Source organism: Pseudoxanthomonas sacheonensis (assembly GCF_010093305.1).
GTDB classification, from domain to species: domain Bacteria; phylum Pseudomonadota; class Gammaproteobacteria; order Xanthomonadales; family Xanthomonadaceae; genus Pseudoxanthomonas_A; species Pseudoxanthomonas_A sacheonensis.
The window spans coordinates 1-115,343 of the sequence record NZ_PDWS01000004.1 but is presented as its reverse complement, the minus strand read 5'-3'; the positions used below and the strand labels follow the sequence as shown (position 1 = coordinate 115,343).

The window sequence follows — 115,343 nt, the reverse complement described above, 5'->3', positions numbered from 1 at the left end:
GGTTAGCCTAGCACTGGTAAGCGAGGATGGCGCGCTTAGCTTCTATGCTGAGCGCGCTGAATTGCCAGCAGCACCTACCGATTTTGTTCGAGACGTGGTCTACCCTCTACTTGATCGTGGAAATGCTGCGCTGTCAGATGAAGTGATCACAGCGAATTTGCGCGCCTTCCTGAATTCAATGCAGGCACCGACGATCATGGCTGATTACCCAAATGATCTGTTGTTGCTTCGTCATGCCCTCTCAGGTTTCGATATGTCAGATGTCCAAGCACAGGCATGCGGACCAATCCCGCGCCCAGTCATGACCCACATGCTGAAAGAGGGTTTAACGGGAATGCTGGTGGAAGAATGGTTCGACGCCAATCCGGAGCAACGCACTCGTCGTCATCATGCACTTATTGATGCTCATGCTTTGCGGATGGCTTGGTTGGTGGCTACTGGCCGCATACCCCCACCGGCATGGGCTAAATCGGCTCACAGATTGCTAGAGCCCTGACAGGTTCGCGCTAGTTGTGGGCTCCTAGCATTCCACCTCTGGTCCAGACGCCAAACTACCTAACTGGACCCCTATCAAAATCGGTCAGCCCGACGTTACAAGTTGAACTTTATCAACCGTCTCTGCGCTTCCCAGCCCCTTAGGCGCGACACATAGAGCGGAAATGACATCTGATTCCTGACCGGGTAGCGACACCAGCACCACGAGCTCGTAGTCACTGAACCGTCCCGCCTGAATGCGGTTTCGACTAGCGACGTCTCGGGATAATTCTGCCTCTTCCTTTTCGAGATCCCTTTTCAGGGATGATAATATGATCATGGTCTCGACCAGACCAGTGTAATCGTTCTCCTCAGAAGGCGGCTTGGGATTTTCGCTCGGCTTAATGGCACCACGTTCGGTTTCGGCAATCCGAGCCTTGATAGTCTCTGCCCTGCTTTGTCCTATCTCAATCAGAGATGAGTAGTGAGCCAACGTGGCTGCCGAATCATCGTTCACTTGGAAACTGCGCGTTTCCAACACTTCGCTTTTGGGTGGTTGCGTCCGCATTAGCTTCGCCAAACACGCCCTCTCGATCTTTGCGTCGAGCGACCAATTTTCTTGGAAGTACTCCCAGGCTTGCAACGTAGCTACCAGTGCCACGCATGCTCCCGCTACCCAGATCACCCCTTTAGCCGCACCGCGCATGAGTGCAACTCCCTATTGAGTCGGACTAGCTCATAGTAGTGCCAATCTGACCGAATACACCGTCCGCGTGTGTCCACTGGTGGGCGAGGAGCAGCCACTGCACCATCTATGTCCGCTTATACACGGCTATTTCCACGAACCTATCCCGGAGAAAGTATGGGAGCACCCCACAAAGCGGGTGCAACGTAAATAATTCACACCCTAAGGCGCGCCCGCTTGCGGCCAATGCGAACAAACGTGGAAGCTCTCCCTAGAAAGGGGGTACGCCGATAAGATAGTTTCTCGAGCCAGTTCGCTCGACCGGCTGGCGGCTGCCCTATTTGCGCGGACAGCGTGAGGCCCGTTGGGCTAGGATGAGCTTTATCACTAGGAGTGTGAGATGGGTCGGCCGTACCGCCAAGAACTGGGCGAGCTTCGCCTGGCACAGAGCAGCCCCCCCGATACAGTCGTTACCGCCTTACGGGCGCAAGCCAGTTTGGCCGGAGCTTACGGCTTGATCGTTGTGGCTTCTGGTGGGGCCAAAGTCATTGCCGAGTGGGTCTGTCAATTGCAGCGCACCTTTTTTGGTTGTGCCGCCGTAGCCATGACCCCACTGCAGTACGCCTCTCTGGCCGCGCCGGTACACGCGGTGACGTGGCTGGTATCGGCCAGCGGTCGACATCCTGACATCCGTCATGCCGCGAGCGTGGCAAAGTCTCGTGGTGATTCTCGGGTCGTAGCCTTCATCGGTCGCATAGGTACGCCCCTGGCTGTTTGGCTCCAGAAGGAGCTGCGTAGCGAAGTGGTGGAGTTTGATCTCAAGACCGAGGGGGATGGCTTTCTGGCAACAGGAAGCGTGTGGGCGATGGCGTGTGCGCTGGCTAAAGCCTACGCGCCCTGGCTGGATCTGCCTCAACCATTGGACGATGAGCTCTGCCGGCACCAGCTGGCGTGGGGTGCGGCGACCGCGCCGAGCTTGGCTGCCTCATTGCCCAGCGACCACGAGCTGATCGTCCTACATGACACATGGGCTAGCTTGGGTGTTCATGACTTGGAGACGCGCTTCGTCGAGACAGCTTTGGGTAATCTCTGGTCGGCTGACTTTCGCAACTTCAGCCATGGCCGTCATTTCTGGATCGCTGATCGCGGACACCGCACCTCGATTCTTGCTCTGTGGACACCGGCATCCGAAGAACTTGCCCGGCCGACGCTAGCATTAATCCCAGCTTCGGTTCCGAAGCAAGCTATCGCTCTTCCCGCAGACGGACTGCTCGGTAGCCTGGCAGCCTTATCCCTGTCGATTCATCTAACTGCCGAGGTAGCCGAACGCGTTGGGCGCGATCCTGGCCGGCCAGGCGTGCCCAGATTTGGCGAGCAACTCTACGAGGGTGGCTTCCCATACCCTGGCACGTTACAGCTGCAGCAAGCCGAGTGCGCCATCCGCCGCAAGTCCCCCGCTATCCTGCCTGGCTCGGATGTACACCGGCTCTGGTTAGACGCATACCTTCAAGCCCGAGGTCGGCTTGAAACTGCCACGGTGACGGCCATTGTTGTCGATTATGACGGCACGCTGGTCGACAGCGAGAAGCGCTATGACCCTCCTCAAGAGGAGATCGTGCAGGAACTGATTAGGTTGCTAGAAGCCGGGGTGTGGCTAGGGGTGGCCACCGGGCGTGGCGGCTCAGTCCAGAAGGATCTGCGTGCCGTGTTGCCGGAGCCGATGTGGTCGCGCGTACGAATCGGCTACCACAACGGCGCCTTGATTCAGACGCTACAGGAGGATTTGCCTGACCTGGATGGTGAGCCGACGCTTTTACCCTTGTCCGAAGCCTGCATCATTCTGCGCGCCCAGTTGGAAGCCAAAGGCTTGGCAACCCTGCGCTGTCGAAAACACCAGATCACGGTTACGCCCGCCCCCGGTCTATCTTTGGAAGAGACGTGGCGCGCTACACGCGAAACACTCGATCAGCACAGCCTGAGCGCAATCCAAGTCTGGTTGAGTTCGCATTCGGTGGATGTGCTTGGGTCGCAGTGCTCCAAAATCAAAGTAGTAGAGCATGTCGCGGCACTGGCCGGCTGCCCGCTAGATGCTGTCTTACGCATTGGTGACCGTGGCGCTCACCCAGGAAACGACTGGCAACTGTTGTCTTCGCCGCTGGGCATGTCGGTGGGTGACTGCTCGTCTGACATGGATACTTGCTGGAACATTTTGCCGCCGCATCTTAGAGGTAGCGCTGGTACTGCCTCCTTGTTGAGGCAGGTAAAGACGCGCAGCTAAGACACAAAATTTTGGGGATTGGGGAGGGGTTGTGAAGAATAAAACCGCGCAAAGACTTCTCAGCGCCGTGATGGATTGGTCAGATGAGCAGGCCACAAAGGAGTTCGCGTGGTTGAACCTTATGGCGAAGCTGAAGTACGACGACTATCGAGACTTTTTGGCGGGCATGCGCTTCTTAGAGAGCTTGGTCGCCTGGCTTCAACAGTTCAAACCCGAGGACAGGCCCGCAGCCTACGAGTTTGTCCGCAAGCGTTTGGTTTTCATCAGTGCGGCTGAGCGCCAGCGCCTTGTGGAGATGCTGTATCCAGAGGTGATTTGGCCGGAATTGGTGAACTCTGCGACAACACAGCTGAACATCCCTTCTTGGCGCGTCTTAGTTGATGCCAAGGACCATTTGGAAACGGATCGGAGAAAGACGCTATTTCTCGCCCTAAGCGATGGCGCCCGTCTCGATACGTTCCGCCACGCCAACGTTGGCCGGATATCCAATGAACAAGTCGTGGTAACCGTCGACCCCTCTGCCGAGAAATGGATCGATCTTCTCAAGGAACTGCGCAAGGATGTCAAAGACGACGCAGCCCACTTCACCCGCATCGTACTGGTGGATGACTTCACGGCCTCAGGAACATCCCTGCTCCGAAAGGAGGACGATGGTGCCTGGAAAGGCAAGCTTCAGAGGTTTCTGGCTTCCATCAAAGAGATCCAACTCGTTCTCCCTTTTGATCTTCTCGTGCATCACCTGATTGGAACTCCCAAGGCCGCCGATCACCTAACCGCGGCCATCAAGGTCTTTAAGGAGGAGCAGCCAACGTTGTGGGAGAAGGTCAGAAACACGGTTCTACCCACCTATGGCTGGCTCTATCCAACCACACTGAAACTGAGTTCGCCCCAAGACGATCAATTTCTTGCGATCGCCAAGCACTACTACGATCCCAGCATTAGAAACAGTCATACGGACAAAGGAGGCAGCGAGAATATCCACCTAGGTTACGCCGACTGTGCCCTCCCGCTGGTACTGGACCACAACACGCCCAACAACAGCGTCGCGCTACTTTGGGCAGAAAGTGAAACGGACAATGGAAGCGCACATAGGATGCGTCCGTTATTCCGCCGCCGCCAACGACATTCCTGAGTGCAGCAAGCCATCATGTCCAGTCCTTTTGATAAACGCGCCATTGAAAGAATTCGGGATGACGTTGCGTTTCTTCCCTACATCGCCTCAGCTCCTTTCGAGGTGCACTTAAAACCTCACGCCACGGATGGAACGCTGTACGACCGCCTAGTGGTAATGAGTGGTACGCCTGGCAGCGGAAAAACCACCATGGCCCAGCTGTTTCGGCTACGCACGCTGCGAACGCTTCAGCAGATGGCCGAGCGGTCGAACGAAATGGCCGAGCTTCAACAGGTACTGTCCGCATGCAAGGCGTACAAAGGGGAGCACCCGCGCGTAGCCGGCTGCAGGCTCTCTATGGAGGAGAAGTACCGCGATTGTTGGGAGCTAGGATACGACGAAGCACTGCGTCAGAAGATCCTTCGCACCTTGATCAACGCACGTGCAATGCTGGGCTGGCTACAGGGTTTCCGGGACGCAGGAATTGATCTTTCACAGGTGCGCATCCTTAGCAGGAGTGATGTTGGCAGTTCTGCCGAGTTTGTAGGTCTGCAGTCCACAGAGGCCGCCTACGAGCGCGCCAAGGCGGTTGAGCGCGCGGCCTATGGGGTTTGTGCCGCTCTTGTACCTCCAGCCGAAGATGCCCTGCCAGAAGCTCTGCGCACTCCGTATGACGCTTTGGACGTAATCGAACGATTTATTGTCACCTTTGACGGGCGCGAAGCTGAGCTAGTTCCACTACTTATTCTCGATGATGTCTTCTGGCTGCATGAATCACAGCAGCGCTACTTGATCCGCTGGCTTGCCGGACGTGAGATATCCATCGCTCGCTGGATTCTGACGCGATTTGATTCATTTGGTCCACGGCACATTCTGAACAATGAGTCGATTGCGCAAGCGCTGGCCTACTCTTCTGAGCCTGGCGTGCAGCAATCTCGTGACATCGTAGAGATTCGCTTGCAGGGCGAGCGCTCAAGGTCGCGAGGCGATTTCCGCAAAGTGGCGCGCCAGATCAGTAGCCGCTACCTGCAACAAATCCCCGTCATGAAGGAGCACGCGGCTACGGATTTTGAATTGTTGCTGGACGACCGACTCGTTGCGGCGACCAAGGAACAGCTACGTCTTGGCAAGGCAATTCTTGACCGTGCCAAGACCCAAGCCGTCCTGCCCGATCTCTGGGTGACTGATATACAGCGGCAGGTGGCCGAGTATCTTTCTGACCACGACCTACGGGGCGATGAAGGCACGTTGGTTGGCGACGCGATGATGGCAATTCTGCTGGCTCGCCAAGCGCGTCGAACGCCACAGACTTCTATCTTCGACAGTAGCGAGGCGCCTGAGGACCTGGAGCTCATTGAAGAGCGCCTCGTTCGACCATCTACTTCTATCGAACATGGCGCTAGGATTCACCTCTGGCACGAAGCAAAGGTCCCCTATCTATATGGTTATGAGTCGTTGGCTGACTTGGCCAACGAGAACACGGAGCGTTTCCTCGATTTTGCAGGGCAGTTGGTGCGCCTGCTACAGACTCGTGTAATTCGGGCAAAAAAACCTCGCTTATCTGCTCAGCAACAGTTCGACACGCTGCAAGAGCATGCCCGTCAGATGATTGGTAGCTGGAACTTTCCTGAAAGTAGCGCTGTGAAGAGAATCGCAATGGGCATGGCCGCAGCCTGCGTAGCCAAATCCAGAGAGCCAAACGCTTCTTTGGGGGGAGGCGCGAGCGCGTTTGGAATACCGCGAGATGAATTTCTCATGATTACAGAAAGCCACCGCGACCTTGCTCGAGTGCTGCAATTCGGCGTCGCTTACAACGTGTTCAATCTGGTTCCCGACCAAAGAGCAAAGAATCGCGATTGGTGTTTAATCGAGCTCTGTGGGCCCATCTTGCTTGCCAATGGCCTGACGTTACAACGCGGCGGATTTCTTGAGCGTCGCGTGTCGCATCTTGAAGAGTTCCGAATGTTGCGCGATACGGAGGTGGCGCCATGACCCATGATATGCGCTGGGACCAATGCATTAACCATCGGGATGCTGAGGCGCTGAAGTTCATTTCAAGTTATTTTTCAGACAAGGCTTCTCCTCGTAGATGCCTTCTTATCTGTGGAGCGGGGTTCGACCCTCGCGCCACCCACGTGGCCGATCAGCTGGTTGCAGCAGCGCCTCAGTATTTACGTGCTGTACTTATTCGCGAAGAACGGCCACAAGCAGATCAAGAGCTCCACAAGCGTGCGGATGCGAATGAAAAAAAACTCACTGCAACGATTCCCGACAACGTAGTTCATGTGGTCAACGTCTTCTCTGAAGACGAGAAGACAGTCGTCGGTGGTCGCCGGATCACCCAAAAGCTAGTTGCGGAAGCGCTGGACGAGCTAACGGATATCGTCATCGATATCAGCGCCCTATCTATTGGCATTAGCTTCCCGATCGTCCAGCAGTTCTACAACCAAGCGTGTGATAAGGCCAACTTCCCCAATGTGCACGTTATGGTAACAACGAGCCCGTCCATCGACGGCGCCGTGAGCTCAGAGGTAATGGACAAGCTACAGATGGTGCACGGTTTCGATCCCGACTTCGGTACGGAGGCAGAGTCCAAGAAACCAAAGCTCTGGATCCCACAACTGAGCAGTCGCGCGCAGTCTGCGCTGAAACTGATATTCCAACGACTGGACCCAGAAGAAGTATGTCCGGTCTTACCATTTCCAGCAGCGGACCCACGCGCGGTAGAGGAGCTCATCGAGGTCTTTCAGGAGCAGATTGCCAATACGTGGAATGTCGATGCCCGCGACTTTTTGTACGCGGCCGAAGGGCATCCCCTGGATCTTTACCGCACCATCTTGCGGGTCGACGCGATGCGCCGCCTCACCTATGAAGTGGAAGATGGCTCGATCACGGTTTTGTCCCCCCTGGGGACCAAGGCGATGGCCTTAGGTGCACTTCTTGCCGCACTTGACCGCAAGCTTCCTATCGCGTATGTGGAGTCTTTAAAGTATCAGGTACAATTTTCCGATAACCCTCCGCCACCGGGACTGATTCACCTGTGGCTTACGGGCGAGGCGTATCCTAACGATTGAGCTCACTGTTACCGAGTTGGCGGACACCTAACATGCCCCATATTGTCGGAACAGGACTTCTTGCACTGGACGTAATCGTTCAGCGTAATGGCGCTAGCGTGAGTTATTCAGCCAGCGGTGGCGGCACATGCGGCAACGTGCTGACTATATTGGCCAGAATGGGATGGCAGTCGAGCTGGCTCGGGGCCATGGACGATTCGTCAATCGCGCGGCTGATCCGGCACGAGATGGAAAGCGCCGGGGTCTGTTTACATTCAACGCCCAGCGATGATGCGCCACCTACACCAGTGTTTGCCCATCACATCGATGTCGACGCGCACGGCCATGCTCGCCACTGGTTCTCTGACAGCTGTCCACATTGCGGCCGAAAGTTTCCGCACTATCAGCGACCTGCGGACACGTGGCTGACCAACCAGGTTGCTCACGTCCGCCGGGCCGACGTTTTCTTTGCCGATCGACTTTCTGACAGCATTATCGAACTGGCAGCACAGGCGAAGGCTCACGGTGCCCTGATCGTATACGAGCCATCAGCAAGCTCGGATTTGCCCTGGATGGGCCAGATGTTTGCGCTGGCCGATATCGTTAAGCACTCCAGCGATCGGCGCAACGCTCTGGAGGGAGTAGCTGCTGCTAACGCCAGCACACTGTGGATCGAAACTCTCGGCTCGCGAGGTTTGCGATGGAGCTTTGATCGGAATGCCCATCACGAGATCGCTGCTGTACCCAATCCGCGCGCCATCGACGCGTGCGGTGCTGGCGATTGGTTCACCAGCGCACTGATCTTTCTGCTATCAGGCACGAGTCAAAAGCTCTCGCAGCTCACGCCAACTCAGCTGACACGCGTGATGAAAACTGCATCGGGCGTGGCCGCGTGGAGCTGCAGCTTTCTAGGAGCCCGCGGCGCCTTGTATGACGCTCCCATCCACACCGTATTCGAACAGATGCAGTTGGCACCTCTCACTCATGGAGCCCAACTACTGCGCCGACCGCCAGCCTATTCAGACGCACTAGATCTGTGCGCGTTCGCCTGAAGCCCATCTGGCCTAAACCCTAAGACTTTTCTAGCAGGTTAGCCACGGCGCGCAGTAGCGTGGCGGCGGCGTGTGCAACTTCCTTCTGACCGCGCAGGGAGCTGGCCAACTTCATTAGGTCGCCGTCGCCCGCTTTTTGTGAATTTACAAATTTCACGATTTCAATAAATCCGTCTGACCAGGTGGCCGGGCTCTTGGCCAAGACCCGGGTGGCCGTAGCGGGTGTCACGCCCGCAAGCTTGCCCAGCCCAGATGGCTTTAAATCATGGGTTTTCATGAAATTTTCGACTTCCGCCCGTGCCGCAATTGCGGCGTCATCGGTGGGAGCTGGAGGCCGGCCACGAGGCATTTTTTGGCGAATTACTTGACTTTTTTGATATTTAAAATAAATTAACATATACGGAACTTGGAGCGCAATTCATGCCCAGCGAGATTCGCTTCTATCGCGCCAATGAACGGCCTTATGGGGCTTTCAGCAATCTCTATCGGCGCGAGATCGAATTTGAAGGCGAGCGCTATGCCACCGCAGAGCACGCTTATCAAGCGGGTAAGGCCCGGAAGCCCGAGGTCAAGGCATGGCTAATGGCTGCCCCCTCGCCTGCTCTGCTGGCGATGGCTGCACACGGGCTCTATTACTGGGACATTAGCCCAGGCTGGTCGACCAGCAAATTCGATCGGATGAAGCGAATCCTCCGCGCCAAGTACACCCAGCACGAGGATCTGAAGGCCCTGTTACTCAGCACTGGGGATGCGCGGCTGGTCGAGTCGGCCACGGTGGATTCCGTCGTTAACCGACTCTGGGGTGAGGTCAACGGAGTGGGCCAGAACAAGCTTGGCCAGTTATTGGTGGAAATCCGGGATGAGCTTCGGGCTGCTCAATCTGGCAAAAAAGTCGTTGCGAGCCGTCGGCGAGCGAAGGTCGTGGCCGAACGCGCATAACGCCAGCCGCTGTCGAGCCTACGGTCCACCGCTCAGCGTCGGTAAGCCAGCCGTCCAGGCCGAAATGCGGTCTCTGCAAAAAATCTCGCCTTTTGACAGCAATTGTCGAGGAAATTCTTACTTTATGGGCCTACCTCGGCCTCGTCGATGGCCCAATGGCTGGACATAAGCCATTGATTTAGCTGTGTCGGCGTTCCCGGCTTTTAGCGCTGTCTACAGCCACGCTGCCTGCTCTGCGGCGAAAACGGTGCGGAGGGCCGGGATCTGTGCCGCGCCTGCGCCGAAGCGCTGCCCTGGAACGGCAGCGCCTGCCTGCGTTGCGCCCTGCCGCTGCCCGCGCCGGGCACCTGCGGCGCCTGCCTGCAACGTCCGCCGCCGCTGGCCGAAACCCATGCGGTGTTCGTTTACGGGTTTCCGCTGGACCGGCTGGTGCCCCGCTTCAAGTTCCACAACGATCTGGCCGCGGGACGGTTGCTGTCCGAGCTCATGCTGCAAGGCGTATCCGGGCTATCTAGGCCTTCGGCCCTGGTACCGGTGCCGCTGCACGAATCCCGTTTGCGCCAGCGCGGCTACGATCAGGCGCGGGAACTCGCCAAACCCCTGGCCCGCGCACTGCAGGTTCCCCTGTTATCGGAGGTGCTGGTCCGCACGCGCGCCACCGCGCCGCAGTCCGAGCTGGATGCCGGCGCCCGTCAACGCAACCTGCGGCGCGCGTTCGAAGTCCGTGCCGACGCGGCGTTACCGGATCACGTGGCGATGGTCGACGATGTGATGACCACCGGCGCGACCCTGGAAGCGGCGGCCAAGCGTTTGCGGCGCGCAGGCGTGGCGCGCGTGGATGCGTGGGTTTGCGCGCGGGTGCCTTAGGAAACTTCTGAACAACTTGCTCTTGATCGTCACCCCAGCGAAAGCTGGGGCCCATTTTGATCTTGCTCAGCGAATAGCGAAGGTCAAAATGGATTCCAGCTTTCGCTGGAATGACGAAGATGACGAACTGAGTCGTGTTCTGAATTTCCTTAGCGAATCAGCCGCACGCCTCCACCAGTGAAAGCGAAGGTTGCAGCGCAGGAATCGCCGCTTCGGCCAGGGCCGCTCCAATCAGGATCACGCCGGGACTGCCCAAGCCGGCATGGCGCGCATCGGCTGCCAACCGGCCCAGGGTCGTGAGCAGCCGCGCCTCATCCGGCTGGCTTGCTGCTTGCACGACGGCGGCCGGCGTATGCGCCGGCAGATGCAGCAACAATGCTGCGCTGAGCGATTCCAGCCGGTCCATGCCCATGTAGATCGCCAGCGTGGTGCCGGTAGCGGCCAAGGCCGCCCAGTCCGGTTCGCTGTGGTCCTGCGCGTGGGCGGTGACGAAGGTGACGCCACGGCAGTGATCGCGGTGGGTCAGGGAAACGCCCAAAGCTGCGGCCGCCGCGAAACCGGAACTGATGCCGTTGACGATGGCCACTTCGATGCCGGACTTGCGCAGGAAGCCGATTTCCTCGCCAGCGCGGCCGAACAGCAGCGCATCGCCGCCCTTGACCCGGACTACGTGCGCTCCGCGTTGCGCATAGCGGCGCATCAGCCGGCAGATGAACGCCTGCGGCGTGGAGCGGCAACCGCCGCGCTTGCCCACGCGGATCACCCGCGCCTGCGGCGCCAGCGACACGATCTGCGGATCGACCAGATCGTCCAGCATCAGCACATCCGCGGTCGCCAGCGTTCTGGCGGCTTTTATCGTCAGCAGCTCCAGATCGCCGGGCCCGGCCGATACCAGGCTGACCTTGCCCCCGTGCGTGTTCGCGGTGCAGGAATCGTGGTTGCCATTCATTCGTTCGGTTCTCCGGAAAGATCATCGTCATGCGCGGGTAGGTCGGGGCTACGCCCTCGACGCACGGGAACCCCTCCCATTGCGCGCGTCGGGGACGTAGCCCCGACCTACCCGCTGTCCACGATTTCGCGGCACATGCGCGCCAGCTGCGGTACGCAGGAACCGCAGACGCTGCCGCAGCCCAATCGCTTTTTCAGTTCGGCCACATCGGCGCCCTGCGCTATCGCGGCGCGGATGGGGGACTCCCTGACCTGCATGCATTGGCAAACCAGCGCATCGCGCGTACCGCCCGACAGGCGCTGGGTGAACACCGCCAGGCGCGAACCGGTCCATGCCGTGCCGGCCAAGGCGATATCCAGCAAGGCCTCGTTGCCCGGGTCGCGCTGGCCGCCGGCCAGCAGCAATCCTTCGATCCGGTCGTTGTGCGCATCGCACCCCCAGCCGACCCGCTTGAGCAGGCCGCGGCGCGCGTCGTGGTACTCCAGCACGTGTTCGCCCGGCTGCAGCCGCAACACTTCGGCCAGACGCTGCAACCATTGCGGCGGCACGGTCTCGGCGGCGGCGCGCAACACCAGCCAGGCCTGGCCCGAAGCCGGATCGGCATCGGCGCGCAGGGAGAGAGAAGCGAACGCGCACTCGCGCAGCAATGGCTGCACGGCGATCTGCAAAGCAAGCGCATCGCCGCGGCGCGCGGCCAGCAGGTTCCAACCGAAAGCCGCTTTCTCCACCCGCACCGCCGCGTGCTTGAGTTCGGGCTGGAAGGATTTGGGATCGACCGCGCCGTTGCTGACTTCGTTGATGCCGCCGCTGGCCAGGAACTGCCCGCTCCAATGCATCGCGGCGAACACCGTGCCCGAACCCACTTCGTCGGACACCGCCAGCGGCAGCAGCAGTTCGCCGCGTTTGCTGGTCACGCGCACCAGATCGCCAGCGCTCAGGCCGCGCCGCACGGCATCGTCCGGATGCATGGTCAGCTCCGGCTCCGGCGCGTGCGCGAACAATCCCGGCACCCGCCCGCTGCGGCTCATGCCATGCCATTGGTCGCGCAGGCGGCCGGTCAGCAGACGCAGCGGATAGCGCGCCGAAATCGGTTCGGCCACCGGCTTGTAGGGAGTGGCATGGAAACGCGCGCGGCCATCGGCGGTGGCGAACACGCCGTCGCCGTAGCGCCGCGCCTGGCCTTCGCTCGCGCCCGCCGGAAACGGCCATTGCTGCGGTCCTTGGGTTTCCAGCAGCGCATAGTCGAGGCCGCCGATATCGAGGTCGCGTCCCACGGTCAGGCGGCGATGTTCGTCGAACACCGCCTCGGTGTCGGCGAACTCGAACAACGGCGTGGCGCCGGGCGGCGCCAGGCGCGCCTCGATTCGCCGCGCTATTTCTTTTGCGATCCACCAGTCCGCTTTGGCTTGGCCCGGCGCGGGCAGTGCGGCGCGCACGCGCGAGATGCGGCGTTCGGAATTGGTCACCGTGCCTTCTTTCTCGCTCCAGCTGGTCGCCGGCAGCAGCACGTCGGCATAAGGCACCGTGTCGGTGTTGAGGAAGGCTTCCTGCACCACCACGAACTCGGCCTTGCCCAGCGCCTCGCGCACCAGATTGATGTCGGGCATCGAGTGCACCGGATTGGTACATGCAATCCACACTGCTTTGACCTTGCCGCTGCGCAAGGCCTCGAACAGCGCCACCGCCGGCAACCCGGGGCGATCGGACAGGGTTTGCGCGGGCAGGTTCCACAAATGTTCGAGCTCGGCGCGATGAGTGGGATCGGCGATCTCGCGATGCGCCGCCAGCATGGTCGCCATGCCGCCGACTTCGCGCCCGCCCATCGCATTGGGCTGTCCGGTCAGCGAGAACGGCCCCGCACCGGGCTTGCCGATCTGCGCGGTGGCCAGATGCAGCTGGATCAGCGCCAGGTTCTTGTCGGTGCCGTGGCTGGACTGGTTCAGGCCCATGCAGTACAGCGACAGCGCGGCCGGACTGCGGCCGAACCACTCGGCGGCCTGGACGATGTCTTCGGCCGGCACGCCGCACAGGTCGGCGACGAAACGCGGCGTGTATTCGCGCAGCATCCGCTTGAGCGGCTGGAAGCCTTCGGTATGCGCGTCGATGTAGTCGGCGTCGATCAAGCCTTCCCAGATCAGGTGATGCAGCATGCCGTTGAACAGGGCCACGTCGGTGCCCGGCTGCAAGGCCAGGTGCAGGTCGGCCATGGCGGCGGTGTCGGTGCGGCGCGGATCGATCACGATCCACCTGGTTTCCGGATGCGCCTCGCGCGCGGCTTCCAGGCGGCGGAACAGCACCGGATGCGCATAGGCCATGTTGCTGCCGGCGAACAGCACGGTGCGCGCCTGCTCCAGATCGTCGTAGCAGGTCGGCGGGCCATCGGCGCCCAGCGCCAGCTTGTAGCCGGAGACCGCGCTGGACATGCACAGGCGCGAATTGGTGTCGATGTTGTTGGTGCCGATCAGGCCCTTGGCCAGCTTGTTGAAGACGTAGTAGTCCTCGATCAACAGTTGTCCCGACAGATAGAACGCCACCGAATCCGGACCGTGTTCGGCGACGATGCCGGCGAAGCGCTCGGCCACCGTGTCCAGCGCCACACCCCAGTCCACCTCGCGGCGCGCATCGCCGCGCAGGCGGCGCAGCTGCGGGACCAGCGCGCGGCCGGTCGTCTCGCGCGTGGTCTGCGGCAGGTTGAGGCCCTTGGTGCACAGACGGCCGAAGTTGGCCGGATGCTCGGGGTCGCCGGCGATGCCGGTGATGCGGCTGCCGTGCGCATCGTGTTCGGCGTCGATCAGCACGCCGCAACCCACACCGCAGTAGCAACAAGTGGAACGCGTGCGCGTACGCCGCAGCGGTGCGGTGGAAGACGGCGTGAGTGTGCGCGTGTCGCCGTCCATCGTCCGGTTCAGGTCAAGCCGCGAAGCGGCTTCGGATCGAATGAATCGTCGGACGCCGACCCGGCGATATCCAGGGTCATGAACACGCTGTTGGGATCTGGCCTGTAGTTGCCGAAAGGCGGGCACGGAGCAAACCCGAAGGTTGCGTACAAACGCCGCGCGGCCTCGAAGAACTCCATTGACCCCGTCTCCAGGCTCAGTCTCGAGTAGCCGCGGGCCGTGGCTTCTTGAATGAGGTGCCGCAGCATTTTCGATGCCACCCCTCGTCGCAGATGCGAGGTGGCGGTGCGCATGGACTTGATCTCGGCGTGCGACTCCGTCATGTGCTTGAGCGCGCCGAATCCGGCCAGCGCCGGACCGTCCCAGACGCTCCAGAAAGTGATGGCGGGGTCGCGCAGGCCAGCCAGATCCAGGGCATGGCGACTTTCCGCCGGGGCGGTGTGCTCCATGGAGCCCAGGTGTTCCCGGAGCAACGCAAGAACCTCCGGACCCTCCAGGTTGTCGATCCGAATGACCAGGTCGCTCTCCGCCGACGCCAAACTGTCCGATGACGAGCGGCCGCGATCCACGCCGGAACTGGTGTGGGCTTCGGCGGATGTAAGCCCCAGCGAAAGCCACACCACGCCGTCCTCCACCCGCACCGGATAGGTCGCCACGCAGCCCACGTCCGGCGCACGCGCCTCGCCGTTCTCCAGGCTCAGATTCCAGCTGTGCAGCGGACAGGTCACCGTTTCCCCGGCGACGATGCCCTGCGACAGCGGTCCGCCTTTGTGCGGACAACGATCGCGCAGGGCGAACACCTTGTCGCTGGCGGTGCGGAACAGCGCGATGTTGTCGCCGCCTTCCCTTTCCAGCACGCGCGCACCGAGCACGGGAATGTCATCGACTCTGCACACTTCGACCCAATCGGGTGCGGCCGTGCTTGAGGCGAGTGTGCTTGAGGCGGACATGCTTGATGGGGACGCGCTCGATGCGGACATGGCTCAGGCCTCCACCGGGTCGGCCAGCATTTTCAACTTGAGCGGTTGGAACTCGTGCCGCTGCGCGCCGGCGATGCGCGCCGCCCACGGATCGGACAAGCCTTCCAGCGCGAACAACAGGCGTTCATGCAACGCCCTGCGGTTGTCGGCGTCGTCGACCACGCGCTGGCGGATGTAATCCAGCCCGACCCGGGCGATGTAATGCACGGTACGGTCCAGGTAATAGGCTTCTTCGCGGTACAGCTGCAGGAACGCGCCGGTGTATTCGCGCACCTCGTCGCTGGTCTTCACCTTGACCAGGAACTGCGCCACTTCGGTCTTGATGCCGCCGTTGCCGCCGACATGGATTTCCCAACCCGAATCCACCGCGATGATGCCTACGTCCTTGATGCCCGACTCGGCGCAGTTGCGTGGGCAGCCGGACACCGCCAGCTTGACCTTGTGCGGACTCCACATGTTGGCCAGCATGGTTTCCAGGTCGATGCCCATCTGCGTGCTGTTCTGGGTGCCGAAACGGCAGAACTCGCTGCCCACGCAGGTCTTCACCGTGCGGATGGATTTGCCGTAGGCGTGCCCGGACTGCATGCCCAGGTCCTTCCATACTTCCACCAGATCTTCCTTCTTGATACCCAGCAGATCGATGCGCTGGCCGCCGGTGACCTTGAGCATGGGCACCGCGTACTTGTCGGCGACATCGGCGATCCGGCGCAGCTCGGAAGCGTTGGTCACGCCGCCTTTCATCTGCGGAATCACCGAGAAGGTGCCGTCCTTCTGGATGTTGGCGTGCGCGCGCTCGTTGATGAAACGCGATTGCGGATCGTCCACCGCTTCGCGCGGCCAGGTCGATAGCAAGTAGTAGTTGACCGCCGGACGGCAGGTGGCGCAGCCGTTGGGCGTGCGCCATTCCAGGAAGTCGTACACCTCGCGGTGGGTCAGCAGGTGATGTTCGCGGATCACCTTGCGCACTTCGCCGTGCGCATAGCTGGTGCATTCGCACACCGCCTTGGTCTTGGGGGTCTGCTGGAAACTGGAGCCCAGCGTGTTCATCAGGATCTGCTCGACCAGACCGGTGCACGAGCCGCACGAACTGGAAGCCTTGGTGTGCTTCTTCACTTCGTCCAGGGTGAACAGGCCATTGCCGGTGATCGCCTTGACGATGGTGCCCTTGCACACGCCGTTGCAGCCGCAGACCTCGTCGCTGTCCTGCATGCCCATCGCCCGGCTCTGCCCGGAATGGCCGGCGTCGCCTATCGCGCTTTCGCCGAACATCAGCTGGTCGCGCAGATCGTCGATCTTGCGGCCGTCCTTGAGCAGCTTGAAATACCAGCCGCCGTCGGAGGTGTCGCCGTACAGGCAGGCGCCGACCAGTTTTTCGTCCTGGATCACCAGTTTCTTGTAGACGCCACCGGCCGGGTCGGACAACACGATTTCCTCGGTGCCTTCGCCGCCCATGAAATTGCCGGCGGAAAACAGATCTATGCCGGTGACCTTGAGCTTGGTCGAAGACACCGAACCCTGGTAGATGCCGATGCCGTAATGGGCCAAGTGATTGGCGCAGATCTTGGCCTGCTCGAACAACGGCGCCACCAGCCCGTAGGCGATGCCGCGATGGCTGGCGCATTCGCCCACCGCGTACACGCGCGGATCGTAGGTCTGCAGGCCGTCGCTGACCACGATGCCGCGGTTGCAGTACAGCCCCGCCTCCTGTGCCAGCTGCGTGTTGGGGCGGATGCCGGCGGCCATCACCACCAGGTCGGCCGGTTGCTCGCTGCCATCGGAAAAGCGCACGCCGGTCACTTCGCCGGCTTCGTTGCCGAGGATTTCGGTGGTGGAGGTGTTGAGGCGGAATGCGAGGCCGCGTTCGCTCAGCGACTTCTCCAGCAAGCCGGCGGCCACCGGATCCAGCTGGCGCTCCAGCAGCCAGCCGGCCAGATGCACCACGGTCACTTCCATGCCGCGCAACTTCAAACCGTTGGCGGCCTCCAGGCCCAGCAGGCCGCCGCCGATCACCACCGCATGGCGCTTGACCTTGGCGGTGTCGATCATGGTCCGGGTGTCGAAGATGTCGCGGTAGCTGATGACGCCTTTCAGATCCTTGCCCGGCACCGGCAGGATGAAAGGCAGCGAACCGGTGGCCAGCAGCAGGCGGTCGTATTCGGCTTCGGTGCCGTCGGCGGCGATCACCCTGCGCCGCACGCGGTCGATGCGGGTGACTTCCTTGCCCAGGTGCAGACGGATGCCGTTGTCGGCGTACCAGTCCAGCGAATTGAGCACGATGTGCTCGAATTCCTGCTCCCCGGCCAGCACCGGCGAAAGCAGGATGCGGTTGTAGTTGGGATGCGGTTCGGCGCCGAACACGGTGACGTCGTACATGTCCGGCACCAGCTTGAACAACTCCTCCAGCGTGCGGATGCCTGCCATGCCGTTGCCGACGACGACGAGTCTGGGTTTCTTCATCGGTGCTCCCATGGGTTGCTCCTCAGACTCTCGCGGCGCCGGCGGCCCATTGGCTGCGCCAGTGATGCTTGATCCCGCGCAAGCTGACCCAGGCCAGCAGGGCGATGCCGGCGAACAGCCACAGGCCCAGCGCATAACTGCCGGTGTGCTGCTTGACCACGCCCAATCCCGCCGCCAGCAGGAAACCGCCGATGCCGCCGGCCATGCCGATCAAACCGGTCATCACGCCGATCTCGGAACCGAAACGCTGCGGCACCAGCTGGAATACCGCGCCGTTGCCCGCGCCCAGGCACAACATGGTCAGCACGAACAGCATCACCGTGCCGACGGGCCCGCCCAAACCAAAACCGGCGAGCGCCACCAGTGCCGACGCTGCCAGGTAGATCATCAGCAGACTGCGCGTGCCGCCGATGCGGTCGGCGATGACTCCACCCACCGGCCGCATCACCGAGCCGGCCAGCACGCAGGCGGCGGTGGCCCAACCGGCGATCCTGGAATCGAAACCGAACTGGTCGTGGAAGTAACCCGGCAAGGCGCTGGCGAAACCGGCGAAACCGCCGAAGGTGATCGCATAGAACAGCATGAACCACCACGAATCCCGGTTCCCCACCAGCACCTTGCCGTAGTCGCGCAGGGTCTTGCGTTGCACCGGCAAGGGCGCGTCGCGGGCGTACACGGCGAATACCAACAGCACTGCAAGCAACGGCAGACAGGCCAGGCCGAACACGTTGTGCCAGCCGAAGGCGATCGCCAGCACCGGTGCGAACAGCGCCGCCAATACCGTGCCCGAATTGCCGGCACCGGCGATGCCCATCGCGGTGCCCTGATGCTCCGGCGGATACCAGCGCGAAGCCAATGGCAGAGCGATGGCGAACGAACCGCCGGCCACGCCCAGGAACACGCCCAGCAGCAGCACCTGACCGAAGCTGTGCACGCCCAGCCGCCAGGCCGCCAGCAGCGCCGCGATCACGATCGCCTGCGCGATCAGGCCGGCGCGGCGCGCGCCGATGCGGTCGGCGGCCATGCCCATGAACAAACGCAACACCGCACCGCACAGGATCGGCACGGCCACCATCAGCGCGCGCTGCTGGGTGTCCAGATGCAACGCCGTGGCGATGGGCACCTGCAGCGGCCCCAGCAGATACCAGACCATGAAACTCAAATCGAAATACAGGAACGCCGACAACAAGGTGGGGGTATGACCGGCCTGCCAGAACGAGCGATTCATCTGCGATGGCTCCTTGCGGGCCGTGGGGCGGCCCTGCAATCGATGGGGTCCGGTAGGGCGTCTACCGGCCGGGCAAAAAAAACGGCGTGCTTCCAGCTTTCGCTGGAAAGACGCCGTTGTCCGTGCGGAAAGCAGGCCGCCGTTGGCCTCTTCCCGATATGTGGGTGCCGACACCTCGTTGTGCCGTCATGGGAAACAAGAGCAATCGCCGTGCCAATCTTTCGCGTTATCGCGAAATTCTCAGTAATCGCTATTCAATCAATGAGTTGAGCGACTGCTGGTGCGAATCGGGAGGTTCGCTCTGCTGTCTTCGGCAGACGTTACGCACGCATGCGGTGCTAACCGCTGTGCAACTGCACAGTTATTGTGCGGCGCAGCAGTCACGACGGTTCCAGGTATGCGATCGATGCCAATGCAGGCGATGCGTTTTTGCCTCCCCCTTTGAAAAAGGGGGATTGAGGGGGATTTGCTCTGGCTCTAAAGCAGGATCAAGAGCAAATCCCCGTAGCCCCCTTTGAAAAGGGAGCAAAACAACCGCAATGCGCAAGACATGCCATGGTCGTGAACAACGGGGAAGTAGGGTTTCCGTGTGTCGGGGGCGTAGCCCCGACCTACTGCGGATGGCGAATGCGTCCGCATAGGCCTGCGCGGCAGTCACGGCGGTTCCAGGCGTGCGATTGATGCCAATGCAGGCGATGCGCTTTTTTGCTTCCCCCTTTGAAAAAGGGGGATTGAGGGGGGATTTGCTCTGGCTCTAAAGCAGGATCAAGAGCAAATCCCCGTAGCCCCCTTTGAAAAGGGAGCAAAACAACCGCAATGCGCAAGACATGCCATGGTCGTGAACAACGGGGAAGTAGGGTTTCCGTGTGTCGGGGGCGTAGCCCCGACCTACTGCGGATGGCGAATGCGTCCGCATAGGCCTGCGCGGCAGTCACGGCGGTTCCAGGCGTGCGATTGATGCCAATGCAGGCGATGCGCTTTTTTGCTTCCCCCTTTGAAAAAGGGGGATTGAGGGGGGATTTGCTCTGGCTCTAAAGCAGGATCAAGAGCAAATCCCCGTAGCCCCCTTTGAAAAGGGGGGCAAAACAACCGCAATGCGCAGACATGCCATGGTCGTGAACAGCGGGGAGGCAGGATTTCCGTGTGTCGGGGGCGTAGCCCCGACCTACTCGCGGATGGCGAATGCGTCCGCATAGGCCTGCGCGGCATGCCCGTCCCAGACGATGCCATCGCACAGCACGCTGCGGCGGCTCTCCGCCGCCGGCACCTGCACCGCCACGCTGGCGGCCGCTTCCCGATAGCGCGCGGTGCCGTGCACTTCGGCCACCTGCCGCGCCCAGTCCGATTCAGTGCGGTCCTGCGCCAGCCAACCCCAGCGCCGGAACTGGCTGAGGAACCACAGGCCATCGGACAAGTAGGGAAAATTCACCGCACCGCCGTCGTGAAACGACAAACGGGGGCTGCCGGATGCATCGCTCGCGCCCAGGCAAGTGGAGATCTGCTCCACCGGCAGCCCAATCACCTCCGGCTCGGCCAACCAGCCCGCCGCCTGATTGCGATTGCCGGGTTCGTCCAGCCAGCGGCACGCCTCCAGCAAGGTCGCGGTCAACGCCACCGCGGTTTCCGGTTCCTGAGTGGCGAAGTCGCGACGGCAGGCCAGTACTTTTTCCGGGTGGTCGGGCCAGATCTCGCCACTGGCCACCACCCGGCGGCCCACCTGCAAGGTTTCCGCCTGTTGCGCCCAAGGCTCACCGGCGCAATAGCCGTCCAGTTCGCCGCGGGCCAGCGCCTCGGCCATCTGCGGCGGCGGCATGGCCACGCTGCGGATCGCGTGCAGAGGCGACACGCCCTGCGCGGCCAGCCAGTAGTACAACCACATCGCATGGGTGCCGGTGGGAAAGGTCTGCGCCAACACCGGTGGCCGCCGCAAATCGGCAAACGCCTCAGTCAGCGGCTGGCCCGCATCCAGCGCCTGGGCCAGCGGATGCGACAGCACGATGCCCTGCCCATTGCGGTTGAGGGTCAGCAATATCGACAGATCGGCTTGCACGCCGCCGATGCCCCATTGCACGCCATGCACCAGGCCGGTCAAAGCATGGGCCGCATCCAGTTCGCCGGTCAGCAATTTGTCGCGGATCGCCGCCCAGGAAGCCTGACGGTGCAATTGCAGATGCAGGCCGTGCTTGCGATCCAACTGCAGCCGCACCGCGGCCACCAGCGGCGCGCAATCGATCAGCGGCATGAAGCCCAATCGCAGCAGACGCTGACCGGTGTTGCCGTCGGAGTGATGGTTGAGGGTCATGCGGGCGTCATCCCAGTAAGTCGGCCATGGCGATGATCTGGCGGGCGATGTCCACCAGTTTCTGGCCTTGCCGCATGGCCAGCTGGCGCATGCTGGCGTAGGCCTCGGCCTCGCTCATGCCGCGTTTCTCCACCAGCAGGCCTTTGGCGCGATCGATCAATTTGCGGTCGGCCAGCTGTTGCTGCACTTCGCTCAACTGGCGTCGGACATGCGCTTGCTGTTCGAACCGGGCCAGCGCCACCTGCAGGATCGGCGCCATCCTCGCAGGGGTCAGGCCGTCCACCACATAGGCGGTCACTCCGGCGGCGACCACGTCCCGGATCAGGCGGTCGTCGCCGTCGGCGGAGAACATCACCACCGGCCGCGGCGCGTGGCGGTGCATCACCGCCAGTTGCTCCAGCGTGTCGCGGGAAGGCGAATCCACATCGATGATCACCGCGTCGGGCTGTTGCGACTCCACCGCCTTGAGCAGCGCATCGGCGGCGGCGACCTCTTCCAGCACTTCGTAGCCGGCCGCCTGCAACGCCGCCCGCAGCTCGCCGATCGGCTTTTCGGTATCGTTGACCAGCAGGACACGCAACATGACGGGCGGAAGGCTAGCCAGAGGAGTCCACTTCATGTTGCCATGCAACATGACCGCTGGCGAGCCGTCCCTTCAGCTGCCCTTTTCAGGAATCCGCATGTCCCCCTCTCCGCTGTTCCCCCTGTTCGCCGATCTGGCCGGCCGCGAAGTGCTGGTGGTCGGCGGCGGCGAGGTCGCCGCGCGCAAGATCGAAGCCCTGCTGCAGGCCGGCGCGCAGGTGCGGGTGCATGCGCACGCACTGAACGACACGCTGGCGCAGTGGCTGGAGCAAGGTCGCGTGCATCGGCTCGAAGGCGCGTTCGACCCCGGCTGGCTGGACCACGTCTGGCTGCTGGTGGCGGCGACCGACGACCGCGCCTTCAACGCCGAACTGGCGCGCGAAGCCGGCGCGCGCCGGCTACTGGCCAACGTCGTCGACGACGCCGAACTGTCCACCTTCCAGATTCCCGCCCTCGTCGATCGCGCGCCGCTGCTGCTGGCGATTTCTTCCGGCGGTGCGGCGCCCATGCTGGCCCGGCGGCTGCGCGAGCAATTGGAAACCCTGCTGGATCATTCGCTGGGCGAGTTCGCCGGTCTGTTCGCCCGCCATCGCACCGCCATCCGCGGCCGCTTGCCGCAACTGGCGCTGCGCCGGCGCTGGTTCGAGCAGGTGATGGACGGTCCGGTGCCCGTGCTGCTGCAGACGGGACAGCGGGAATCGGCCGAACAGGCGTTCCTGGCGGCGCTGGACAGCGCCGGAGACGTCGCCGCCGCCGGCAGCGTATTGCTAGTGGATGCCGGCACTGGCGATCCCGGCCTGGTGACGCTGAAAGGATTGCGTGCGCTGAACCGCGCCGACCTGCTGGTTTGCGATAGCCAGTCGCACCCCGCCCTCGTGGCGCTGGCCCGCCGCGATGCGTCGCGTCTGCCCTTGCCGGGCGATGACGAGGCCTTGCTGGCGCTGTTGCTGGAACACGCGCAGTCCGGCCAGTGCGTGGTGTGCCTGAAATCCGGCAATACCTTCCAGACCGCGACTGGCGACCGCTTCGCGCAGCGGCTCAGCCAACAGGGCATCGCATGCGAGGTGATTCCAGGAGTAGGTGCTTAGAGGTGCTCCGAACAACTCCTTGCCTGTCATCCCGAGCGTAGCGAGGGATCCGCTGTTGGCGCGGCAAGAAGCAGAAGCAGATCCCTCGCTACGCTCGGGATGACATTCGGATTGTTCCGGAGTGTCCGCAAAGAACTCCGCTCGGCTGATTGCTTCAGCGCGGCGGGTAGCCCGCGCCATGATCGAAGTAGGGGTACGGATAGGGACCGCCGAAAGCCGGACCGTCGCCTTGCTCGACGCGGATCTGCAGGTTGAACGCATTGGGGCGTTCGCCATCGCCGAAGGATTTGCTGACGTTGACCTCGGCCGCGTTGTAATGCGAAGTGCCGTAGCCCTTGGTATGGCCGATGCCCGTGGTGAAACTGCCCCAGACCTTGGCTGTGCCGTCGTCCTCGACGGCGGGTTCGTCCCACGCGCGCCGTGAGGGTCTGCCGCTGGTGTCGCCGTAATATGTCCCCGGCGGATCGCTCTTGGCCGCCGCATCGGTTGCCGCAGGCGCCGCAGCTGGCTCGGGAACGCGCAGATCGAGCGGAGCATCGGCGCTTTGAGCAGCCGCGCCACCGGCTGCGATCATGGCCACGCACAACAGGATCAATCGTTTCATGTGGCGCCTGCGCAGGGAGAAGGACCGCCTGGAAAACGGAAACCCGTAGCTTCCGCTTCATGCCGTCTCACAGTAACCGGACTTGCTTGAACGCAAGCTACACCGACGGAACGGAAGAATGACCGTCGTCCCAGTGAAGGCGGGGACGAGTTTGTTTCAGGGCGTGGCCGGCGCGGGCGGCGATGCGGGCTTCGGAATGTCCGCCCTGGCGGTGCGGCCCGAACCGATGATCGCTTCGGCGCGCATCTCCACCGGCGCACCGGCCGAGAACAACCCCGTGGTGCCCACCGCCGTCCATGCCGGATAGTGGTCCTTGAAGAATTCACGATGCACTTTCAGCACGGGCTCGACGCGGCGGCGGAAATCTTCGTGATCGGTCGAAACGTGGAAGCTGGTCAGTTCCACCACGTCCTCCATACTGGCCCCGGCCGACTCCAGGTGCAGCTTGAGCTGTTCGAACATCCAGCGGATCTTGGCTTCGTCGGTGTCGCCTTCAGCGGCCGGGATTCCCGACACGATCACCCGATCGCCTATCTTGACCACCGGCGTGTAGTGCAACTGATGGTAGGAGCCTTCCCAGCCCGCCGGCGCCAGATGTTCGCGTGACGGGTTTTCTGCAGCCATCGAGGGATGGGCGAGCGCAGCCAGCAGGCAGCCGATCAGGATTTTCGTCACGGGAATCTCCGACAGGAAAAGAGCGGCTAGGGTATTACGGCCTCCATGGCGTGGCTTTGCATCACGTGGTGGATGGCGATCCCCGCGAACACAGCGGCGCCCACCCAGTTGTTGTGCAGGAACGCGCGGAAGCAGGCTTCGCGTTCGCGATGGCGGGCGATGAGGAATTCGTAGGCCGCCAGCACGGCCGCCACGCCCAGCGCGGCCCAGTAGTACAGGCCAAGCTGCGCCTGCCGGCCCACCATCCACAATGCCGCGAACATCAACGCATACAGCACCGCCTGCGCGATCAGGTCCATTTCACCGAAAAGGATGGCGGTGGACTTGGAGCCGGCGCGGATGTCGTCGTCGCGGTCCACCATGGCATACCAGGTGTCGTAGGCGGTGGCCCAGAGGATGTTGGCGAAGTACAGCACCCACGCCACCGGCGGCACGCTTCCCTGCACCGCGGCGAACGCCATCGGAATGCCCCAGCCGAAAGCCAGTCCCAGATAGACCTGCGGCAGATAGGTGTAGCGCTTGAGATAAGGATAGCTGGCCGCCAGGAACAGGCCGACGACGCTGAGATAAATGGTCAGCCGGTTCAGGGTGAGCACCAGTGCGAAAGCGGCGATCATCAGCACCGCGAACACCAGCAGGGCCTCGCGTCCCGATACCGCACCGGTGGCCAGCGGGCGCCCGCGCGTGCGTTCGACCTGCGGGTCCAGCCAGCGGTCGGCGTAGTCGTTGATCACGCAGCCGGCCGAGCGCGTCAGCCAGACCCCGGCGGTGAACACGAACAGCGTCCACAGCGACGGCACGCCCGCCGAAGCGATCCACAAGGCCCACCAAGTCGGCCACAGCAACAACAGCACGCCGATCGGGCGGTCGCCGCGCACCAGTTTCCAGTATTGGCCCAGCCGCTCGCGCCAGCGGGGCTGGCCTGCGGATTGAAAACGTTCGTAACCCATGCCGCCAGCCTAGCAGGCCGGTCCCCACGCGAAAAAGACGCTGCGCCGGTTTGCCGGTAGAATGCGCGTCCCATGCGCCCGTAGCTCAGCCGGATAGAGTAGTGGCTTCCGAAGCCATTGGTCGGGGGTTCGAATCCCTCCGGGCGCGCCATTCTTCGGGTTTTTTTACAGCAGGCAGTCGGCGTTGCGGCACTCCGGCAAAGGAACTACAGCAACTGGCGCAGCAGCTTGCGGTGCGTGTCTTTGATGCGCTCCACCTCTTCGGCAGCGGCGTCCCCGAAAGTCAATTTCGCAACGGCTGCATATACCACTGGGGTCATGGCGAACTCGAAATGCTCGGTGAGCGGATTCGCCTTCATGCGGCCCGCCGCCACCTGTTCATCGATGGCCGCCTGCCGTTCCGCCCGCCCTTGAAGATTGGCTTCATGCCATTTGGCCAGCACATCCGGAATGCGGTGTCCTTCCGAAATCAATAGCCGCATGATCGCAAGGGCTTCGGGCGTAAGTGCTTCATAGGTCACATCGATCAGGTTGTCGATGAATTCCGAAACGTCCCGCGCTTCTTGGATCCTGGACCAGCTGCCCTGCGACTTTCCCACCGAGGACAGGGATTGAAGCAAGGTTTCGAAGATCTGGTCCTTGCTGGAGAAATGGACGTAGACGTTGGCCTTCGAAATGCCCACGCGCCCGGCGATTCTGGAGATGCTGGTGGCGGCGAAGCCCATGGCGCTGAATTCGGCCAGCGCGGCCTCCAGGATCTGCTTGCGCCGGACCTCGGGAGACAGCCGCGTTCTCTTCCTCTTCGCCTTTACGGCGGCCTTTTCCTTCGGTTTCTTTTTCGCCTGCGTCATCGTGACGATGTCCCTCTAACTGATAAGGCCGCTGCATTCTCCGCAGCATGGGATCCGGGCGTGCCGTAGCGCGGCAAGCCGGTAATCCCCAAACCAGTGTAGCCGGAGGGTGGCATCCGCCCGCCGTGACGCCTTTTCTCCTGGTCCTTCCCGCCAGCACAGCCATGCAGCCGGCGTCGGGCCGCAAATCTGAATGTGCACTTACCCGGCTCCAAACGCCATAATGACCGATTGGTCATTATGGCATAGGATCCTTACTGTCCAATCGGTCAGTAAGGCGCGATTTCCAGCGTGCGGTTTGTTGCGGTCCGCATGGCGGCGTCGCGCCGGATATCTGGACGGGACACCACCGACATCAACTTGCCGGCCCTCGTTGGCCGGCCCAATCGAGGATTCGAAAAATGCGTCATGAGGGACTACGTCGTCTGCCATCAGCGGCAGGCTTGAAGCTGCTTGGAATCCTGTCCCTCGGGGCAATCGCCACGATGGCCCACGCGCAGGACGTCGAGGCCACCAAAGCGGACGACTCGCGCTGGGGCATCGGTTTGGGAGCCGCGGTGATCGAGCGGCCGTACCGCGACTACGACAACGAAACGAAGGCGATCCCGATCGTTTATTTCGAGAATCGCTGGGTGGACGTCAACGGCGGCCGGATCGATTTCAAGGCGAACGACAGCGACGTACTGGATTTCCGGTTGAGAGCGCGCTACGCCTTGGACGGCTACGATCCCGGCGAGTCGGACTATCTGCAAGGCATGCAGGAACGCGACGACAGCGCCTGGGTAGGCGCCGCGGTCGTCTGGAAGAACCCGATCGCGGAAGTGTCGGCGGAATACCTGGTCGATGCGATGGACAACAGCGAAGGTTCGCGCGGACGCGTCCAGGTGGAACGCCGCTTCGGCATGGGCCGCTTCGGCCTGACCCCGCGCGTGGCCGCGGAGTGGGTCGACCAGAAGTACGTGGCGTACTACTACGGCGTGCGTCCGGAAGAAGCCACGTCGGACCGTCCTTTCTATGAAGGCGACGCTACCGTCAACGTCGAAGCGGGCCTCCGGCTCGACTACAGCCCTGCGCAACGGCACACGTTCTTCCTGGACGTCGGCACGGTCAGCCTTGGCGACGAGATAAAGCGGAGTCCCCTGGTCGAACGTTCGTCGCAGACCAGGATCTCGGCGGGCTATCTGTTCCATTTCTGAGGGTCTCGCCCAATCCGGCGTGCGGCTTTCCCAAGGCGAACACGAGGGGCATGCAGCCCCTCGATCACCGGCCTTCGAATAGAGGAATGTCATGTTTGCTGGCTCACCCAAGAAGAAACAGTCGTCCCCGCTCCAAGGCAGCCGCAGCTACTGGTTCGACTTGCCGGATATTGCACCGCGCAAGAAGCGCCGGAACCGGCTGCCGATACTCCTAAGTGTCGGCCTTATCGGCATGGTCGTTCTGCTGCTGATGCTCGCCATGCTTCATGCGTCTCCTTGATCTTGCGATTCTGTCGGTCTCCGCAGAACGACAAGTCTTGACTCGCAATGGGCCGCACGTCTTTCCAGGCGCAACGATCATCGAGCAGGCGGAGCAGGGCGAGAGGTAACTGGACCGCGGAGCGGAGCGCCATGCGCGCTCCGACTCCACTTTCCCATCGAAGCCGCTCGTCCCGAATGTCGGACATCCTTCCTGAACACTGGCCCGACTCACTTCTGCGCAAGTCGCTCACGCAGGAACTCGATGAATCGCTGCGTCTTTGCCGGCAGCAGCCGGGTTTCCGTAATGGCATAGACGGGCATCGGCTTGCCGTGCCATCCGGGCATGATCCGGCGCAGCTTCCCGTTGGCCAGCTCGTCGGCGACGATCTCCTCCGGCATCAGGACGATGCCCATGTCGAGCGTCGCCAGACGGCGGATCATGCCGACGCTGTTGAGCGTGAACCGCCCGCCTACCGGCACGGCTGCGGTCCGCTTGCCATCGTGCAACGTCCATGAACCGGCTTTCAGGATGCTCAGGCACTCATGCTGCTCCAAGTCGGCAGGTTTGCCTGGTTCGCCCGAGCGTTCAAGGTAGCCGGGAGAGGCGTAAAGGTAGGGCGTGAGCGAAGCCAATGCGCGCGCGATCAGCTGCGAGCTCTCGGATTCCCCCATGCGGATCGCAACGTCGAAAGGTTCGCTGACCAGATCCACCCGTCGCGGGGTCAGGTCGAAATCAAAAGCGATGCCGGGATAAAGACCAGCGAACTCGGCGATCAGGGGCGCCAGATAGGTGACGGCGAAATCCACCGGCAGCGAGGCGCGTAATACGCCGCTGGGCTGCGCAAGCATTTCGCCGAGTTGCTCGTGCGCCAGCCGGGCTTCATCGACGATGCGCTTGCATCGTTCGAAGTAGATCTGGCCGGCCTCGGTCAGTTCGATCTTGCGCGTCGTACGGTGCAGCAGACGCAGGCCAATCGCCTTCTCCAACGCGCCGATTCGCCGCGACAACGTCGAGTTCGGCATTCCTATCGCTTCGGCCGCCGTGCGAAAGCCCTTGGCTTTGACGACCTCCACGAACAAGGCCATGTCGTTCAGCAGCTCCACGTTCATTGCTCCATTGGTGGATCAATGTTCTCCAAATTACCATATTTATCCCGTACGAGAAGCACACGATGATCTTCCTATCCGAAATCGGAGGAAGTCATCATGAAGCGGGACAAGCGTGTGGCATGGCGTCGCGCCAACGCCTTGAAAGTCGAAGGGAAGCAGGTTGCCGTTATCGGAGGCACCGGCGGTATCGGTCGCGCCTTGAGCCGCCATCTGGCGTCCCTCGGCGCCGACGTCGTGGTCGTTGGCCAGACTTTTCGCGACACCAGCGTGCCGAGAATCGCCTTCATGCAGGCCGATTTGAGTCTGATGCGTGAAGCGCAGCGGGTCGCGGACGCGCTGCCGGCGGAATCGCTGGATATGGTGATCCTCACCACCGGCATTTTCGCGGCGCCGCAACGCCAGGAAACGGCGGAAGGCATCGAGCGCGATCTGGCCGTCAGCTATCTCAACCGACTAGTCATTCTGCGTGCCATCGCGCCCAGGCTGGGCACGCGGCGTCCCCTATCGTCCGTGAAGCCGCGTGTGTTCCTGGTGGGCTATCCCGGTGGCGGTCAGATCGGCGCGCCGGACGACCTCAATTCCGAAAAGTCGTACAAGGCGATGCCGGCGCACATGAACACCGTCGCCGGCAACGAAATGCTCGTGCTCGATGCGGCCAAGCGTTGGCCGCACGCCACGTTCTTCGGCCTGAACCCCGGGCTGATCAAGACCAACATCCGCGACAACTTCTTCGGAAAGGATTCGCTGAAGTCCCGTGCGGTGGAAACACTGATCGGACTGTTGACGCCGACCGCCAACACCTACGCCCAACGCATCGCGCCGCTGCTGCTCACCTCGGACATCGAAGGCCATAGCGGGGCGATGTTCGACAGCAAGGGCGGCGCCATCCTGCCGTCGCCGGGGCTGACCGAGCAACACATCCGCAAATTCATGGCCGCATCCGAGGCATTGATGGTTCGGGCGGGCATCCAGGGCGCGGCTTCGTAGAACCGGCCGGCTTTTTTTCCTACCGCATTACAGGAATTCCCTCATGAGCAAACTGTTCGACCCTATCCGTCTTGGTCCCTATACCCTGCGGAACCGCTTGGTCATGGCGCCGATGACCCGCAGCCGCGCCGAATCGGACGGCACGCCGGGAACGCTGGCCGCCGACTATTACGCCCAACGCGCCAGCGTCGGCCTGATCGTCACCGAAGGCACTCAGCCTTCCGACGATGGGCAGGGTTACCTGACCACGCCCGGTATCTATACCGATGCGCATGTCGCCGGCTGGAGGAGGACCACTGACGCCGTCCATGACGAAGGCGGCCGCATCTTCATCCAGCTCATGCACGCCGGGCGCATGTCGCACCCGGACAATACGCCGCACCATCGGCAGAGCGTCGCGCCTTCGGCGATCGCGCCGGGCACGCAGATGTTTACGGCCAAGGGCATGCAGGACATTCCGGTGCCACGCGCGCTGACGGCCGGGGAAGTGCGCCGGACCGTTGGGGATTTCCGCTATGCGGCCCGCCGCGCGGTCGAGGCCGGCGCCGATGGCGTCGAAATCCACGGCGCGAACGCTTACCTGATCCAGCAGTTCTTCGCGCCGAGCGCGAACGTACGCACCGATGAATACGGCAGTTCAATCGAAAACCGCGCCCGCTTCGCCATCGAAGTCGCCGCAGCGATCGCCGAGGAAATCGGCGCGGACAGGACGGCGATCCGCCTGTCGCCCGGCACCACGATGTGGGGCATCGACGAAGGCGCCGAAGGACCGGATCTGTACCGCTATCTGGTCGCCGAACTCGACAAGCTGGGGCTGGCCTACCTGCACATCATGCATCAGGGCAATGAAGGCCTGTTGGCCGACATGCGCGAGCGCTGGAAGGGCACGCTGATCCTAAACCGGCCGGGTCGGCCGCGCGACCGGACCGGGGCCGACGTGGCGACGGGGCTGGCCGACTTGGAGGCCTACGGCCAGATGGTGCTGGCAAATCCGGATTTCGTCGTCCGCTTGAAGACGCATGCACCGATGAACGAGGCGAACCGCAACAGCTTCTTCGGCGGCACAGCGCAGGGTTACACCGACTACCCGAGCCTGAGCGAAGTCGAGACCGCCTGAGGCCGCCATCATGCCCATCATCGCTCCGCTCCAGCGCGCCAATCACGGCAGCCACTTCCGGGCTTACGGCCTGCGTGGCGTGAGTGCGCTGATCGATCCCTTTCTGGGGGTCGATCATGCCTGGATGAGCGGGCCGACCTTTCCACCGCATTCCCATGTCGGCTTTTCCGCGGTGTCTTATCTATTTCTGGATTCGGAAACAGGCATCGACAACCGCGATTCGCTCGGCACCCGCAATCTGATCCGGCCCGGCGGCCTGCACTGGACGACGGCTGGAAACGGCATCGTTCACGAGGAAGTACCGGCCGAGGCCGGCAAGACCGTCCATTCGCTGCAGATCTTCGTCAACCTCGCCACCGATAGGAAATACATCGCACCGTCCGTCCTGACTTTGGAACCGCAGGACGTACCGGTGGTGCAGTCGTCTGGCGCTAAGGTGCGCGTGCCCTTGGGAGGCTTCGGAGACGGCCGCTCTCCGCTGAACCCGCCGACCGAAGTGACGATGCTCGATATTTCGCTGGAAGAGGGCGCCGAACTGGCCGTGCCCGTGGCGGCGGGCCACTGCGCTTTCGTCATGCCTATTTTTGGAACGACGAGGGTGGACGGCCAGAACTTCGGGCACAACGATCTCAAGCTTCCCGTTTTTCCGGCGCAGAACACGCCCCGCACGATCGCGCTTCAAGCTCCTCACGGCAGCGCCAAGGCCATGCTTTTCGCCGGCCCGCCGCTGCATTCCACTGCAATCTGACCACAAAGGAGTCTCCTCTATGACTTACCAACGATTCACCGGCGATAACGCCGCGCTGCTGTTGATCGACCATCAAGTCGGAACCATGGGCTGGGTACGCTCCATTCCCCTCGAAGAGATGAAGCGCAATGCGCTGATGTTGGCGCGGACTGCCAGCATCCTGAAAATGCCGGTCGTACTGACTTCCAGTCAGGAAACCAATGCGCAGGGCCCGCTGATGGACGAACTGAAGGCAGTCCTTCCGGAAGAATTCGCCGCTCGGATCAAGCGGGCCGGCATCGTCAACGCCATGGAAGACGAGAACTTCGCCGCCGCCGTCGAGGCGACCGGCCGCAAGCGGATCGTCATTGCCGGCGTGACCAACGATGTGTGCACGGTCTATCCCGCGCTGACCCTGGTTGGCCTGGGCTACGAAGTGCAGGTCGTCGCCGATGCCGGTGGCTCGCCGAGCAAGATGGGCGACGACATGGCTCTGCGCCGCATGGATAAGGGAGGGGTCACACTGACCAGTACCAATCAGGCCATCGCCGAACTCGCAGGCGATTGGAGCACGCCCGAGGGCAGCCGGATTGTCCAGGAAGTGGTGATGAGCGCATTGCAGGGTTGAAGGCCTCCCGCAACACCATGCGGAAGGTACCGCCCTTGCAAGTCAATCGGCTTCGGTAGCCCTTTGCCTGTGGCAACGGATGGTTATTCCTACTCTCCAGTCGCTATGCGTCGATACCTGACGTTGGCTATCGGGCGGCTCGACGAGTCTTCTGCAACTGCCTTCAATCGCCTGTAGCGCCCTACCGCCGAAGAACGGCGCCGGAGTCGCGAGCATGATCGGAGTGGATTGTCGATGTGCAGCCGCGCCTGGTCGCACGGAAGACAAGATGATCCCGCCTCCGGCGCAGCAGATGATGACCAAGCGCGCAAGCGCAACGGTCGTCGAGGTTTCCGGCAGCCATGCGATCTACGTCTCGAAGCCGGAGGCCGTAGCCAAGATCATCGAGCAGGCGGCGCACGGCAAGAAGTAACTGGATCGTGGAGCGGAGCGCCATGCGCGCTCTGCTCCTCTTTCCCGTCTAGACCGCTCATCTCGAATGTCGGTTTTTTGGCCGATAGCAGTCACTTTCTACTGCGCGGATATCATAACGCCGGTATCGGCTGCCGACCCGAAGCGGACGTCGTTGCATGCCACGTTCGCGCTTCGGGCATGCGGCAACGCGGCCGGGAATCGATCCGTTCAGAAGGGTTGCGATGCGACCGCGTTTAATCGCACCTGGCGGGAAGGCAGGCCTTCGGCCTCGATGTCGACCGCGATGGGGCCGGCTTGGACGCCGGCGCGGATCACGGCGACCACTCGTCCGTGGAAGGTTTTGCGTTCGCCGGACTGGAAGCTGGAAACGTCTATTGGATTGCCGTTGCCGATGCCGGCCAGGGTTCCCGCGCCGCTCACGCGCACGCGTACCTGCCTGTCGTCGTTACCGGCATAGATGGGCGTGCCGTCGGCGTCGTGCAGTTCCACGGCGACGTAAGCCAGATCCTCGCCATTGGCTGTCTCGGAGCAGGCAGCAAGCAGCAAGCAGCAAGCAATCGAATGCTGCACTACAGCATAGTCATTGCGTCGCTCTTCGCTTCTTCTCCGCTAACGTGCGCCGCACGGTCCGGGCGCATATGCGGCCCGCTGCATCTATTCGTTTACGGAATGGCACATGCCCAATACTTCATTTGTCGTGCAAGTGGGATTCGACGAAGCTTCGTATAGGCATGTGGACATCGCCGCTTCTATCTGTTCGTGATCGGTAGCGCCGCCGATTCGATACGCCCGAAACTCCGCTCTCTGGTGGCTGCCCGAATGAAACGATTTGTGTTGGCGTTTGGCGCCTGTATCGCTGATCGTCAATGCAGCAAACAGCCGCAGCGAGAAACACCGGCGTTGATGCATTTGCATCGCGCCCGAAAGCGCAGGGATTCTTCCAACCGAAACAGGGGCAGACATGTGATGACCTGGACAATGCGCGGCCTGCGCAAGATGAGCCTGATGCTGTGTGCCGCCGCGATGGCTGCCAATGCCTTCGCCGAGCAGCCTGTCGACGTTCGCCTGACGGTTACCGCCGAGGCCGCCGGGCCGCGCATTGAGCCGGCCGTGTACGGACAGTTCGCCGAGCATCTGGGCGCCGGCATCTATGGAGGCCTGTGGGTCGGCCCGGATTCCGACATCCCCAACACGCGCGGCTGGCGCAACGATGTGGTCGGGGCGCTGCGCCGTATCAAAGTGCCGGTGGTGCGCTGGCCCGGCGGCTGCTTCGCCGATGATTACTACTGGCGAGACGGCATTGGCGATCCGGACAAGCGCCCGGTGCGGTTGAACCGGTGGTGGGGCGGCGTGTCGGAGAACAACCGCGTCGGCACGCACGAGTTCATGGACTTGGTGGAACAGCTTGGAAGCGACGTGTTCGTCTCCGGCAACATGGGGTCGATGACGCCGCGCGACATGAGCCATTGGCTTGAGTACATGACGGCCGAAGGCAAATCGACGCTCACCGACGAGCGCCGGCGCAACGGCCGGGACAAGCCCTGGAAGGTGAAGTACTTCGGCCTTGGCAATGAAATGTGGGGCTGCGGCGGCAACATGCGGCCGGAGTACCAGGCCGACCTGCACAACCAGTACGCCACCTTCCTGTCGGGGTCGGTGCTGCGAGTGGCCTCCGGCGACGGTACCCAAAACGACCACCTGATCGAGATTCTGATGGAGCGTTCGCGCAAGCACATGGACGCGCTGACGCTGCACCAGTACACCATCCCCGGCGGCTGGGAGAACAAGGGTCAGGCCACCGGCTTCGACGCGGAGCGCTGGGCCAAGACGCTCGATGCCGCGATGAGCATCGAGCAGCGCATCAAAGCCATCTCGGCCATCATGGACAAGCACGATCCCGACAAGCGCATCGCGCTTTACGTCGATGAGTGGGGCGCCTGGCACGACCCGGAGCCCGGCACCAACCCCGGCTTTCTGTATCAGCAGAACACCCTGCGCGACGCGCTGCTGGCCGCACTGTCGTTCAACGCGTTCCACCGCCACACCGACCGCGTGAAGATGACCAGCATCGCGCAGATGGTGAACGTGCTGCAGGCGATGGTGCTGACCGACGGCTCACGGATGCTGCTGACGCCGACCTACCACGTATTCGATCTGTACCAGCCGTTCATGGGCGCGACACCGCTGAAGACGGCAATCCAGACGCCGAAGTGGCGGCAAGGCGGCGTAGAACTGCCGGCCGTCGACATCACCGCAGCGCGCGCCGCCGACGGCACGGTCCACCTGGCACTGGTCAACCTCGATCCGGCGAGGCCGGCGCGCGTAGCCACGAATCTGAAAACCAGCAAGCCGGTGCAGGGGCAGATCCTGACCGCTGCCGCGATGGATGCGCACAACACCTTCGAGCAGCCACGCAAGCTCGTGCCCGCAGCGTACACCGCACAACCCGGCGCGTCAGGGCTTACGTTGGAGCTGCCGCCGAAATCGATCGTCGTGGTTGAGGTGCCTGCACCGTAGATTTTTTCGGCCAGCAGGCAGAGATCGCCCAGCGGCAATGCCTGGAAGAGAAACGTTCATGCGAGACGATAACGGATTCTGGAGTGCAGGCTGGACAAGGCGCTCGTTCCTCCAAGCCTCGGCCTGGGCTGCGGCCGGCGCGCTGAGCCTGCCGCACGCGCGTGCCGCGTCCACAGCGTTCACCCCCGCATGGTCGTCGCTGGTCGACAACTATCGGGTACCGGATTGGTTCCGCGACGCCAAGTTCGGCATCTGGGCGCACTGGAGTGCGCAGTGCGTACCCGAGATGGGCGACTGGTACGCGCGCCGCATGTATATCCAGGGAAACTGGCAGTACGACCACCACGTCAAGACCTACGGCCACCCGACCAAAGTCGGGTTCATGGAGATACAGAACCGCTGGAAAGCCGAGAACTGGGACCCCGACGCGCTGCTGGATCTCTACGTGAAGGCCGGCGCCAAGTACTTCGTTGCTCTGGCCAACCATCACGACAACCAGGACGCGTTCAACTCCAAGTATCACGGCTGGAACACCATGCGCGTGGGGCCCAGGAAGGACATCGTCGGTATCTGGGCCAAGGCGGCCCGCGCGCGCGGGCTGCGCTTCGGCGTCAGCAACCATGGCGCACACGCCTGGCACTGGTACCAGCCCGCCTACGGCTACGACCCCGAAGGGCCCTATGCCGGTCAACGCTACGACGCCTTTCACCTTACCAAGGCCGACGGCCGCGGTACGTGGTGGGAAGGCCTGGACCCGCAGGAGCTCTACACCGGCCGCAACATCGTCATGCCCGATGGTTTCAAGACCATCCGTAGCGTCGAAGCCTGGCAGGAGAGCCAAACGGCCCACTGGGACGAGAAGCCGCCACTGCACAACCCGGCCTTCACGCGCCAGTGGTTCCTGCGTTGCCGTGACCTGATCGACAGCTACCGCCCCGACCTGGTCTATTTCGACAACCACGGCCTGCCGCTCGGCCAAGCCGGGCTGGACATGACCGCGCACTACTACAACGCCAACATGGCCTGGAATGGCGGCAAGCTGGAGGCAGTCGTCAATGCAAAGGTGCTGCCGGCGGAATGGCGTGCCGGTGTCGTGGAGGACGTGGAGCGGGGTTTCCGCGAAGGCATCGAGCCGCTGCCCTGGCAGACCGACACCTGCCTGGGCGACTGGCACTACGCCCGCTCCATCTTCGACAACCACCAGTACAAACCTGCGAGCACGGTGATTCATCGTCTGTGCGACATCGTTTCCAAGAACGGCAATCTGCTGCTGTCGGTTCCGATGCGCGGCGACGGCAGCATCGATGCCGACGAACGCAAGATCCTGGAGGACATCGCCGCCTGGATAGCGCGCAACGGCGAGGCCATCTATGGCACCCGCCCATGGCGCACCTTCGGCGAAGGGCCGACGCGCGTGGCGGGTGGCATGTTCAGCGAGCAAACATCGCAGCCTTTCACCGCCCGGGACATCCGCTTCACCAGCAAGCACGGCGCGCTGTACGTCATCGCGCTCGGTTGGCCTGCCGACGGCGTGCTGCGCATCGCCGCGCTGGCGGAGGACTCGGCGTTGGCGCCAGGGACGATCGAACGTGTCGAGGCGCTGGGCGCCACCGACAGCCTGCCTTTCACGCGCAGCCGCAAGGGTCTCGAGGTGCGTTTGCCTGAGGGTTTGACCGGCGCGATCGCGGTTGCGTTGAAAGTACGCGGCCCTGGGCTTGTCTGAAGACCGCTTCCATGGCCGCGCCTTGCATTTCCGGCGAGCGCTGGACAGACAAGCTTCGTCTTGAATCGTTTGGCGTGGACTTACTGGAGAAGTGAGATGTTTGCATTCTTGTTGAATCTGCGGCGCGTCGGCTTGCCGCTGATGGCCTGGGCAGCGGCTGTTGTCGGCGTAGCGCCCGGTGCGGCCAGCGCCGCCGAGGCTGCCCCACGCGAGATCACGATCGACCTCGCGCGAGCCGGACGGCCGCTGGACCGGTTCTTCGATCTGTCTATCGGCTCGGATTTTCCAGGCACGTTGATACGCTCCGACAGCCAGGCCCAGCTGAAGCTCGCCGTCGATGAGCTGGGCTTTCGCTACATTCGATTCCACGACATCTTCCACGATGTGCTGGGCACCGTGCGGGTCGTCGACGGACGTACCGTGTACGACTGGACCAAGATCGATGAACTCTACGACGATCTGCTGTCGAAAGGGATCAGGCCCTTCATCGAGCTCGGATTCACGCCCGATGCGATGGCCACGTCCAGGCAGACCATCTTCTACTGGAAAGGCAATACGTCCCACCCGAAGCTGGAGCCGTGGCGCGATCTCGTCGATGCGTTCGTTCGCCACCTGCGCGATCGCTACGGCGTGGCGGAGGTGCGGCACTGGTACTTCGAGGTCTGGAACGAACCGAATCTCGACGGATTCTGGGAACGGGCCGATCAACAAGCCTACTTCCAGCTCTACGACGTCACAGCCAGAGCAATCAAGGCGATCGATTCCACGCTGCAAGTCGGCGGCCCCTCGACCGCGGGCGCGGCATGGGTTCCGGAATTCCTCGAGCATGCGCACAAGAACGGCGTGCCGGTGGATTTCGTGACTACCCACGCTTATGGCGTCGACGGTGGTTTCCTGGACGAGAAAGGCGAGGCCGACACCAAGCTTTCCCCCTCTCAGGACGCCATCATTGGCGACGTGCGCAGGGTCAGGGAACAGATCAGCGCATCGCCGTTTCCGTCGCTGCCGCTTTACTTCACGGAGTGGAGCACGAGCTACACGCCGCGCGATGCCGTGCACGACTCGTATATCAGCGCGCCGTACATCCTCAGCAAACTCAAGGCGACGCAGGGGCTGGTGCAGGGCATGAGCTACTGGGCCTACACCGATCTGTTCGAGGAGCCGGGCCCGCCGCCCACTCCGTTTCACGGCGGCTTCGGGCTGCTCAATCGCGAAGGCATCCGCAAGCCGGCGTTCTTCGCCTACAAATATCTGCACGCACTCCGCGGCAAGGAGATTCCATCTTCCGATGCCGAGTCCCTGCTGGCGACGGAGGGTTCCAACGCTTCGGCATTGCTCTGGAGTTGGGAGCAGCCTCGGCAGAACGTCAGCAATCGGCCGTTCTACACCAAGCTCGTTCCCGCTTCGCCGGTATCGGCGGCACGGCTTACGTTCAAACATCTGACGGAGGGCGCGTACCGACTTCAGGTCAAACGCACCGGCTTTCGTGCCAACGACGCGTACTCGGCCTATATCGAGATGGGGGCTCCCGCTTCTCTGAGCGCCAGCCAGCTCGGCAAACTTCGCGAATTGACGCGCGACCTGCCGGAAACCGACCGCAGGATCGAGATCGGACCTGCCGGAGAGCACACGCTCGAAGTTCCGATGCGCAGCAACGATGTCGTGCTTGTGACGTTGACCTTAGAGCCGGAGGGGCGCTGATGTTTGCGCTCGCGGCAGCGTTTGAGAGGCTTGCACTTGCTCGTTTAATGACATGATGCCCCTTATGACGCGATGCATCGCACGTATGAGCCGAATCACATCCGCCGCGCTGGTCTTCGGCGTTGCGCTTGCTGCTGCCACGGCCGTCGCTGCGACGACGGCGCCGATCCCGTACGCCACCGAGCACGTCATCGCCGAGGGCGATTCCGAGGCTGTCATCGCCGAGAAGGCGGCGAAGGTGCTGCCGCGGCCGAACCAGTCGGCCTGGATGCGGTTGGAGCGCACCTTCTTCGTGCACTTCGGCGTGAATACCTTCAACGAAGTGGAATGGGGCAGCGGGCGCGAGGAAGCCTCGATCTTCAACCCCACCGATCTGGACGCAAGGCAATGGCTGCGCGCCGTGCAGAAGCTCGACGGCAAGATGATCGTGCTGGTGGCCAAGCACCATGACGGTTTCTCGATGTGGCCAAGCCGGTACACCGCGCACTCGTCCGCCTCCAGCCCGTGGCGCGGCGGCAAGGGCGATTTGGTGCGCGAGGTCGCCGATGCGGCCAGGGGCGCAGGGGTCAAGCTGGCCATCTACCTGTCGCCCGCCGACTTGTACCAGCTCAGGACCAATCCCAAGAACCCGGCCGGCTACTACGGCAACGGCAGCCCGAAGCTGAAATCGACCATTCCCACCGACCCGGCCAGCTTCAGCAGCGATCCGTCCAAGGGCCGCAGGCTGTCTTCCGGCCTCAAGTCCTACACCTACGAGGTGAACGACTACAACCGCTACTTTCTCAACCAGCTCTACGAACTGCTGACCGAATACGGCCCGGTCCACGAGGTCTGGTTCGACGGCGCCAACCCCGACCCCAGCGTTCCCGAGACCTACGACTACGCGGCCTGGTACGACCTGATCCGCCAGCTGCAACCACACGCCGTCATCATGGGAAAGGGGCCGGACGTGCGCTGGGTCGGTTCTGAAAGCGGTTATGGCCGTACCACCGAGTGGAGCGTTATCCCGCTGCCGACTTCGCCCGAACGCTTCCACTGGTCGGACATGCAGGGCAACGACCTGGGCGGCCGCGACCTGCTTAAACCCGGCACGCACCTTTGGTGGTACCCCGCCGAAACCAACGTCACCCTCCTTGCCAATGGCCAGTGGTTCTGGGCCCGCAGCAAGCAGCCGCGTCCGGTCACACAACTGGTGGACATCTTCTATTCTTCCATCGGCCGTAACGGCAACCTGCTCCTCAACCTCTCGCCCGACAAACGCGGACTGGTTCCCGACGACCAGATCGCCGCGCTCGAGCAGATGGCGGAGATCGTCAACAAGACTTTTACCGAGAACCTGGCGGCTGGCGCCCGCGTGACCGCGGACTCCGCGGCACCCGGGCGGCGCGCCACTGCCGTGAACGACGGCAAGCTCGATACCTGGTGGGAGGCATCGCAGGGCCAGAGCGGCGGCACGGTCACACTCGAGTTGCCACGGCCGGCAAGCTTCGACGTGGTGTCGCTGCAGGAAGCGGTGGATCATCGCGGCCAGCGCATCGAATCCTTCGTGATCGAGGCGTGGAACGGCTCGGCCTGGGTGGCAACCGAACAGATCGCGTCCGACGAGCTCACCACGGTGGGCCATCGCCGGCTTATCAGGCTGCTCTCGCCGGCGACCACCGACCGCTTGCGCGTGCGCATCACTGGCGCGCGCCTGGAACCCACGCTGGCTGAGTTCGGTCTGTACAAGCAATCGGTCGATCTGTTGCCGCCGACGATCGCCGACCGTGGTACCGACGGTACGGTGCGCATCAGTCATCCGGCGGGTGGCAAGATCGTCTACACCACCGACGGAACCATGCCCGATCCCGCCTCGCCCGTCTACAGCACCCCTGTGGCTCTGCCGATGAGCGGCATCGTCAAGGCCGCGCGGGTACAGTCCGACGGACGGCTCGGCGTGGCGGGCGCTCGCAACTTCGTCGGGCTGTCGCCCGTCGGCTGGAAGGTCGTGAGCGTGGGCAGCGAGGAAAACATGCAAGGCCCTAACGGCGCTGCGCTGGCCATCGACGGCGATCCGAGCACTTACTGGCATACCTACCGGGATGCGGCGCTGAAACTGCCGCACGCCATCACGATCGACATGGGTCGGATGCATAGCATCGCCGGCTTCGCATACCTGCCGCGCCAGGACGGGGTGCTGAACGGTACGGTCGAGAACTTCCGCTTCGAAACCAGCGCGGACGGCGTGAACTGGGCCACTGCGGTTGAGCGTGGCGCCTTCGCCAATGTGCGCAACAATCCCGACCTGCAGGAAGTGCGCTTTGCACCGGTGAAGGCGCGCTACTTCCGTTTCACTGCACTGGACGTGGTCTGGCGCAACGGCTGGACCAGTGCAGCGGAACTGTCCGTCATTCCAGACGAGCGCGACTGAGCGGTCTTCGGGAATTCATTGATGAACAGAAAACACCAGCCGCAAGCCGGTGAATACTTCGAATACGGCACCGGCGTTGCCGCCGCCGAGTACGCGCGTGACCGTGGCGACGTCGTCGCCTTCCCAGGTACAGCCATGACGATCACGGCAGGCCGTTCCAAGAACTTGGACAACCAGGCGATTCTTCCGCAACCCTAGTGGCCGCCATCCACCGTCAACCGGCCGCCGCGCGGAAATCACGGATCCGTTCGGCGCATGGACGGTTCGGCACAATCCGGGCACGGACCGGCATACGATGCCTGCAATGCGCGTCCGTCTCGATTACAGTGCCGAGCCACCCGACGACGCCACAGGCCAGCCAGCAGTGAACAGCACCACGACGAACGATGACGGCGCTCCTTTTCTTCCCACACCGGCATCCGCTGCGCATCTGCCCGGGCTGGATCTGCTGCGCGCGCTCGCCGTCGTTTGGACGATGCTGTTCCATTCCTACCTGGTCGGCGGACTGGGCGAGGACTGGGCCTGGGCGCAGCGCTACGGCTGGATGGGCGTGGATCTGTTCTTCGTGCTCAGCGGATTCCTGATCGGTTCGCAGGTGCTGAAGCCGCTGGCGGCCGGCGGCCGGTTCTCGTTCCGCCAGTTCTATCTGCGCCGCGCGTTCCGGATCCTGCCTGCGTTCTGGGCGGTGCTGGCGGTGTATCTGCTGTGGCCCGGGTTCCGCGAAGCGCCGGGCATGGAGCCGTGGTGGAAGTTCGCCGGCTTCTTCGTCAACCTGTCGATCGACTATGCCGACAACGCCACGTTCTCCCACGCATGGTCGCTGTGCGTGGAGGAGCATTTCTATCTTGCGTTCCCGCTGTTGGCATGGCTGCTGGCGAAGCGCGCCTCGGTTGCCGGCTTCGTCGCGCTGTGCGCGGCGATCGTGCTCGGTGGGATCGCCCTGCGCGCCGCGGTCTGGCTGCATTTCGACGCACTGCAGCCCGCGCGCCCCTGGTTTGTCGAGAACATCTACTACCCGACCTGGAACAGGCTCGACGGGCTGCTCGCCGGTGTGGTTCTTGCGGTGTGGAAGAACTATCGCCCCGGCGGTTGGGCGCGCGCTGCCGCGTACGCCAACCTGATCTCGTTGGCCGGGTTGGCGACGATGGCGCTGGCGTTCTGGCTGTTCCGCGAGCGCACCGGCTTGCTAGGCAACAGCATCGGCTGGCCGGTGCTGTCGCTGGGGTTGGCACTGCTGGTGTTCGCCGGAGCGCAGGCGGACAGTTGGATCGGTCGCCGCGCGCTGCCCGGCGCGGGCTGGCTGGCGGCGGTGTCCTTCAGTCTGTATCTGGTGCACAAGCCGATCTTCGGCCTGGTGCACGCGCATGCCGGCGATGCGTTGGAAGGCAGGGGCTATGCGGCTTTCGCGGTGTACGGCATCGCTTCGCTGCTGGCGGCAGCGCTGCTGTATTACCTGGTCGAACGCCCCGGGTTACGGCTGCGCGACCGGATCCTGGCGCGGCCACGGCCGGCGGTCGCGGCGCCGCCGGCCATCGAGTCCGCTACGGGTTAGCGGCCTGCGTCGGTCACGGACGGAACGCGTACGGACCGAATGTCGCGCCGATGAAACCGCCGGCGATATCGTTGCTCAGGATGCTGGCATCCAGGCCGGTCGCCACCGGCTTCCACTGCCCGGGTTCCACTGCATAGAAGACATCCAGTCGCGGGCCGTCGAGTCGGAAGCGCAGCGAGACCGGCTGCTGCGACGACGGCAACGGGATGCGGGCGATGCGCTGCCCGCTCACGGCCTCGTCCTTGCCGGCGCGGCGGTATAGCGCGATTGCGGTCCCCTCTTTGCCGCCTTCCACGCCTACCACGTAGTGGTAACGCTCGCTCTGCAACACCGCCAACCCGGCCAGTTCGCCCGGTTCCGGCTGGTAAGGCGCGAGCGTCGCGGTCAGGGTGGCTCGATGATGTTGAAGCCGGTGCGCAAGATACGCCGGCTGCCCGCCGCTGCCATGCCCGCCGAGGGGGGTCGATGAAGGCGTGAGCTTCAGACCATCGCGGCCGGTGCCGAACCAGGTCTGCTTCGGCGGATGGATCGTCATCCATTGCGGCGGCAATTTTTCGGCGGCGAAGCGTTCGCTCCATTCGATCGGTCCGCTGGTCGGGATCGGCTGCGGGGTGCGCGGCAATGCAGGACGCTCCAGCACCACCGGCACGCGTTCGCCGCGCGGCAGGATCACCGGCCAGCCGTCGCGCCAGGTCACCGGCAGCAGGAAGGTCTCGCGCCCCAGGTTGTATTGGTTGCCGCGATAGGGTCGCGTGGCGAGGAACACCGCCCACCACGAACCGTCCTTCAATTCGACGAATTGCGCGTGTCCGGTGGAGGTGACCGGGTCGGGGCGCGCCGGGTCCAGATCGCGCTGGGTCAGCGACGGATTGCCGGACCATGGCTCGTAAGGACCATCGACCTTGCGGCTGCGCCAGACCATCTGCGCATGCTGCTCGCCGGTGCCGCCTTCGGCCGCGGTCAGGTAGTAGTAGCCGTCGTGTTTGAAGAGATGCGGGCCTTCGACATGCTCGGGCTTGCTGGCCGGGTCCGCGCCGCCATCGACCAGCACTTTGCGTGGGCCGACCATGGTCTTCGTCGCCGCATCGAACCGCTGCAGCCAGATCGCGCGATGCCCGTCGTAGCGCATCTTGCCCTCGGGAATGCCGTTGTTGACCATCCAGGCGGTGCCGTCGTCGTCGAAGAACAGCGACGGATCGATGCCTTCGAACTTCAGCCAGACCGGATCGGACCACGGACCCGCCGGATCCTTCCCGGTGACGATGAAGTTGCCGCCGCCGCAGTAGAAGCAGGTGTTGGCGATGTAGAAGGTGCCGTTGTGGTAGCTGATCGAGGCGGCGAACAGGCCGCGGGTGAGTTCGTCGTTGCCGTAGTCGATCTGGCCGGGGCGGTCGATGGCATTGCCGATCTGGCGCCACGACACCAGATCGCGGCTGTGAAAGATCGGCAGGCCCGGGAAGTAACCGAAGGTGGAGGTGACCAGGTAGAAGTCGTCGCCCACCCGGATCGCGGAAGGATCCGGGTAGAAGCCGGCAACGACCGGGTTGCGGTATTGCGTCGGTCCAACGGCAGGCCCGCCGTCATCGCCCGCATAGCGGACTTCGGTGAACGTCACCTCGCCGGCCCATGCCGGCAGCATGGCGACGCAGGCGAGCAGCGTCAGTACGAATCGTTTCATTCGGATGCTCCATTTATCTTCAAATTGCGCCAATACCCGGAACCTGGACCGCCCGATAGTCCTAGACCGCCCGATAGTCGAAGTCGCGGATGAGCACGCTGCCCTTGCCGGCGCTATACAGTCCGATCTTCAGGCTCAGAAAACCGCCGAACACGTTGTGGTGGATTCCGGAAACCTCCATGCGGTGGCCATGCTGGATCCAGGTCCTGCCTTCATCGTGCGAGTAGTGGAAAGTCACGATGTGTTGATCGTTGGTCAGCCTGATGCGCACGCTTCGCGTGGGCATCGGCTGCCGCATCCACGACTGTTCCTCCGCGAATTGGTAGGTCCTCATCTCGGTGGGCGTAAAGCCGACTCCGACGAATGCCTTGTGGCTGTAGAAGAGCAGCAACCCGCCCTCGGCGCCCTGGTCGAGCTCGATCGTCGCCTCAACGACATACGCGCGATCGCCGACGATGCAGGTAAGCGGCGGGCTGTCCGCCGGCGAGCGGCCCTTGGCGGCGATACGCAAGCCTCTGGATTCGTAACGAGCCCGCTGCCTCTCGCCAGGCGCCGGATCATGGAAACCCCACTGCACACCGAATCTGTCGGCGCTGAAGTCGTCCGACAAGGCCGAGCCCGACGAACCGCGCTTGCCCCCCTTCGGTTTCGGCAAGGGCCGGGAAAGATCGCCGCCCAAGGCCCGGAACCAGCCGTCATCGGTCCATTCGATGGGCTCGAGTAGCGTTTGTCGTCCCAGCGTGCGGAAGCCGTTCTCGTAGCCGTGATAGATCATCCACCAGTCGCCCGCGGGTCCTTCCACCAGCGACGCATGTCCGCGGGACCACCACGGCTCATCGGCAGACGTCGTGCGGACCAGTGGATTGTGCGGGCAGTGTTCCCAGGGGCCGTGGATCGATCTGGAGCGCGCCGCGATCACCATGTGTCCGGTCGGAGGACCCGCGGTACCGCCTACTGCAGTCACCAGGTAAAACCATTCCCCATGCCGCAGGAGCTTCGGGCCTTCCGGGGCGAAGTTCTCCACTATCCAATCGTCGGGATACCGCCAAGGGCTATAGGCCGGTTCCAGCGTGCCGTCGGTTGCCAGACCGTCATCGGTCAGGCGGATCTTGCGGATGCCGTTGACGAACAGATAGCGCTTGCCGTCCTCTCCCACGACATGGCCGGGATCGATGCAGCCGTGGATCTTCAGATCGATGGGATCGCTCCACGGTCCGCGGATGTCGTCGGCCCAGATCGCGTAGATCGACCAGCCTTTTTCCTCCGGGTCGGCCGGAATGTAGATGAAGTAGCGATCGCCGTGCTTGCACAGATCGACCGCCCAAACCACGCCGAGCGATTTGGAAAGGGCCGCCGTGAGCGGCGTCCAGTTCACCAGATCCGTGGAATGCCAGATCACCAGACCCGGATAAGAGTAAAAGGACGAGAACGTCATGTAATAGTCGTCACCGTCCTTCATGACGGTGGGATCCGGATGATCGCCAGCGACGATCGGGTTCAGGTAAGTGCCGTCCCCCCGATCGGCCTTGCGCTGGTTCTCGACGCCGACTCCCCAATGCGGCAGAAGCTTGCTTTCCGCTCCATTGCCGGCGCGGTCCGCTGCGCGGGCGAAGGGCGCGGATACGGCGCTGGCCAATAACGCCTTGAAAGCATCGCGGCGGGTGGTGTTCATAATTTCATTTCAGTGCGAATCGCGCGGCACGTCGGCACCGCTACCGCCGGCCAGGATGTCCAGGTCCGCACCCAGGTGCGCCTGTTGCACGTGGTCGACATAGAGCTTGGCCCAGCCGCGGGTGGGCGCTGGAGGCGGCGTCCACTGCGCACGGCGCACGGCGAGCTCCTCGTCCGACACCTCGAGATGAAGGCGCCGCCCCGGCACGTCGAGTTCGATGATGTCGCCATCGCGGACCAAGGCCAGGGTGCCGCCGGCGGCCGCCTCGGGCGAGGTGTGCAGCACCACGGTGCCGTAGGCGGTGCCGCTCATGCGCGCATCGGAAATACGCACCATGTCGGTGACCCCTTTGCGCAGCAACTTGGGCGGCAGCGGCATGTTGCCGACCTCGGCCATGCCCGGATAGCCGCGCGGGCCGCAATTCTTCAGCACCATGATGCTGTTTTCATCGATTTCCAGTGCTTCGTCGTCGATACGCGCTTTGAAATCCTCGATGTTCTCGAATACCACCGCTGGGCCACGGTGGCGCAGCAGCGCCGGTGACGCGGCCGATGGTTTGATCACTGCCCCGTCGGGAGACAGATTTCCGCGCAGCACGGCGATGCCGGCCTCCAGCCGGATCGGATCGGCCAAGGGCCGGATCACGTCGTTGTTCCAGCATGGCGCATCGGCGATGTTCGCTCCCAGGGTCTGGCCATTGACGGTCAGGCAATCCAGGTGCAGGTGGTCGGCGATCTCGCGCAACAGCGCGGGCAGGCCACCGGCGTAGAAGAAATCCTCCATCAGGAACTGGCCCGACGGCTTGAGGTTGAGCAGGCATGGAAGTTTGGAACCGAGCTCGTCCCAGTCGTCGAGCTTGAGCGGTACGCCGATGCGCCCGGCCAGGGCGAGCAGATGGATCACGGCGTTGGTCGATCCGCCGATCGCAGCGTTGGTCTTGATCGCGTTCTCGAAGGCGCTGCGGGTCAGTACCTTGGACATGCGCAGATCTTCGCGCACCATTTCCACGATGCGGCGGCCGGTGAGCTGGGCCAGGCGCGAGCGACGCGAATCCACGGCCGGAATAGCGGCGTTGTCGGGCAACGACATGCCCAGCACCTCGACCATGCTGGCCATGGTCGAGGCCGTGCCCATGGTCATGCAGCTGCCCTTGGAGCGCTGCATGCAGGCCTCCGCTTCGATGAATTCTTCCTGCGTCAGCGTGCCGGCGCGGACCATCTCCGACATGTGGATCACTCCGGTACCGGAACCGATCTGCTTGCCGCGCCAGTTGCCCGACAACGAAGGACCGCCGGACAAGCCGATGGTGGGCAGATCGACGCTGGCCGCGCCCATCAGCAACGAAGGCGTGGTCTTGTCGCAACCCATCAGCAGCACGACGCCATCGAGTGGGTTGGCGCGGATCGATTCCTCCACGTCCATGCTGACCAGATTGCGGAACAGCATCGCGGTGGGCAGGATCTGGGTTTCGCCCAGCGACATCACCGGAAATTCCAGCGGGAAGCCGCCGGCCTCATACACCCCGCGTTTTACGAACTCGGCCAGTTCGCGGAAATGGCCATTGCATGGGGTCAGTTCCGACCAGGTGTTGCAGATGCCGATGACCGGACGGCCATCGAACATGTCATGCGGGTTGCCGGCGCTCTTGAGCCAGCTGCGGTAATAGAAACCTTGCTTGCCTTCGCGCCCGAACCAGGACTGGCTGCGCAGCTGCGGCTTTTTGGGAGAACCCATGCAGGTGGCATTCCTTAGGCTGGACCGTGAATTGACCTGGGCCAGCCCTTTGGCCGATCAGGCGACACTTTACGGCTGCGATGCTACCGGGCATATTCATGCTAGAAAAATAACAAATCACAGCTAATCAATATCTATTTCTATATATGTCATCTCCCTCCAACACTTCACGACGAGGCGAAGCATGAGTGCAGCAACAACCCCTGCCCTGGCAATGCAGGGCGGTGGCGTGGGGAGGGGCGCGAGCTATCCGGAACTGGCCGGCCGGCCGGTCTTCATTACCGGCGGCGGATCGGGAATCGGGGCATCGCTGGTCGAGGGCTTCGCCCGCCAGGGTGCGCCGGTAGCGTTCGTCGATATCGACGAATCCGCCAGCCGTGTCTTGGCCGAACACCTGCAGAGGCAAGGGCTGGCATCGCCATGGTGGCGTCGCGTCGACGTGACCGATGTCGACGCGTTGCGCCAGGCCGTGCAGGACGGCGCAGACGCATTGGGCGATTTCCATATCTTGGTCAACAACGTGGGCAGCGACGACCGCCACCGCCTTGAAGAGGTCACGCCCGACTACTGGAACCAACGGGTGGCGATCAACCAGCGCGCGGCGTTCTTCGCCATCCAGGCCGCAGTGCCGGGCATGCGCCGACGCGGTAGTGGCGCGATCATCAATCTGGGTTCCACCGGCTGGCAGAGCAAGACCGGTGGCTATCCGGTCTATGCCACGGCCAAGTCATCGGTGAATGGACTGACCCGCGGCCTGGCCCGTGAGCTGGGCGCCGACCGCATCCGCATCAACGTGCTGACTCCGGGCTGGGTCATGACCGAACGCCAAGTGACCCTGTGGCTGGATGCGGACAGCGAGCGCGACTTGCTGCGCAACCAGTGCCTGCCGGACAAGGTGCTGCCCGAAGACATCACCGCCATGGCGCTGTTCCTGGCCTCGGATCAGGCCCGCGCCATCACTGCGCAGGAGTTCGTGGTCGACGCCGGCTGGACCTGAGCGCGCGCAGTCGTGCGATAGCGCAGCTGCGGCCGTGGTCGCCTCAGCCCTCGGGCTTGCCCGCGGATAGATCGACGCCGTACGCCGGCACGGCCGCGGCCTTGAGCGCCTGCAACATGATCTTGGCGCCGGGCGAGAGCAGCCAATCGTTGCGGGTGATGATGCCGAAATGGTCCATCCGGCACGACAGTTCCGCCGGCACGATGGAGACGATGTGGTGCTTGGCGTAGTAGCGTGCGACATCGGTGGGCACCACCGCGATGTAGTCGCTTTCCTCCAGCATGCGCGGCAGGAAGGCAAGAGCCGAACTCTCGATGATGCGCTTGGGCGGCTCCAGTCCGGCGCTCTGGAACATCAGCTCGAAGCGGTGGCGCAGCACGCTGCCGGCTGGCGGCACGATCCAACCGGCGATCGCCAATTCGGCCAGCGAAGGTCGTTCGATTTCCAGGATCGGATGGTGCGGACGGACGATGGCCGAAACCTGTTCTTCTGCCAGCGCTTCGTAATGCAGGTTGCGTTTGTCGTGGCGGGCGAACAAGCGCGCCACGAGGATGTCCAGCTTGTTCTGCGACAGCATCTCCAACAGCACATCACTGCTTTCCACCAGCAGCGAGACGCGCAGCAGCGGATGGTCGCGGGTGATCTGAACCATTGCCGCCGGCAGCAGGTTCATGGCCGGGCCGGTAATCGCACCGACACTGACGCTGCCGTAATAGCCGGCCTTCAGCGCCTCGATCTCGGCGCCGGCCTCGCTCAAGCTGGAGAGGGCAATACGCGCGTGGCGGATCATGGTCTCGCCATACCAGGTCGGCTGCATGCCGCGCGGCAATCGCTCGAACAGCGGCACGCCCATCGAGTCCTCCAGGTCCTTGAGCATCTTCGACGCCGCCGGCTGGGACATGTTCAACACGTCCGCGGCACGTTGGGTGCTGCCTTCGTCGTCGATCGCGATCAGCAGCATCAGCTGTCGGGCCTTGAGGCGGGCGCGCATGTACCAGGGAGCGCTTTGGGCCACGAAGTTTCCCTCACCTATGCCGATACATATATATATTAATCACAAAAATAGATTTGTTGTATATGAGTGGTGTCGGCAGAATGCGGTCTGGCATGGCACGTCCCCAGCGGAAGGTGCGTGTCGCATCTGACCCACGACTGCAGGCGAAGCAATGCGACTGATCCAGCTAGTTGACGATGCCGGCGAAGCTCGGGTCGGCGTGATCAACCAGGACGGAGTCCGCGTGCGTCTCCTGGGAAGCTCCAGGACCACCTATGCCCTGGCCACCGCAGCGATTGCGGCCAATCGCGACCTTGAGCAACAAGCCGCACAGGAGCAGAGCGACGAGTCGCTGGACTATGCGACGCTGTTGCGCGAGGACCGGGTGTTGACCCCGCTGGCCCATCCCGATCCGGCTCATATGCGCGTCACCGGCACCGGCCTGACCCACTTGGGTAGCGCCGCCACCCGCGATGCCATGCATCAGAACCTGCAGGACCATGCCAACGCCGGCAGCCTCACCGATTCGATGAAGGTTTTCCAGTGGGGCGTGGAGGGTGGCATTCCACGCGAGGGCCGACCCGGCGCGCAGCCGGAGTGGTTCTACAAAGGCGATGGCAGCATGGTGGTGGCCCCGGGCCAGGCCCTGCCGTCGCCTGACTTCGCCTTGGATGGCGGCGAAGAGCCGGAGCTGGTTGGGCTGTACCTGATCGGCCCTAACGGCACCCCGCACCGCCTGGGGTTCGCCATCGGCAACGAGTTCTCCGACCACATCACCGAGCGCCAGAACTACCTCTATCTGGCCCATTCCAAGCTGCGCGCCTGCGCAGTCGGTCCCGAGCTGCGTACCGGACCGTTGCCGCGCGACCTGGGTGGCACCAGCCGCATCCGCCGCGGCGACACGGTGGTATGGGAGAAGCCTTTCCTCACCGGCGAGGACAACATGTGCCATTCGCTGGAGAATCTGGAATACCACCATTTCAAATACACCGCGCATCGCCGTCCAGGCGATGTGCACCTGCATTTCTTCGGCACCTCGACTTTGAGTTTCGCCGACGGCATCGCTGTGCAGCCGGGCGACTGCTTCGAGATCGACTTGCCGGCGCTGGGTGCGCCCCTGGTCAATCCATTGCAGTCCGTGGCCGGCGGTTTCGCTCTCGGTGGCGTACGCCCCCTCTGATCCCAGGACACTCCGCATGACCCAGCGTTTCCAGAGTTACATCGACGGCCAGTGGGTGGCCAGCGGCACCGCCGCACAGGATGAGAATCCCTCCGACCTGGCGACGCCGGTGGGCGATTACGCCAGTCTGGATGCGGCGCAGGTGCGCGATGCGATCGCTGCCGCAGCAACGTGCCGACGTAGCTGGTCGCTGAGCACGCCGCAGCAACGTGCCGACGCTCTGGACTTTGTCGGCAGCGAAATCCTGGCGCGCAAAGAAGAGCTGGGCAGGCTGTTGGCGATGGAAGAGGGCAAGACCCTGCCGGAGTCCATCGGCGAGGCGGCCCGTGCCGGACAGATCTTCAAATTCTTCGCCGGCGAAGCCCTGCGCATTCCCGGCGAAAAACTGGCCTCGACCCGTCCCGGTGTGGAGGTGGAGATCACCCGCGAGCCGATGGGTGTGGTCGGCATCATCGCCCCCTGGAACTTCCCGCTGGCCATTCCGGCCTGGAAGATCGCCCCTGCCCTGGCCTATGGCAACACCGTAGTGTTCAAACCGGCCGAGATCGTGCCGGGCTGTGCCTGGGCCCTGGCCGAGATCCTCAGCCGGGCCGGCCTGCCGGCGGGCGCATTCAATCTGGTCATCGGCAGCGGTCGCGTGGTCGGCCAGGCCCTGATCGAGGATCCGCGGGTCGACGCGCTGACTTTCACCGGCTCGGTGCGCACCGGCAATGCGCTGCTGCAGCAGGCCGCCGCGCGCGGACTGAAAATCCAGTTGGAGATGGGCGGCAAGAATCCGCTGGTGGTACTGGCCGACGCCGACCTGGAAAAAGCGGTGGAGGTCGCGGTCAACGGCGCCTATTTCTCCACCGGCCAGCGCTGCACGGCTTCGAGCCGGCTGATCGTGGAGGCTCCGGTGTACGAGGAGTTCATAGCGCGCACCCGCAAGCGCCTGGCTTCGCTCAAGGTCGGCCACGCGCTGACCAGCGGCATCGATATCGGTCCGGTGGCCAGCGCCGAACAACTGGCCACCGACCTTTCCTATCTGGACATCGCCCGCCAGGAAGGCGCCGAACTGCTGTGCGGCGGAGAGCAACTGGAGCTGGATACCCGCGGCCACTACTTGAGCCCGGCTCTGGTCGCCGCTCTGCCAGAGCACCGGATAGCGCGGGAGGAAGTATTCGGTCCGGTGGCGGCGGTATTGCGCGCGAACGACTACGAACATGCGCTGGCCCTGGCCAACGACACCGAGTTCGGTCTGTGCGCAGGCATCGCCACGACTTCGCTGAAGTACGCGACGCATTTCAAACGCCATGCAGAAGTCGGCATGGTCATGGTCAACCTGCCGACCGCGGGCGTGGATCCGCACGTGCCGTTCGGCGGCCGCAAGGCCTCCAGTTACGGGCCGCGCGAACAGGGCCGCTATGCTGCCGAGTTCTATACCACGGTCAAAACCGCCTATACCTCGGCCTAGGCCGGACAGCTGCACAATGCCGGGAAGAGAAACCTTCCTGGTCGATACGACGGACACCGCCCGGAGGGGATGGGTCAAACAACCATAACGGGAGGGAAGGGATGAAGCGAGGATTCATGCTGGCCGCCGCGCTGTCATGCGCGGCAGCATTTGTGAGCGGCTGTTCGCGCGATGCGGGCGGCGATCGCGCGGCGCAACCGGTGCTGGGTTTCAGCCAGATCGGTGCCGAAAGCGAGTGGCGCACCGCCAATACCGCGTCGATCAAATCGTCGCTGTCCAAGGCCGGCATCCAGTTGCGTTTCTCCGATGCGCAGCAGAAGCAGGAAAACCAGATCAAGGCGCTGCGCTCGTTCATCGCCCAGCGCGTGGACCTGATCGCGTTTTCGCCGGTGGTCGAATCGGGCTGGGAAACGGTGCTGCGCGAGGCCAAGGCCGCCAACATCCCGGTGATCCTCACCGACCGGGCGGTCGATGTTTCCGACGATTCGCTCTACGTGACCCTGATCGGCTCGGATTTCGTCGAAGAGGGCCGCAAGGCCGGCCGCTGGCTGTTGCAGGACACGCCTGCCGGAAGCGGAGAAGTGCGCATCGTCGAGTTGCAGGGCACGGTGGGTTCGGCGCCGGCGATCGACCGCATGCAGGGATTCCATGAGGTCATCGACAAAGACTCGCGCTTCAAAGTTGTGCGATCGCAGAGCGGCGACTTCACCCGGGCCAAGGGCAAGGAAGTGATGGAGGCGTTCCTCAAAGCCGAGGGCCCGAAGATCGATGTGTTGTTCGCGCACAACGACGATATGGCCATTGGCGCGATCCAGGCCATCGAGGAGGCCGGGCTGAAGCCCGGCAAAGACATCAAGATCGTTTCCATCGACGGCGTACGCGGCGCGTTCAAGGCGATGGAGGCGGGCAAGCTCAACGCCACCATCGAATGCAATCCGTTGATCGGGGATCAACTGGTCGATGCGGTCAAAGCCGTGCTTGAGAAGCGTCCGCTGCCCAAGCGCATCCTGGTGGAGGAGGGTGTATTCACCCAGGACCAGGCCGCTGCGGCGCTGCCAGGCCGCAAGTACTGAACGGAATGGCCACGGACGAAGCCGCCATCGTCCTGCAGGCCCGCGGCCTGGGCAAACGCTTTGCCGGCGTAGCCGCGCTGGAAGGCGTCGACCTGACCCTGCGCGCCGGCGAAGTGCATGCGCTGATGGGCCAGAACGGCGCGGGCAAATCGACCCTGATCAAATTGCTGACCGGGGCGATGCGCCCGGACAGCGGAGAGATACGGGTGCGCGGACAGGCAGCGTCGCCATCCAGTCCGGCCGATGCGCAGCAGCTGGGCATCAGCACGGTCTATCAGGAAGTGAACCTGTGCCCGAACCTGTCGGTAGCCGAGAACATCGTGGGCGGCCGCTATCCCCGTCGGCGTTGGACCGGAGCCATCGACTGGAACGCGGTCGATGCGCAGGCCCGCGATGTGCTGGCCGGACTGCACCTGGACATCGACCCGAAACGGCCGCTGTCGGATTTCCCGGTGGCGGTGCAGCAAATGGTCGCCATCGCGCGCGCGTTGAGCGTGTCGGCCAAGGTATTGATCCTGGACGAACCGACTTCGAGCCTGGATGAGAGTGAGGTGCAGGAGTTGTTCGCGGTGATACGCCGTCTGCGCGAGCAAGGCATGGCGATCCTGTTCGTCACTCATTTTCTGGATCAGATGTATGCGGTTTCCGACCGCATCACCGTCTTGCGCAACGGCCGCCGGGTAGGCGAGTACGCGGCGACGGCGTTGCCTCATGGGCCGTTGGTGGCGGCCATGGTGGGTCGCGAGGTCGCTGTCGCCGAACGCGACGATGCTGTGCAGTCCGTCGCGGCGAGCGAGGGTGCGACGGTGCTGGAGGCGCAGGCGCTGGAACGTCGCGGACAGATCGCTCCGACCGACCTGAGCCTGCGCGCCGGTGAAGTGCTGGGCCTGGGTGGGCTGCTCGGTTCGGGCCGCACCGAACTGGTCCGGCTGATGTTCGGGCTGGACCGCGCGGACGGCGGCAAGCTGCGCATAGGACAACGCGAGATGATCCTGAAAGGTCCGGCCGACGCGGTGGCGCAAGGCCTGGCCCTGTGTCCTGAGGAGCGCAAGACCGAGGGCATCGTGGCCGATCTGTCGGTGCGCGAAAACATCGCCTTGGCATTGCAGGCCAAACTGGGCCTGCGCCGTTTTCTTGGCCGCGGCGAGCAGGAAGAACTGGCCCGGCGATATGTCGAGCTGTTGGGGATCAAAACCGCCGGCATCGAGACTCCGGTTGGCCTGCTTTCGGGCGGCAACCAGCAGAAAACAGTGTTGGCGCGTTGGCTGGCCACTGAGCCGGCAGTGCTGATCCTGGATGAGCCGACCCGCGGCATCGACGTCGCCGCCAAGCAAGAAATCATGGGACAGATCCTGCGCCTGGCGCGCAAGGGCATGGCGGTGCTTTTCATCTCCGCGGAAATGGAGGAACTCGTGCGCATCTCGGACCGGATCGCAGTGATGCGCGACCGGCGCAAGGTGGGCGAACTTCCTGGAGGCTGCGGTGAGGCGGCGGTGTATGAACTGATTGCAGGCAGCGAGGCATGACGCAGCCCTCTCCTTCGGCCACACCCGTGCCGCGGTTCCGGCGTTTCATCGCGCATCCCCTGTTCTGGCCGCTGCTGACCCTGACGCTGCTGGTGCTGGGCAACGGCTTGGTCAGTCCCACCTTCCTTTCCCTGCACTGGCGCGATGGCCATCTGTACGGAAACCTGGTGGATATCGCCAACCGCGCCGCACCGCTGATCCTGGTTTCGCTGGGTGTGACATTGGTGATCGCCGTTCGCGGCCTGGATATTTCCGTGGGCGCAGTGTTGGCGGTTGCAGCCACTGTGGCGGCCTGGATGATCGGCGGCGAGTCCGATGTCTCGCGCTTTCCCATGGCCGTGGCGATCGCCGCTGCGCTTTCCGCGGCTGCCTTGTGCGGGCTTTGGAACGGGCTGTTGGTGGTCAAGCTGGGCATGCAGCCCATCGTCGCCACCCTGATTCTGATGGTAGCCGGACGCGGCGTCGCCCAGTTGCTGGCCGATGGGCAGATCCTGACGGTGTACTACAAGCCGTACGCCTATTTCGGCAACGGCTTCCTGTTCGGCCTTCCGTTTTCGCTGTACGTGATCGCCGCCGTATGCCTGCTGCTGTGGCTGGCCCTTGGCCGCACAGCGCTGGGCTTGTTCATACGCGCCATCGGCGGCAATCCCGTGGCCGCGCGCTTGGCCGGCGTGCCGGCACGGTGGATCACGGTTGGGCTGTATGTGTTTTGCGCGTTCTGCGCGGGCGCGGCCGGGATCCTGGTCAGTTCCAACGTCAGCAGCGCCGATGCCAACAACGCCGGACAGCTGCTGGAACTGGACGCGATCCTGGCGGTTACCCTGGGCGGCACCGCACTCGGCGGTGGTCGTTTCAGCCTCGCTGGCAGCGTGATCGGTGCGCTGATCATCCAGACCCTGACCTCGACCATTTATTCGCTCGGCGTACCGCCGCAGGTGAATCTGGTGGTCAAGGCCGCGCTGGTATTCATCGTGATGTTGTTGCAATCGGTCGAGTTCCGCAGCCATGTGCGCCAGCTGGTGGGACAGCGCCAAGCCGGGGGGGACGGCGCATGAGCGGTGCGGGTCGCGCCCGAAACTCAAAAAATTCGGCGCCGTCGAGGCGGCTGGATCCGCGCCATCTGCCGTTGCTGGTGACCTTGGCGCTGTTCCTGGCCATGGCCGTGATCGGGGGCCTTCTCTATCCCGGGTTGCTGTCCCCGCAGGTGTTCCTCAATCTCCTGATCGATAATGCCTTCCTGTGCGTGGCGGCGGTTGGCGCCACCTTCGTCATCCTCACTGGCGGCATCGACCTTTCGGTTGGTGCGGTGATCGCTTTCACCACGGTGCTGCTGGCGATGCTGGTGCAGCAGTGGGGGTGGCATCCCGTGGCGGGCATTCCCGTCGTGCTGGTCCTGGGCAGCGCTTTCGGGGCGGCCATGGGCGTGTTGATCCAGCGTTACCGGCTACCGCCGTTCGTGGTCACCTTGGCTGGCATGTTCCTGGCGCGCGGTGCGGCGACGCTGCTGAGCGTGGATTCGATCGGCATCGACCATCCGTTCTTCACCACCTTGTCGTATGTCCGCATCCCGCTGGGCTTCGGCAGTCTGTCGATCGGCGCAGTGCTCGCCTTGGTGGTGGTGGCCGCCGGCATCTGGATCGCCAACGCCACCCGCTTCGGCCGTACCGTCTACGCCATCGGCGGCAGTGAAACCTCGGCGCGGTTGATGGGGCTGCCGGTCGACTCGACCCTGATTGGAGTGTATGCGTTGAGCGGCTTCTGTTCGGCGCTGGCCGGAGTGGTCTACACCTTCTACATGCTGTCCGGCTACAGCCAGCACGCGCTGGGTCTTGAACTGGATGCCATCGCAGCGGTGGTGATCGGCGGCACCGTACTCGCCGGCGGCACGGGTTACGTGATCGGCACCCTGATCGGCGTGCTGATCCTGGGTCTGATCCAGACCATGATCGCGTTCGACGGCACGCTTAGCTCATGGTGGACGCGCATTGCCATTGGTCTGCTGCTGTTCGTGTTCTGCTTGCTACAGCGTTTGTTCGACCTGGGCCGGCCCCGGCATTGAGCGCTGATAAGTAATGCCCATCCGCTGCCGCTGTCCCGCGCCGACCGGAGGTAGGTACAGGAGTGATCCATGAATCAATTCGGTCTTCTGCGATTTCCAGGTGTTCTGCTGCTCATCGGCAGCCTGTCCGTGGCGACTGCCCCGGCAATAGCCGCGCCGCCGTCGAACGATTTTCATCAATGGGCCGCTACGCCACCGCTGGGATGGAATAGCTGGGATGCCTTCGGTACCACGGTGACCGAAGCGCAGATCAAACAGCAGACCGACTTCATGGCCGCCAAACTCAAGGCGCACGGCTGGCAGTACGTCACGGTGGATATCCAGTGGTACCAGCCCACCGCCAAAGGCCACAGCTACGAAGAAGGCGCCATGTTGGCCATGGACGGCTTCAGTCGCCTTGTGCCGGCACCGGAGAAGTTCCCTTCGGCCGCGGGCGGCCAGGGCTTCAAGCCGCTGGCCGACTACGTGCATGGCAAGGGGCTGAAGTTCGGCATTCACATGATGCGCGGCATCCCGCGCCAAGCGGTCAAGCAGAACACGCCGATCCTGGATACTCGGCTGCGTGCCGCGGATATCGCCGATATCGATAGCAGCTGCGCCTGGAACCCGGACATGTATGGCGTGGACATGTCCAAGCCGGGTGCGCAGGCCTATTACGATTCGCTGATACAGCAGTTGGCCGACTGGGGCGTGGACTTCATCAAAGTCGACGATCTCAGCCGCCCTTATGACCCGCAGCGTGCCGAAATCGAGGCCATCCGCAAGGCGATCGACAAGACCGGCCGGCCAATCGTGTTCAGTACCTCACCGGGAGAAACCCCTTTGTCGGTGGGCGCTCACGTCAACCAGCACGCCAACATGTGGCGGATCAGCGACGATTTCTGGGATCGCTGGGAACTGCTGCTGGCTCAGTTCAAGCGGCTGCATGAGTGGACACCGTACCGGATCGCCGGCGCCTGGCCGGATGCGGACATGTTGCCGCTGGGCATCGTCGAGTTCGACCGGCCTACCCGCTTCACCCGCGACGAACAGATCACTCTGATGACCTTGTGGAGCATCGCACGCTCGCCATTGATCCATGGCGGCGATATGACCCGTACCGATCCGTTCACCCTGTCCTTGCTTACCAACGACGAGGTGCTGGCCGTCAACCAGCACAGCGCGAACAACCGCCAATTGTTCCGCACCGACGACGGGCTGATCGCGTGGGTCGCCGATGCGGCCGGCGGGAGAGACAAGTACTTGGCGGTGTTCGATACCCGCGATGCCACTGCCATGGCAACCGGCAGTCGCCCGATCCCGGTAGAGATGGCAGCGCTCGGGCTGCAGGGACAAGTGCAGGTGCGGGACCTGTGGAGCCGCACGCAGCTGAAGCCGGTCGGCGGCACTTTCAAGCCGCTGGTCGCACCACACGGCGCTCGTCTATTCCGTCTCACCCCGCGGCCGGAAGCGTCATCCCTCTCCTTCGCGGCAATAGAGCACCCAGCCAATATCCGCTCCCGACCTACGGCGGCCTCTCGGCATCGAAGGCCCATCCACGATGGCGCAATGGATTAACGGGCAGCGCAAAGGCCGGATACGGATAGGCATCCGCTGGCCAATACTGGGCGATACCCTTAAAACTGAGGGCGACGATCAGGCCGTAGTCTTGCCGAGATTGCGCTCGATGCGCCGCGCGTTGTCGTGCGTGCTTACTTCATCCTGCCGCGCAACCGCTGGATGCGATAACTGGCCTGGTACTTCTCCACCAGCGCGCCGAGCAGCGCCTGGGTTTTCGGCAGATCTTCCAGGGCCTTGACCACATCTTCCCATACGTCTTCGTGCGACCAGCGGCCGAAACGGATGTAGATGGCGTGCCACGCGCCGTATTCGATCGGAATGTCCGACCAGTAGGCGCGGGTGTGGGCCATCCACAACACCGCCTCGACGAAGCGCCGGGCATTGCCGCCGTTGCTGGCGCGAACGCCGATGCGGCCCGGCAGCACGGCAAGCACTTTGGCCCATTGCGAATCGTTCAACCGTTGGCGCGCACGCCAGTTCGCCTCGAAAGTCGCCTTGTCCATACCCACGTCTTCTATGCGAAACGCCCATTGCGGCTTCATGGCCGTTTCATGCGAATTCATGTCCACTGCCTTCATGGCCATCCTGTTCATGCGCGCATCACCGCTTTGCGGAGGGAGTTGCGGACAGCGGCGGATCGTTCTTCATCCTTGCTCCCTGACCGCATTCCGGGGAAAAAACGAGGGGGCCGAAGCCCCCTCGACCTGTCGCCGTCGGAGCGACTGCGATATCCGCCAGAGCTTGGGGAATTGACGGATACCGCACACGGCGCAAGAGTGGGGACTCGCTGCGCCATGCAACCGCCGGGGGGGAAGCCGCCGGCAGAAGCCTGGGATCCTTGGGGTCGCCACGCGGCCGCCGATTGCTCGGTGGCCGCATGGGCGCGGGACCACCCGATCCCCGCGCTTGCGCTCATCCACAATCTCCGTGTGGGATGAGCACCCGACAACTGCTCCTGGGACCTAGCTTAGGTCGCAGGCCAGGATGCGCTAGCCATCTGTGACGAACTGAATGTTCGCGAATCGCGAACACTGATCGGGCTGCTGTTGGCCGGCTGCTATCGACGAACTGCGGCGCCTGCGCCCGGTCGCGGCGGCCGGCCGCGCCGCAGGCAAAGCGGCTAGCGCGTCGCCTGCGCCTGCGCGATGCGGTCGTCCCAATCGGCGACGGCGGCGATGCGTTCGCTCAGGAACGACAGCAAGACCTGCACTTTCTGCGAAGCCCGCCTGCTCCTGGGATAGACGACCGAGATCTGGCTGGCCGGCGGCGCGCATTCGGGGAGCACGATGCGCAACTGCCCCGAAACGATGGCGTCGGCGGCAAGGATGCTGGACGCCTGCACGATGCCCAGGCCCGCGCATGCGGCCGAGATGAGTTGCTCGCCGCTGTTGCTGCGGATGCGTTCGCGCACCCGGCAGTTGCGCGCCTCCCCGTCGACCCACAGCTGCCAGTCGCCGAGGCCTTCGCCCGAAGTATCGATCAGGCCGTGGTGCTCGGCCAGATCGTCGGGCGACTGCGGCACGCCATGCGCCTGCAAATAAGCGGGGCTGGCGCACAGCCACTTGCGGAAACCGGCCAGCGGACGGGCGATGAGGTTGGCGTCGCCCAGGCGGCCGACGCGGATGGCGGCATCGAAATGGCTGTCGCCCAGGTTGATGTATTCGTCGTCGGCCTGGATATCGAGCAGAACTTCGGGGTAGCGTTCGGCGAATTCATTGAGCAGCGGCGCGATCAACGCGCCGTTGAAGGACTCGGCCAAGGCTATGCGCAAGCGTCCGCGGACCAGGCTATTGAATCCGGCGACGAAATCGTTGGCCGCGCCGATGGATTCCAGTATGCGCACGCATTTGGCGTAGTACACCGCGCCCACTTCGGTAGCGCGCACGCTGCTGCGCGCGCCGCGATCCAGCAAGGGCGCTCCCAGTTCGCGCTCCAGGTCGCTCACGCGCCGGCTGATCACCGACTTGGTCGTCGTCAGGCGTCGGGCCGCTTCGGTGAAGCTGGCCGTTTCCATCACGGCGACGAACGCGGCCATGTCGGCGATCTGGATCATCGCGCTGCCCCTGTCGTTACGGCCATGGCCTGGTTTCCTTCATCGATCGCTCTAGCCGGCCAGTACGGTGCGTAACGCCGCATGCAACGTGTCGCGGTCGGCGTCGGAAGCGATCCGCACGCAATTGCGGTCGCGCTGCCAGCCCGTCCGGCCCGGGACTTCGCCGGCGGCGGTGAGCAGCATGACGCCGGTGTCCGCCGGCAGCTCCAGGCGATTGAGGATCTCGCGGCCGTTCCTGCCCTCGAACGGACTGGACAGCATCAGCGCGCCCAACGCGTCGTCGCGCACCAATGCTTCGATGCGGCCGATGTCCTGCACCGACACGGACGGCACGCCCAGTTCGGCCAACAGTTCCGCCAGGCCGGCCGCGCACTGCGTCGGCTCCACCGCCACCACCGCCAACTTCCCGCCGTCGAGCAGCGCCGGCGGCAGGGGCGCTTCCCGCACGTGCAATTCACCTTCAGTACCGGCCATGCGATCGAGCGGCAAGCGGATCCAGACTTCATGGCCGCCGCCGCGCCGGGACACCAGCTCCACCGTCGCGCGCATCTGCTGCAGCAACAGCTGGCTGACCGCCAGACCCAGGCTGCCGCCCGCATGGGACTGCAACAGATCGGCGGTGGTGACCAGGGGGCCGAAATGATCGGCGCCGAAGCCCGAAGGCTCGCATGCGATTTCGATCTCCAGGCCTTGCGCGGCGACCGAAAACGACACCACCAGCCGGCCGCCCTCGGCGCCCTCCAGCGCATGGATGATCAGGTTGATCAGGATCTGGCGCAGGGCGAGCGTATCGACTTCGATCTGGCTCGCGCTTTCGGGCACATGCACTTCGAAACCGACGCCCTGCGCGTGCGCTTGCAGTGCGAAGGTTTCCTGCAGCAGCGCCGCCAGCTGCGACGGATCGACGATGCCCAGATTGCTGGCGCCCGCGGTGAGTTCGCCCAGGCCTATCAGGCCGTTGGTCGACAGCGCATCCAGACGCACGGCGGCATGCTGGATGGCGGCGATGGAGCGCAGCGCGGCCGGATCGTCCTTGCAGCGCTGCTGCAGCAGGCGCGCATGCCCAGCCAGCTGCGCCATCGGCGCGCGCGCGCTGTCGACCAGTTCGGCGAACAGCTCCGAACTGCGGCGGAACTGCCGCAGGGGACGCGGAGGCGCGGACGGGTCCGGCATGCTTTTGCGGAGCTCCCGGCGGTGGCGGTCCTCCAGCAGCGCGGCTTCGTTGCTGGTCTGCTGGTTGCGGCGCAGCACCTGCATCAATTCGGTCGCATCCAGCAGCACGAAATGGCGGCTGTCCTGCTCGGCCACGATGTGGACGTCGGCATAGCGTCCCTGCGACAGCTCCATGGCGGGGATGATGTCCGGCGCGCCTTCGACACCCTCGTGCAGATCCTGCAGGCGTTTGTAGACGTCCTGGCGGGTGTCGCCGCCGGCGACGAACCAGTCGATGTCGCCCACCACGTCCAGCAGCTCTCCGTCTTCGTCGAAAGTCACCACCACGGGCGGTCGTGCCCGTGCGGGCGCGGCGGCGGGTTTGCGCGGCGCGCTCACGGCGATTTCGAACCGACAGGCGCGGCGGACACGGCCGAGGCCAGCGCGGCGAAGGCTTCCTCCACGCCCTGTCCGGTGCGCGCGCTGGCGCTGAATACCGGCACCCGCTGCGCGAGTTCGCGGATGCGTTCCGGCGGCACTTCCCACTCGCCGGCCAGATCGCATTTGTTGAGGATCAGCACCGCCGGCAGCTCGCGCCCCAGCAAGCGCACAGCCTGGTCGCGCAGCCCCAGCACGGTGTCCACGGTGTCGGCGCGGGTGCCGTCGGCGATCAGCAGCAGGCCCTGGCTGCCGCCGATGTAGTTGGCGCGCATCTGGTCCAGCGAGCTGGCGCCGGCGATGTCCCACAGCACCAGGCGCAGGTCGCGGCCTTCGGCATCGGGCAAGGTCTTGGTATCCACTTTCACCCCGACCGAGGTCAGGTAGGCCTCGGAAAAGGTGTTGCGAACGCTGCGCGCCACGGTGCTGGTCTTGCCGACGGCGAAGTCGCCGAGCAGGCTTACTTTCCGGGAGACGCTCATCGTTGCTGCACCGGCGCGGGATAGGGTTCGACCGTGACCACGGCGGCGCGCATGCGCAGGTTCTGCGGCAGCGCGAACGCGGCATCCTGGTTGACCGCGATGGTCGAAGGCGGATGCAGTTGCGCGGCCAGGCGGCTGGCCAGCCATTCGGCGCGCTGCTGGCGCAGGCCGCGGTTCTGGTCGAGCGTGCCTGGTTCGTCGGTCAGGCCCGCGGTCTGCATGTGGAAGGCGATGGAGGAAGCCGCCCCGATGCGCTCCAGCGCCTGCAACTTCCGGCCCATCTCGGCCAATACCTTCTCCCAGCCGGCGCCCGGCGTCACCGTACCGCTCGGGAACGGCAGCTGGAGCGACTGGATGGAAGCGATGGCGGCATCTATTTGCGCTTTTTGCGGATAGGACAATCCATCGTAGTCGATGCCGGTGACGCCAGGCGTGGACAGCGGCGTGGCGCGCGCGCGGTACCAGTCGGGGAACGCTACCGAACCGTGCAAGCGGATCACGCCCTGGGCGTCGGGCGGTTGCACCGCCGCTTCGGGCAGATGCAGCGTCTGGGCCACCCGCCGCTGCACCAGCTGCGGCTCCAGCGACACGAATGGGCGTGTTCGCATTTCGACTTCCACGCCGGGATGATGCTGCGACAGCCAGGCGCGCGGGTCGTTGGCCAGGGGATCCATCAGGCCTTCGATGCGCAAGCGGCCCCGTTCGCCGCCGTCCAGCTTGGACACCACCAGTCCGGGCGTAGCGGACAGGTGCCGCCCGATCGCCTCGACCTGCACAGACCAGCGCCAACCGAGCACGGCATGGGCCAATAGCGCCAGCGCCACCAGCACCAGCGCCGCCCACACGTATTTGCGGCGGCGCGGACGCGCGCCGCCTTGCTGGGCCGCTCCGCGCGAATTGAGTTCGTCCAGTTGCGCCTGTTCCAGCAATCCGGCGCCGGCCACGCCGGCCGATTCGGCTTCGCCCAGCTGCGCGCCATAGCGCGCGTGCAGCTCTTCGTTGAGTTCGTCCAGGCGCAGACCGAAATCGCTGGACGGCACGCCGCGCACGAACGCCACCAGTCGCGCGGCAGGGCCTTCGCTGACGGCAAGCCGGTAGCCGCCCACGGTTGCCGAGCCGATGCCGCTGCCTTCTTCGTCCACCGTCACCGAATCGCGCACGAATTGATGGATGGCGGTGAACATGCCGGCCACCGCGTCGGCGTCCAGTGCCGGCAAACCGCTGGCGGTGAGGTGGCCCAGCAGCAATCCGGATTCCGGCGCGATCAGGAACAGATGCTCGACCTGATAGCGCGTGGTATGGCGCAGCATCACTTGCGCGTAGGGCGTGCCGCTGCGCCAGGCCTGCCAGCGCCACAGCAGCGCGCGCGGGCTGAAGGTGTCGCTGAGCGCGCGATCCAGATCGTCGGCCATCTGCCGCAATGCATCGCTGAGCGAACGGCGGATGGCCGGGCCGATGATCGGATACACCGCCTGCACCACCGCCTGCGGACGGCGGCGCACGGCGATCTCCAGCGAATCGGCGCTGGCTTCGGACAGCACGTTGGCCAGGCGCGAACGCTTGCCTTCGCGGATGCTGGCTTCGATGTCATCGGCCAGCAGGTCCGGCACGCGTTCGAAACGCGCGGTCGCCTTGCCCACGCTGTCCTGCAGCGCGTCCATGCGGCCGCGCTCCTGTTCCAGCAGCAGTTGGCGAAGACGGTCGTATTCGCCGTTCATGCGCGACCGGCCCTCAGCCGTTCTTCGAAGCGTCCTGGGCGCCGCGCAGGCGCAACGAGACCTCCGCCATCAGGTCGGCCAGGTCTTCGCGCGCCAGCTTCTGTCCGCCCAGTTCGCTGCGCGCCGAAGACAGCGCATCGCGCACCGCCTGCAGGGCCGCCTGGGTGCGTTCGTCGAGTTGCGCCAACGCATCGCGGGCGCGGGCTTCGGCAGCGGTGGCGTTGTCTTCGTGCTGTTGCAGCACGGCGTTGATCTCGCTGCGCTGGGTGCGCTGGGACTGGCCGAAGCGCACGTCGATATCGTCCAGCGCGCTGGTGCGCGCGGCGCTTTCCTGGCGCAGTTGCGCGCCCAGCTTTTCGATCTGCGGATCCAGCCGCGCTTCCAACCCGGCGATGCGCCGCTCGTAGTCGGCGGCCACGCGGGCCAGCTCGCTTTCCATGAGCTCGCTGAGTTCCTTGATGCGACGATCGAAATCGCGGACCACGCCGCCGAACATCAGTTCGCGGATCTGGTCCATCTTGTTGTCGCTGGCGTCCGCATTGGCCGCATCGGGCGCCTTATCGGCGATTTCAAAACGTTTGTTCGCACCCATGTTCACTCCGACGTGTTCTGCAAGATGTTTTGCCGTCGCGCGTCCGCCTCTGCGCCTACTTGCGGTTGCGCCGAACGGCATCATGCGATATTTGTCACATTATCGGCTGTTCGCTGAAGAAACCCCATTACTTCGACAATAGTGAGAGCGCTCACATTGTTGAGATTCAGGATTATTCGCTGTGCAGCTCGGCGACGAAGTCGTAGGCATCGCCGCGGTAGAACGAACGCGTGGATTCCACCACCCGGCCGTCGGCCAGGAACGCGCGGCGCTCTATCAGCAGGCCCGGACTGCCGGTCGGCAGGTGCAGCAGCTTCGCGGTCTCGGCATCCAGCGCCACCGCGCGCAAATGCTGCAGTGCGCGCACAGGGCGATGGCCATGCGGCTGCAGCGCTTCATAGAGGGAGTCGACCACGCTCAGCGGATCCGGCAACAAAGCGTGCGGCACCAGAGTGCGTTCCACCGCCAGCGGCGCATCGCCGCCGTAGCGCACGCGATGGAAGCGGATCACGCCGCTGCCCGGTGACAGGTTCAAGGCCATGGCTTCTTCCGGGGTGACTTCGCCCACGCTGCGCTCGAAGAATTCCGAGCGCGGGTTGAGGCCGCGTTCGCGCAGGTCGTCGGTGAAGCTGGTCAGGCGCGAGAACGAGCGCTGGATGCGTTCGGCCACGAAACTGCCAGCGCCATGGCGCTGGGTCAGCAGGCCGGATTCGACCAACCCCGACAATGCGCGCCGCACGGTGACCCGCGACAGCGACAGCTGCTGGCACAGGTCGCGCTCGCTGGGCAGGGCCTGTCCGGGCTGCAGCACGCCGCTGTCGATCAGGTTCTGCACTGCCCGCCGCAGCCGCGCATACGCCAGGGTGCGGGTGGTATCGGCGGCGCCGAGGCGCTGGTATTCACGGGACAGGGCGGAGGACATGAACGAAAAGTACCAATGAAATACCAATCCCGCAAGCGAAATGACCAATATCAGCGAATCAAGGGCATGGATGGCGATCATGGTATTTCGGTGGTATTTTCCCCGTTCCCGACACCGTTCCCCAAAGAGACCTGCTGTGACCGCCAAGACTGTCCCCGTCGACACCTTCGACCTCGTGATTTTCGGCGGCACCGGCGATCTGGCGCTGCGCAAGTTGTTGCCCGGCCTGTTCCGGCGCTACGCCGATGGCCAGATCCCGGAAGACAGCCGCATCGTCGGCGTGGCCCGCGACAAACAGTCCGACGAGGACTACCGGGCCAAGGTCGACGGGGCGCTGGCCCCGGTGGTGGGCAGCGACCCTTCGCTGCAGGCCAAGCTGGCGCCCTTCCTGCAGAAACTGGGTTACCACGCGTTGGACGCGACCAAGGACGAAGGCTGGCAGGGTTTCGCCGACGAGCTGGCGACCCACGGCGACCGCATCCGCGTGTTCTATCTGTCCACCAGCCCCAGTCTGTTCGTGGACATCTGCACACGCCTGAAGGCGCATGGCCTCAACGGCGGCAACTCGCGGGTGGTGATCGAAAAGCCGATCGGCAAGGACTCGGCCAGTGCGGCGGTGATCAACGATGCGGTGGGCAGCGCGTTCTCCGAAAGCCAGATCTTCCGCATCGACCATTATCTGGGCAAGGAAACGGTGCAGAACCTGATGGCGCTGCGCTTCGCCAACATCCTGTTCGAGCCGCTGTGGAATTCCAACTACGTCGACCACGTGCAGATCACCGTGGCCGAAACCGTGGGCCTGGAAAAGCGCGCCGGCTACTACGACACTTCCGGTGCGCTGCGCGACATGGTGCAGAACCACCTGCTGCAGCTGCTGTGCATGGTGTCGATGGAACCGCCGGCGGCGATGCAGGCCGACGCAGTGCGCGACGAGAAGCTGAAGGTGCTGCGCTCGCTGCGTCCGATCGACGCCGAAGACGCCGCGCAGATGACCGTGCGCGGACAGTACCGCGCCGGCGCCAGCAACGGCGGCGCGGTGCCGGGATACTTGGACGAACTGGGCCGCAACGATTCGCGTACCGAGACTTTCGTGGCGTTGAAGGCCGAAGTCGACAACTGGCGCTGGGCCGGCGTGCCGTTCTACCTGCGCACCGGCAAGCGGCTGGCCGAGCGCGTGTCGGAGATCGTCATCGCCTTCCGGCCGGTGCCGCATTCCATTTTCGAACAGACCTCCGGCCCGATCATGGCCAACAAGCTGGTGCTGCGCCTGCAGCCCGACGAAGGCGTGAAGCTGTGGCTGATGATCAAGGATCCCGGTCCGGGCGGTCTGCGCCTGCAGCACGTGCCGCTGGACATGAGCTTCGCCGAGGCCTTCGGCGTGCACCAGCCCGAAGCCTACGAGCGCCTGCTGATGGACGTGGTGCGCGGCAATCCCACGCTGTTCATGCGCCGCGACGAAGTGGAAGCGGCATGGAAGTGGATCGACCCGATCCTGGCCGCCTGGGAAACCCTGCGCGAAGCGCCGAAACCCTACACCGCCGGCTCGTGGGGGCCGAGCGCGGCAGTAGCGCTCATCGAACGCGATGGACGGACCTGGCATGAAGACGCGACATAAGCGATTTGTTCCCTTCTCCCCTTGGGAGAAGGTGCCCCGAAGGGGCGGATGAGGGAGGGAGAGTTCCGGCCCACGGAAAGTATCCCGCAAACCGATAGCCCATTCCCTCATCCGCCCTACGGGCAGCTTCTCCCGGTGGGAGAAGGAAAACAGGAGCAGCCATGACCACCGACCTCTCCCCGAAAATCCAACCGCACACCTTTCCCGACCCGACCGCCCTGGCCGAAGCCCTGGCCCTGTCCGTCGCCGGCGATCTGCGCGCCGCGCTGGCCGAGCGCGGCTCCGCCAGCTTGGCCCTGTCCGGCGGCAACACCCCCAAGGCCTTCATGCAGGCGCTCGCCCTGCAGCCGCTGGACTGGCCGCGCATTGTGGTAACCCTGGTAGATGAGCGCTGGGTGCCGGAATCCAACGCACGCTCCAATGCGGCGCTGCTGAGAACCAACCTGCTGCAAGGACCGGCTGCGGCGGCGCGGTTCGTTCCCCTGTACCGCGATGCGCCGGAACCGGAGCAGGCGCTGGCCGAAGTCGAATCCGATCTGGCCGCCCTGCCTTCGCCCTTCGACGCGCTGGTGCTGGGCATGGGCAACGACGGGCACACCGCGTCGTTCTTTCCCGGCGGCGATCACCTGACGGCCGCCCTGGACCCCTCCACAACGGCGGTGCTGCTGCCGATGCGCGCGCCCGACGCAGGCGAACCCCGCATCACCCTGACCCTGCCGCCGATCCTGGCCGCGCGCCATCTGTATCTCCACATCGAAGGCGCGGGCAAGCGGCAGGTCCTGGACGAAGCCCTCTCCGCCGAGGGTCCAGGCAGCGCGTATCCCATCCGCAGCGTGCTGGAACATGCCCGCTCCCCTGTGCGGATTTACTGGACGGCTTGAGGCATCCGCACCGGCCCTGCTTATAATGGAGGCCTTGCCTGCGGCGCTTGCGCCCGGGTCCTTCCCTCAACCTGCATGCGGCAGTTACGGGATTCCTGATTTTCAGTAGCCAAGCACGGCCCCGGCCGTGCTGCCAAAGGTGGAAAGTGCGTAACTACGACCTCGAATTCCTCAAGCATTTCTCCATGGTCATCGGCTTCCTGATGCTGGTGACCCTGGGCCTGATCGGCGGCGCGCTCTACCTGCACGGCAGCCTCCCGCCGGAAGTCTCGCCGGTGGCGGCCAAGCAGACCGAGGCGCGCATCGCCCCGGCCGGCGCCGTGTATGCCGGCGCCACCGGCGCGGCGGCCCAGGCGGCGGCGCAGGCCGCGGCGCTGGCGGCCGCGTCCGCCCAGCAGGCCTACGGCGGCACCCTGGACGGCGGCGTGATCTACCAGAACCTGTGCGGCGCCTGCCACACCAACGGCGTGGGCAAGGCCCCGACCCTGACCGCCGCCGGCTTCGGCGCGCGCGCGGCCAAGGGCAAGGAAACCTTGTACAAGCACGCCATCGAGGGCTTCACCGGCCCCGACGGCGGGGTGATGCCGCCCAAGGGCGGCAACCCGGGCCTGACCGAAGAACAAATCCACGCCACCGTCGACTGGATGCTGGCCAACGTGAAGTAAGCTTCGGCCCTCGCCGATGCGCGCAACGCCGCCTTCGGGCGGCGTTTTAGTTTGAATCCTGTTCGGAGCCGCCATGACCGTGACCCGCTTCCACGCCTCCCTGCTGCTTGCGCTGGTCTGCGCCTGCGGCGCCGCCTCCACCTATGCCGCGGTCAAGCGCAGCGTCATCACCATAGGCCGGGCGCAAGGCCGTGGCGACCGCAGTCCGCTGGAAGGCCAGCCGGTGATCGTGCAGGGCACGATCACGGGGAACTTCGTCGACGGCATGGGCGGCTTCTTCCTTCAGGACGGCGGCGACGGCGATCCGTTCACTTCCGACGGCCTGTTCGTCCTCCCGCCCAAGGCATCCAAGACCAAGCTGCGCGCCGGCGACACGGTGCGCGTCACGGGACGTGTGTTCGAAGACGCGGGCGACGGCAAATCGTTCGGCACCTTGACCACAGTACGGGCGGAGCGCATAGAGCCGGTGAAGCTCCCCAAGGCCGTCCCCGTCATCCCTACCGTGTTGACCGCGCCGCCTGATCGCTGGGAGGTGCTGGAAGGGATGCTGGTCATGATCGACGCGCCACTGAGCCTCAACGGCACCGATACGCGCTACGCCGAAACCACCGCCAGTTTCGACGAACGGCTGTGGACTCCTACCGAGATCGCAGCCCCCGGCAGCGTCCGTTTCCACGAAATCGAAAGATCGAACGCCCGGCAACGGATCGTACTGGACGACGCCAGCAGCCGCCGCGATCCGAAAACAGTGTGGTACCTGCCCGAAGGCGTTCCGCGCAGCGGCAGCACCGCCAGCGGCGCGCGCGGCATCGTCGATCAGCGCCAGGGCAGCTATCGCCTGCAGCTGACCGCGCCGCTGGAAGCCAAGCCGGCCGCGCGCCCGGCCGCGCCCAAGGCGGCCGGCAACCTGCGCGTGGCCGCGTTCAACATGGAGAACCTGTTCAACGGCGACGGCAGCGGCGGCGGATTCCCCACCCTGCGCGGTGCCACCGCGCCGGCCCAGCTGAAGGCGCAGACGGACAAACTGGTGCTGACGCTCAAGGCGCTCAACCCCGATATCGCCGCGTTGATGGAACTGGAGAACGATGGCTACGGCCCGCAATCCAGCCTGGCGCAATTCGTCGATGCGTTGAACGAAGGCGGCGGCGACTGGCGTTTCATCGATGCGCAGAAAGGCCCCGGCAGCGACGAGATCCGCGTCGGCCTGATCTATCGCAAGAGCCGCGTGTCGCCGGTCGGCAAGCCGGCGGTGCTGGAAGAAGGGCCGTTCGGAGCGCGCAGCCGCGTACCGCTGGCGCAGGCGTTCCGCCGCAGCAAGGGCAGCCAGGTGTTCCTGGTGGTGGCCAACCATTTCAAGTCCAAGGGATGCACCGAAGCGGCCGGCCCCGACGCCGACCAGCGCGACGGGCAGGCTTGCTGGAATGCGCTGCGCCTGGATTCGGCGCAGCGCCTGGACGCATGGCTGAAGACCAACCCCACCGGCCAGCGCACCGACAAGAAGCTGGTGGTAGGCGACTTCAACGCCTATGCGATGGAAGACCCGATGCGCCTGCTGCGCGAACGCGGATGGAAGGACGCCTTCGCCGTGGCCAAAGTCCAGCAACCTTACAGCTACCTCTACGGCGGCATGCTGGGCCGTCTGGACCATGCGCTGCTCAGTCCCGCCTTGGCCAAGCGTCTGCGCGGCGCGGCCGAGTGGCATAGCAATGCGGACGAACCCGAGAGCGAAGGCTACGCCGGCAGCGATATCGAAGGGCCTTGGCGCAGTTCCGACCACGACCCGATGGTGCTGGGTTTCGACTTGTAAGCACGCACGTCGGCGATGCGGTCGTTGGCTTCGCCGCATCGCACACCAACCGACATGAACCGGTGGGAGCGGCGTCCCGCCGCGAGCTCTTGCTTCTTTGAATGTGCCCGCTGCTTGGCACCGCGCTAGACGATCCGAGACCGCGGAAAAGCTCGCGGCGGGACGCCGCTCCCACGTTCGGGGGAGACGGGCGGCGGTTATTATGTCTCCATGTCAGCGCCCACCTTCCCCGATCAATCCACTTCGCTGCAACTGGCCGGGCCTGCGGGCGCACTGGAAGTCGCCGTCGACCGGCCCGAGGGCGATATCGCCGCGCTACCGCTGACGGTCGTGCTCTGCCATCCGCTTTCCACCGAAGGCGGCAGCATCAGCAACAAGGTGGTGACCATGGCCGCGCGCAGCCTGCGCGAGCTGGGCGCCAACACGGTGCGTTTCAACTTCCGTGGCGTGGGCCAGTCGGCCGGCAGTTTCGACCACGGCAACGGCGAACTGCAGGATCTGCTGGCGGTGGTGGAATGGGTGCGCGGGCAACGCCCGGACGACGATCTGTGGCTGGCCGGTTTCAGCTTCGGCGCGTACGTCTCGCTGCGCGCCAACGACATCGTGCTGCCCGACGCGCTGATCTCCATCGCGCCGCCGGCCGGACGCTGGGATTTCGGCAAGATCGCGACGCCGGTGTGCCCCTGGCTGGTGATCCAGGGCGAGAACGACGAGATCGTCGATCCGCAGGCGGTCTACGACTGGATCGATACGCTGAAGCGCAAGCCCGAGCTGGTGCGCATGCCCGACACCAGCCACTTCTTCCATCGCAAGCTGATCGATCTGCGCGGGGCCCTGCAGCACGGCGTGAAGCACTGGTTGCCGGCGGCGTGAGTCCGGTAGAAGCGGCGCGCGGCGCGCCGACGCCCTCGCAAGCCTATGCCGAAGGCGTCGCGCGCGGCGATTGGCAGGACGAACCCGCCCAGCACGCCGCCTTGAGAGAGCTGGACCGGCTGCACGACGCGCTGGTGGAAGCGGCCGACATCGGCTGGCGCGAGCGGCTCTCGTTCTGGAAGAAGCCCGAAGCGGTGCGCGGCCTGTATCTGTGGGGCGGGGTGGGCCGCGGCAAGACCTTCCTGGTGGATCTGTTCTACGACGGACTGCCCAGCCAGCAGAAATACCGCACTCATTTCCACCGCTTCATGCGCGGCGTGCACGAGCGCCTGCGCGAACACGCCGGCCAGAGCGATCCGTTGGCCAGGATCGTGGAGCAATGGCGCGACGAATTGCGGGTGCTGGTGCTGGACGAATTCTTCGTCACCGACATCGGCGATGCGATGCTGCTGTCCCGCCTGCTGGAACGCATGTTCGCCGAGGGCGTGACTCTGGTGACCACTTCCAATACCGCGCCGGAGAATCTGTACGCGCACGGCCTGCAGCGCGAAAGCTTCCTGCCCGCCATCGCCCTGCTGCAGAAACATTGCGTGACGCTGCACGCCGAAGGCGAAGAGGACTACCGCCTGCGCGCGCTGACCCGTTCGCCGGTGTACCGCACGCCGCTGGACGCGCAGTCCGATGCTTGGCTGGGAGAACGCTGGCGCGAACTGAGCGGCCTGGCGGAGAAGCGCGGCAACATCGAGATCGAGGCGCGCAAGATCCCGGTACGGGGACGCGGCAAGAGCATCGTCTGGTTCGACTTCGCCGCGCTGTGCGAAGGACCGCGCGGCACCACCGATTACATCGAAGTCGCGCGCGAGTTCAATACCGTGCTGCTGGGCGGCATTCCCGTTTTCGACCGCAGCAACGAAGACGCCGCGCGGCGCTTCGTCAACCTGATCGACGAGCTGTACGACCGCCACGTCAATCTGGTGTGCACCGCGGCGATGCTGCCGACCGCGCTGTATTCGGGAACACGCCTGCAAGGTGCATTCGAACGCACCGCCTCGCGCCTGATCGAAATGCAGAGCGCCGAATATCTGGCCCGGCAACATCGCGCTTGATGTTTCGAAGCCCCTCTCCAACGGGAGAGGGGTTGGGGCGAGGGTACGGCGAAGTCATGCTCGTCCGAACCATCATGGACTTCGCCGCACCTTCATTCGGCCTACGGACCGCCTTCGCCCGAAGGCGAGAAGGGCTTCATCTCACCAGCGAATCGACGAACTTCGCCACTGCCTCGGTATACGCCGATGGCAGGCCCAGCTCACGATTGATCTCCGCATGCGACATCGGCTCGGGCAGTACTTCCATGCGCACGCCCAGCTGCGCGGCCTTTCGCGCCAGCTTGCGGCCCTCATCGCAGGGCGATGAAGGGAATCGGCGTTCGCTGGAACAGACGATCAGCATCGGCAGCGCGGCACGGCCCAGTTGCTGTTGCGGCGAAGCGGCGGCCCAATAATTTTCGTCGGCGCCGAAAGCGTTGCGGTACAACTTGGGCAAGCGCGGCATGCCCATCAGCGCCGGTACGTCCAGCGCGCCGCTGTCCAGCGAAACCACACCGAGCGGGCGTTGCGCGCCGGCATCGGCGAGCCTCTTCGGATCGGCGCCGAGCAAGGCGACCAGATGCGCGCCGGCCGAGTGGCCGGCCAGCACGAAACGCGCGCGGTCCAGGCTCCATTCGTCCGCACGGCGCTGCGCCGTGGCCACCGCTTGCGCCACATCGCGGGCCTGCAGCAGCGGGGCCGCCTCGGGCAGCATGCGGTAGTTGGCGGAAATCACCGCATAGCCTTTCGCCAGCCAGAAGTCGATCTTGTTTTCGATGCCCGGATTGGTCTTGTCGCCGTTGGCCCAACCGCCGCCATGAACGAAGAAGAGCACCGGCGCGCGCCGGACTCCCTTGGGCAGATAGACATCGAAGCGCTGCGCCGGATCGGCGCCGTAGGCGACGTTGCGCACCGCCTCCGCACCGGCGGGCAGCGCGACCGTGCGCTCGCGCTTGCTGGCTTCGCGCAGTTGCGTCAAGCGTTCCATCCGGTCCGGCGCAGGCGCGGCTTCCGCACCGAAGCGCATCGCCGCCAGCGGCAGGCACAGACAGAGCAGCATGCTGCGGACTTTCACGTTCATGGCGATGCTCCTATTGCATTCATTCGGTTTTCCCGCGCAGCACTTCTCTCCTTTGTCGTCCCGAACGCAGCGAGGGATCTGCTTCCGTTGCCGATTTCAGGAGCGGCAGATCCCCCCAATGCGTCTGGGATGACCGTTTTCATGCGCCGCGCAGCAGCAGCACGGCACGTAGGCCATGCGGCGAATTCGGCGTCAGCCGCAGTTGGCCGCCATGTTGATGCGCCACGCGATCGACGATGGCCAGGCCCAGGCCGCTGCCGCCGTTCTGGCTGTCGTGCACGAAGGGCTGCCGCGCGCGTTCGGCCGCTTCGGCGGTCAGGCCCGGTCCGTGGTCGGAGACTTCGATGCGCCAGGCTTCGCCTTCGCGGCGCAGCCGCAGCGCGTATGGAGGCGCGCCATGGCGCTGCGCGTTGACCAGAAGGTTCTCCACCGCGCGCAACAGCGCCATCGGCCGGCCGCGCATGGGCGCGGACTCCGGCAACTCGGTTTCCCATGCGGCGGCGGAAGCGGTTACGGCATTGCGGCAGATTTCGGCGAGATCCAGCGATTCGCTGATTTCATCGCGGCCATCGCGGGCGTAGGCGATGAACTGGGTCAGGATGGCGTCGATCTCCTCGATGTCGCGGCGGATGCCGGCGCGCAGTTCCGGGTCGGTATCGGGCAGCAGTTCGGCGGCGAACTGCACCCGTGTCAACGGGGTGCGCAGATCGTGCGAGATGCCGGCCAGCATGAAGGCGCGCTCCTCGGCGGCAGCGCGGACTTCGCGGCTGGCGTCGGTCAAGGCGCGGGCCAGTTCGCTCACTTCCCGTGGGCCGGAGGTCAGCATGGCTTCGGGCGGATCGCCGCGCACGATGTCGGGCGCGGCCTTGGCCAACTGCCGCAACGGCATCGCCAGGCGGCGCGCGAAATAAGCCGCCGCCAGCCATACCAGCAGCACGCAACCGGCCAGCAGCAGCACGGAAAAACGCCGCATGCCCTGGCCGCGGCGGTCGTAGGCGAACGACACCCACATCGGCGAGGCGGTGTTCAATTTCAGCCAGACCGCGTTGGCGCTGGCGTTGCGGCCCAGGCGTACTTCGCGGCCGGGATCGAGGTTGCCGCGGGCTTGTTCTTCGAGTTCGCGCATGAACGGCGCGACCCGCGGCGCGGTATCCGGCGGCGGCTCCGTGCGCACCTCCATGCCGGCCTCGCGCAGCAATTGCAGCGCACGGGCGTGCGACTGGGTGCGGTCGAGCTCCTCCACCACATCGGCAAAGCCATCCATCGCCCGCAGCAATTGTTCGGCCGCCGGCCGGGTCGCCATCTCGCGGCCCAGCAATACGGCCAGCACGCCGGCGCCGGCCAGGGTCAACGCGATGACCAGCGCCAGTTGGCCGAACACGCTTCTGGGGAGCAGGCTGCGCACGATCATGTCTGCGCTCCTGCCGGTGTTTCGTCCGGCGGCACATACGCATAACCCACGCCCCACACCGTTTGCAGGATGCGCGGGTGGCGCGGATCGTCCTCCAGCAGGCGGCGCAGACGGGTGATGGTCACATCGATGCTGCGCTCGAAAGCGTCGTGTTCGCGGCCGCGCGCCAGACTCATCAAACGGTCGCGGCTGAGCGGTTGGCGCGGATGGCGCAACAGCACCGCCAGCACCGCGAATTCGCCGGAAGTCATTTTCAACGGCGCGCCATCGCGGCTCAGTTCGCGCCGGCCCAGGTCCAGACGGAACGGACCGAAGCGGATTTCCCCGCCTTCGGCCTGCGGCGCGCCGGGGGCCGTTGCGCCGCTGCGCCGCAGTACCGAGCGGATGCGCGCCAGCAGTTCGCGTGGGTTGACTGGTTTGGGCAAGTAGTCATCGGCGCCGATTTCCAAGCCGACGATGCGATCGATCTCGTCGCCCTTGGCGGTGAGCATGACGATGGGCGTGGCGTCGCCCTGGCCGCGCAGGCGCCGGCAGATGTCCAGGCCGCTTTCGCCCGGCAGCATCAGATCCAGCACGATCAGGTCGAAATGGCCGCGGTCCAGCGCCTGGCGCATCTGCACGCCATCTCCCACGCCTTTCACGCTGAAGTCCTGCGATTCCAGATAGCGCACCAGCAGTTCGCGCAGGCGCGGATCGTCGTCGACCAGGAGCAGGCGGGCGGTGGTTTCGTTCATGGCGCCACTATCGCGGTTGTCGGCCGGGCGCGGCAAATCGGGATCGCAGCCGCTTTGTAAGCAAATGTTTCGACCGGGCGCTTGCGAAACATCCGCTCGCAATCCGGCAACACCCGTGGGATCCGGGCCGGATAACTTGACCTCACCGCGGCGCGACCGCTCCGCGATCACCCAGTCCCACAGGAGAAGCCCATGAATACCAAGATCAATGCGCTGCTGGCCGCCATTGCCCTGGCCGGCGTGTTTTCCGCCGGCATCGACGACGCAGGCGCCCGCGAACGTACCCGCACCCGCGCCGTGAGCAACGTGGAAGGCGTGCGCAACGCCAGCACCAGCGCCAGCGCCAGCGGCGCCAACGGCAGTTACGCCCGCGGCCGCAACGTGCAGAGCGACGGCCAGGGCAATGCCTCCGGCTGGCGCAACGCCTCGGTCAGCGGCGCCAATGGCGGCTCGGCCAGCAGCCAGGGCAGCTTCTACCGCAACGCCGACGGCAGCGCCGGCCGCCAGGGCAGCGCCACTGCCACCAGCGCCAATGGCGGCACCGCCAGCACCAGCGGCGGCTTCACCAAGAACCCCGACGGCACCTATTCCGGCGGCCGCGAAACCAGCGCCACCGGCGCCAACGGCAATTCCTACAACGGCTCCACTGCCTACGAGAACGGCAGCATCACCCATACCGGCACCTGCACCAATGCCGCGGGCGAAGTGATCGCCTGCCCCGGCGGCGACTGAGAACCGTCTCCGGCCATATCCACGGACGGATTGGCCGGAGCGTCCGCCGGCACAGCCGAAAAGCGTCTCCCCGGCGCTGCGGAGCGCCCCTCCTCCACTTCCCCGACCGCTCCGCAGCGCTTTCCTTCTCCGATCGTCCATCGAGGATCCGTTCCATGAAAAGCAATTTCTTTCACCTTTGTCTTGGCTACGCGCTGCTGGCGGTTTCCATCGACGCCATGGCCCAGCAACCTTCCGCCGAACAGAAGCAGGCCGCGCTCGAACGCCTGCAGGCCGCCGACGCCAACAAGGACGGCTTCATCGACAAAGCCGAAGCCGATGCGAAGTTGCCGCGTATCGCCAAGAACTTCGACAAGCTCGACGCCGACAACGACGGCAGATTGTCGCCCGACGAGTTCAAGGCAGTGGCGGCGAAGTTCGCCGGCCGCAATCGCTGAGCCTGCACGCGCATGGATTTCAGCCGGCCCTTGTTGCTGTTCCCCGGTCTGTTGCTGGTGCTGATCGCCGCGATCGAAGGATGGGTGCTGGTGCGCCGTGGCCGCGACTACGACTGGAAAGGCTATTGGGCATCGCTGGGCGATGTGCTGGGCCGCGGCGCACTGAACCTGGTCGTCCAGGGCGGCCTGACAGGCGCGATGCTCTACGGCATCTGGAACCTGCGCGTGGCCACCATCGGCATGGACCGGTGGTGGCATTGGGCTCTGCTCTTCGTGGGCCAGGAGTTCTGCTACTACTGGATGCACCGTGCCGACCACCGCATCCGCTGGTTCTGGCTCAACCACTCGGTGCATCATTCATCCAACCAGTACAACCTGTCGGCCGCCTATCGCCTGGGCTGGACCGGGAAACTCACCGGCGCGGCTATCTTCTTCGGGCCGCTGGTGTGGATGGGCTTTCCGGTGCCGTACGTGGTCGGCGCGCTGGCGATGAATCTACTTTATCAGTTCTGGCTGCATACCGAGCTGATCGGCAAGCTGCCGCGCCCGATCGAGTTCCTGTTCAACACGCCGGCGCACCATCGCGTGCACCACGCCAGCAATCCGGACTACATCGATTGCAACTACGGCGGCGTGCTGATTCTGTTCGATCGGCTGTTCGGCACGTTCCGCGACCAACGCGCGGACGAGCCGCCGCGCTATGGCCTGGTCGAACCGCTGCGCAGCTACAACCCGCTGCGCATCGCCAGCCATGCCTGGGTCGGCATGTTCCACGACCTGCGGCTTGCGCGCGGCTGGCGTGAAACCTGGCTGACCGTATTCGGGCCGCCTGAGTACAAGCCGGCGGCCGCCAAAAAACTCCACATATCGTGTTGACGTATATCTGTAACCACACTATGTTGTGGCCGTCGGTTCCGACGGCTCGCGCCGCCGGATGAAAAGGGAAGCCGGTGCGGCTCTTGCGAGCCCATCCCGGCACTGCCCCGCAGCGGTAGGTGGAAACGAAGTCGCAATACGCACTGGTGCACTGCACCGGGAAGCAGCGGCCTAGGAGGAAGCGAAGCTTCCGCGTCCACGAGTCCGAAGACCTGCCGACAGCCGCGCGAAGCACACCGCGCGGTGCCGGCCACGGAATCTCCGGGGGGAGACAGGCTGGCGAAGCAAGGCAAGCGACTTCCGTCGCGGTGCCTGCGACGCCGCTTTCCCATCCTGAGACGCACCAGGCCTGCGCTGCCTGCGAGGGACAGGCCGCCGCGTGCATCATGATGGGAGATACACCGTGACACAGAACGAACAGGCGCTCGCAGAAGCGACCGATGACACTTCCTTTTTGCTGACTCCGCCGCCCACCGCCACCGCGATGAGCGTGACCAAGCGCAACGGCGGCCAGGAACCGGTGGATCTCAACAAGATCGTGCGCGCGGTGCAGCGCAACTGCGAAGGTTTGCATGCGATCGATCCGATGCGCGTGGCTACGCGCACCATCTCCGGCCTGTACAACGGCGCGACCACGCGCGAGCTGGACGAACTGTCCATCCGCACCGCTGCGTTGCTGACCGCCGAAGAACCCGAATACGGCCGCCTGGGCGCGCGCTTGCTGGCCAACTACATCGCCAAGGAAGTCACCGGCCAGGAAATCCATGCGTTCTCGCAGTCGATCCTGCGCGGCCACGAAGTCGGTCTGATCAACGATCGCCTGCTCGGCTTCGTGCAGACCAACGCGCGCAAGTTGAACGATGCGCTGGATGCCTCGCTTGATCTGCGTTTCGACTACTTCGGCCTGCGCACCCTGTACGACCGCTACCTGCTGCGTCACCCGCACACGCGCAAGGTCATCGAAACGCCGCAGCAGTTCTTCCTGCGCATCGCCTGCGCATTGAGCGAGGACGTACCGGAAGCATTGGCGCTGTACCGGCGCATGGGCAACCTGGACTATCTGCCCAGCTCGCCGACGCTGTTCAACGCCGGCACCACCCACGAGCAGCTGTCCAGCTGCTTCCTGCTGGATTCGCCGATCGATTCGCTGGAATCCATCTACCAGAAGTACGGCGACATCGCCCAGCTGTCCAAGTTCAGCGGCGGCATCGGCGTCAGCTTCACCCGCGTGCGTTCGCGCGGCTCGCTGATCAAGTCCACCAACGGCCATTCCAACGGCATCGTGCCGTGGCTGAAGACGCTGGATTCGTCGGTGGCGGCGGTGAACCAGGGCGGCAAGCGCAAGGGCGCGGCCTGCGTGTACCTGGAGCCGTGGCATGCGGACGTGGAGGAATTCCTGGAGCTGCGCGACAACACCGGCGACGAGGCGCGGCGCACGCACAACCTGAACCTGGCCAACTGGATTCCCGATCTTTTCATGAAGCGTGTGGAAGCCGACGCCGACTGGTCGTTGTTCGATCCGCGCGTGGTGCCCGAGTTCACAGACTTGTTCGGCGCCGATTTCGAACGCGCCTACGAACAGGCCGAGCTGCAGGGCAAGGCGGTGAAGTCGATCAAGGCACGCGAATTGTACGGCCGGATGATGCGCACCCTGGCCCAGACCGGCAACGGCTGGATGACCTTCAAGGACAAGTGCAACCGCGCCAGCAACCAGACCGCCAAGGCCGGCAACGTCATCCATCTGTCCAACCTGTGCACCGAAATCCTGGAGGTCACTTCGGCCGAAGAGACCGCGGTGTGCAATCTGGGTTCGATCAACCTCAGCCATCACCTGGATGAGGATTCCCCCGCCTCTAATCAGTTTTTCGACTTCGACAAGCTGGCCGAAACCGTGCGCCTAGCCGTGCGTCAGCTGGACCGGGTGATCGACCTGAATTTCTATCCCATCGAAACCGCGCGCCGCGGCAACCTGCGCTGGCGCCCGGTCGGGCTGGGGGTGATGGGCCTGCAGGACGTGTTCTTCAAACTGCGCCTGCCGTTCGACAGCGCCGAAGCACGCAAGCTTTCGGCCAGGATCGCCGAGACGATCTACTACCATGCGCTGGAGACTTCGGTGGAACTGGCGGAAGAGCGCGGCAGGCATCCTTCGTTCGCGGACACGCGCGCGGCCGGCGGCGAATTCCAGTTCGAAGCCTGGAACGTGACTCCCGAACACATGGACCGCTGGGAGACGCTGCGCGGGCGCATCGTCGAAAGCGGCCTGCGCAATTCGCTGTTGATCGCCATCGCCCCCACCGCCACCATCGCCTCCATCGCCGGCTGCTACGAGTGCGTGGAGCCGCAGACCAGCAACCTGTTCAAGCGCGAAACGCTGTCGGGCGATTTCCTGCAGGTCAACCGCTACCTGGTGGGCGAACTGAAGAAGCTGGGCATGTGGACCCCGGAAGTGCGCGACGAAATCAAGCAGGCCGAAGGCTCGATCCAGAACGTGCCGCGCATTCCCGACACGTTGCGCGAGATCTATCGCACCACCTGGGAAGTGCCGATGCGCTCTCTGATCGACATGGCCGCCGACCGCGGCGCCTTCATCGACCAGTCCGCTTCGCTCAACCTGTTCATGGAAAGTCCGAACATCGGCGCGATGTCGTCCATGTACATGTATGCGTGGAAGAAGGGCATCAAGACCACTTACTACCTGCGTTCGCGACCGGCCACCAGGATCGCCAAGACGACGCTGGGCAATGTGGCCACCGAAGCGCCGAAGCCTGCCTACACGCCGGTCGAAGCGGTGAGCTGCTCGCTGGAGAATCCGGAGAGTTGCGAGGCTTGCCAGTAAAGATTGAAGCCCCTCTCCCTGTGGGAGAGGGGTTGGGGTGAGGGTACGGCGGAACCCGGATTGTTCGAGCGCCAGTGCCTTCGCCGTACCCTCATCCGCCCTTCGGGCACCTTCTCCCGTCGGGAGAAGGGAAAGCAACAGCGAGCAAAGAATGTCCATCCACCCCCAGCAACTCCTCCTGAATCCCGGCTTCGAACTGACCTTGCGCCCCATGCGCTATCCGCAGTTCTACGAGATGTACCGCAACGCCATCCGCAACACCTGGACGGTGGAAGAGGTCGACTTCTCTCTGGACACCAAGGACCTGAAGGACAAGTTCGGCCCAGCCGAGCGGCACCTGATCGAACGCCTGATCGCGTTCTTCGCTACCGGCGACTCCATCGTCTCCAACAATCTGGTCTTGAACCTGTACCAGCACATCAACGCGCCCGAAGCGCGCATGTATCTGTCGCGGCAGCTGTACGAGGAAGCGCTGCACGTGCAGTTCTACCTGACCCTGCTGGACACCTACCTGCCCGACCCGAACGAGCGCGCCAAGGCTTTCGCCGCGGTGGAGAACATTCCCTCGATCCGGCGCAAGGCCGAGTTCTGCTTCAAGTGGATCGACTCGCTGCAAGGCATCACGCGCATCGAGACGCGCGAGCAGCGCCGCCAGTTCCTGCTCAACATGGTCTGCTTCGCCGGCTGCATAGAAGGCCTGTTCTTCTTCGGCGCCTTCGCTTACGTGTACTACCTGCGTTCGCGCGGGCTGCTGCACGGGCTGGCCAGCGGCACCAACTGGGTGTTCCGCGACGAGAGCGCGCACATGGCTTTCGCCTTCGAGGTGATCCGTACCGCGCGCGAGGAAGAACCGGACCTGTTCGACGACGACTTGAAGGCGCAAGTGGTGCAGATGATGTCCGAGGCGGTGGACTGCGAAGTGGCCTTCGCCGAAGACACGCTGAGCGGCGGCGTCGCTGGCTTGTCGATCAAGGACATGCGCCAGTACCTGGAATATTGCGCCGACCAGCGCATGGCCCAGTTGGGCATGCCCAAGCATTTCGGCTCGACCAATCCGTTCCCGTTCATGGATTTGCAGGATGTTCAGGAGCTGACCAACTTCTTCGAGCGTCGCGTTTCGGCCTACCAGGTTGGCGTGCAGGGCGAAGTCGGTTTCGATCACGCGTTCTGAACAGCTCGGTGGCGGTCGTAGGAGCGACGTAAGTCGCGACGGATTCTTTGTTTTCTCCTTCGCGACTTACGTCGCTCCTACGACTCCATAGGCTCAACGGTTTGTGCGGCTATCCAGGCTTAGACCGCCCGCATCTCCTTCGCCGCAGCCACCATCGCCGTCAACGCCGCGCGCGTCTCCGGCCACCCGCGCGTCTTCAATCCGCAATCGGGATTGACCCAGATCTGTTCCGGCGCCAGCACCGCACGCGCCCTCTTCAGCAGATCCAGCATCTCCTGTCCGTCGGGCACGCGCGGCGAATGGATGTCGTACACGCCCGGTCCGATCTCGTTGGGATAGCGGAACTTCACGAACGCATCCAGCAACTCCATCCGCGAACGCGAAGTCTCGATGGAGATCACGTCCGCGTCCATCGCCGCCACCGCTTCCATGATGTCGTTGAACTCGGAATAGCACATGTGGGTATGGATCTGGGTGACGTCGTCCACGCCCGATGCGGTGATGCGGAAGCATTCCACGGCCCAGTCCAGGTACGCCTTCCACTCGCCGCGCCGCAGCGGCAGGCCTTCGCGGATCGCCGGCTCGTCGATCTGGATCACGCCGATACCCGCCGCCTCCAGATCGGTCACTTCGTCGCGCAGCGCCAGCGCGATCTGCCGGCAGGTCTGCGAACGCGCCTGGTCGTCGCGTACGAACGACCACTGCAGCACCGTCACCGGCCCGGTCAGCATGCCCTTCATCGGCTTGCCGGTCAGCGACTGCGCGTACTGCGACCAGCGCACGGTCATCGGTCGCGGACGGGTCACGTCGCCGTAGATGATCGGTGGTTTCACGCAGCGCGAGCCGTAGCTCTGCACCCAACCGAGTTTGGTGAAGGCGACACCTTCCAGCTGCTCGCCGAAGTATTCCACCATGTCGTTGCGTTCGAACTCGCCGTGCACCAGCACGTCGATGCCGATGTCTTCCTGGAAGCGCACGCATTTTTCGGTTTCCGCGGCCAGGAACGCATCGTAGTCGGCGTCGGACAGGGCGCCAGACTTGTTCTTCGCGCGCGCTTCGCGCACTTCATGCGTCTGCGGGAACGAACCGATGGTGGTGGTGGGGTAGGCCGGCAGGTTCAACGACGCCCGTTGCAGCGAACGGCGCGTCTGGTAATCGGACCCGCGCCGTGCGGATGCCTCCGTCAGTGCGGCCAGGCGCGCGGCCACTCCGGGTTTGTGCACGCGGGAAGAGCGGCGCCGTGATTCCAGTCGGTCGCGGGCGACGTCCAATGCCAGTTCCGCTCCCGGTCGACCCTGCAGCGCATCGGCGATGGTCTTGAGTTCCTCTATCTTCTGCCGCGCGAACGACAGCCACGAATGCAGATCGCCGGGCAGCGCTTTCTCGCTGGCCAGATCGACGGGCACATGCAGCAGCGAACAAGAGGGCGCCAGCCATAGATTGTCCGCGCCGACGTGGCCGCTGGCGTATTTGGCCAGGATCAGCGCGTTGTCCAGATTGCTGCGCCAGACGTTGCGGCCGTCGATCAGGCCCAGGGAAAGCACGCGCTGCCTGGGCAGCGCCTTCAGCACCGCGTCCAGCTGTTCCTTGCCGCGCACCAGGTCCACATGCAGGCCTTCGACGGGCAAGGAAGCCGCGAGGGCGAGATTGTCGTTGAGCGCGCCGAAATAGGTGGCCAGCAGCAATTTCGGACGCGGTACGTCTTCGAGTGCGGCATAGGCAGTGCGGTAGGCGGCATGGTCGTCGGCGTCCTGGTCCAGCACCAGGCCGGGCTCGTCTATCTGCACCCACTCGGCGCCGGCGTCTTTCAGTTTGCCGAGAAGTTCGGCATAGACCGGCAACAAGCGGTCCAGCAGAGCCAGGCGGTCGCTGCCATCCACGGCCTTGGACAGCAGCAGGAAGCTGACCGGTCCCAGCAGCACGGGGCGCGCGTTGAATCCCCGCGCGTTGGCTTCCAGAAATTCCGCTACTGGCTTGTCGCCGCGCAGGCGGAACCGCTGGTCGCGATGCAGTTCCGGCACCAGGTAGTGGTAGTTGGTGTCGAACCACTTGGTCATTTCCAGCGCATGCAGATCCACGCCGTCTTTCTGCAGGCCGCGAGCGAGCGCGAAGTAGCCGGCCAGTGGATCGCGGTCGGCCAATGGCCGATAACGGTCGGGGATGGCGTCGAACAGGAACGCCGTATCCAGCACGTGGTCGTACAGCGAGAAGTCGTTGCAGGGCACGGTGGCGGCGCCGGCTTCCTTCTGCAACTGCCAATGGCGCTGGCGCAGGCCGCGTGCGGTGTCCTGCAGCTGGTCGGCGGAAATCTCGCCGCGCCAGCAGGCTTCCAGCGCGCGCTTGAGTTCGCGTTTGGCGCCGATGCGCGGGAAGCCCAGGTTGGTAACAGTGGTCATAGCGTTTCCTCATGCGGTTTCGGATGAGGAACGAAGGAACCGCGCGGCGATCGGGCCGCAATGCGGTCCGTTTCTCCACGTCAGCGACCTTCGCCCCCGCGGGCGAACCGGACTTCCATGAGGAACAGGCGAGAGGATGCATCCGCAGACTGGCGTCCCGGGCGCAGGCTCCGGCCACTTCCCCTCGGAAGTTCCAGGTCATGCGGAAGGACGGTCTTGTCCTTCCGGCCGGGGCAGGTCTTCGGGCTCATGGACGGGCGCACGGATACGAGCGCGCTGGCCTACTTTTCGCCGCTTCCCGATCCGCCAGGATCAGTGCTGTTGGCGAAGTTCGTTTCCAAATACCGCTGCGGGGCAGCGCCGGAATTGGACTCCTGAGGAGTCCGCACCGGCTTCCCTTTTAATTCAATCGCTTTATCTGCATAAAGAGATGGAAACCTTGGCCTGCGCAAATTACGCCGCCGACGGCGGGGCGTCAAGCCATGCGTTCGAATCGCAACGGGGACAGGCTTGCCGCGCAGAGTGGAAACCTATCCAATGTCGACGATGCCGGTCAGTCCCCCTCATTCGCCAAGCCGCCGCCGTTTGCTGGAGGCGAGCGTTCTATCGGGCCTTGCGGGGCTGGCGCCGCTCAACGCGCTTGCGGCAGCGTGCGCGAAGCAATCCGGACCGTGGATTCCTTCGGATGGCTTTCTCGCCGAGCTGCCGCGCATCATGCAGGCGTTCGCGGTGCCGGGCGTGGGAATTGCCGTGGTCGAAGACGGCGAAGTCGCCTGGAGCCGCGGCTTCGGCATGACCCATGCGGTGACCCGCGCGCCGGTGGACGCGCATACGGTGTTCGAAGACGCTTCGCTGAGCAAACCGGTGTTCGCCTATCTGGTCATGCAGTTGGTGGACCAGGGCCTGATCGATCTGGACCGGCCGCTGGTGAGGTACCGGCGCATGGATTACCTGGCCGATCATCCGTGGATCGAGTTGATCACCGCTCGCGACGTGCTGCGCCATTCCACCGGATTGCCGAACTGGCGCAAAGCGCCGGCGACCGAAAAGCTGGTGCCGATGGTCAAGCCCGGCACGCGCATCGACTATTCCGGCGAGGCGATTTTCTGGCTGCAGCTGGTGGTGGAAACCATCACCGGCCAGAGCCTGGACGAATCGATGCAGGCGCATCTGTTCGGCCCGGCGGGGATGAAGGACAGCAGCTACACCTGGAACACGGATCTGGCCGCGCGCTCGGTCTATGGGCACCGCAGGCACGATCAATCCGAACCGGGCATGCCGCCGCAGATGTTCCGCGAGCAATGGAGCATCGCCCAGCAGGTCGCCGAGCGCACGGGCAAGCCGCTTTCTTCGTGGAAATACGACGATGCCGCACGTGCGCTGCCCGAAGTGATGGCGCTGGCGCCCGCAGGGCTGGTGACCTGGCCCGGCGACATCATGGCCAACGCCGCAGCGAGCCTGCGCTCCACCGTGCAGGACTACGCCACCTTCCTGACCCTGATGATGGCGCGCAAGCAGCATGGCTCGTGGGAGGTCGCCGAGGCCACGCGGCAGGCCATGCTCACCCCGCAGATCGGCATTCCGGGCCGATGGACGGAGAAAGGGCTGGGCTGGAACATGGAACAGACCCGCGACGGGCCGGTGTTCTACCACTCGGGCAGCAACGGCGACATCTTCAAGAATTTCGCGGTCGGCGATGCGCAGCGACGGCGCGGCATCGTGGTGCTGACCAACGGCGGCAGCGGCTCGTTCGTGCATCAGCGCGTGGTGCGCGCGGCAACCGGGTACGACCTGCTGTCCTACGACCTGTAACCCTAAAGATCGTCATCCCAGCGAAAGCTGGGATCCATTTTGACTTTGCTTCTAAAGACAGCGGGTGCTGCAGCCACAATCAAAATCAAGATGGATCCCAGCTTTCGCTGGGATGACGTCGTCTTGGATCTGGGCCGACGGAACGCGAAGCGATTAGTATTGCCCCCATGCGCCCCGACTACATCCTCACCCTGTCCTGCCCCGACCGCACCGGCATCGTCTATCGCGTGACCGGCCTTTTGTACGAGCTGGGTTGCAACATCCAGGACGCGCAGCAGTTCGGCGACGAAGAGACGAGGCGGTTCTTCCTGCGTGTGCATTTCGACTTGCCAGCGGCGGCCGAAGCGGAAGCGCTGCGGGAAAAATTCTCCGTGCTGGCCGAAAGCTTCGGCATGGTCTGGCAGATCCACGATGCGCGCCGCCGCGCGCGGCTGCTGGTGCTGGTGAGCCGCCAGGGGCATTGCCTCAACGACCTGCTGTTCCGCGCGCACAGCCGGCAATTGCCGGTGGATATCGCGGGCATCGTTTCCAACCACGAGGATTTCACGGCGCTGGCCGCGTCCTACGGCGTCCCCTTCCACTACCTGCCGGTAACCGCGGCGTCCAAGCGCGCCCAGGAACAACGGATCCTCGATCTGGTGACGGCGGAAGGCATCGACCTGGTGGTGCTGGCACGCTACATGCAGATCCTGTCGCCGGAGTTGTGCGAGGCGCTGGCCGGGCGCGCCATCAACATCCACCACAGCTTCCTGCCCAGTTTCAAGGGCGCCAAGCCCTATCACCAGGCGCACCAGCGCGGGGTCAAGATCATCGGCGCCACCGCGCACTACGTGACCGGCGACCTGGACGAAGGTCCGATCATCGAACAGGACGTGGCGCGCGTGGATCATGCGATGACGCCCAGGGAACTGGTGCGGGTAGGCAGCGATACCGAATCGCAAGTGCTGGCGCGCGCGGTGCGTCGGCATGTGGAGCATCGGATTCTTTTGAATGGGCATCGCACTGTGGTGTTTCGTTGAGACGACCAGATAAAAATCCCCGTCATCCCAGCGAAAGCTGGGATGACGAGAGAGAGAATTTCGCCACTACGTAGGAAATGCTGGCATGACAACCGATTACCACATCATCGGCAATTACATTTCCCCCTACGTCCGCAAAGTGCTGGTGTGCATGGAGCTGAAAGGCCTGCGCTACACCATCGACCCGATCGCCCCGTTCGTAGGCAACGAACGTTTCAGCGAGTTGAGCCCGCTGCGCCGCATCCCGGTGCTGATCGACGGCGACCGGGTCGTCAACGATTCTTCGGTGATCTGCCAATACCTGGACGAACGCCATCCGCAACCGGCGCTGTATCCGGCCGACATCGGCGACCGCGCGCAGGCGCGGTGGCTGGAGGAATACGCCGATTCGTGGTTGGGCGATGTGGTGATCTGGGGCATGTTCTACCAGATCGGGGTCAAGCGTTTCCTGTTCGGCGAGCAGGCGGACGAAGCCATCGTCAGCCGTGCGCGCGAGGAACAGCTGCCGCAGACGCTGGACTACCTGGAGTCGGCTTTGCCGACCGAAGGATTCCTGTTCGGCGCGCTGTCGGTGGCCGACATCAGCATCGCCAGCTTCTTCCGCAATGCGGCTTTCGTGCGTTACACCGTGGATGCACAACGCTGGCCGCGCGCTGCTGCTTTCATCGAACGTACCCTGGCTCTGCCCGCGTTCCGCAAGTTGGCCACGTACGAAGAACGCATGCTGCGTACGCCTCTACCGGAGCAGAGAGAAATACTGAGGGAGTTGGGCGCGCCGGTCAGTGCGGAAACGCTGGGGTGCGCGACGGCGCGCAAGAGCATGGCGCGTCGCGACTAGGAGTTATCGCCTAGAGACGGCCTGGATATGCGCAATACTCCATACACAAGCACCAGTGCCGCCAGCGCCACCCCGATCGCCATCCATTCCTTGCCGGTCAGCGTGGTCACGATAAGCGCCATCGCCACCACGCCGAGCAGCGGCACCAGCGGACCACCCCACAACACGAAGGGTTCGCCGCGTTCGCGCAGATCGACCCGTTGCCCACGCCACGCCGACAGGCTGACCAGCGCATACACCAGACAGATCGCACCGCCGGAAATCAGCGCCAGCGCATCGAAGGTACCACCCAGCGCCAGCAGCCACGCCAGTCCCGCATGCGTGGCCAGCGCCAGCAACGGCACGCGGTGGCTGGCGCTGACGCGGCCGTAGGCATGCGGCAGATAGCCGTCGCGTCCCAATGCGAACAACAGCCGCGAGGACCCCAGAAGGTTGCCGAGCAGAAACCCGGCCATCGAAATGCAGGCGGTGACCAGCAGCACGATGCGACCCGTCGCCCACAGCACGCCGGCCGTGTCGGCGATGGGCACGCCGCTGCCGGCCAGCGCCGGCCCCAGCAATCCCTGGCTGACGATCTGCAGGCCCATGTACAGCAGCACCACCAGCAGGATCGCCACCATGGTCGCGCGCGGCACGCTGCGCGAGGGATCGCGCACTTCGCCGGAAGGCACCAGTGCGGTTTCCATGCCCGAATAGGCGAACATCACCAGCACCATGCCGGTACCCAGCGCGGTCCACGACGGCAGATCGCCGACCGCAAAACTTATCTGATTCCAATCCACGAAGAACAGGCCGACTCCCGTCAGCAGGAACAACGGCGTCAGTTTCAATGCGGCCAGCGCGGTAATGGCGCGGGCGCCCAGCTTCACCCCGAAAGCGTTCAGCGCGAACAGCAGCAGATAAAGCGCCGTCAGCAGGCCGGCGCGCGGCAGCGGCTGCGCGAACCACGGCACCAGGTTGGCCATCTGCACGGCGAATGCGGCGGCCACGCCGGCGCTGGAGGCCACGTTGCTGATCCACATCAACGAGCCGGCGATGAAGCCGGCGAAGCTGCCGAAGGTCGCTCCCAGGTAGCTGATAGGTCCGCCGGTGGCGACCGCTCGGCTGCCGATGGCGGCGAAGCACAGCGCCACCGGAATGATCGCCAGCGCGCCGGCGATCAGCGCCAGCGGCGCTGCGGTGCCCAGTTGCGCCGACAACGCCGCTGGCATGCGGAAGATACCGCCGCCGACGATGATGTTCATCACCGCCGCGGCCAGCGCGAACGACCCTACTGCGCGGATCAGGGCGGCATCGCCTTCCAGCGGCTTGGTTTGGGCAACGGGTTCGGGGCTCATGGGCGTCCTCGGTCGGGGCGCACGCAGCGTCGCATGTCTTGTGGATGGATTGCGAGCCGTTCGCCCTCTATCGATATGCCTTTCCCTCATGTAGGAGCGGGCCCTGCCCGCGACCGGGCGTTACCGGTAAAGCCCGTCGCGGGCAGGGCCCGCTCCTACAGGCGTGCGGTTTGATCGCGTTACCATTCTTGTCCCCCATATGGAATATCCGGATGCCTTTTCCATACCGAGTCGCCATGCGCGCGCTGCTCTTCGCCTTGCTGCCGGCCAGCGCGATCGCCGCGCAGGCGCAGACCTCCGTCGCAGCGGAAGCCTTGCAACGCCTGCAACCGGAGATCGTCCAATGGCGCCGCGACATCCACGAGCATCCGGAACTGGGCACCCATGAAATCCGCACCGCCAAACTGGTCGCCGACCAGCTGCGCGCGCTGGGCCTGCAGCCGAAGACGGGCATCGCCAAAACCGGCGTGACCGCCGTCCTCAAAGGCGGCAAGCCCGGTCCGCGCATCGCCATCCGTGCCGACATGGACGCCTTGCCGGTCACCGAACAGACCGGCCTGCCCTTCGCCTCCAAAGCGACCAGCGAATATCGCGGCCAGCCGGTGGGCGTCATGCACGCCTGCGGTCACGATGCGCACGTGGCGATGCTGCTGGGCGTGGCCTCGGCGCTGGCGGCGATGAAGGACCAGTTGCCGGGAGAGGTGATGTTCGTGTTCCAGCCGGCCGAGGAAGGTCCGCCGAACGCGGGCGAGGAATTCGGCGCGGCGCTGATGCTGAAGCAGGGCATCTTCGCCGACTTCAAACCCGATGCGGTGTTCGGGCTGCACGTCTGGGCCGGTCTGCCGGTCGGCAAGGTCGGCACCCGCAGCGGCGCGCTGATGGCCAGCGCCGACGAATGGACGCTTACCGTGCACGGCAAGCAGACCCATGGTTCGCGGCCGTGGGACGGCGTGGACCCGATCACGCTGGGCGCGCAGATCCTGCTGGGCACGCAATCGATCATCGCGCGCCAGGTCAACATCGCCGCCACGCCGGTGGTGCTGACCGCCGGACAGTTCCAGAGCGGCGTGCGTTTCAACATCATTCCGGACGAGGCTAAGCTGGTTGGCACGCTGCGGACTTTCGATCCGGCAGTGCGCCAGGACGTGATCGATCGCTTCCATCGCACCGCGCAAGACTTCGCCCATGCCGGTGGCGGCACGGCGGAACTACAGGTCGTGAACAACGCACCGGCCACGATCAACGACCCGGCGCTGGCGCAACGCGGCCGCGCTTCGCTGGAAAGCGCGCTGGGCACAGGCAACGTGGTGGAGATGCCGCTGGTCACCGTGGCCGAGGATTTCTCGCAGTACGCCACCGCCGCCCCGACTTTCTTTTTCTTCGTCGGATCGACCTCCCGCGGCACCGATCCCGCCACCGCGCCGATCAATCATTCGCCGCAGTTCCTGCTGGACGAGCAGTCGCTGCAGGTCGGCAGCAAAGCGATGCTGCAGGTGGCGCTGGATTATCTGAGCAGCCCTTAGCAAGTCGTAGGAGCGACGTAAGTCGCGAATGCACCTCCGGCAACGTGCATCGGTATCGGGATGGAGCGCACGGTAATTCTTCCCTTCGCGACTTACGTCGCTCCTACGCGCCTCCTGCTGGTCCTACGGCGGCTGTGGACGGGTTAGCATCGGTGCACACCCTCTGGAGCCGCCGATGACCATACCCCTTCGAATCGCGCCACTGATACTGGCCGCACTGGCGACCACGTTTGCCGCTGAAGCTCAGGAAACGCCCGGCCAGCGCGCCGAGGTCGCCGCGGCGGCGAAGAACCTGGACGCGAAGATCGTCGCCTGGCGCCGCGACTTCCACGCGCATCCGGAACTTTCCAATCGCGAGGAGCGCACTTCGGCCAAAGTAGCCGAGCACCTGCGCGCGCTTGGATTGCAACCGAAGATCATCGCCGGCCACGGCGTGGTGGCGATCGTCGCCGGCGGCAAGCCGGGGCCGAAGATCGCCCTGCGCGCCGACATGGACGCGCTGCCGGTGACGGAGCAGACCGGTCTGCCGTTCGCATCGAAGGCGACTTCCACCTATCGCGGCGAAAACGTCGGCGTCATGCACGCCTGCGGACACGATGCGCATACCGGCATCCTGATGGGCGTGGCCGAGGCGCTGGTGGCGATGCGCAAGGACTTGCCGGGCTCGGTGATGCTGATCTTCCAGCCGGCCGAGGAAGGCGCGCCGCCACCGGAGGAAGGCGGTGCTTCGCTGATGCTGAAGGAAGGTCTGTTCAAAGACTTCAAGCCGGAAGCGGTGTTCGGACTGCATGTTTTTTCCAGCGTGCAGGCGGGACAGATCGCGGTACGGCAGGGGCCGCTGATGGCCGCGTCGGACCGGTTCTCCATCAAGGTGACGGGCCGGCAAACGCACGGCTCGGCGCCGTGGAACGGCATCGACCCCATCGTGGCCGCGGCCGACATGATCGGCACCGCGCAGACCATCGTCAGCCGGCGCACCAACATCGCCAAGCTGCCGGCGGTGGTGACCTTCGGCGCCATCAAGGGCGGCATCCGCTACAACATCATTCCAGACGACGTGGAAATGGTCGGCACCATCCGCACCTTCGACCCGAAGATGCGCCAGCAGGTCTTCGCCGACCTGCGCAACGTGGCCGAGCACACCGCCGCCGCGCACGGCGCCACCGCGAAGACCGACATCTACGAGAAAGACGGCAATCCGCCCACCGTCAACGATCCGGCGTTGACTGCGAAGATGCTGCCCAGCCTGCAGGCGGTGGTCGGCAAGGACAATGTGTACGAGCCGCCGTTGCAGATGGGCTCGGAGGATTTCTCGCTGTACGCACTGGAAGTGCCGTCGATGTTCTTCTTCGTCGGCTCGACCTCCGAAGGCATCGATCCGGCCACCGCGCCCAGCAACCATTCGCCGAAGTTCCTGCTGGACGAATCGTCGCTGGACATCGGTTTCCGCGCGCTGATGCAGGTGACGCTGGATTACCTGCACGCCCCGTAGGTCGGGGCTACGCCCCCGACACCACGTTATTCCACCACCACCCGGTAGGTGGCGGTCCGGACCGGTTCGACTCCCTTTTCCCAGGAGCGCCTGTACACCAGGCGCAGCGTCGCCGCTCCCGCCTGCGCCGCGCGGTAGCGCCAACGCGAGGTTCCGCCGGCTCCCGGCATGGGCGGAACGGCCGGCGCGGCGCGCGCGGGCACCGGTGCCGGCTCGAGCACTGGACTTCCGTCTTCCACGATTTCCCAGGCATAGCCCGTGCTGGCGTTGCTATCGAGTTCGATGGCCAATATCTGCCCAGGCCGCAGGCGGGTTTCGCCGTCCGCGCTCGCTTCGACCACCGTCGCTTCCGCTGCGTTTGCGGAAACCTTGTCGGCCGACGGCGCGTTGTCCGTTCCAGAGGCGCATCCGGGCAATGCCATGGCGCATGCCAGAAGGACGATGGCGCCGGCAATCGGGTTTAGGGACATGACTGGATCCTGTGGCCAAGGGCTGAAGTCCGCCGTTTATACACCCCACCTACCAGCGCGCCCGTAAAATAAGGCCATGAATACCCCACAAGATTCCAGCCTGGGCCGGGAAGTCGCCTACCCGTCGCAGTACGACGCCGGACTGCTGTTCCCGATTCCCCGCGCCACCGGCCGCGCCGAAATAGGCGTCGCCGACGACGCCCTGCCCTTCATCGGCCATGACCGCTGGCAGGCCTACGAACTCAGCTGGCTGGATGCGCGCGGCAAGCCGTGCGTGGCCACGGCCACTTTCACCGTGCCCTGCGATTCGCCGCATCTGGTGGAATCCAAATCGCTGAAGCTCTATCTCAATTCGTTGAACTCCGAGCGCTTCAACAGCGACGAAGCGGCGCGCGAACGCATCGCCATCGACCTGTCCGCACGCGCGGGCGCGGATGTGGCGGTCGCGTTCGGTCTGCCGGAAATGGCGGAAGCGGAGGCGGGCGAATCCATCGACGCGCAAGACATCGAGATCAGCGACTACGGCCCACCGAATCCTTCCTACCTTTCGTCGGATGAGGCGCAGATCGTAGAAGAGTTACTTTTCTCACATTTGCTCAAATCCAACTGCCCGGTCACCGGCCAGCCGGACTGGGGCAGCGTGGTACTGGCCTACCGTGGGCCACGTATCGAACGTACGGGACTGCTGCGCTACCTGGTGAGTTTCCGTGAGCATGCCGGATTCCACGAGCAATGCGTTGAGCGCATATTTCAGGACGTTTCGACGCATTGCCGGCCCAACCAGCTGTCGGTGGAAGCGCGTTATACGCGCCGCGGCGGACTGGACATAAACCCTTGGCGCGCGACGCCTGGAACCGAATCGCCCGTCGCCCTGCGCGAGATCCGTCAATAGCGCGTGAAGACCGTATGCCGGTTTCACCGGCAAGCCATGAATTCTTAACAACACATGTGTAGATTTGGCTTCCCCAGCACACCAACTCCCTCAGGGAGGAGTCCCGCATGAGTACCGAGAAAAAAGCAGATTTTTCAGACGTCACTATCAAGGTCGACTCGACCGAGCAGAAAGCAGCGGATTTTTCGGACGTGACTGTCAAGGTAGATAGTACGGAAGAAATTGTCGGCGAACGCAGCTACACCATTGAGAAAGGTGACACACTCTCCAAGATTGCGAAAGAACAGTTGGGCCACGCGAGTGCATGGAAACAGATTTTTGAAGCCAACCGTGACGTGCTGGACGATCCCGACCGCATCTTCCCGGGCCAGGTGATCAAATTGCCGCCTGCCGATACCAGCGCCTGATTCGCTTCTCTCTCCCATTCAATTCATTTCAAGGACTGACACCATGAAACTCAATCGTATTTCCTATGCTCTGATCGTCGCCCTGGCCGGCACGGTTGCCCTGGCCGGCTGCAAGAAGAAAGAGGAAGCCGTCGCCCCAGCTCCCGTCGTAACCGAACCAGCACCGGCTCCCGCTCCGACCGAGCCGGCTCCGGCACCCGCTCCGGTCAGCACCACCAGCGTTACCGTCGGCAATACCGCCGGTGCTGACAAATCGGTTGCAGCTGTTAGCACCTTCGGTGTCAAGGACAAGATCATCGTTTCGGTAAAAACAGATGCCACTACTGCCGCCAACGCCGCCATCGATGCCAAGCTGACTTACCAAGACGGTCAGGTGGCCGGCCAGCAGACTGCAAACGTAACTGCCGAAGATGCCGGCACAACCAATCTTATTATTTCCAAGGCGACGCCGTGGCCCACCGGCAAGTACAAAGTCGATGTGACGGTCAACGGCCAGCCCGCCGGCATGACCCAAGAAATCGAAGTCAAGTAACCCGCCCTCTCCCCAGGGTGGCATCTCGGGCGCGGAGCAATCCGCGCCCTTTTTTTATCTTTGTTTTTTTGGTCAGTGTGAGTTGGACAACAGTGAAGCACTAGTAGTTAGCTAGAACATCTCGAGTGAGTTTGATTGCGCAACGGAGCGAAGGAATTCGCACGCTTTTGTGAGTTGCATTTGGCTTGTCAATCATCGAGTCTTGCAGCGCTCCACAGATGGAGCGGCAAACAATAACCAAGGAGAATCAAATGAGAATGTTGAATTCGCAGGAATTGTGTTTCGTGTCCGGTGGCACTGCAGATTTTTCGGATGTGACAGCTACTGTCACGTCAACCGCAGAGATCGTCGACCCACAAGCGGACTGCGGTAGGATCTGCAAGGCGCTGCAAACCATTTTTGAGGTAATTTCCTAAGTGGGCGCCAACTAACGAAGCGGTACGCAATTGAACAAACCTAGGGCGTCACAACCTAGGTCAGGCGCGGAGAAATCCGCGCCTGTCTATCATCTGGATTAGGGAGTTTTGCTCTACGCCCCACTAAGCGCGACAATGGAGTCCGTTTTCCCCTGACGCATGCCCCCCAGCGTGGTGGTGCGCTTTCCAACCCCAGGAGCAACTCCATGGCAGAACCCGTCCTCACCCCGCCCGCCGGCGGTGAAACCATCACCATCAGCGGCGGCAAGCTCAATGTGCCCAACCACCCCATCATTCCCTTCATCGAAGGCGACGGCACCGGCCCGGACATCTGGCGCGCCTCCGTGCGCGTGCTGGATGCGGCGGTGGAGAAAGCCTATGGCGGGGCCAAGAAGATCCACTGGCTGGAAGTGTTCGCCGGCGAGAAGGCCAACAACAACTACGGCACCTGGCTGCCCGATTCCACCGTGCAGGCCTGCCGCGACTACCTGGTCAGCATCAAGGGCCCGTTGACCACGCCGGTCGGCGGCGGCATCCGCTCGCTCAACGTGGCCCTGCGCCAGATGCTGGACCTGTACGTGTGCCTGCGCCCGGTGCGCTGGTTCGAAGGCGTGCCTTCGCCGGTGAAGAAGCCGGGCGACGTGGACATGGTGATCTTCCGCGAGAACACCGAGGACATCTACGCCGGCATCGAATGGGCCGGCGGCAGCGCCGAGTCGCAGAAAGTGCTGGACTTCATCGCCAAGGAATTCCCGCAGCCGTTCGGCAAGATCCGCTTCGGCACGCAGGAAAAGGTGAACGAGTGGCAGAAGGCGCTGGAAGGCATCGGCGCGCCGCACCGCGAGATGACCGTGGAAGTGGGTCTGGGCATCAAGCCGGTCAGCCGCCTGGGTACCGAGCGCCTGGTGCACAGCGCCATCGGCTATGCGATCGAGAACAAGCGCAAGTCGGTGACCCTGGTGCACAAGGGCAACATCATGAAGTACACCGAAGGCGGCTTCCGCGACTGGGGCTACCAGGTGGCGCGTGATTTCTACGGTGCGGTCGAGCTGGACGGCGGTCCGTGGATGGTGATCCCGGAAGGCAAGCCGGGCGCGGGCCTGATTATCAAGGACGCGATTGCCGATGCCTTCCTGCAGCAGATCCTGCTGCGCCCGAAGGAATACGACGTGTCGGCTACGCTGAACCTCAATGGCGACTACCTGAGCGACGCACTGGCCGCGCAGGTCGGCGGCATCGGCATCGCGCCGGGCGCCAACATCAACTACGTCACCGGCCACGCGGTATTCGAAGCCACCCACGGCACCGCGCCCAAGTACGCCGACCTGGACAAGGTCAACCCGGGCTCGGTGATCCTGTCGGGCGAGATGATGCTGCGCTACATGGGCTGGACCGAAGCGGCCGATGCGATCATCGAAGGCGTCAACAAGGCCATCGCCAGCAAGCGCGTCACCTACGACTTCGCCCGCCTGATGGAAGGCGCTACCGAAGTGAAGTGCAGCGAGTTCGCCGACGAGATCATCAAGCATCTCTGAGCGATCGTTGTTGGTATCGAAAGAGAAGCCCGGTTCGCCCGGGCTTCTTTTTTTCCGATGCCGTTGTCGGCGATTTTGTCGGGATTCTGAAGGTAGGTCGGGGTTACGCCCCCGACCATGGAATTCTCGCGCGCGTCGGGGGCGTAGCCCCGACCTACGGCGTTCAGATGGTGACGGCGGCGCGGCGCTGGCGGCGCAGCATGGTCATCACCAGCATGGTGGTCAGCAGCACGGTCGCGACGGCGAACACGCCCATGCCCAGGTATTCGCCCACCAGACCGCCCGCGGTCGCGGCGGCCGCATCCTCGCCGGTCGGCATGAAGTGCGCCGCGTACATGCCGGTGTAATGCATGCCGCACACCGCCACGCCCATGACCAGCGCGCTGCCCAGCATCTGCGCCCAGCCGCGCAGGTTGAAAGCCAGCCACAACGCCACGGTCGAAGCGACCACCGCTATCAGCACCGACACCGCGACGATATTGGCGTCGTACATGGTCGTCGCCGGCATGCGCATCGCGGCCATGCCGGTGTAGTGCATGCCGGCCACGCCAAGACCCATGAACGTCCCCGCCGTCACCAGCTTGCCCCACGAGAACACGCCGGTACCGGCGATAGCCAGGCCGATCGTGCAGGCGCCGATGCCGAACACCGCCGACAGCACGGTCAGACCCGGATCGTAGGCGACCGGAATCTCCATGCGGCAAGCCAGCATGGCGATGAAGTGCATCGCCCAGATGGCGCCGCCGCCCATGGCCGCGCCCGCCGCCAGCAACGCCTGCCAGCGTTGCGCCGAGGTGCGCGCCGCCGGGATGCTTATCGCCATCTGCAAGGCGGTGAACGAACCGAGCACCGAGACCAGGAAAGACAGTGCGACCAGCACCGGATCGTGGATACATTGCACAGCATGATCGTGCGGCATGACCTTGACCTCCAGGGGTTGAAGAACAGTTAAGGGAACCGGAACGATTCCGGCGTCAGACGTGGAATACGAACTTGCAGGAATCCGAACCGTTGGCCCGGCAGGCGACTTCGCTGACCCGCACCATGCCCAGATAGCCGCACTCGTTGAGCGAGCCCTCGAGGAATCCGCGCAGGAAGTGGCATTGCGGCGCCGTCGAGCGCTCCATGCCGCAGAACGGGCTGCTGCCGGTCGACAACGCTTCGCCTTCCAGTTCGGTCGGCAGCAACTGGCGCATCGCGGGCAACGCGATATGCTTGATCGAATCGGAAAGCGGCAACCGCGCGCCCAGCGCGAAGTCGCGCTTGTACACCCACGCGCCCACCCGCGCGCCGACGTAGCGCATGGACGCTTCGCGCTGCGACGGTTCCATGTTGCGCTCCAACCCCATCACCGCGCCGAAGATCTGCGGATAATCGCGAGCGACCTGCGGCAGCAGCGCTTCGATGCGTTTCTTATCGGCGCCCCCGTTGCTGCCGCTGGCGGCGGCCTGCGTTTGCGCCGGTACCGAAGGAACGGGCGCCGGTGGAAGCGACGCGCTCGCTACGGGCGCGGGCGGCGGCGTCAATGGCGCGGTAGCGTTCGGATCGTAGGGCCCGGCCTCCAGGCTTTTCACCATCCAGTGAGTGCCCAGCTGCTCTTCCAGCGACAGCAGATTGGCCTCCGGTCCCTGCACGACAAGCGACATCAGCACGCCCGCATCCGTATTCATGCGGCGGTGGCGCAGCAATAAAAAACGATTGGCGACCAGAACTTCGCCCAACGCGATCAACAAACCGTCCCGATGATCGGAAACGATCTTCAACTCTATCTCTGCCATGTATTCCCCCTGCGCCGAACATGCTTGTCCGCCGTCTCACTTCATCCGCTCCCCAGCGGCTCTGAAATGCATGGAATTAAATATCATGTTCATGAATGGATTTTTTGCGACGTTATGCACACATCCCGGCAACGGTCGCAGACTCACAGAAGTGAGGTCGGTGTCTCTATCCGATGTCAGTGAAGACGATGGCGCGGACAATGAGTTGGATGCGCATCGACACGAAAGGACACGATAAGGACAACGAGATCGCCGACCCGATCATCAAGCCTCTTGAACGATGCACCCCTCGCACAAGAAAGAAGCCCGGACAATCCGGGCTTCTTTCTTATACCGTAGTGGCGGTTACCGTAGGTGGCGTTGCGGCACGCCATGTTCGCCACTGTCATGCGGAAGCGTGCACTTCGTAATGCTGCACCGTCGGCTCGAACTCCAGCAGGAAATCCACGTCTTCGCGGTAGTACTTCGCACGGTCGATGTCGGCTCCGGCGAAGGCTTCGATCGCCTGCGTCGATTCCCAATGGGTGACGATCATGTAATGGGTCACCGTGCCTGTCGTGCGATGCAGGATGTCCACCGACAGATTGCCCGGGGTCGCGCGGTAATCGGGCACCGCGCGGGCCTGCAGGAAGGCGAGGTATTCCGCTGCTTTTTCGGCGAGGGTGACGCCATGCCAGAGACGTGCGATCACGATGCCGCCTCAACGCACAGCGACGAGCGCACTGGAGGCGGCCATCTGCCTGTCCAGCACCGAGGCCTGCGGCGACAGCACCGGCGAGTGAACGATGCGCGCCGTGTTGTCCGCCAGGAACAGCGCCAGGTCCGCCGACTCCGGACGCACCGTGATCCGGGGAAGATCGACGATGCGGTGCGCTCGGAAATAAACGGCATCTTGCGGCAAGGCGCGTACGGTGACCACGGGCAGATCGACGATGCGGCCATCGACCGGCGCGTCGGCCGGGAAGCTTATGAGACTCGCCGCGGCCGTGGCCGTTGCCAGGAATGCCAGAACGGCGAGTGGAAAAACGAGATTGGTGTTCATGGTGTGGACTCCATGCATTCCTGCATGGCGGTCTGCCGGCTGGTTCAGCAGGTCGCGCAGGCTTGCGGTTGCGGGGTTCTGGCGCGCTTCGGCAGCCTGGACCGGATTACGGGCACAGGCTCGTCTTCGTCGATCTGCGGGAAGGGTTCGTTGATGTCGTCGTTGTGGCCGGGCGTCACCGGACGTCCGCCCAGCAGCAGGAAATCCCGATACAGGCGATCGGCCTTTTTCCTGAGTCCCACGGACACCGACTGCGGCCGACCGTTCGCTGTCGGAACGCTATGTGCGGTGGGCGCGGTACGGTCCAACGAGGCCGGGGTCGCGATATTGCCTTCGACGAACATCATTCCGCGGCTGATGGCGCCCATTTCCCGCCACCAGGATTTGTAGAAGCTGCTAGCCATGGTGCTCTCCTCCGCCGGCCCATCCGGCTTGAATATGAGCAAAGTTAGGCTCATTCTTTCTCTCGAAAAAGCGAAACTTCGGCAAGTAAGACTTGAGGTGAATTCAATATGAGCCGCCCCCCGCTGGACCAGATAGATGCTTTCGTCATCGCCGCCCGCCTGGGCAACCTGACCCGTGCCGCCGAGGCCATGCATCTGACCGTCAGCGCCCTGAGCCACCGCATGCGCTTGCTGGAGGAACGCGTAGGCCAGCGGCTGCTGGCGCGAGGTCCGCGCGGAGTGGTGCTGACGCCGCAAGGGCAGCGCCTGTTCGATGCGGTGGCAGAGCCGATCGACGCCATCGAGCATGCGCTGCGCCGGCTCAGTGCGCGTACCGACAATCTGCTGACGCTCAGCCTGATTCCGTCGATGGCCACGGCCTGGCTGGTGCCGCGGCTACCGCATTTCCTTTCCCGCCATCCCGAACTGGGCCTGAGTCTGCAGGCGAGCACGCATGTGGTCGACTTCGAGCGCGAGCCGGTCGACGCCGCGCTGCGGTTGGGTGCGGGAAAGTGGCCGGGCATCAAGGCCGAGTTCCTGTTCGACGAATGGATCACTCCCGTGGCCAGTCCCGGCTTTCTGCAAAAGCACGGCAAACCGGCGCTCGCGAAGATCGCGACGCTGCCGTTGCTGGGCGATCCGGCCAATCGCTGGAAGGACTGGTTCGCCGCGTTCGGCGGCAAGGCGCCGGCACGGCATGTCGCCGCCTTCGACGATACCGAAACCCTGCATCAGGCCGCCGCCCAAGGCCTGGGCGTGGCGCTGGCGCGGCTGACCCTGGCGCAACCGTTGATCGATAGCGGGCGTCTGGTGCGGCTGACCAGCAAACGGCTCAAGGCCGAGTTCGCGCATTATCTGGTGTATCCGGAGCGCAGCCTGCAGCTTGCTGGATTCCAGACCATGCGCAGCTGGCTGCTGAGTCAGGCCGCCGCCGCCAAGTAACGCAAGCGGTCGCCGGACTGCCCGCGGACCGATTGCCATTACGATGCAGCCATGGAACCCGCCGACATCTACGCCGCCCTCATCCGCGATTCGTTCGAGGACTACCACGCCCGCTTCGCCGATATCAGCCGGCGGGCGAAGCTGCGTTTCGAGACGCGCGACTGGGCCGCGGCGCGCATCGATGCGGTCGAGCGCATCGAACTTTACGATCAATGCATCGCCGAATGCATGCTGCGCCTGGAGGCGACGCTGCAGGGGCGTGCGCACGACCATGCCTTGTGGTCTTCGATACGCGACGCCTACGAGCGGTTGATCGACGGGCTGATCGACCGCGAACTGTTCAAGACTTTCTACAACACCCTCACCCGCCGTTTCTTCAGCACCCAGGGCGTGGATACCTCGGTGGAATTCGTGGCCCTGGATATAGAACCCACCGATGCCATCACCCACCCGGTGGAACGGCACAGCTATGCGGTGTCGGAACTGCGCCCGGTCGACACCTTCACCCGGGTGCTGGGCGACTACCGCTTCGACGTGCCTTATGCGCACCGCACGCGTTGCGCGGCATCGATCGCGGTACGTCTGCAGGACGATCTCGCGCACTGGGGCCCGAACCCGCTGCGTTCGGTGGAGCTGCTGGAAACGGTGTTCTACCGCGAGCGCCGCGCCTACCTGATCGGCCGCGTGTTCGGCGAACACCGCTTCTCTCCTTTCGTCATCGCACTGGTCAACGACGACGCCGGCCTGCGCGTGGACGCGGTGCTGACCCACCGCGCCGACGTGGTGCACCTGTTCAGCTATTCGCGCAGTTATTTCCACGCCGACCTGGGCACGGTGGGCGATGCGGTGGTGTTCCTGCGCACGCTGCTGCCCGGCAAGCCCATCGACGAGATCTACACCGTGCTGGGGCGCGCCAAGCAGGGCAAGACCGAACGCTTCCGCACCTTCTTCCGCCATTTCGCCGCGCAACCGCATGAATTGCTGACCCAGGCCGAGGGCGAACGCGGCATGGTCATGGCGGTGTTCACCCTGCCCAGCTATCCGCTGGTGTTCAAGGTGATACGCGACCGCTTCGCCTACCCGAAGGAAATGAACCGCGCGGAGGTGGAGGCCAAGTATTCGCTGGTGTTCCATCACGACCGCGTCGGCCGGCTGGTGGATGCGCAGCCTTACCGGTTCCTGCGTTTTCCGAGCGCGCGTTTCGCGCCGGCCCTGCTGCAGGAATTGCGCGAAACCTGCGCCAACGGCATCAGCGAGGACGGCCAGGACATCGTGGTGCACCTGTGCTACGTGGAACGGCGCATGCGTCCGCTTAACCTGTACGTGCGCGAGCAGTCGCTGGAGGCCGCGCGTCTGGCCGCGATCGACTACGGGCAGGCGATCAAGGACCTGGCCCGCAACAACATCTTTCCCGGCGACATGCTGCTGAAGAATTTCGGCGTATCGGGGCACGGCCGCGCGGTGTTCTACGACTACGACGAGTTGTGCCTGATGACCGAGTGCAACTTCCGCGCCATCCCACAGCCGCACCATCATGAGGAAGAGATGGAGGACGGCTGGTTCTACGCCGCGCCCAACGATATCTTTCCGGAACAGTTCCCCAAGTTCCTCGGCCTGTCTCCGCCGCTGATGGAAGCGTTGAAGGCGGCGCATGGCGAGATCTTCGACGTGGAATGGTGGCGTACTTTGCAGGCCCGGTTGCGGGCGGGCGATTATCCGGACACACCGCCTTATCCGGACGCGTTGCGCTTGGCGTAGCGTGGGTCGGCCCCACGTGGCCGACGGAAGCCTTACTGGCTTAGCGTAGGTCGGCCCTATGCGGCCGACGGAAGCTTTACACGTGCGCCAAGAGCGTCGGGGGCGTAGCCCCGACCTACTTTGCAACGGGTCTTTGCGGAGCGCGTGATAGGCTCGCCGCACTTTCAAACGCGGAGTGCTTTGCATGAATCGTATTTCCCTGTTCCTCGGCGTCGCCTTGGCCCTGTCCGCAGCGACCGGCGCGCATGCGCAAAGCGCGCCCGCATCGGCAACCAAAAGCGAAACCACCGCCGCTTCGGCCCTGGACGCCGTACTGGCAGGCAGCTGGCGCGACCCGGCCAACGTGGCGCGCGACGGCTACCGCCATCCGAAGGAAACGCTGACCTTCTTCGGTCTTTCGCCTGCACAGACGGTGATCGAGATCACTCCCGGCGGCGGCTGGTATTCGGAAATCCTGGCGCCTTACCTGCGCGACGGTGGCCAGTACATCGCCGCCGTGGTCGATCCGGCCAGCGTGGCCGAGGGTCGCAACCGCGACTATCAACAGAAGAACAAAACCACGCTGGAAACCAAGTTCGGCGCCGCCCCGGCGCAGTACGGTAAAGCAAAAGTGGTGGGTTACGACCCCAAGGCGCCGGTGTTCGGCCCGGCCGATTCGGCGGATCTGGTGGTGACCTTCCGCAACGTGCACAACTGGCGCAGTGCGGGCCAAGCCGAAGGCATGTTCAAGGGCTTCTTCGCCGTGCTCAAGCCGGGCGGCGTGCTGGGCGTGGTGGAACATCGCGCCAAGGCGGACGTGCCGGCCGACGACAAGAGCGGCTACGTGGGTCAGGCACAAGTGATCGCGATGGCCGAGGCGGCGGGTTTCAAACTGCAGGAAAAGAGCGAGGTCAACGCCAATCCGCGCGACACCAAGGACCACCCAAACGGCGTGTGGACGCTGCCGCCGGTGAACGACCACGAGGCCGCGGACGATGCCAAGTACAAGGCGATCGGGGAAAGCGACCGGATGACGTTGCGGTTCGTGAAGCCGGCCTCGTAAGGCTTCGGCGGGAGTAACGGTACCCCCGGTGGAGTTTGAGTCGTCATCCCAGCGAAAGCGGGGATCCATCTTGATCTTGACTCTGTTTCACAAGGCATCAGTAACGGCAAAAAATGGATCCCCGCTTTCGCTGGGATGACGATCATACGGATTACCTCTCGCCGTCTACACTTTTTTTCTACCGTGCTGTCCGCATGCTCATTGCCTTCAATAAACCCTTCAACGTCCTCTGCCAGTTCACCGACCGCAGCGAACCGGCGCGCCGCACGCTGGCCGAGTTCGGCTTGCCGGCGGATGTGTACGCGGCCGGCCGTCTGGACTACGACAGCGAGGGACTGTTGCTGCTGACCGACGATGGCGCACTGGCGCACCGGCTGACCGATCCGCGGCACAAGCAGCCGAAAACCTACTGGGTGCAAGTGGAAGGCATAGTGGTGGAAGAACAATTGTCGCTGCTGCGCGACGGCGTGCGGTTGAACGACGGAGTTACCCTGCCGGCCAAGGCGCGCGCGCTGGAGACGGCGCCGGACCTGTGGCCGCGCGATCCGCCGGTGCGTTTCCGCAAAACAGTGCCCGATGCGTGGATAGAACTGACCATCAGCGAAGGCCGCAACCGGCAGGTGCGGCGCATGACCGCGGCGGTCGGATTGCCGACGCTGCGGTTGGTGCGGGTCGCGGTCGGCGAGCATCGCCTGGACGGCCTGCTGCCCGGCGAATGGAGAACTTTGTAAGAGCGGGCCCTGCCCGCGACGCTTTTGTTTTTGGCAATTAAAAGCATCGCGGGCAGGGCCCGCTCCTACAACAACAACGTATCGTCCTTAGGCTTCGGCGGAAGGCGCCGTTGGCTTGCGCGCGCGCGGGGCGCGCGCAGTCGTCGAACTGCGGGTCTTGCCGGTGCCGTTGACGCGTTTGGCTTCGATGCGCTTGGACTTGCCCTCGATCGGTGCATTCAAGGCGTCCCTCTTGCGCTTGCGGTGCGCGGCATAGGCGAGCACGCCTACGCCCAATGCCGCCGCGATGGAAACGACGGGATTGCGCCGCACGAAACCGACCGCCAGCTTGCCGCCGGCTTTCACTGCGCCTAACGCAGCGCCGGTCTGCAACAGTTTGTCCGCGCTGGGAACCGCGCTTTTCAGGCTGGAGCCGGCTTGGCTGGCCAGTTCCATGGCGCGGTCGGTGATGATGGTGAGCCTGCTCATAGGTGTCGTCCCATGGTCCTGTGGAAGGTTTGCAGTGTCCGCTGTCGTATGTTCAAAGCGTGTTAGCGCGTGCGTTCGTGGCCTGCCCTACGCTGAATGCGCAGCGTCATGTGCCGCGCGGCTTGGCGCGGTGCGTGGCCGTCGCGGTCCAGGGATCGTCAGGCCACGGATGCCGCGGATACCTTCCCTTCATCTCCTTCTTCACTTCCGGATAAGTACGCTCCCAGAAACCACGCAGATCCTGGGTGACTTGCAGCGGCTTTCCGCCCGGCGACAGCAGATGCAAGATGACGGGGATGCGCCCGTCGGCGACGCGCGGCGTATCGGCCAGGCCGAAAAGTTCCTGCAGTTTCACCGCCAATACCGGCGAATGGCCATGCGTGTATTCGATCTTGCGCTCCATGCCGGAAGGTACCGCGATGCGGACGGGAGCAAGCCGGTCCACGCGCTGGCGCTGGCTCCAGTCGAGGCCGGATTTCAAGGCGTCGGCGAGCTCTTCCTCGCCAAGGGCATCCAGGCGAGTCTTGCCGACGAAGGCGGGCTTGAGCCACGCGGCCAGTGAATCGACCAATGCCTGCTCGGAAAGATCGGGCAACTCGAGTTCCGGCATCCATTCGCGCAACGAAAGAACCCGTTCCCGCCATTGCCGCAACGGCTCGCTCCATGGCAGCGAATCCAACCCCAGTTCGCGCACCGCCTCGGTCAATGCGGCGGCGGCGTGCTGCGGATCGACGCGGCCGGCCGGTCTGGTTTCCAGCACTATCTGATCGAAGCGGGTCTCGCGCTGCGCCTGCAGCACGCGCCGGCCCGCATCCCAGCGCACTGCGTCTTCGCTGACGAAACGTTGCGGGAAGTCGCGGCGCAACCGTGCTTCGTCGACAGGCGCGGCGCGCAGGATCAGTGCGTCCTTGGCTTCGTAGCGCAAGTCGCTGGCCACTATCCAGGGTTCGCCGTAGATCGCGCTGTCGTCGAACACCCGGGCCATGCGTCCGTTGGCCAACTGATAGCGGCGCGGGTCGAGCGGGTGCTGATGCGCGATGCGGTCGGGAAAGGCATGCGCCAGCAGATCGCCTAGACGGTGCGCTTCGACTTCGCGGGTAGGCGCAGCATCGATCCGCAGGCGGCGACGCCATTGTTTGGCCGCCGCGTCGATGGCCGCCAGGCCGGAACGGTGCGCATCGCCGGCGACGCGGCCTTGCCGGAACGCCGCCAATGCGTGCCAGCGCGCAGCCAGCGCATCGCCACCATTGCGCAACGGATCGCGCGCTTCCACCAGCGCCGCCAGATCGCAGGCCAGCGCCCGGTCTTCTTCGCCCTGCGCGGACAGCAGCATGGCCGCCAGACGCGGGTGGGTGCCGAGCGTGAGCATGCGTTTGCCCAGCGCGGTAATGGAGCCCGACCCGGCCAGTGCGTCCAGGCGGCGCAATAGATCGCGCGCGGCCGACAACGCACCGGGAGGCGGTGGGTCTACGAAACGCAAGGCGTCGCTGCCCCATGCCGCGAGTTCGAGTGCGAGCGACGCTAGTTCGACTTGCGCGATCTCGGGCCGGCGCTGCGGCTCCAGCCGTTGCGACTGCGGCCACAGGCGATACGCCCAGCCCTCGGCGACACGGCCCGCGCGTCCGGCGCGTTGGTCGGCCGAGGCTTGCGAGATGTTGACGATCTGCAGTCGTGCGAAACCGCTGTTGGGATCGTAGCGCGGCTCGCGCGCCAGGCCGCTGTCGATCACCACGCGCACCCCGGGCAGGGTCACGCTGGATTCGGCGACGTTGGTGGCCAGCACCACGCGGCGGCGGCCTTGCGGGTCGGGCTGCAGGGCTTGGGATTGCTGTTCGATGGAGAGTTCGCCGTGGAGGGGGAGGATGACGATCTCTTTCCCTTCTCCCTTCGGGAGAAGAGCCTGCCCCGTACTTGATACGGGGTGCCCCGAAGGGGCGGATATCGAAGCCGCCTCAAGCGGCTGAGGTACGGTGTAGTCAGTCATGTCTGGACCATCGCTACTTCGCCGTACCCTCACCCCAACCCCTCTCCCGGGGGGAGAGGGGCTTAATGCCGCCTCCACTCGCGCGATCTCCCGCTGCCCCGGCAAAAAAACCAGCACATCGCCCGGATGCTTTTCCAGCGACTCTTCCACCGCGCGCCTGGCCTGGGATTCGAGCGATTCGTCGCGTCGTCCCGCGAAGTGCGCGACAGTCACCGGATAACTGCGGCCTTCGCTGCTCAACCTGGGCGCGTCGAGGAAGCGGGCGAGCTTCTCGCCATCCAACGTGGCAGACATCACCACGATGCGCAGATCCTCGCGCAGCTGCTCCTGCACATCGAGCGCCAGCGCCAGACCCAGATCGCCGGCGAGGTGGCGTTCGTGGAATTCGTCGAACAGCAGCGCGCCGATACCTTCCAGCATCGGATCGTCCTGCAGCATGCGGGTGAGGATGCCTTCGGTGACCACTTCCACGCGGGTACGGGCCGAAACCTTGTTCTCGAAACGGATCCGGTAGCCCACGGTTTCGCCCACCGCTTCGCCCAGTTGCCCGGCCATGAAACCGGCGGCGGCGCGCGCGGCTACCCGGCGCGGTTCCAGCATCACGATCTTGCGTCCGGCCAGCCACGCCTCGTCGAGCAAGGCCAGCGGCACCTGGGTGGTCTTGCCGGCGCCGGGCGGCGCTTCCAGCACCAGGCGCGGGTGCGCCGCCAGCGAGGTGCGGATCTGCGGCAGCAGGGCCTGGATGGGAAAAGACGGCAATACCATCGACAAAGGCTAACGGGAACGCGCGCCGATTGCAGGTCCGGAATGCGACGGAGTGCGGTGGCGGCTGTCATCCGCATGGGCTAGATTGCGGCCAGACCCCTTCGAAAGGATTCGCCGATGTCGTCCAGGTCCGCTTTTCCCCGTTTGCTCGCCCTCGCCCTGCTGCCGCTGTGCGGCTACGCCCACGCCGAGGTCTTCATCAACGAAGTGCATTACGACGACGCCACCGCCAGCGGCGATGTCGGCGAACGCATCGAGGTGGTCGCCACCGCCGGCGAAAGCCTCGGCGCCTACCGCATCTATCTGTACAACGGCTCCTCGCCGGGCGCGGCGACCACCTACGACAACGATCTGGTGCCTGCCGGCAGCCTGGTGAGCTGCGGCGGCAGCGTGCGCATCGCCACGCTCAGTTATCCGAGCAACGGCATCCAGAACGGCAGCAACGACGGCATGGCGCTGGTCAACGGCAGCGGTGGCGTGGTCCAGTTCCTGAGCTACGAAGGGGCCATCACCGCCAGCAACGGCCCGGCCGCCGGCCTTACCAGCAGCAACCTGCCGGTGTCGGAAACCGGCAGCACCGCCGCCGGCACTTCGCTGCAACTGGGCGGCAGCGGTGCCCTGGCCAATTTCACCTGGCGCAGTTCGGCTACGCAGACTTTCGGCGGCTGCAACAACAACCAGAGTTTCTCCGCGCCCAATCCGCCGCCGGCAGTGACCAGCACCAATCCTGCCCAGGGCGCGACCGGCTTTCCCGCCGCGGGCGATCTTTCGGTCGGCTTCAGCGAATCGGTAACCCTGGCCAGCGGCGCCTTCACTCTGGTCTGCGGTACTTCGGGCAATGTGCCGCTGAGCCATGCCAGCTCCGGCAGCGCGTTCCTGGTTTCCACCAACACCGCGCTGCATGGCGGCGAAAGCTGCACCTTCCGCGTGGTGGCCAGCAAAGTCACCGATGCCGGCGGCGCGCATCCCGCGCAGGACACGGCGATCGATTTCAGCGTCGCCGGCGGCGGCGGTGGCGACTACTATTCGCACGTCAACGCCAGCAGCGCACAGCAGCTGCGCTGCTCGCTGCACGCCACCATCAAGGGCCACACTGCGTATCCCTACAGCGGCGGCACCACCAACACCTGGACCATCCTGGAAATCGCCGACGAAGACCCCAACAACGCCGGCCGCATCCTCGACGTCTACCGCAACCGCAGCTACCTCAAGGGCAGCGAGCGCGCGGGCACCGGCAGCGGCATCACCTACAACCGCGAGCACACGTGGCCCAACTCGCTCGGCTTCGGCAGCGCCACCGGCGATCTGGGCCTGCCGTACGCGCCGTACACCGACACCCACATGCTGTACCTCAGCGACACCGCCTACAACGCCGACCGCGGCAACAAGCCGTACGCGGCCTGCGCGCAGTCGTCCGGCTGCAGCGAGCGCGCCACCGAAGCCAACAACGGCTTCGGCGGCGGCAGCGGGACCTACCCCGGCAACGGCAACTGGTTCAAGGGTCCGGACGGCAACAGCGGCTCGTTCGAAACCTGGGGCCACCGCCGCGGCGACATCGCCCGCGCCGTGCTGTACATGGCGATCCGCTACGAAGGCGACGCCCACCCGGGCACCGGTCAGTCCGAGCCGGATCTGGAGCTGACCGACAACCGCAGTCTGATCGTCATCACTTCCGCCTCGCCCGCCTACATGGGCTTGCTCTCCACGCTGCTGGCATGGCATCAGGCCGATCCGCCGGATGCGGCCGAGCAGGAGCGCAACGAAGTGATCTACAGCTTCCAGGGCAACCGCAATCCGTTCATCGACCATCCGGAGTGGGCGACCTCGGCGCTATTCACCTCGAGCAAGCCGGCGTCTTGCCAGTTGAACTGATCACTCTCAGCCTAAACCCCTCTCCCGCATCGCGGGAGAGGGACGCGCGAAGCGCAGGGTGAGGGCCCGGCTTTTCGCGAAGAACCCGGGCCTTGGCTTCTCCGCAGAATCGGAGCGAGAGAGACCCAAAGTTCGCCACACCCTCTAAACTTCGCCGCATGCAACTCATCGACATCGGCGCCAACCTCACCCACGACAGTTTCGACCCCGACCGCGACGCGGTGCTGCAACGCGCACGCGATGCGGGCGTGGTGCAGATGATGATCACCGGCGCCAGCCGCGAGCATTCGCCCAAGGCGCTGGCGCTGGCCCAGGCGCACCCGGGCTTCCTGTTCGCCACCGCCGGCGTGCATCCGCACCACGCGCTGGAATACACCGACGAATGCGACGCCGAAATGCGCGCCCTGCACGCGCATCCGGAAGTGGTGGCGGTGGGCGAATGCGGCCTGGATTACTTCCGCGACTTTTCGCCGCGTCCGGCCCAGCGCAAAGCATTCGAGCGCCAGCTACAGCTTGCCTCGGAGAACGGCAAACCGCTGTTCCTGCACCAGCGCGAAGCGCATGCCGATTTCATGGCGACGATGAAGAATTTCGAAGGCCGCATCGGACCGGCGGTGGTGCACTGCTTCACCGGCACCCGCGAGGAGATGTTCGACTACCTGGACCGCGACTGGTACATCGGCATCACCGGCTGGCTGTGCGACGAGCGCCGCGGCCTGCACCTGCGCGAACTGGTGAAGAGCATTCCCGCCGACCGTCTGATGATAGAGACCGACGCGCCCTATCTGCTGCCGCGCACGGTCAAGCCAAAGCCTTCGCACCACCGCAACGAACCCAAATACCTGGCGCATATCGTGGAAGAGCTGGCGCACGATCGTGGCGAAGACGTGGCGACCACAGCGGCGATAACGACGGCGACGGCACGCGAATTCTTCCGTCTGCCGTAGGTCGGGGCTACGCCCCCGACGCTCGGCCAATTTTCAGAGCGTCGGGGACGTAGCCCCGACCTACGGGCGTCATTCCTTCGGCACCAGGGTCGACTGGTGGATGACCAGCTGCCAGCGCCCGTCGCGGCGCACGAATACGTTGAGGAAGCGCAGCGCCATGGCACCGTAATTTCCCTTATAGGTGCCGGCCACGTTCTCGATGCCGGTCACCAATGCCGTGTCGCCGTACACGGATATTTCCATGTCCTGGTCTTCGACTCGATCCGGCTTCAGTTCTCCCGAAGCGAATAATCCGATATCGGCCTCGCGGCTTACGACCGAGCCATTCATGGAATGGACGCGGAATTCTTTGGCGTACAGGCGCTCGAGATACGCGACATCGCGCTTGACCCGCGCCGCCGCCCATTCGTCCTGGGTCCTGAGCAATTCCTTCCCGCTCTCTCCGGCAGATTGGGCAACACCAGGGGCAGTCGGGGCGAGCCACAGCGCAACCACAACCGCTGCCGATTTCACCAAGGAGGTGAACTCGATCATGGGATTCTCCTTGGTGGCATGGACTTCACCGCGGCGCATTCGTTTGCGCGACCGTGCGGGTGGACTCGCGTGCGGGCGGCGCCATCACCAGCCGGACCCGCGTTACGCCCTCGCGCCGGCAGGCGCGGTGGGCTTCGGCCATCAGGCGGGCGCGGGTGGCGTAGACCTGGCTGAAGTTGTACTGGCCGGTCGTCTCGCCGACTTCGCGCTGGCTGGGCAGGGCCGGCCTGGCGCAATCGACCACGATGTCGGCTTCGCCGACCGGCACTTCGGTTGCGTGGACGGAAGCGACGCCGAGTGAGGCGAACAGTGGCAGGAGGGTGAGGCAGGTGCGGACGTTCATGGCGGTTTCCTTGGCGGTGAACCGGGTCGTTCCCGGCGTCGCCAGCTTCCCGCCGACACGCCGGCAGGTCTTGAGGACGCCCGCAGGTTGCGCAGATGCTTTGTCGGAAAAGCTTGGGGAATGCTTAGGCCGGGCCAATGGGCTTTGCGCGTATGCTTGAAAGCACAGGGTTTTTTCGACAATGCCCGCCATGACCCCACCCCAACCGGCCAATCTAGCCTTCGACGATGTGGTGATCGATTTCGCCGGCCGCCGCTTGTTGCGCGGTGGTGCCGAGCAGCCGCTGGAGCCCAAGGCCTTCGCCGTGCTGTCCCTGCTGGCGTGCGCGCCCGGGCAGGTCTTCACCCGCGACGACATCCTGGATGCGGTCTGGGGTCACCGCCATGTCACCCCGGGCGTACTGAACCGGGTGGTGACCCTGCTGCGGCATGCGCTGGGCGAAGACGCGCAGCATCCGCGCCTGCTGCATACCCTGCATGGCACGGGGTATCGTTTCGACCTGCCTGCGCGGGAGGCGGCGGCCGATTCCGTGCCGCTGCAGGAAGAGCGGCGTGTCCAATCCGATCGTCGCGCTCTGGAGGTTGACGACTCGGGCGCAATCCCGGCACTGAACAGCAAGCGTCGTCTTTGGCTGCTTGCCGTGGTCGTGGCGGCGTTGTTGGCGGCAGCGGCGGCCTGGTGGCGTGACGCGTCTTCTCCGCCCCCGGCTCCCCCCGCTCCGAAAGCCGGGCCGGCCACTATGCCGACCCTGGTGGTGATGCCGCTCAAAGCCATCGGCAACGACGGTGTCGGCCGCGAACTTGCCGACGGTCTGGGCGAAGAATTGATCGGCACGCTGGCGCAGATCGACGGCCTGCGCGTGATCGCGCGCGAATCCACCGTGATTGCCGCGGCCGAATCCACCGACCCGACCCGACTGACCCGGCGCCTGGGCATCACCCATGCCCTGGAAGGCAGCCTGCAACAGGCCGGGCAACACCTGCGCATCCGCCTGCGCCTGATCGAAGCCGGTAGCGGCCGCACGCTATGGGCCAGGGATTTCGACCGCGATGCCACCGAAGTGCTGGCCCTGCAACGCGAGATCGCGCAAGCCGTGGCGACTTCGCTCACCTTGAAGATGGGCCTGACGGCAGGATCCGTGGCGAAAAGCGGCGATGCCGAATTTCTGCGCCGCTATCTGGCCGCGCAGGCCTTGCTGCGCAGCCGACAAGGCGCTGTCGATAGAACGGTCGAACCGGCGGAAGCCGAATTCCGCGCATTGACCCGCGAGCGTCCGGACGATGCGCGCGCCCATGCGGGACTGGCCTCGGCGCTGGGTACGCGCGCCTACCGGCGCCCGCATCTGGCCACCGCGCTGCGCGCCGAGGCCATGCAGGAAGCCTCCATCACCCAGCGGCTGGATCCGTCCCTGCCCGAACCTTACTTCCTGCAGGCCACCGCGGCATGCCGCGACAACCGCTGGGAACCTTGTCTGGCTTTGCTGGCGAAAACCACCACGCTGGCACCGAACTTCTATCCGGCCCGCTATCAGCAAGCCATGACAATGTCGCAACTCGGTTATCTGCAGCAAGCCGAGGCGATAGTGCGCGAGGATGTGGCGCGCGATCCCATCAATCCAGGCAAACGCTTCACCCTGGGCCGCATCCTCGACACTCTGGGGCGGCACGAAGACGCGCGTGCGCAGTTCGAGCGCAGCGACATCTTCGCTACCTATGGCCGTTGGTTCAATGCAGTCTGGCGCAAAGATTACGCCGCCGCTACGCGCATCGCCGCGCAGGACTTCGACAACGATGCCCTGCACGACACCGAGGCAGGCCGGCTCAAGGCCTCCTATGTCGCCAGTTCTCGCGCGCTGGTCGATCCGGCTTATTGGCCGCAGGCCGAAGCCGAGATGCGGAAGTTCGAAGCGGAGACCGGATTGCTGAACTTCAATCGTGTGCTGATGCCCGATGCCAGCATCCATGCAGCCGACTTGATCGGCAAACTCGACGTGCTGCGCGAGCGCTCGTATTCAAGCTGGGACCTGTTGCTGTGGACCAAGGACCTGGCCTATCTACGTCGCGATCCTGCTTTCCAGGATTATCTGCGCGACAACGGCATCCTGGATTATTGGAAGAAACACGGTTTTCCGGAGCAATGCCGCCCGCAGGGCGAGGGCGCCGTTTGCGATTGACGGATTACGCGATCAGTCCCGCTTCGTAAGCCTGCAGGTGGCACCACGCCGCCGCCAATAGCGGTGCCTGCAGTTGCGCCTGCTGCGCGCGATGCAGCATGTCGCCGACGATGTGCGCGGCTTCCACTTTCTGTCCCACCTCCAGGTCGCGCAGCATCGATGCTTTGACCGGCGAGTCAGCCTGGGTGAGCGTGGCTAATGCAGTGGCCTGCGCGGTTTCGGGAATGGATCGGCCGGCCGCTCCCGCTACCGCCACGCATTCGCGGTAGAGCGCACGCATGAAACCGACGCCGCCCTCGCCTGCCACGATGCGTCCAACGCTGGCGCGCATCAGACAAGTCCCTGCGGCAAGCGTGGTCAGGAAGCTGTACTTGATCCAGAGCTGTTGATGGATATCGGGCGAAGCCAGATGATCCAGGCCAGCCTGTTGGCAAAGTCGAGCGAAGTTCCGTACGCGCGCGCTGTCGGGATCGCCCTCACGCTCGCCGAAAGTGATCGACGCCGGCTTGCCGAGATGCAGCACTTCGCCATCGGGACCTTTCATCGCACTGATGAAGCACAACCCGCCGAGCACGCGTTCGCGGCCGAAGCGCGCATCCAGCGCCGCATAGTGCAGCAGACCGTTGAGGATGGGCATGACCGTGGTCTGCGGGCCGACCGCCGGAGCGATGGCGTCGAGCGAGCTGTCCAAGTCGTAGGCCTTGCAGCTCAGCAGCACGAGGTCGAATGGTTTTTCGGTCGCCAGCGGCTTCAGATTTTCGGCGACGACGTACGCGACCGGAAAATCCGCATCGCCGAGCGGGCTGCGGATCTGCAGCCCGTTGCGCTCCAGTTGCAGCGCGCGCGCGGAGCGCACGAGAAAAGTCACGTCCGCTCCGGATTGCGCCAGTCGCCCACCGAAGTAGCCTCCGGTTCCGCCCGCTCCCAACACCAGGATCCGCATGCGATGCTCCTCGCCCTCTTGTAGAGCCGAGCTTGCTCGGCTGCTTTTTAAATACACGCGAAGGCCCGAGTCCACGCGAAAGGCAGCCGAGCAAGCTCGGCTCTACAAGGCCGCTAGCTGCGCAACCCTACGCCACGCTTCAGCAGCCAAAGCCCCAGCGCACCCAGACCGACCACGAAGCCGAGCATCAGCGCATAAGCCACCCACACCGGCACGTCGCTGGTGCCCAGCAGGCCGTAGCGGAACGCATTGACCATGTAGAAGATGGGATTGGCGTGGGTCGCGGCTTCGGCCCACGGCGGCAGCAGCTTGACCGAATAGAACACGCCGCCCAGGTAGGTCAGCGGGGTGAGGATGAAGGTCGGCACGATGGCCACGTCGTCGAACTTCTTCGCGTACACCGCGTTGATGAAGCCGGCCAGCGAGAAGATGGTGGCGCCCAGCAGCACCGTGGTCAGGGTGATGAAAGGATGCGGGATGCGCACCTTGGTGAAGAACATGGCGATCACCAGCACGATGCTGCCGACCATCAGCCCGCGCAACACCGCGCCGGCCACGTAGCCGCCCAGGATCACCCAGTTGGGCATCGGGCTGACCAGCAATTCCTCGATATGGCGGCCGAACTTGGCGCCGAAGAAACTGGAGGAGATGTTGCCGTAGCTGTTCTGGATCACGCTCATCATCACCAGGCCCGGCACGATGAACTCCATGTAGCTGTAGCCGCCCATGTCGCCGATGCGCGAACCGATCAGCCCGCCGAAGATCAGGAAGTACAACGTCATGGTGATCGCCGGCGGCACCAGGGTCTGCCCCCAGATGCGCAGGATGCGCATGACCTCGCGGCGCACGATGGTGCCGAGGGCGACGAAGTTTTTCTGCAGCGAGGTGGTGGCGACGGCTTGGTTCATTGCGCTCTCTTCGTTTTGCTTCTGCTTCTGCTTTTGGCCCCCTCCCTTGCGAAGCAGGGGAGGGTTGGGGAGGGGTTGGCTTTTGATCTTGCTTTTGGTTTTTCTCAAAGCAACAACAACAGCAAAATCAAAAGCACCCCTCCCTGGCC

At 64.2% G+C, this 115,343-nt stretch carries 100 protein-coding genes, 1 tRNA gene, 1 pseudogene and 2 riboswitches (1 of these 104 running past the window's edge); of the genes and pseudogenes, 58 read left to right on the top strand and 44 right to left on the bottom strand.

Annotated elements, in window-relative coordinates; genetic code table 11:
- A protein-coding gene (locus CSC73_RS05720) for a 3'-5' exoribonuclease (RefSeq protein WP_163839452.1) crosses the window boundary here: on the top strand, positions 1-496 show its 3' portion. Its footprint begins 59 nt before the window's first position; only the last 496 of its 555 coding nucleotides appear in the window; its start codon lies off the left edge, out of view; the stop codon is at positions 494-496.
- A gap of 84 nt (positions 497-580) precedes the next feature.
- Here the strand turns inward: CSC73_RS05720 and CSC73_RS05715 are convergent, their stop codons facing one another.
- Positions 581-1,180: a hypothetical protein gene (locus tag CSC73_RS05715; RefSeq protein WP_163839451.1), complete on the bottom strand. Its 600-nt coding sequence runs from the start codon at positions 1,178-1,180 to the stop codon at positions 581-583.
- Positions 1,181-1,559: 379 nt separating this feature from the next.
- Here CSC73_RS05715 and CSC73_RS05710 point away from each other — a divergent pair, with 379 nt between their 5' ends.
- The 5 genes from CSC73_RS05710 to CSC73_RS05690 are packed head-to-tail and all read left to right on the top strand — an operon-like array spanning position 1,560 to position 8,653.
- Complete coding sequence (locus CSC73_RS05710) at positions 1,560-3,437, top strand: HAD family hydrolase (RefSeq protein ID WP_163839450.1); 1,878 nt, start codon at positions 1,560-1,562, stop codon at positions 3,435-3,437.
- 31 nt (positions 3,438-3,468) lie between these two features.
- Complete coding sequence (locus tag CSC73_RS05705) at positions 3,469-4,569, top strand: phosphoribosyltransferase-like protein (RefSeq protein ID WP_211840822.1); 1,101 nt, start codon at positions 3,469-3,471, stop codon at positions 4,567-4,569.
- A 15-nt stretch (positions 4,570-4,584) separates the two neighbouring features.
- Positions 4,585-6,540: a hypothetical protein gene (locus tag CSC73_RS05700; RefSeq protein WP_163839449.1), complete on the top strand. Its 1,956-nt coding sequence runs from the start codon at positions 4,585-4,587 to the stop codon at positions 6,538-6,540.
- Positions 6,537-7,622: a hypothetical protein gene (locus CSC73_RS05695; protein WP_163839448.1), complete on the top strand. Its 1,086-nt coding sequence runs from the start codon at positions 6,537-6,539 to the stop codon at positions 7,620-7,622. The genes CSC73_RS05700 and CSC73_RS05695 overlap by 4 nt, the downstream gene beginning before the upstream one ends.
- A gap of 32 nt (positions 7,623-7,654) precedes the next feature.
- A complete protein-coding gene (locus CSC73_RS05690) occupies positions 7,655-8,653 on the top strand; it encodes a PfkB family carbohydrate kinase (RefSeq protein ID WP_163839447.1) in 999 nt (332 codons plus the stop codon).
- A 19-nt stretch (positions 8,654-8,672) separates the two neighbouring features.
- On the opposite strand, the gene CSC73_RS05685 is transcribed toward CSC73_RS05690, so the two are convergent.
- Positions 8,673-9,050 carry a hypothetical protein gene (locus tag CSC73_RS05685; RefSeq protein ID WP_163839446.1) on the bottom strand — a complete coding sequence of 126 codons (378 nt, stop codon included), beginning with the start codon at positions 9,048-9,050 and terminating at the stop codon, positions 8,673-8,675.
- A gap of 23 nt (positions 9,051-9,073) precedes the next feature.
- Between CSC73_RS05685 and ybiA the strand changes: the two genes are divergently transcribed.
- Both ybiA and CSC73_RS05675 read left to right on the top strand, forming a co-directional pair.
- Entirely contained in the window at positions 9,074-9,592 is a 519-nt protein-coding gene (ybiA, locus tag CSC73_RS05680; RefSeq protein ID WP_163839445.1) for a riboflavin biosynthesis intermediates N-glycosidase, read from the top strand.
- 228 nt (positions 9,593-9,820) lie between these two features.
- Complete coding sequence (locus CSC73_RS05675; protein WP_163839521.1) at positions 9,821-10,459, top strand: ComFC family protein; 639 nt, start codon at positions 9,821-9,823, stop codon at positions 10,457-10,459.
- 157 nt (positions 10,460-10,616) lie between these two features.
- Here CSC73_RS05675 and cobA read toward each other — a convergent pair whose 3' ends face one another.
- From cobA to CSC73_RS05640, 8 genes and pseudogenes are all read right to left on the bottom strand, one after another.
- Complete coding sequence (gene cobA, locus CSC73_RS05670) at positions 10,617-11,408, bottom strand: uroporphyrinogen-III C-methyltransferase (protein ID WP_163839444.1); 792 nt, start codon at positions 11,406-11,408, stop codon at positions 10,617-10,619.
- Between the two features lie 107 nt (positions 11,409-11,515).
- Positions 11,516-14,305 (bottom strand): nitrate reductase, encoded by a 2,790-nt coding sequence (locus CSC73_RS05665; protein WP_163839443.1) that lies wholly within the window; start codon positions 14,303-14,305, stop codon positions 11,516-11,518.
- A gap of 8 nt (positions 14,306-14,313) precedes the next feature.
- The gene (locus CSC73_RS18350) at positions 14,314-14,754 is read right to left on the bottom strand and encodes a GNAT family N-acetyltransferase (protein WP_170299052.1); all 441 of its coding nucleotides are present in this window, start codon (positions 14,752-14,754) and stop codon (positions 14,314-14,316) included.
- A gap of 156 nt (positions 14,755-14,910) precedes the next feature.
- Positions 14,911-15,255 (bottom strand): annotated as a pseudogene (nirD, locus tag CSC73_RS18345) (nitrite reductase small subunit NirD); the annotation flags it as partial.
- A 33-nt stretch (positions 15,256-15,288) separates the two neighbouring features.
- Positions 15,289-17,742, bottom strand: coding sequence for a nitrite reductase large subunit NirB (gene nirB, locus CSC73_RS05655; RefSeq protein WP_163839441.1), 2,454 nt, complete (start codon positions 17,740-17,742; stop codon positions 15,289-15,291).
- A 22-nt stretch (positions 17,743-17,764) separates the two neighbouring features.
- Positions 17,765-18,931 carry a nitrate/nitrite transporter gene (locus tag CSC73_RS05650; protein WP_211840830.1) on the bottom strand — a complete coding sequence of 389 codons (1,167 nt, stop codon included), beginning with the start codon at positions 18,929-18,931 and terminating at the stop codon, positions 17,765-17,767.
- Positions 18,932-20,135: 1,204 nt separating this feature from the next.
- Entirely contained in the window at positions 20,136-21,272 is a 1,137-nt protein-coding gene (locus CSC73_RS05645; RefSeq protein ID WP_163839439.1) for a CmpA/NrtA family ABC transporter substrate-binding protein, read from the bottom strand.
- Between the two features lie 7 nt (positions 21,273-21,279).
- Positions 21,280-21,852 (bottom strand): ANTAR domain-containing response regulator, encoded by a 573-nt coding sequence (locus tag CSC73_RS05640; protein WP_176943951.1) that lies wholly within the window; start codon positions 21,850-21,852, stop codon positions 21,280-21,282.
- Between the two features lie 100 nt (positions 21,853-21,952).
- On the opposite strand from CSC73_RS05640, the gene CSC73_RS05635 reads away from it, so the two are divergent.
- Complete coding sequence (locus tag CSC73_RS05635) at positions 21,953-22,942, top strand: NAD(P)-dependent oxidoreductase (protein WP_163839438.1); 990 nt, start codon at positions 21,953-21,955, stop codon at positions 22,940-22,942.
- A 154-nt stretch (positions 22,943-23,096) separates the two neighbouring features.
- Here the strand turns inward: CSC73_RS05635 and CSC73_RS05630 are convergent, their stop codons facing one another.
- From CSC73_RS05630 to ubiA, 3 genes are all read right to left on the bottom strand, one after another.
- Positions 23,097-23,546, bottom strand: coding sequence for a hypothetical protein (locus CSC73_RS05630; RefSeq protein WP_163839437.1), 450 nt, complete (start codon positions 23,544-23,546; stop codon positions 23,097-23,099).
- Positions 23,547-23,702: 156 nt separating this feature from the next.
- Positions 23,703-24,221, bottom strand: a complete 519-nt coding sequence (locus CSC73_RS05625; RefSeq protein WP_163839436.1) for a Rid family hydrolase — start codon at positions 24,219-24,221, stop codon at positions 23,703-23,705.
- 26 nt (positions 24,222-24,247) lie between these two features.
- Positions 24,248-25,171 (bottom strand): 4-hydroxybenzoate octaprenyltransferase, encoded by a 924-nt coding sequence (ubiA, locus tag CSC73_RS05620; RefSeq protein WP_163839435.1) that lies wholly within the window; start codon positions 25,169-25,171, stop codon positions 24,248-24,250.
- A 74-nt stretch (positions 25,172-25,245) separates the two neighbouring features.
- On the opposite strand from ubiA, the gene CSC73_RS05615 reads away from it, so the two are divergent.
- Positions 25,246-25,322, top strand: a tRNA-Arg gene (locus tag CSC73_RS05615).
- Positions 25,323-25,377: 55 nt separating this feature from the next.
- Here the strand turns inward: CSC73_RS05615 and CSC73_RS05610 are convergent.
- The gene (locus CSC73_RS05610; RefSeq protein ID WP_163839520.1) at positions 25,378-25,896 is read right to left on the bottom strand and encodes a TetR/AcrR family transcriptional regulator; all 519 of its coding nucleotides are present in this window, start codon (positions 25,894-25,896) and stop codon (positions 25,378-25,380) included.
- On the opposite strand from CSC73_RS05610, the gene CSC73_RS05605 reads away from it, so the two are divergent.
- Together CSC73_RS05605 and CSC73_RS05600 are read left to right on the top strand one after the other, a co-directional pair.
- Positions 25,895-26,041, top strand: coding sequence for a hypothetical protein (locus CSC73_RS05605; RefSeq protein ID WP_163839434.1), 147 nt, complete (start codon positions 25,895-25,897; stop codon positions 26,039-26,041). The genes CSC73_RS05610 and CSC73_RS05605 overlap by 2 nt on opposite strands.
- Positions 26,042-26,507: 466 nt before the next feature.
- Positions 26,508-27,218: a MipA/OmpV family protein gene (locus CSC73_RS05600; protein ID WP_163839433.1), complete on the top strand. Its 711-nt coding sequence runs from the start codon at positions 26,508-26,510 to the stop codon at positions 27,216-27,218.
- A 489-nt stretch (positions 27,219-27,707) separates the two neighbouring features.
- On the opposite strand, the gene CSC73_RS05590 is transcribed toward CSC73_RS05600, so the two are convergent.
- A complete protein-coding gene (locus tag CSC73_RS05590) occupies positions 27,708-28,589 on the bottom strand; it encodes a LysR family transcriptional regulator (protein WP_163839431.1) in 882 nt (293 codons plus the stop codon).
- Positions 28,590-28,685: 96 nt separating this feature from the next.
- On the opposite strand from CSC73_RS05590, the gene CSC73_RS05585 reads away from it, so the two are divergent.
- The 5 genes from CSC73_RS05585 to CSC73_RS05565 all read left to right on the top strand — a co-directional run bounded on the left by CSC73_RS05585 (position 28,686) and on the right by CSC73_RS05565 (position 32,460).
- Complete coding sequence (locus CSC73_RS05585) at positions 28,686-29,576, top strand: SDR family NAD(P)-dependent oxidoreductase (protein ID WP_163839430.1); 891 nt, start codon at positions 28,686-28,688, stop codon at positions 29,574-29,576.
- Positions 29,577-29,619: 43 nt separating this feature from the next.
- Positions 29,620-30,693, top strand: coding sequence for an alkene reductase (locus CSC73_RS05580; protein WP_163839429.1), 1,074 nt, complete (start codon positions 29,620-29,622; stop codon positions 30,691-30,693).
- A gap of 10 nt (positions 30,694-30,703) precedes the next feature.
- Positions 30,704-31,441 (top strand): pirin family protein, encoded by a 738-nt coding sequence (locus CSC73_RS05575; RefSeq protein ID WP_163839428.1) that lies wholly within the window; start codon positions 30,704-30,706, stop codon positions 31,439-31,441.
- A 19-nt stretch (positions 31,442-31,460) separates the two neighbouring features.
- Positions 31,461-32,048, top strand: coding sequence for an isochorismatase family protein (locus CSC73_RS05570; RefSeq protein WP_163839427.1), 588 nt, complete (start codon positions 31,461-31,463; stop codon positions 32,046-32,048).
- Between the two features lie 268 nt (positions 32,049-32,316).
- Positions 32,317-32,460 carry a hypothetical protein gene (locus tag CSC73_RS05565; RefSeq protein WP_211840821.1) on the top strand — a complete coding sequence of 48 codons (144 nt, stop codon included), beginning with the start codon at positions 32,317-32,319 and terminating at the stop codon, positions 32,458-32,460.
- A 209-nt stretch (positions 32,461-32,669) separates the two neighbouring features.
- Here the strand turns inward: CSC73_RS05565 and CSC73_RS05560 are convergent, their stop codons facing one another.
- Positions 32,670-33,008 carry a hypothetical protein gene (locus CSC73_RS05560; RefSeq protein ID WP_163839426.1) on the bottom strand — a complete coding sequence of 113 codons (339 nt, stop codon included), beginning with the start codon at positions 33,006-33,008 and terminating at the stop codon, positions 32,670-32,672.
- Between the two features lie 420 nt (positions 33,009-33,428).
- On the opposite strand from CSC73_RS05560, the gene CSC73_RS05555 reads away from it, so the two are divergent.
- From CSC73_RS05555 to CSC73_RS05530, 6 genes are all read left to right on the top strand, one after another.
- Positions 33,429-34,979 (top strand): alpha-N-arabinofuranosidase, encoded by a 1,551-nt coding sequence (locus CSC73_RS05555; protein WP_163839519.1) that lies wholly within the window; start codon positions 33,429-33,431, stop codon positions 34,977-34,979.
- A gap of 58 nt (positions 34,980-35,037) precedes the next feature.
- A complete protein-coding gene (locus CSC73_RS05550; protein WP_163839425.1) occupies positions 35,038-36,702 on the top strand; it encodes an alpha-L-fucosidase in 1,665 nt (554 codons plus the stop codon).
- 141 nt (positions 36,703-36,843) lie between these two features.
- On the top strand, positions 36,844-38,403 hold the full coding sequence (locus CSC73_RS05545; RefSeq protein WP_163839518.1) for a GH39 family glycosyl hydrolase: 1,560 nt from the start codon (positions 36,844-36,846) through the stop codon (positions 38,401-38,403).
- Between the two features lie 85 nt (positions 38,404-38,488).
- A complete protein-coding gene (locus CSC73_RS05540; protein WP_163839424.1) occupies positions 38,489-40,813 on the top strand; it encodes an alpha-L-fucosidase in 2,325 nt (774 codons plus the stop codon).
- Between the two features lie 21 nt (positions 40,814-40,834).
- Complete coding sequence (locus CSC73_RS05535; protein WP_163839423.1) at positions 40,835-41,011, top strand: hypothetical protein; 177 nt, start codon at positions 40,835-40,837, stop codon at positions 41,009-41,011.
- A 106-nt stretch (positions 41,012-41,117) separates the two neighbouring features.
- Positions 41,118-42,365 carry an acyltransferase family protein gene (locus tag CSC73_RS05530; protein WP_163839422.1) on the top strand — a complete coding sequence of 416 codons (1,248 nt, stop codon included), beginning with the start codon at positions 41,118-41,120 and terminating at the stop codon, positions 42,363-42,365.
- A gap of 13 nt (positions 42,366-42,378) precedes the next feature.
- Here CSC73_RS05530 and CSC73_RS05525 read toward each other — a convergent pair whose 3' ends face one another.
- The 3 genes from CSC73_RS05525 to CSC73_RS05515 all read right to left on the bottom strand — a co-directional run bounded on the left by CSC73_RS05525 (position 42,379) and on the right by CSC73_RS05515 (position 47,449).
- Complete coding sequence (locus CSC73_RS05525) at positions 42,379-44,043, bottom strand: glycoside hydrolase family 43 protein (protein WP_211840820.1); 1,665 nt, start codon at positions 44,041-44,043, stop codon at positions 42,379-42,381.
- A gap of 61 nt (positions 44,044-44,104) precedes the next feature.
- Positions 44,105-45,718: a family 43 glycosylhydrolase gene (locus tag CSC73_RS05520; protein ID WP_163839516.1), complete on the bottom strand. Its 1,614-nt coding sequence runs from the start codon at positions 45,716-45,718 to the stop codon at positions 44,105-44,107.
- A 6-nt stretch (positions 45,719-45,724) separates the two neighbouring features.
- Positions 45,725-47,449: an IlvD/Edd family dehydratase gene (locus CSC73_RS05515; RefSeq protein WP_163839421.1), complete on the bottom strand. Its 1,725-nt coding sequence runs from the start codon at positions 47,447-47,449 to the stop codon at positions 45,725-45,727.
- A 184-nt stretch (positions 47,450-47,633) separates the two neighbouring features.
- Between CSC73_RS05515 and CSC73_RS05510 the strand changes: the two genes are divergently transcribed.
- Positions 47,634-48,446, top strand: a complete 813-nt coding sequence (locus tag CSC73_RS05510) for an SDR family NAD(P)-dependent oxidoreductase (RefSeq protein ID WP_246197368.1) — start codon at positions 47,634-47,636, stop codon at positions 48,444-48,446.
- Between the two features lie 43 nt (positions 48,447-48,489).
- Here CSC73_RS05510 and CSC73_RS05505 read toward each other — a convergent pair whose 3' ends face one another.
- Complete coding sequence (locus tag CSC73_RS05505; RefSeq protein WP_163839420.1) at positions 48,490-49,461, bottom strand: LysR family transcriptional regulator; 972 nt, start codon at positions 49,459-49,461, stop codon at positions 48,490-48,492.
- Between the two features lie 151 nt (positions 49,462-49,612).
- Between CSC73_RS05505 and araD1 the strand changes: the two genes are divergently transcribed.
- From araD1 to CSC73_RS05470, 7 genes are all read left to right on the top strand, one after another.
- Complete coding sequence (gene araD1 / locus CSC73_RS05500; RefSeq protein ID WP_163839419.1) at positions 49,613-50,620, top strand: AraD1 family protein; 1,008 nt, start codon at positions 49,613-49,615, stop codon at positions 50,618-50,620.
- A gap of 16 nt (positions 50,621-50,636) precedes the next feature.
- Complete coding sequence (locus tag CSC73_RS05495) at positions 50,637-52,073, top strand: aldehyde dehydrogenase family protein (protein WP_163839418.1); 1,437 nt, start codon at positions 50,637-50,639, stop codon at positions 52,071-52,073.
- A 101-nt stretch (positions 52,074-52,174) separates the two neighbouring features.
- Positions 52,175-53,146 carry an ABC transporter substrate-binding protein gene (locus CSC73_RS05490; protein ID WP_163839417.1) on the top strand — a complete coding sequence of 324 codons (972 nt, stop codon included), beginning with the start codon at positions 52,175-52,177 and terminating at the stop codon, positions 53,144-53,146.
- A gap of 5 nt (positions 53,147-53,151) precedes the next feature.
- Positions 53,152-54,672, top strand: coding sequence for a sugar ABC transporter ATP-binding protein (locus CSC73_RS05485; RefSeq protein ID WP_163839416.1), 1,521 nt, complete (start codon positions 53,152-53,154; stop codon positions 54,670-54,672).
- Positions 54,669-55,727, top strand: a complete 1,059-nt coding sequence (locus tag CSC73_RS05480) for an ABC transporter permease (protein WP_163839415.1) — start codon at positions 54,669-54,671, stop codon at positions 55,725-55,727. The genes CSC73_RS05485 and CSC73_RS05480 overlap by 4 nt, the downstream gene beginning before the upstream one ends.
- Positions 55,724-56,731, top strand: a complete 1,008-nt coding sequence (gene yjfF, locus CSC73_RS05475) for a galactofuranose ABC transporter, permease protein YjfF (RefSeq protein WP_163839414.1) — start codon at positions 55,724-55,726, stop codon at positions 56,729-56,731. Before CSC73_RS05480 ends, yjfF begins: the two co-directional genes overlap by 4 nt.
- A gap of 69 nt (positions 56,732-56,800) precedes the next feature.
- A complete protein-coding gene (locus CSC73_RS05470) occupies positions 56,801-58,288 on the top strand; it encodes a glycoside hydrolase family 27 protein (protein ID WP_163839413.1) in 1,488 nt (495 codons plus the stop codon).
- Between the two features lie 134 nt (positions 58,289-58,422).
- On the opposite strand, the gene CSC73_RS05465 is transcribed toward CSC73_RS05470, so the two are convergent.
- From CSC73_RS05465 to CSC73_RS05435, 7 genes are all read right to left on the bottom strand, one after another.
- Entirely contained in the window at positions 58,423-58,884 is a 462-nt protein-coding gene (locus CSC73_RS05465; RefSeq protein ID WP_163839412.1) for a transposase, read from the bottom strand.
- Positions 58,885-59,411: 527 nt separating this feature from the next.
- Positions 59,412-60,344, bottom strand: coding sequence for a LysR family transcriptional regulator (locus tag CSC73_RS05460; protein ID WP_163839411.1), 933 nt, complete (start codon positions 60,342-60,344; stop codon positions 59,412-59,414).
- 51 nt (positions 60,345-60,395) lie between these two features.
- Positions 60,396-61,895, bottom strand: a complete 1,500-nt coding sequence (locus CSC73_RS05455; protein ID WP_163839410.1) for a sensor histidine kinase — start codon at positions 61,893-61,895, stop codon at positions 60,396-60,398.
- Positions 61,892-62,416, bottom strand: coding sequence for a Rab family GTPase (locus tag CSC73_RS05450; protein ID WP_163839409.1), 525 nt, complete (start codon positions 62,414-62,416; stop codon positions 61,892-61,894). The genes CSC73_RS05455 and CSC73_RS05450 overlap by 4 nt, the downstream gene beginning before the upstream one ends.
- Positions 62,413-64,134: a hypothetical protein gene (locus tag CSC73_RS05445; protein ID WP_163839408.1), complete on the bottom strand. Its 1,722-nt coding sequence runs from the start codon at positions 64,132-64,134 to the stop codon at positions 62,413-62,415. The genes CSC73_RS05450 and CSC73_RS05445 overlap by 4 nt, the downstream gene beginning before the upstream one ends.
- Before the next feature lie 13 nt (positions 64,135-64,147).
- Positions 64,148-64,726 carry a hypothetical protein gene (locus CSC73_RS05440; RefSeq protein ID WP_163839407.1) on the bottom strand — a complete coding sequence of 193 codons (579 nt, stop codon included), beginning with the start codon at positions 64,724-64,726 and terminating at the stop codon, positions 64,148-64,150.
- A 172-nt stretch (positions 64,727-64,898) separates the two neighbouring features.
- On the bottom strand, positions 64,899-65,648 hold the full coding sequence (locus tag CSC73_RS05435; protein ID WP_163839406.1) for a GntR family transcriptional regulator: 750 nt from the start codon (positions 65,646-65,648) through the stop codon (positions 64,899-64,901).
- Between the two features lie 136 nt (positions 65,649-65,784).
- Here CSC73_RS05435 and zwf point away from each other — a divergent pair, with 136 nt between their 5' ends.
- The 6 genes from zwf (at position 65,785) to zapE (ending at position 72,595) form a co-directional block, all read left to right on the top strand.
- Positions 65,785-67,263: a glucose-6-phosphate dehydrogenase gene (zwf, locus tag CSC73_RS05430; RefSeq protein WP_246197366.1), complete on the top strand. Its 1,479-nt coding sequence runs from the start codon at positions 65,785-65,787 to the stop codon at positions 67,261-67,263.
- 161 nt (positions 67,264-67,424) lie between these two features.
- Positions 67,425-68,144, top strand: coding sequence for a 6-phosphogluconolactonase (pgl, locus tag CSC73_RS05425; protein WP_163839405.1), 720 nt, complete (start codon positions 67,425-67,427; stop codon positions 68,142-68,144).
- Positions 68,145-68,290: 146 nt separating this feature from the next.
- Positions 68,291-68,809, top strand: coding sequence for a c-type cytochrome (locus tag CSC73_RS05420; RefSeq protein WP_163839404.1), 519 nt, complete (start codon positions 68,291-68,293; stop codon positions 68,807-68,809).
- 73 nt (positions 68,810-68,882) lie between these two features.
- Positions 68,883-70,616 carry an ExeM/NucH family extracellular endonuclease gene (locus CSC73_RS05415; RefSeq protein WP_163839403.1) on the top strand — a complete coding sequence of 578 codons (1,734 nt, stop codon included), beginning with the start codon at positions 68,883-68,885 and terminating at the stop codon, positions 70,614-70,616.
- Positions 70,617-70,826: 210 nt separating this feature from the next.
- A complete protein-coding gene (locus CSC73_RS05410; RefSeq protein ID WP_163839402.1) occupies positions 70,827-71,489 on the top strand; it encodes an alpha/beta hydrolase in 663 nt (220 codons plus the stop codon).
- A complete protein-coding gene (zapE, locus tag CSC73_RS05405; protein WP_163839401.1) occupies positions 71,486-72,595 on the top strand; it encodes a cell division protein ZapE in 1,110 nt (369 codons plus the stop codon). Before CSC73_RS05410 ends, zapE begins: the two co-directional genes overlap by 4 nt.
- A gap of 136 nt (positions 72,596-72,731) precedes the next feature.
- Here the strand turns inward: zapE and CSC73_RS05400 are convergent, their stop codons facing one another.
- The 3 genes from CSC73_RS05400 to ompR form a co-directional block, all read right to left on the bottom strand.
- A complete protein-coding gene (locus tag CSC73_RS05400; RefSeq protein WP_163839400.1) occupies positions 72,732-73,655 on the bottom strand; it encodes an alpha/beta hydrolase in 924 nt (307 codons plus the stop codon).
- A 139-nt stretch (positions 73,656-73,794) separates the two neighbouring features.
- Positions 73,795-75,066, bottom strand: coding sequence for an ATP-binding protein (locus tag CSC73_RS05395; RefSeq protein WP_163839399.1), 1,272 nt, complete (start codon positions 75,064-75,066; stop codon positions 73,795-73,797).
- Positions 75,063-75,800, bottom strand: a complete 738-nt coding sequence (gene ompR / locus CSC73_RS05390) for an osmolarity response regulator transcription factor OmpR (RefSeq protein ID WP_163839398.1) — start codon at positions 75,798-75,800, stop codon at positions 75,063-75,065. The genes CSC73_RS05395 and ompR overlap by 4 nt, the downstream gene beginning before the upstream one ends.
- A 192-nt stretch (positions 75,801-75,992) precedes the next feature.
- Here ompR and CSC73_RS05385 point away from each other — a divergent pair, with 192 nt between their 5' ends.
- From CSC73_RS05385 to CSC73_RS05365, 5 genes are all read left to right on the top strand, one after another.
- Complete coding sequence (locus CSC73_RS05385; protein ID WP_163839397.1) at positions 75,993-76,532, top strand: hypothetical protein; 540 nt, start codon at positions 75,993-75,995, stop codon at positions 76,530-76,532.
- A 155-nt stretch (positions 76,533-76,687) separates the two neighbouring features.
- Entirely contained in the window at positions 76,688-76,969 is a 282-nt protein-coding gene (locus CSC73_RS05380) for an EF-hand domain-containing protein (protein WP_246197364.1), read from the top strand.
- Between the two features lie 12 nt (positions 76,970-76,981).
- Positions 76,982-77,845, top strand: coding sequence for a sterol desaturase family protein (locus CSC73_RS05375; RefSeq protein ID WP_163839396.1), 864 nt, complete (start codon positions 76,982-76,984; stop codon positions 77,843-77,845).
- A 16-nt stretch (positions 77,846-77,861) separates the two neighbouring features.
- Positions 77,862-78,079: riboswitch (cobalamin riboswitch) on the top strand.
- A 250-nt stretch (positions 78,080-78,329) separates the two neighbouring features.
- Positions 78,330-80,681 (top strand): ribonucleoside-diphosphate reductase subunit alpha, encoded by a 2,352-nt coding sequence (locus tag CSC73_RS05370; RefSeq protein ID WP_163839512.1) that lies wholly within the window; start codon positions 78,330-78,332, stop codon positions 80,679-80,681.
- A 151-nt stretch (positions 80,682-80,832) separates the two neighbouring features.
- Positions 80,833-81,852 carry a ribonucleotide-diphosphate reductase subunit beta gene (locus CSC73_RS05365; protein WP_163839395.1) on the top strand — a complete coding sequence of 340 codons (1,020 nt, stop codon included), beginning with the start codon at positions 80,833-80,835 and terminating at the stop codon, positions 81,850-81,852.
- Positions 81,853-81,971: 119 nt separating this feature from the next.
- Here the strand turns inward: CSC73_RS05365 and metE are convergent, their stop codons facing one another.
- A complete protein-coding gene (gene metE, locus CSC73_RS05360; protein WP_163839394.1) occupies positions 81,972-84,248 on the bottom strand; it encodes a 5-methyltetrahydropteroyltriglutamate--homocysteine S-methyltransferase in 2,277 nt (758 codons plus the stop codon).
- Positions 84,249-84,463: 215 nt separating this feature from the next.
- Positions 84,464-84,705, bottom strand: a riboswitch (cobalamin riboswitch).
- A gap of 80 nt (positions 84,706-84,785) precedes the next feature.
- Between metE and CSC73_RS05355 the strand changes: the two genes are divergently transcribed.
- The 3 genes from CSC73_RS05355 to CSC73_RS05345 all read left to right on the top strand — a co-directional run bounded on the left by CSC73_RS05355 (position 84,786) and on the right by CSC73_RS05345 (position 87,917).
- Positions 84,786-86,060, top strand: coding sequence for a serine hydrolase domain-containing protein (locus CSC73_RS05355; RefSeq protein ID WP_211840819.1), 1,275 nt, complete (start codon positions 84,786-84,788; stop codon positions 86,058-86,060).
- Between the two features lie 167 nt (positions 86,061-86,227).
- Complete coding sequence (gene purU / locus CSC73_RS05350) at positions 86,228-87,079, top strand: formyltetrahydrofolate deformylase (protein WP_163839393.1); 852 nt, start codon at positions 86,228-86,230, stop codon at positions 87,077-87,079.
- An 85-nt stretch (positions 87,080-87,164) separates the two neighbouring features.
- Positions 87,165-87,917 carry a glutathione S-transferase family protein gene (locus tag CSC73_RS05345; RefSeq protein WP_163839392.1) on the top strand — a complete coding sequence of 251 codons (753 nt, stop codon included), beginning with the start codon at positions 87,165-87,167 and terminating at the stop codon, positions 87,915-87,917.
- On the opposite strand, the gene CSC73_RS05340 is transcribed toward CSC73_RS05345, so the two are convergent.
- Entirely contained in the window at positions 87,914-89,254 is a 1,341-nt protein-coding gene (locus tag CSC73_RS05340; RefSeq protein WP_163839391.1) for an APC family permease, read from the bottom strand. The genes CSC73_RS05345 and CSC73_RS05340 overlap by 4 nt on opposite strands.
- A gap of 212 nt (positions 89,255-89,466) precedes the next feature.
- Between CSC73_RS05340 and CSC73_RS05335 the strand changes: the two genes are divergently transcribed.
- On the top strand, positions 89,467-90,777 hold the full coding sequence (locus CSC73_RS05335; RefSeq protein WP_163839390.1) for an amidohydrolase: 1,311 nt from the start codon (positions 89,467-89,469) through the stop codon (positions 90,775-90,777).
- 175 nt (positions 90,778-90,952) lie between these two features.
- Positions 90,953-92,269, top strand: a complete 1,317-nt coding sequence (locus CSC73_RS05330; RefSeq protein WP_163839389.1) for an amidohydrolase — start codon at positions 90,953-90,955, stop codon at positions 92,267-92,269.
- Between the two features lie 26 nt (positions 92,270-92,295).
- On the opposite strand, the gene CSC73_RS05325 is transcribed toward CSC73_RS05330, so the two are convergent.
- The gene (locus CSC73_RS05325) at positions 92,296-92,739 is read right to left on the bottom strand and encodes a protease inhibitor I42 family protein (RefSeq protein WP_163839388.1); all 444 of its coding nucleotides are present in this window, start codon (positions 92,737-92,739) and stop codon (positions 92,296-92,298) included.
- A gap of 76 nt (positions 92,740-92,815) precedes the next feature.
- On the opposite strand from CSC73_RS05325, the gene queF reads away from it, so the two are divergent.
- The 4 genes from queF to icd all read left to right on the top strand — a co-directional run bounded on the left by queF (position 92,816) and on the right by icd (position 96,521).
- Complete coding sequence (queF, locus tag CSC73_RS05320; protein WP_163839387.1) at positions 92,816-93,631, top strand: NADPH-dependent 7-cyano-7-deazaguanine reductase QueF; 816 nt, start codon at positions 92,816-92,818, stop codon at positions 93,629-93,631.
- A 107-nt stretch (positions 93,632-93,738) separates the two neighbouring features.
- Positions 93,739-94,038, top strand: coding sequence for a LysM peptidoglycan-binding domain-containing protein (locus CSC73_RS05315; RefSeq protein WP_163839386.1), 300 nt, complete (start codon positions 93,739-93,741; stop codon positions 94,036-94,038).
- A 43-nt stretch (positions 94,039-94,081) separates the two neighbouring features.
- Positions 94,082-94,570 carry a hypothetical protein gene (locus tag CSC73_RS05310; RefSeq protein ID WP_163839385.1) on the top strand — a complete coding sequence of 163 codons (489 nt, stop codon included), beginning with the start codon at positions 94,082-94,084 and terminating at the stop codon, positions 94,568-94,570.
- Positions 94,571-95,192: 622 nt separating this feature from the next.
- On the top strand, positions 95,193-96,521 hold the full coding sequence (gene icd, locus CSC73_RS05305; RefSeq protein ID WP_163839384.1) for an isocitrate dehydrogenase (NADP(+)): 1,329 nt from the start codon (positions 95,193-95,195) through the stop codon (positions 96,519-96,521).
- Positions 96,522-96,684: 163 nt separating this feature from the next.
- Here icd and CSC73_RS05300 read toward each other — a convergent pair whose 3' ends face one another.
- The 5 genes from CSC73_RS05300 to CSC73_RS05280 form a co-directional block, all read right to left on the bottom strand.
- Positions 96,685-97,440 carry an MHYT domain-containing protein gene (locus CSC73_RS05300; RefSeq protein WP_163839383.1) on the bottom strand — a complete coding sequence of 252 codons (756 nt, stop codon included), beginning with the start codon at positions 97,438-97,440 and terminating at the stop codon, positions 96,685-96,687.
- A gap of 55 nt (positions 97,441-97,495) precedes the next feature.
- A complete protein-coding gene (locus CSC73_RS05295; RefSeq protein WP_163839382.1) occupies positions 97,496-98,299 on the bottom strand; it encodes a V4R domain-containing protein in 804 nt (267 codons plus the stop codon).
- 385 nt (positions 98,300-98,684) lie between these two features.
- Positions 98,685-98,990: an antibiotic biosynthesis monooxygenase family protein gene (locus CSC73_RS05290; RefSeq protein WP_163839381.1), complete on the bottom strand. Its 306-nt coding sequence runs from the start codon at positions 98,988-98,990 to the stop codon at positions 98,685-98,687.
- 9 nt (positions 98,991-98,999) lie between these two features.
- Positions 99,000-99,341, bottom strand: coding sequence for a hypothetical protein (locus tag CSC73_RS05285; protein WP_163839380.1), 342 nt, complete (start codon positions 99,339-99,341; stop codon positions 99,000-99,002).
- Positions 99,342-99,385: 44 nt separating this feature from the next.
- Positions 99,386-99,745, bottom strand: a complete 360-nt coding sequence (locus CSC73_RS05280) for a hypothetical protein (protein ID WP_163839379.1) — start codon at positions 99,743-99,745, stop codon at positions 99,386-99,388.
- 108 nt (positions 99,746-99,853) lie between these two features.
- Between CSC73_RS05280 and CSC73_RS05275 the strand changes: the two genes are divergently transcribed.
- The 4 genes from CSC73_RS05275 (at position 99,854) to CSC73_RS05260 (ending at position 104,257) form a co-directional block, all read left to right on the top strand.
- On the top strand, positions 99,854-100,726 hold the full coding sequence (locus tag CSC73_RS05275) for a LysR substrate-binding domain-containing protein (RefSeq protein ID WP_163839378.1): 873 nt from the start codon (positions 99,854-99,856) through the stop codon (positions 100,724-100,726).
- 51 nt (positions 100,727-100,777) lie between these two features.
- Positions 100,778-102,484, top strand: a complete 1,707-nt coding sequence (aceK, locus tag CSC73_RS05270) for a bifunctional isocitrate dehydrogenase kinase/phosphatase (RefSeq protein ID WP_163839377.1) — start codon at positions 100,778-100,780, stop codon at positions 102,482-102,484.
- A gap of 184 nt (positions 102,485-102,668) precedes the next feature.
- On the top strand, positions 102,669-103,526 hold the full coding sequence (locus tag CSC73_RS05265) for a class I SAM-dependent methyltransferase (RefSeq protein WP_211840818.1): 858 nt from the start codon (positions 102,669-102,671) through the stop codon (positions 103,524-103,526).
- Between the two features lie 194 nt (positions 103,527-103,720).
- On the top strand, positions 103,721-104,257 hold the full coding sequence (locus CSC73_RS05260) for a pseudouridine synthase (protein ID WP_163839376.1): 537 nt from the start codon (positions 103,721-103,723) through the stop codon (positions 104,255-104,257).
- Between the two features lie 87 nt (positions 104,258-104,344).
- Here CSC73_RS05260 and CSC73_RS05255 read toward each other — a convergent pair whose 3' ends face one another.
- The gene (locus CSC73_RS05255; RefSeq protein ID WP_163839375.1) at positions 104,345-104,725 is read right to left on the bottom strand and encodes a hypothetical protein; all 381 of its coding nucleotides are present in this window, start codon (positions 104,723-104,725) and stop codon (positions 104,345-104,347) included.
- 106 nt (positions 104,726-104,831) lie between these two features.
- Positions 104,832-107,474, bottom strand: a complete 2,643-nt coding sequence (gene hrpB / locus CSC73_RS05250; protein WP_246197361.1) for an ATP-dependent helicase HrpB — start codon at positions 107,472-107,474, stop codon at positions 104,832-104,834.
- Between the two features lie 117 nt (positions 107,475-107,591).
- On the opposite strand from hrpB, the gene CSC73_RS05240 reads away from it, so the two are divergent.
- Together CSC73_RS05240 and CSC73_RS05235 are read left to right on the top strand one after the other, a co-directional pair.
- Positions 107,592-109,346, top strand: a complete 1,755-nt coding sequence (locus CSC73_RS05240; protein ID WP_163839374.1) for an endonuclease — start codon at positions 107,592-107,594, stop codon at positions 109,344-109,346.
- 158 nt (positions 109,347-109,504) lie between these two features.
- On the top strand, positions 109,505-110,293 hold the full coding sequence (locus CSC73_RS05235; RefSeq protein WP_163839373.1) for a TatD family hydrolase: 789 nt from the start codon (positions 109,505-109,507) through the stop codon (positions 110,291-110,293).
- Between the two features lie 69 nt (positions 110,294-110,362).
- On the opposite strand, the gene CSC73_RS05230 is transcribed toward CSC73_RS05235, so the two are convergent.
- Positions 110,363-110,827, bottom strand: coding sequence for a nuclear transport factor 2 family protein (locus tag CSC73_RS05230; RefSeq protein WP_163839372.1), 465 nt, complete (start codon positions 110,825-110,827; stop codon positions 110,363-110,365).
- A 25-nt stretch (positions 110,828-110,852) separates the two neighbouring features.
- Entirely contained in the window at positions 110,853-111,308 is a 456-nt protein-coding gene (locus tag CSC73_RS05225; protein WP_163839371.1) for a hypothetical protein, read from the bottom strand.
- Between the two features lie 52 nt (positions 111,309-111,360).
- Between CSC73_RS05225 and CSC73_RS05220 the strand changes: the two genes are divergently transcribed.
- On the top strand, positions 111,361-113,343 hold the full coding sequence (locus tag CSC73_RS05220) for a winged helix-turn-helix domain-containing protein (protein WP_163839370.1): 1,983 nt from the start codon (positions 111,361-111,363) through the stop codon (positions 113,341-113,343).
- A 4-nt stretch (positions 113,344-113,347) separates the two neighbouring features.
- Here CSC73_RS05220 and panE read toward each other — a convergent pair whose 3' ends face one another.
- The gene (gene panE, locus CSC73_RS05215) at positions 113,348-114,286 is read right to left on the bottom strand and encodes a 2-dehydropantoate 2-reductase (protein ID WP_163839369.1); all 939 of its coding nucleotides are present in this window, start codon (positions 114,284-114,286) and stop codon (positions 113,348-113,350) included.
- A 113-nt stretch (positions 114,287-114,399) separates the two neighbouring features.
- Entirely contained in the window at positions 114,400-115,194 is a 795-nt protein-coding gene (locus tag CSC73_RS05210) for an ABC transporter permease (protein WP_163839368.1), read from the bottom strand.
- Between the last annotated feature and the right edge of the window lie 149 nt (positions 115,195-115,343).

Bases quoted from the DNA above. Each gene is read 5' to 3' on its own strand.
- CSC73_RS05715 (WP_163839451.1), bottom strand. From the start codon at position 1,180: ATGCGCGGTGCGGCTAAAGGGGTGATCTGGGTAGCGGGAGCATGCGTG.
- CSC73_RS05710 (WP_163839450.1), top strand. From the start codon at position 1,560: ATGGGTCGGCCGTACCGCCAAGAACTGGGCGAGCTTCGCCTGGCACAG.
- CSC73_RS05700 (WP_163839449.1), top strand. From the start codon at position 4,585: ATGTCCAGTCCTTTTGATAAACGCGCCATTGAAAGAATTCGGGATGAC.
- CSC73_RS05695 (WP_163839448.1), top strand. From the start codon at position 6,537: ATGACCCATGATATGCGCTGGGACCAATGCATTAACCATCGGGATGCT.
- CSC73_RS05690 (WP_163839447.1), top strand. From the start codon at position 7,655: ATGCCCCATATTGTCGGAACAGGACTTCTTGCACTGGACGTAATCGTT.
- CSC73_RS05685 (WP_163839446.1), bottom strand. From the start codon at position 9,050: ATGTTAATTTATTTTAAATATCAAAAAAGTCAAGTAATTCGCCAAAAA.
- ybiA (WP_163839445.1), top strand. From the start codon at position 9,074: ATGCCCAGCGAGATTCGCTTCTATCGCGCCAATGAACGGCCTTATGGG.
- cobA (WP_163839444.1), bottom strand. From the start codon at position 11,408: ATGAATGGCAACCACGATTCCTGCACCGCGAACACGCACGGGGGCAAG.
- CSC73_RS05665 (WP_163839443.1), bottom strand. From the start codon at position 14,305: ATGGACGGCGACACGCGCACACTCACGCCGTCTTCCACCGCACCGCTG.
- CSC73_RS18350 (WP_170299052.1), bottom strand. From the start codon at position 14,754: ATGGAGCACACCGCCCCGGCGGAAAGTCGCCATGCCCTGGATCTGGCT.
- nirB (WP_163839441.1), bottom strand. From the start codon at position 17,742: ATGAAGAAACCCAGACTCGTCGTCGTCGGCAACGGCATGGCAGGCATC.
- CSC73_RS05645 (WP_163839439.1), bottom strand. From the start codon at position 21,272: ATGACCCTCAACCATCACTCCGACGGCAACACCGGTCAGCGTCTGCTG.
- CSC73_RS05635 (WP_163839438.1), top strand. From the start codon at position 21,953: ATGTCCCCCTCTCCGCTGTTCCCCCTGTTCGCCGATCTGGCCGGCCGC.
- CSC73_RS05630 (WP_163839437.1), bottom strand. From the start codon at position 23,546: ATGAAACGATTGATCCTGTTGTGCGTGGCCATGATCGCAGCCGGTGGC.
- ubiA (WP_163839435.1), bottom strand. From the start codon at position 25,171: ATGGGTTACGAACGTTTTCAATCCGCAGGCCAGCCCCGCTGGCGCGAG.
- CSC73_RS05605 (WP_163839434.1), top strand. From the start codon at position 25,895: ATGGCGCTGAATTCGGCCAGCGCGGCCTCCAGGATCTGCTTGCGCCGG.
- CSC73_RS05610 (WP_163839520.1), bottom strand. From the start codon at position 25,896: ATGGGCTTCGCCGCCACCAGCATCTCCAGAATCGCCGGGCGCGTGGGC.
- CSC73_RS05600 (WP_163839433.1), top strand. From the start codon at position 26,508: ATGGCCCACGCGCAGGACGTCGAGGCCACCAAAGCGGACGACTCGCGC.
- CSC73_RS05590 (WP_163839431.1), bottom strand. From the start codon at position 28,589: ATGAACGTGGAGCTGCTGAACGACATGGCCTTGTTCGTGGAGGTCGTC.
- CSC73_RS05585 (WP_163839430.1), top strand. From the start codon at position 28,686: ATGAAGCGGGACAAGCGTGTGGCATGGCGTCGCGCCAACGCCTTGAAA.
- CSC73_RS05580 (WP_163839429.1), top strand. From the start codon at position 29,620: ATGAGCAAACTGTTCGACCCTATCCGTCTTGGTCCCTATACCCTGCGG.
- CSC73_RS05575 (WP_163839428.1), top strand. From the start codon at position 30,704: ATGCCCATCATCGCTCCGCTCCAGCGCGCCAATCACGGCAGCCACTTC.
- CSC73_RS05570 (WP_163839427.1), top strand. From the start codon at position 31,461: ATGACTTACCAACGATTCACCGGCGATAACGCCGCGCTGCTGTTGATC.
- CSC73_RS05565 (WP_211840821.1), top strand. From the start codon at position 32,317: ATGATCCCGCCTCCGGCGCAGCAGATGATGACCAAGCGCGCAAGCGCA.
- CSC73_RS05555 (WP_163839519.1), top strand. From the start codon at position 33,429: ATGACCTGGACAATGCGCGGCCTGCGCAAGATGAGCCTGATGCTGTGT.
- CSC73_RS05550 (WP_163839425.1), top strand. From the start codon at position 35,038: ATGCGAGACGATAACGGATTCTGGAGTGCAGGCTGGACAAGGCGCTCG.
- CSC73_RS05545 (WP_163839518.1), top strand. From the start codon at position 36,844: ATGGCCTGGGCAGCGGCTGTTGTCGGCGTAGCGCCCGGTGCGGCCAGC.
- CSC73_RS05540 (WP_163839424.1), top strand. From the start codon at position 38,489: ATGAGCCGAATCACATCCGCCGCGCTGGTCTTCGGCGTTGCGCTTGCT.
- CSC73_RS05535 (WP_163839423.1), top strand. From the start codon at position 40,835: ATGAACAGAAAACACCAGCCGCAAGCCGGTGAATACTTCGAATACGGC.
- CSC73_RS05530 (WP_163839422.1), top strand. From the start codon at position 41,118: ATGCGCGTCCGTCTCGATTACAGTGCCGAGCCACCCGACGACGCCACA.
- CSC73_RS05525 (WP_211840820.1), bottom strand. From the start codon at position 44,043: ATGAAACGATTCGTACTGACGCTGCTCGCCTGCGTCGCCATGCTGCCG.
- CSC73_RS05515 (WP_163839421.1), bottom strand. From the start codon at position 47,449: ATGGGTTCTCCCAAAAAGCCGCAGCTGCGCAGCCAGTCCTGGTTCGGG.
- CSC73_RS05510 (WP_246197368.1), top strand. From the start codon at position 47,634: ATGAGTGCAGCAACAACCCCTGCCCTGGCAATGCAGGGCGGTGGCGTG.
- araD1 (WP_163839419.1), top strand. From the start codon at position 49,613: ATGCGACTGATCCAGCTAGTTGACGATGCCGGCGAAGCTCGGGTCGGC.
- CSC73_RS05495 (WP_163839418.1), top strand. From the start codon at position 50,637: ATGACCCAGCGTTTCCAGAGTTACATCGACGGCCAGTGGGTGGCCAGC.
- CSC73_RS05490 (WP_163839417.1), top strand. From the start codon at position 52,175: ATGAAGCGAGGATTCATGCTGGCCGCCGCGCTGTCATGCGCGGCAGCA.
- CSC73_RS05485 (WP_163839416.1), top strand. From the start codon at position 53,152: ATGGCCACGGACGAAGCCGCCATCGTCCTGCAGGCCCGCGGCCTGGGC.
- CSC73_RS05480 (WP_163839415.1), top strand. From the start codon at position 54,669: ATGACGCAGCCCTCTCCTTCGGCCACACCCGTGCCGCGGTTCCGGCGT.
- yjfF (WP_163839414.1), top strand. From the start codon at position 55,724: ATGAGCGGTGCGGGTCGCGCCCGAAACTCAAAAAATTCGGCGCCGTCG.
- CSC73_RS05470 (WP_163839413.1), top strand. From the start codon at position 56,801: ATGAATCAATTCGGTCTTCTGCGATTTCCAGGTGTTCTGCTGCTCATC.
- CSC73_RS05465 (WP_163839412.1), bottom strand. From the start codon at position 58,884: ATGAACAGGATGGCCATGAAGGCAGTGGACATGAATTCGCATGAAACG.
- CSC73_RS05460 (WP_163839411.1), bottom strand. From the start codon at position 60,344: ATGATCCAGATCGCCGACATGGCCGCGTTCGTCGCCGTGATGGAAACG.
- CSC73_RS05450 (WP_163839409.1), bottom strand. From the start codon at position 62,416: ATGAGCGTCTCCCGGAAAGTAAGCCTGCTCGGCGACTTCGCCGTCGGC.
- CSC73_RS05445 (WP_163839408.1), bottom strand. From the start codon at position 64,134: ATGAACGGCGAATACGACCGTCTTCGCCAACTGCTGCTGGAACAGGAG.
- CSC73_RS05440 (WP_163839407.1), bottom strand. From the start codon at position 64,726: ATGGGTGCGAACAAACGTTTTGAAATCGCCGATAAGGCGCCCGATGCG.
- CSC73_RS05435 (WP_163839406.1), bottom strand. From the start codon at position 65,648: ATGTCCTCCGCCCTGTCCCGTGAATACCAGCGCCTCGGCGCCGCCGAT.
- pgl (WP_163839405.1), top strand. From the start codon at position 67,425: ATGACCACCGACCTCTCCCCGAAAATCCAACCGCACACCTTTCCCGAC.
- CSC73_RS05415 (WP_163839403.1), top strand. From the start codon at position 68,883: ATGACCGTGACCCGCTTCCACGCCTCCCTGCTGCTTGCGCTGGTCTGC.
- CSC73_RS05410 (WP_163839402.1), top strand. From the start codon at position 70,827: ATGTCAGCGCCCACCTTCCCCGATCAATCCACTTCGCTGCAACTGGCC.
- CSC73_RS05400 (WP_163839400.1), bottom strand. From the start codon at position 73,655: ATGAACGTGAAAGTCCGCAGCATGCTGCTCTGTCTGTGCCTGCCGCTG.
- CSC73_RS05395 (WP_163839399.1), bottom strand. From the start codon at position 75,066: ATGATCGTGCGCAGCCTGCTCCCCAGAAGCGTGTTCGGCCAACTGGCG.
- ompR (WP_163839398.1), bottom strand. From the start codon at position 75,800: ATGAACGAAACCACCGCCCGCCTGCTCCTGGTCGACGACGATCCGCGC.
- CSC73_RS05385 (WP_163839397.1), top strand. From the start codon at position 75,993: ATGAATACCAAGATCAATGCGCTGCTGGCCGCCATTGCCCTGGCCGGC.
- CSC73_RS05380 (WP_246197364.1), top strand. From the start codon at position 76,688: ATGAAAAGCAATTTCTTTCACCTTTGTCTTGGCTACGCGCTGCTGGCG.
- CSC73_RS05375 (WP_163839396.1), top strand. From the start codon at position 76,982: ATGGATTTCAGCCGGCCCTTGTTGCTGTTCCCCGGTCTGTTGCTGGTG.
- CSC73_RS05370 (WP_163839512.1), top strand. From the start codon at position 78,330: ATGAGCGTGACCAAGCGCAACGGCGGCCAGGAACCGGTGGATCTCAAC.
- CSC73_RS05365 (WP_163839395.1), top strand. From the start codon at position 80,833: ATGTCCATCCACCCCCAGCAACTCCTCCTGAATCCCGGCTTCGAACTG.
- metE (WP_163839394.1), bottom strand. From the start codon at position 84,248: ATGACCACTGTTACCAACCTGGGCTTCCCGCGCATCGGCGCCAAACGC.
- CSC73_RS05355 (WP_211840819.1), top strand. From the start codon at position 84,786: ATGTCGACGATGCCGGTCAGTCCCCCTCATTCGCCAAGCCGCCGCCGT.
- purU (WP_163839393.1), top strand. From the start codon at position 86,228: ATGCGCCCCGACTACATCCTCACCCTGTCCTGCCCCGACCGCACCGGC.
- CSC73_RS05345 (WP_163839392.1), top strand. From the start codon at position 87,165: ATGACAACCGATTACCACATCATCGGCAATTACATTTCCCCCTACGTC.
- CSC73_RS05340 (WP_163839391.1), bottom strand. From the start codon at position 89,254: ATGAGCCCCGAACCCGTTGCCCAAACCAAGCCGCTGGAAGGCGATGCC.
- CSC73_RS05335 (WP_163839390.1), top strand. From the start codon at position 89,467: ATGCCTTTTCCATACCGAGTCGCCATGCGCGCGCTGCTCTTCGCCTTG.
- CSC73_RS05330 (WP_163839389.1), top strand. From the start codon at position 90,953: ATGACCATACCCCTTCGAATCGCGCCACTGATACTGGCCGCACTGGCG.
- CSC73_RS05325 (WP_163839388.1), bottom strand. From the start codon at position 92,739: ATGTCCCTAAACCCGATTGCCGGCGCCATCGTCCTTCTGGCATGCGCC.
- queF (WP_163839387.1), top strand. From the start codon at position 92,816: ATGAATACCCCACAAGATTCCAGCCTGGGCCGGGAAGTCGCCTACCCG.
- CSC73_RS05315 (WP_163839386.1), top strand. From the start codon at position 93,739: ATGAGTACCGAGAAAAAAGCAGATTTTTCAGACGTCACTATCAAGGTC.
- CSC73_RS05310 (WP_163839385.1), top strand. From the start codon at position 94,082: ATGAAACTCAATCGTATTTCCTATGCTCTGATCGTCGCCCTGGCCGGC.
- icd (WP_163839384.1), top strand. From the start codon at position 95,193: ATGGCAGAACCCGTCCTCACCCCGCCCGCCGGCGGTGAAACCATCACC.
- CSC73_RS05300 (WP_163839383.1), bottom strand. From the start codon at position 97,440: ATGCCGCACGATCATGCTGTGCAATGTATCCACGATCCGGTGCTGGTC.
- CSC73_RS05295 (WP_163839382.1), bottom strand. From the start codon at position 98,299: ATGGCAGAGATAGAGTTGAAGATCGTTTCCGATCATCGGGACGGTTTG.
- CSC73_RS05285 (WP_163839380.1), bottom strand. From the start codon at position 99,341: ATGAACACCAATCTCGTTTTTCCACTCGCCGTTCTGGCATTCCTGGCA.
- CSC73_RS05280 (WP_163839379.1), bottom strand. From the start codon at position 99,745: ATGGCTAGCAGCTTCTACAAATCCTGGTGGCGGGAAATGGGCGCCATC.
- CSC73_RS05275 (WP_163839378.1), top strand. From the start codon at position 99,854: ATGAGCCGCCCCCCGCTGGACCAGATAGATGCTTTCGTCATCGCCGCC.
- aceK (WP_163839377.1), top strand. From the start codon at position 100,778: ATGGAACCCGCCGACATCTACGCCGCCCTCATCCGCGATTCGTTCGAG.
- CSC73_RS05265 (WP_211840818.1), top strand. From the start codon at position 102,669: ATGAATCGTATTTCCCTGTTCCTCGGCGTCGCCTTGGCCCTGTCCGCA.
- CSC73_RS05260 (WP_163839376.1), top strand. From the start codon at position 103,721: ATGCTCATTGCCTTCAATAAACCCTTCAACGTCCTCTGCCAGTTCACC.
- CSC73_RS05255 (WP_163839375.1), bottom strand. From the start codon at position 104,725: ATGAGCAGGCTCACCATCATCACCGACCGCGCCATGGAACTGGCCAGC.
- hrpB (WP_246197361.1), bottom strand. From the start codon at position 107,474: ATGGTATTGCCGTCTTTTCCCATCCAGGCCCTGCTGCCGCAGATCCGC.
- CSC73_RS05240 (WP_163839374.1), top strand. From the start codon at position 107,592: ATGTCGTCCAGGTCCGCTTTTCCCCGTTTGCTCGCCCTCGCCCTGCTG.
- CSC73_RS05235 (WP_163839373.1), top strand. From the start codon at position 109,505: ATGCAACTCATCGACATCGGCGCCAACCTCACCCACGACAGTTTCGAC.
- CSC73_RS05230 (WP_163839372.1), bottom strand. From the start codon at position 110,827: ATGATCGAGTTCACCTCCTTGGTGAAATCGGCAGCGGTTGTGGTTGCG.
- CSC73_RS05220 (WP_163839370.1), top strand. From the start codon at position 111,361: ATGACCCCACCCCAACCGGCCAATCTAGCCTTCGACGATGTGGTGATC.
- panE (WP_163839369.1), bottom strand. From the start codon at position 114,286: ATGCGGATCCTGGTGTTGGGAGCGGGCGGAACCGGAGGCTACTTCGGT.
- CSC73_RS05210 (WP_163839368.1), bottom strand. From the start codon at position 115,194: ATGAACCAAGCCGTCGCCACCACCTCGCTGCAGAAAAACTTCGTCGCC.